Raw genomic sequence first — 110,404 nt, forward strand, 5'->3', positions numbered from 1 at the left:
CCGCATCGATGGCGGCGGCCATCCGGGCGTTGCCCGACGGCTCGGGTTGGGATTGGCTGCACGCCGTCAGCGCCAATCCGCCGGCGATGCCCGCGGCCATGAAACCGCGCCTGGTGAGCCGAGTGTCGAAGGGGATGTCGCTGGTGGGTTGCACGGGCAATCAATGCTCCTCGTCTTTGCGCAACTACCCACCGTAGAGCGAAGGCCGACGAAATGTCCGCAGCAACTCGACGTTGGCCGCCGTGGGGTCAAACCGCGGCGCCGCCGCCGTCGACGTGCAGGGTCGAACCGGTGACGAAACTGGAGCGGGGGGAGCTCAGGAAGAGCACCGCTTCGGCGATCTCGGACGGCTTACTTGGCGTTGCTGGGCACCTGCGCAGCCAGCCAGTCGCCGAACCGGGTGGGGTAGAGGGTCACTTCCTCGCCCTCGACGGGAACGATCATGCGCTCGTCGAGCACCGCGCCGTAATACTGCGCATCCGGATCGGTCACCACCCGGCGGGCATCGCCGGTCGCGGCGAACCGGGTCCGGATGAAGTCGTCCATGCCCTGCTTTTCGGGTCCGGCGATGTTGATCACCCCGTTGACCGGCTCACTGATCGCGGCGCGGGCGACGGCCGTGGCCACATCCACGGCCGCGATCGGCTGGAATGCCCCATGCGGCGCGCGGACCGTGTCACCGTCGGTCATCGAATCGGCTATGCCCTCAACGAATTCGAAGAATTGCGTCGCGCGCACGATCGTGTAGGGAGACCCGGATTCCACGATCACCTTTTCTTGGGCGATCTTGGCCCGCATGTATCCACTCGCGGCCGCCCGGTCGGCTCCGACGATCGAGAGCGCGACGTGATGCTGCACGCCGGCGGCCCGCTCCGCCTCGAGAAGGTTGCGGGTAGAAGTGGTGAAGAAGTTCAGCACATCGTCATCGGCCCAAGACGGCGAATTGGAGACGTCCCCCACCGCGTGGACGCCCGCGACGGCCTCGGCAACGCCCTCACCGGTCACGGTGTTGACGCCCGTGCTCGGTGACGCCGGGATCGCTTCGTGTCCCTGCTCGGTGAGCATGGTGACCACCTGTGATCCGATCAGCCCACTGCCGCCGATTACCAAAACCTTCATGATCACGCCTTCCAAGCTTCCCGACGAATTGGCCTCTTCAGCATGGCCCGCGCACCAGTCCGTGGGAACCCTGGAAAGTCCGTAGTCATGCCGAACTCAGGGGCCGAATTCCTTGGTCATACCCCGCAGTTGTCGACGCGAGGTGATGCCGAGCTTGGCGAACACGCGCATTTCGCGCGCCGGCCGGACACCGGGCCCTGCGCGGTCTTAAATCAACTGCTTGACTTAACGCTTGCGGCCCCGATTAACTCGTCAGGTGGTTAACGAACTTGACGGCAAGGTCGCCATCGTCACCGGCGGCGCGTCCGGCATAGGCCGGGGTCTCGTGGAGCGGTTCGTGGCGGAGGGGGCGCGGGTCGTCATCGCCGACGTCGAGAGCGACCGTGGGGAGGCGCTGGCGACGTCGCTGGGTGCCACTGCCGTATTCCAGCGGACGGACGTCTCCGAGCCCGAAGAGGTGGGGGCGCTGGTTTCCTGCGCGGTCGCGAAGTTCGGCGGCCTGGACGTGATGGTGAACAACGCCGGGGTCTCGAGCCCCCTGCGGAAGTTGCTCGACGACGACCTTGCCGACTTCCACCGGGTGATGGGGGTCAACGTGCTGGGCGTGATGGCGGGCACCCGGGATGCCGCGCGGCACATGGCCGAACATGGCGGTGGATCCATCATCAACATCACCTCGATCGGCGGGATCCAGGCCGGCGGCGGCGTGATGACCTACCGCGCGTCCAAGGCGGCGGTCATCCAGTTCACCAAGTCCGCCGCAATTGAGTTGGCATACCACGAGATTCGGGTCAACGCGATCGCACCGGGCAGCATCCCCACACCGATCTTGGGGAAGTCGGCGGCCGGCATGGACCCCGAACAGCTCCAGCAGTTCGAGGCGCGGATCCGCCAGGGGATGCGCGATGACCGCCCGCTGAAGCGCGACGGCACGCCCGATGACGTCGCCGAGGCCGCACTGTATTTCGCCACCGACCGGTCGCGTTACGTCACCGGGACCGTGCTGCCCGTGGACGGCGGAACGGTGGCGGGCAAGGTCATTCGGCCCAAGCGGCAAGGCTAGAGCGCCGGCCCCGACCGTGACGATGCGGTCACGTTCGGTCGCCAGCGTGACGTTGTTGTCACGTTCGGGCGTCGGCGGGACGTCGTGTTCGGCACCCGCGTCCACGGGCGTCGGATCAAGGGCCCCGCGGATTTAAATCAATCGCTTGACTTAAAGCGTCCCGCGCGGTTGACTAGGCCGATGACCACCGTCGGCCGGACCGTGCGCACCGAGCGGGCCAGCTCCACCCAAGAGGCGATCTTGGTGGCAGCCGAGCGGCTCTACGCCGAGCACGGCATGTTCGCGGTGTCCAACCGGCAAGTCAGCGAGGCCGCCGGCCAGGGCAACAACGCCGCGGTCGGTTACCACTTCGGCACCAAGGCCGACCTGGTGCGCGCGATCGAGCACAAGCACCGCGGGCCCGTCGAGCAGCTCCGTGAGCAGATGGTCGCCGAGCTGCTCGGCTCGGGTGCCGACGACGGCCGGGACGCCGAACTGCGCAACTGGGTGGCCTGTCTGGTGCGTCCGCTCACCGATCACCTCGAGGAGCTTGGAAATCCCACCTGGTACGCGCGGTTCGCGGCGCAGGCGATGACCGACCCCGCGTACTACAACATCATCGTCAAGGGCGCGCTGAGCTCCCCGTCGCTGGTTCAGGTCGTCGAAGGCATCAACCGCTGTCTGCCCGAATTGCCGACCGAAGTGCACTTCGAGCGCAACATCATGGCCCGAAACCTGTTGATGCACACCTGCGCGGACCGCGAACGCGCGCTTGCCGCAGGCGCATTGACGTCCCATCGTTCATGGCGGGCTGCGGCGTCCGGACTTATCGACGCGATCGTGGGCCTGTGGCTGGCGCCTGTGACGGCGGACGAGTGAGGGGCTGGAAGATGAAAGTGACTGTCGACCAGGACGTTTGCGCTTCTTCGGGGAACTGCGTCATGAATGCGCCCGACGTGTTCGACCAGCGCGACGACGACGGCGTGGTCGTTTTACTCAATCCCAGTCCGACGGCCGAGCAGGCCGAGGGCGCGCGGCGGGCGGCGGCAGCCTGCCCCGCCCTGGCTATCCACGTTGAAGAATGAAATACGGCGAGGAATAGAGATGTCAGACATTCTGACGAGCACCACAACAGAGCAGACCGCCGACATTCCGGACTATCCGATGGCCAGGGAGCCGCGCTGCCCGTTCGCCCCGCCGCCGGACGTCATGGCACTGGCCGAGTCCCGGCCGCTGTCCCGGGTGCGGATCTGGGATGGCAGTACGCCGTGGCTCATCACCGGCTACGAGCAAGTGCGCGAGCTGTTCTCGGATTCGCGGGTCAGCGTCGACGACCGGGTGCCCGGCTTCCCGCACTGGAACGAAGGCATGTTGTCGACCGTGCACAAGCGGCCTCGGTCGGTGTTCACCTCCGACGGCGAGGAGCACACCCGGTTTAGGCGGATGCTGTCCAAGCCCTTCACGTTCCGGCGGGTGGAGGGTCTGCGGCCGACGATCCAGCAGATCACCGACGACCACATCGATACGATGCTGGCCGGTCCGCAGCCCGCGGATGTCGTTGGCGCCATTGCCCTTCCGGTTCCGTCGCTGGTCATCAGCCAAATGCTCGGGGTGCCCTACGAGGACGCCGAGATGTTCCAGCACCACGCCAATGTCGGCCTCGCGCGCTTCGCCGCCGCCGAGGACACCATGAAGGGTGCGATGAGCCTGCACAAGTACCTGGCTCAGCTGGTCGAAGCCAAGATGGAAAACCCCGCCGAGGACGCGGTTTCCGATCTCGCCGAGCGAGTCAAGGCCGGCGAACTCAGCGTCAAGGAAGCCGCACAGCTCGGCACCGGATTGCTGATCGCCGGGCACGAGACGACCGCGAACATGATCGGGCTCGGAGTGCTTGCGCTGCTGGAGAATCCGGACCAGGCCGCCGTCATCCGCGACGCCGAGGACCCGAAGATTCTCGCCAACGCGGTGGAGGAATTGCTGCGCTACCTCAGCATCATCCAAAACGGACAGCGTCGCGTCGCTTTGGAAGACATCCATGTCGGTGGTGAGACCATCCGCGCGAACGAAGGCATCATCATCGACCTGGCACCGGCCAACTGGGACGCGCAGGCGTTCGCCGAACCCGATCGCCTGTACCTGCATCGCTCTGGAGCCGATCGCAATGTCGCCTTCGGCTATGGCCGCCACCAGTGCGTGGGTCAGCAACTGGCGCGGGCGGAACTGCAGATCGTGTTCCAGACCCTGCTCCGCCGCATCCCCACCATGGCTCTGGCGGTGCCGATCGAAGAAGTCCCGTTCAAGCATGACCGCCTCGCCTACGGCGTCTACGAACTGCCGGTGACCTGGTAGCCCAGCTCGCTACTGTGAAAAAACTGCGGATCGACAATGGAGGGTCAACGATGACGACTCAAACAAGCACGCTCTACCCGCCCGGAGGTTATGGCGCCCCGAAGGACCGACGTGGCCACGCCGCCGGCAGCGATGTGGGCCTGCCCCCGGGGACCGTCGTCTTCTCGGCCGACAACCACATCTCGCTGGCGGATGACATCTTCTACCAACGCTTCCCGGATGACCTGAAGGACAAGGCGCCGCGGATCTGGTATGAGGAGGGCGCCTACCAGGTCGGGCGCAAGGGGCAGTCGTTCCTGCCGGGCGATTTCAGCGCGGTCCTGATGCAGTACGACGACCTGCCCGGCGCCGCCAGCACCAACATCGAGGCCCGGATCCAGGAATTGCACGACGACGGGGTCGAGAAGGAACTGGCCTTTCCCAACGCGGTGCTGGCACTGTTCCACTACCCGGACAAGCAACTTCGCGAGCTTGCCTTCCGTATCTACAACGAATACATCGCTGAGTTGCAGGAGCGCTCGGGCGGCCACTTCTACGGGGCCGGCCTGATCAACTGGTGGGACCCACAGGGGACCCGCAAGACCCTCGAAGAGTTGAAGTCCTTGGGGCTCAAGACGTTCCTACTGCCGCTCAACCCGGGCAAGGACGACGAGGGCAACATCATCGACTACGGCAGCACCGCGATGAAACCGGTCTGGGACGAGATCGAGGCCGCCGGCCTGCCGGTGACCCACCACATCGGCGAGACCCCGCCGAAGACCCCGTGTCAGTTCAACAGTGTGGTGGTCGGCATGATGATCAACGTCGACGGATTCCGCGAGCAGTTCGCCAAGTATCTCTTCACCGGAATTCTCGACGATCATCCCGGGCTGCGGATCGGCTGGTTCGAGGGCGGAATCGCCTGGGTGCCATGGGCTTTGCAGGACGCCGAGCACCTGGTCGCGTCCTATCAGCACATGTTCAACCGGCCGCTGCAGCACGATGTGCGCTACTACTGGGACACCCACATGAGCGCGTCGTTCATGGTCGACCCCCTGGGCCTGCAACTGATCGACCAGATCGGGGTGGACAGGGTGATGTGGTCCAGCGACTACCCGCACAACGAAAGCACCTATGGCTACTCGGAGAAGTCGCTGAAGGCCGTTGTCGACGCCGTCGGTCCGGCGAACGCCAAGAAGATCGTCAGCGACAACATCACAACGTTCCTGGGCCTGTAGTGAAGACGCTCGCACACCTGGGGACCAGCAGAGGCAACGGGCTGGTGATTCCCGAAACACCCGACCTGGCCCGCCTGCGCCGCGAGACGGGAGCCCGGCTGCGGTCGGCGATGGCCGAACGCGGGGTCGACGCGATGATCCTGCTCGGCAACAACGCCGTCGTCTACGCCACGGGCGCAAGTTGGCCACTGGGCGACGCCGGGCTGTCCTATGTCGAGCGTCCGGTGGCCGTGGTGCTCGCCGACGACGAGTGGCCGCACCTGTTCCTCCCGTTCCGGGAGGGCGCCTCGCAGGAGTCGGATCTGCCCGCCGACCACCTGCACGGGCCGGTCTATCTCGAATTCGACGAGGGGGTGGCCCATTTCGCGCGGACGATCGCCGGGCTGATCCCGGCCAAAGCGGTGGTGGCGGTCGACGAGTGCACGGGGGCGATGTCGCGCGCCGCGAACGCCTTGTTCCCGAACGGGGCCCCGGTCGACGCCGCGGCCATCGTCAGCGCGGCCAAGTCGGTCAAGACCCCGGATGAGTTGTCGTGCATGCGCACCGCCATCCGGATCACCGACGAGGCCATGGTCGAGGTGCAGAAGCGGCTGGCGCCCGGGATACGTCAGATCGATTTGTCGGCAAGCTTTTTGCGCCGTGCCTTCGAGCTGGGTGCCACGGCCAGCATGCTCGAACCGATCTGGCAGGTGATGCCGCCGAGCAAGGCCGAGGGCGTGTGGACCACGCACGGCGACCTGGCGCTGCCGCTGCTGAGCACCGAGCGCGAGCTGGCCGAGGGCGACGTGCTGTGGACCGACGTCAGCATCACCTACCAGGGCTACTGCTCCGACTTCGGGCGTACCTGGATCGTCGGGCGGGACCCCTCCCCGCGCCAACAGGCGCAGTTCGACACCTGGTTCGAGATCATGTCCGCCGTCCTGGGGGTCGCCAAGGCCGGCGCCACCGCGGCGGATCTCGGCCGGGCCGCGATCCAGGCCAACGGCGGCAGCAAGCCCTGGCTGCCGCACTTCTACCTGGGCCACGGGATCGGTGTCAACGCCGCCGAAATGCCCATGATCGGAACGGATCTCGGACAGGAGTTCGACGAGAACTTCGTCCTGCAACCCGGGATGGTGCTGGTCCTGGAGCCCGTCGTGTGGGAGGACGGCACCGGAGGCTACCGCAGCGAAGAGGTCCTGGTGATTACCGAGGAAGGCTGGATCCGTTTGACCGACTACCCCTATGACCCCTATGGCAACTGAAGTCCTGCCCGATGAGCGCACGCTGCGCTCGGGGCGTCGCCAGCGGGCGCTCGACGAGATGGCGGCGCACGATCTCGATGTTCTGGTCCTGGGCCGGCAGGCCAATGTCCGTTACGTCACTGGTGCGCCGCAGTTGTGGGTCGCCGGCACCCGCCCCTTCGGTCCGACCTGTGTGGTGGTGCGTGAGACCGGCGCCGTGCACCTCCTCAGCACGTGGGACGAGGGTGTGCCCGACGACATCCCCCACGAGAATCTCTACGGCATCTCGTGGAACCCGATGAACACCATGTCGGCGCTGCAGCGCATCGACGGAGCGGCCAGTGCGCGGCGCGTCGGAACCGACGCGCTCTCACCGGTTTTCGCCCAGCTGCTGCCGACCGCATTCCCCAACGCACAGCTGGTCGACGGGGAGCTCGCGATGCGGGCCGCCCGCCGAGTCAAGACCGCCGAGGAGATCGCCGCGGTGCGGGAATCCGTCGCGGTGGCCGAATCGGCCCTGGCGGCCGCGGTCGAGGAGTTGCGGCCGGGGGTGAGCGAACAAGCGCTGGCCGGTGTGGTGTTGGAGGCCTCGGCGGCCGGCGGCGTGAGCACGCCGTCGAATCAAGACGTCGCGTGGGTGACCTCGCGCACGCACCCGTGGCGTCGCGCCCACGGTGACGGCCGCATCCAGGACGGCGATCTGGTGGCGTTCTCCGCCGGAGTCCTGGCCGGGGGCTACGTCGGCGAGGTGGGACGCACCTGGCCCGCCGGCAAGTCGCACGTGCCCGACGGCGCGGCGGCGCTCTACCGACGCTGGGACAGCCTGTGGGGCAGGTTGTTCGACGCCTGCCGGCCCGGCGCGGGGGCGGCCGAACTGTTGGCCGCCTACCGAGCCGCGGGGGAACCGGACCCACCGATGCCGGTGGCCCGCGGCCTGGGCATGGGGTTCGACCCTCCCGTCGTCTCCAAGCATCTGCCCGCCACCGCGGCCGACGAACGGTTGGAACCGGGGATGGTGCTTGCCGTGACGGGATATGTGTGGGAAGAGGGAGTCGGCGCGGTATTCGGGCGAGAAGCGGTCCTGATTACCGCCGACGGTTCGGAAGTGCTCACCGCGAGCCCGTTCTGGCGGCCCTAGCCATGCCGGACCCCGCGGAGTCGTCGGCCGAGGAGATGATCCGCTACGACAAGGACGCCACGACGCGGATCGCCACGATCACGTTCGACCGGCCGGATTAAGAAGGTCTTCTTCGAAATCATGAAGCAGTTCCAGGGCGAGTATCTCAGCAGCATGCTCAGCGGCGTCTTCGAATCGATGGGCGGCATGGTGCGCCCGGACGTCGGTGACGAACTGACGCTCGCTGACGCCATGAAGCGGGGTCTGGGCGATGCGGTCAAGGACAACGACGGCAGGTTCCCCGCCGACTGGCGCCTGAGCAAGAAAGCGAGCAAAAAAGCCAAAGCGAAGAAAAAGAACTCGTGACGCAACACCGGGTCGAACCGCCACTGACCGGCTACACGGTGATCGATCTGTCCACCGGCATAGCGGGCGCCTACTGCACCAAACTGCTCTCCGACGGCGGGGCTGATGTCGTGAAAGTCGAACCACCAGAAGGTGATCCGCTGCGCAGGTGGTCCGCCTCGGGTGCGTCCATCCCGGATGGCGGTGACGGTGCGCTGTTCAGCTTCCTGGCCGGCGCAAAGCGCAGCGTCGTCGCCGACCCCGCCGGCGACGACGACGCCGAGCTGCTGCACCGGTTATTGGCCTCCGCGGACGCGGTGGTCTGGTCTGCCGGTTCGGCAGTGGCCGAGCACCCGGCCTTTACGCCGCACGCCATCCATCGGCGGCACCCGCACCTGACCGTCACGGCGATCACGCCGTTCGGGCTGGAAGGTCCCTGGTGCGACCGCGCCGCAACCGAATTCACGCTGCAGGCCTGGTCGGGAGGAATCGTCGGGCTCGGCCGCGGCGAGCAGCAGCGCCCGCCCGTCTTCATCGGCGGTCAGGTCGGCGAGTACCTGGCCGGAGCCTATGCCAGCGCGGCCACCCTGGCGTCGCGTTGGCGCCGAATCGGCGGTGGGGCAGGAGAACTGCTGGACCTGTCGATGCTCGAGACCCAGATTTTGTGCCTCACCTATTATCCGGTGTCCTACTTCGAGGTGCTCGGGCGGCCGTGGCGAGACATGCGACGGCCGACGATACCGGGAGTGGCTCAGGCAAAAGACGGTTTGGTGGATCTCGGCTGCGGGACCGCGCAGCAGTGGTTCGACTTGTGCGCGATGGTCGGGCACCCGGAGTGGATCGATGAGGACTCGCCGCTGTCGATCACCGAGCTGGCCAACGTCTACGCCGAGGACATCTTCGACTGGGTGGCCCGCACCACCGTCGACGAAATCCGGGAACTGGCTACGGCGTTCCGTATCCCCAACGCCCCCGTCGCCAACGGCGCGAACGTCGCGTCGTTCGACCAGTTCGTGCAACGCGGTTCGTTCGTCCGCAACCCGCGCGACGGCTTCCAGCAGCCGAGTCACCCCTACCGGATGCGGCCCGCGCAGTTGCGCGGCCCCCATCCGGCGCCACGGCTTGGGGAGCACACCGAGGATTACCGGGCCGCGGATGTGCCCGCCCGGCCGGCGCCGACCGGTGCCGCGAAATCGTTGCCGCTCACCGGCCTTCGGGTGTTGGACATGACGACGTTCTGGGCGGGACCCTGCGCCACGCACTTTCTGGCCATGCTCGGCGCCGAGGTCATCCATGTCGAATCCACCCGGCGCCCGGACGGCACGCGGCTGATCGCCGGCGTGCCGGTCACCGAGGAGCAATGGTGGGAGAGATCGCCCATCTTCGAGGCGCTGAACACCAACAAAAAGGGCCTGACGCTGGACCTGCAGAGCCCGCGCGGCAGGGAGTTGCTGCGCCGGCTCATCGCCACGTGCGACGTCGTCGTGGAAAACTTCACCCCCCGGGTGCTGGATCAGCTCGGCCTGGATTTCGCCACCGTTCAATCGATTCGGCCGGACGTGGTGATGGTGCGGATGCCCGGATTCGGTCTCGAAGGGCCATGGCGCGATAACCCCGCGTTCGCCTACGTCATCGAAGCCGCGTCCGGAGTCAGCTGGCTCACCGGCTACCCGGACCGCACACCGTATGACCCGTATTCGATCGGCGACCCATGCGCCGGTGTGCACGCGGCCAACGCGCTGCTGCTGGCGCTGGAGCACCGCCGCCGCACCGGCGAGGGCGTGTTCGTCGAAGCGGCGATGGTCGATGCGGCCCTGAGCATCTCCGCCGAGCAGGTCATCGAGCACTCGGCCTATGGGGCGCTGCTGGAGCGTGCGGGCAACCGCGGGCCGACGGCGGCGCCACAGAACCTCTACCTCAGCGCGGATATCGACGAATTCGGCCGGCTCGACAGCTGGGTCGCCATCGCCGTGGCCACCGACGATCAGTGGGCAAAACTGTGTCGCGCGATCGGATCACCCTCCTGGGCAACATCTCCCGAGCTGTCGACGCACGCCGGTCGGCGCGAGCACCACGACCTAATCGACGAACAACTCGCGGCGTGGTGCGAAGGCCGCACCCGCGACGAGATCGTCGCAACCCTCTGGGACGCCGGGGTGCCGGTGGCCAAGGTGATGCAACCGCATCGTCAAACCGAGTTGGAGCAGTTGGCGTTCCGGGGCTTCTTCGAAGAAGTCGACCACCCCGTCAACGGTCCGGCTAGGCTCAGCACCGTGCCGATGAGATGCTCAGCCGGGCCCAGCAGGTTCCACACCGAGCACGCGCCGCTGCTGGGACAGCACAACCACGAACTGCTGACCGGGCTCGGCTTGTCCGACGCGGAGATCGCCGGCCTGGAATCCGACGGTGTCATCGGCAGCGCGCCGGCGATGCACACGGCGGGCTGATCGAGGATGGCGATCGACCCCTCGAACATCCTGCTGACCGGCCACGTCGCGGTGGTGACCGGCGGGGGCGCGGGCATCGGCCGCGGCATCGCGGCCGGGATGGCCGCGTTCGGCGCACGGGTGGCGATCTGGGAGCGCGACCCGCAAACCTGCGCGCAGGCGGCCGAATCCATTGGCGCCCTGGGGATCGTCACCGATGTCCGGGACGGCGCCCAGGTGGATGGCGCGCTGGACCGCACCATCGCGGAGCTGGGCACACCGACGATTCTGGTGAACAACGCCGGCGGCGTGTTCTCCTCGCCGCTGCTGGAAACGAGCGAAAACGGTTGGGATGCGCTGTATCGCGCCAACCTGCGCCACGTCCTGCTGTGCAGCCAACGGGTTGCCCGGACGATGGTGTCGGAGGGCCTGCCCGGCAGCATCATCTCGCTGACCTCGATCGAGGGCGTACGAGCGGCGCCGGGCTACGCAGCCTACGCAGCCGCCAAGGCCGGCGTCATCAACTACACCAAGACCGCGGCACTGGAATTGGCGCCCCATGGGATCCGGGTCAACGCGATAGCCCCGGACATCACCCTCACCGAGGGGCTGGCGCAGCTGGGCGGGGAGGCCGCGACGAGTGCAATGCGCGACATGGTGCCGATGGGCCGTCCCGGCCACGTCGACGAAATCGCCAGTGCCGCAGTATTCTTGGCCTCGGACATGGCGGCCTATCTGACCGGGCAGACGCTGCACGTCGACGGCGGCACCCAGGCCTCCAGCGGGTGGTATCACGACCCGCGGACCGGCGACTACCGGCTGGGCCCGCCGAACTAGTGCGTCCAGCCCTCGGCGGCCTGTTCGTCGAAGGTCCGGTCGATGCGCTCGAACCTGCGGCGGATGGACTCGCGGGCCGCCGCGTGCGGCAGGATGTACAGCCGGTTCGCCAGAATTGCATCCGCCGTCAACCGCGCGACATCGTCGGCGCTGACGCTCTCGTTCTGGGTGGGCAACGTTCCGAACGCCCCCTCCGGACTGGCCGACAGCCCGTAGTCCGCGCCGCGGATCCGCTCGGAATTGGAGACCAGCTTGGTTTCCACGACCATCGGGCACAGCACCGATACGCCAATGCCATTGGCCTTGACCTCACGCGCCAGCGTTTCGGCGAGTCCGACGACCCCGTATTTGGCAACGCCGTACGTCCCGAGACCGGCGTTGGGCACCAACCCGGCGAAGGAGGCGGTGAACGCGATGTGCCCGCCCGTGCCCTGTTCGATCAACCTGGGCACGAATGCCTCGACGGCATGGATCGATCCCCATAGGTCGATGTCGATCACCCACCGCCAGTCGTCGTGATTCATCTGGCCCATCGGACCCGCGACGACGATGCCGGCATTGCTGAAAACGACGTCGACGCTGCCGAGCAACCGGAAGGCCTCGTCGGCGAGGTGAACCATCTCGTCGAGATTCCGGACGTCGCAGACGACGCCGTGCGCGTCGAAGCCCTCGCCGCGCAGCCGATTCACCGCCTGTTCCAGCGCCGGCTGATCGACGTCGGAGAGCACCAGGCGGGCGCCGCGGCGGGCGAATTCGGTGGCCGTGGCCAAGCCGATGCCGCTGGCACCGCCGGTGATCACGGCCCCGCGGCCGTCGAAACCAGACAGAGATCCGTCCATGGGACGGAACTCTATTTCAGGCAGCTACCCGCGTCGATCGGCAGGGTCACACCGGTGATGTAGCGGGCCTCGTCCGAGGCGAAGAACAGCACCGCGTTGCTGATGTCGATCGGCTCAACCCAGGGGATCGGCAGGGTGTGGAACAGCTGACAGATCGGCGCCATGTCGTCGGGGCCCGGGTTCTCCAGGTCCGGCCGGAACATCTTGAAGGTGCCTTCGTTGTGCAGCATGGGGGTTTTGACGTGCGTGGGATGCACGGAGTTGACGCGAATCATGTGCTGTCCCAATTCAACTCCGAAGGCACGCATCAGCCCGACGACGCCGTGCTTGGCCGCGACGTAGTGGCCGGTGTGGGGGTAGGCCTTGAGGCCGCCGACCGAGCTGGTCAGGATGATGGAACCGCCGCGACCACCGGCCAGCAGATGGGGCACACCGGCTTTCACGGTTTTCCACACCCCGGCCAGATTGATGTCGATCATCTCGGTCCAGTCTTCTTCGCTGGTCTTGTCCAAAGTCTCGCCGCCGTTACCGATTCCGGCGTTGGCGACGATGATGTCGAGACGCCCGAGTTGCTCGACGCCGTTGTCCACCGCCGCCTTGAGCGCATCGTAGTCGCGGACGTCCACCTCGGCCGTGAAGATCCTGCGGTTGTGCCCCTTGACCAGGTCGGCGGTCTCGGCCAGGTCCTCGGGCGTCGACGCCGGGATCGCGGTGTCCAGCACGCCCTCGCGGATGGGCTTGCAGATATCGATGGCGATGATGTCCGCGCCCTCCTGCGCCAACCGCACCGCGTGACTGCGGCCCTGACCGCGCGCCGCTCCGGTGACCAAGGCGACTTTGCCCTCAACACGTCCGGTCATGGCTACCTCAACTCCTGACTTTGATCTGATCGGCACGCCTGCGCGGAGAACAATCGCGTCCCCGGATCGTGGGTCTTGCCGCTTTTGAACTCTGTCATTCGGCCGTCACGGGTGTCAATGGCGAATCCGTTTCGGCTACTCGTGGTTCTAGATATTAGAGAATCTCATTCTCACCGGCAAACGGCGTGCGCTATTTGCTCAGCTCCGGAGTGAGGAAGATTACGGCCCGTGGGGCGGTGTTACGCGACGAAGCCGCGTGAGCAGAAGTCCCATACCTCTTCTGCGGTGATGGGGTGGGTCGTCGCGTCGTCGGGGCCGCCGCTGGACTGCGCGATGAACATCACCGTCTGCATGGTCATGGCGGCCACGCGCTTGGGGTTGATGGTGGTGCGCAACTTCCCGGCATCGTGGGCCGCGTCCATCAGTTCCGTCAGCAACGCTAGCAACGGAGCGTGCGCGACCTTGACCTCGGCCGGATGTGTCACCAGCAATCGAGGAGCAAAGTCGGTGAACAGCGGGCGCTTGGCGGTCGGATCCGGGCGCGAGGCTTCGTACAACAGTTGTACGGCGACCTGCAGCCGCTCCAGCGGATCGCTGTGGCTTTCCGTGGCGGCGCGGATCTGGTCGGCGGAGCGGCTCAGCGCATCTTCGAACAGCGCCAGCAACAGCTCGTGCTTGCCGTCGAATTGCAGGTAGAAGCTGCGCAGTGACTGGCGGGAGCGGTCCACGACCTCCTGGACGGTAAAGTCGGTGCTGCCCTTTTCGATGATGATGGCTTGGGCGGCGTCGAGGAAGCGCTGAACCCGTTGCGCCGCACGCAATTTCGCCGTCTTGATGGACCGCTCGACGGCGCGCTGCTTCCAGGCCGGCTCTTCGCTGGGATTGGTCACGGCCGACTCAGGTGATTGCCGCGCTGGGAGAACATGGTTGGACTCTACCGGAGAACGCCGTGACATCGCTGCGCTCGACCCCCTCACGGATCACGTGTCGGAGATTGTAACTTTCTTACCACGAGAATAGTATTCTCTTACACGTGTCTAGGGAAGCGTAATCGCAAGAGCGAACCGCGCCGTTGGCGGAAAGCGTGATCTACCGACGGAGTAAGTGCGCTCAGGACCATTTCGGGAAGTGCCGTGCAGCTGACGTTTGACGCCGACGTGGAGGCGTTCCGCGCCGAATTCGTCGCTTTCCTCGATGAGCATCTGCCGTCCGAGGCCGAGGCGCTCGACCGGCCGCAGTCGAGTTCGGACATCCCCGCGTGGGCCCGCCGGTGGCAGCGCCTGCTGTTCGACAGCGGGTGGCTCCTGCCCGGCAATCCGCCGGAGTTCGGCGGGCGCAATGCGACGCTGCTGCAGCAATACGTGTACCAAGAAGAGTTGTCACGACGGCGGATCTATCAAAGCTTCAACCCGCAGGGCGTGGGCATCATCGCGGCGTCGTTGTTGACGTTCGGCACCCCCGAACAGAAGCAGCGGTGGGCGGTACCGATCCTGCGGGCGGAGATCACCGCGTCGCTGGGTATGAGCGAACCGGGCGCGGGATCGGACCTCGCGTCGCTGAAAACCCGCGCGGTGCTTGACGGTGACCACTTCGTGGTCAACGGACAAAAGGTGTGGACATCGGGCGCCCATCACGCCGATGTGCTGTTGACGTTCGTGCGCACCGATCCGGGCGCCCCAAAACACAAGGGCATCAGCGCTTTACTGATTCCGACCGACACCCCCGGTGTGGTCCGCCGCCCGTTCGCCTCGATGGGCGACATCGAAGACGTCGACTTCAACGAGGTCTTCTTCACCGACGCGCGGGTGCCGGCCGAGAACCTGGTGGGCGAACTCAACGCGGGCTGGCGCGTCGCGACCGGTTCGCTCGGTCACGAACGCGCAATGCTGTGGCTGGATTACGCAGACATGTTGCACGCGCTGACCGTCGAAACCAGCCCCGCGGGGCCCGTCCAGCGGGATCGCTACGCGACGCTGGTGATGGATTTCTACGCGATGCGACTGCTCGGGTCGGCGACGCTGGCCAAAGCCGCGCGCGGGGAAGAAGACGTGCCCGCCCAGTCGGTGCTCAAGCTGCTCGGCTCGGAGGCGATGCAACGCGCCTGCGAGGACGCGCTGGCCGCCAAGGGCGGCGACGGACTGGTGTTGCGCGGGGACACCGCCCCGTTTGCCCCGCTCAACCTGGACAGCCACTACGGCGCCTGGTTCGACCGGTACACGCGCACCTTCGCCGCGACCATCGCCGGCGGAACCTCGGAAATACAGCGCAACATCATCGCCGAACGCGTACTCGGCCTGCCGCGGAATTGATCCGCGCGTCAGTGCTTGGCGACGTCCAGCCTGGCGTAGTAGCCGATAGCGACGAGGCCCACCAGTATCGCGATCACGCCTAAAACCATTCCGGCCAACGCGATTCGAGGATTGTTCGCCTCCCCGCGGGCGACGCGCCGCCGGGCGATGTCGCCCGTCACCACCGCCGCGATGCCGAACGGTACCCCCAGCATCATCCAGCACGTGATGAGCCCGACCAGGCCGAGCAGCAGCGAGGCGACGCCGACCTCGTTTCGCGGTGTGTCGGGGTGACTCATTGGGTCCCATCCTTTAGGTGTCGGGACGAGTCTACGTCGACGCCCCCAGGGGTCCGCTCATGGCGCGAAAACAGCTCCGTTACAGCTGGGCAAGCCGTGGCGCGGATCCCGTTGCCACCAGCGCGCTTCCGGCTTCGCGCGTGAGTTCTCGGGCGCTACCCAGCAGTCCGTCGAGGATGAGCGAGCGCTTGATGTGGTGGTGCAGCGGGTGTTCGGCGGTGAATCCGATGCCGGCGAGCACCTGCTGGCAGTGGCGCGCGGCGGTCAGTGCCGCCTGGCCGGCCGCGGCCTTGGCCAGCAAGGAGGCCAGCCCCTCGTCGTCGCACTCGGTCGCGGCCCGCAGCGTCGCCTCGGCGCCCTCGATGGCCACCAATGTCTCGGCCAGGCGGTGGCGGATCGCCTGGAACGAGCTGATGTGCCGACCGAACTGAACGCGGTCCAGGGCATGCTGACGGGCCAGCGAGAGCATGGCGCGGCTGGTGCCGACCAGCCACCAGCCCAGGGCCCGCCATCCCGCCTGTAGCGCGGCCGACGGCAATGGATCGCCTTGCGGCACAGGGCGTATCGGGAGCAACTCATCGATTGCCGACTCGGACCCGTCGCGACGCTCCCACAGCACCCACGTTCCGCCGGCGAACGGCAACGGCAGGGCGCCGCCGGGCGCTTCACCGGCCGCGCACAGCACCACGTCGTTGAGCACGGGCGCGTGCGCACCGGTCTCGCCGAGCAGCGTGAACACCAACGGTATTGCGATGTCGGGCATTTCGTCGAGCATGTCGCGCCAACCGAGGTCGGTCAGCGCCGCGTCGAGCTTGGCTCCCGAGGCGGCGCCCATCGTCGTCCGCAGCGAGTCAGCCAGCAGGCGCAGCGATTCGGGATCTGACTCGGTGTCCGGCGAAGGCGTCACGCTTCACTCCTTCCCGAGGTCGAGCAGTCGGCGGGCGATGATGTTGCGCTGAATCTCGGCGGTGCCGCCATAGATCGTCGCCGCGCGTGAGTACAGGTACTCCGAGCGCCACGGTGTGTCTTCGAGTTCGAGCCTCGCCGGCAGCAGGTCGCGGACGGTGTCGTAGAGCCGCTGCTCGGCGGCGGCCAGGAGCACCTTGTCGATGGAGGTCTCGGGGCCCAAGCGGGCCCCGTCGCGCATCCGGTGCTGGGTGGCGCGCGACCGGCAGCGCAGGGTGTGCAGCGCCAGATAGGCTCCGCCCAGCGCGGATTCGTCGGGGGAACCGATCTCGGACGCTTCGGCGATGAGGTCGTCGAAGCGGGAGTAGAGGTAGGCGATTCGCTGCCAGAAGCAGGAGGAACGCTCAAAGGGCAGCAGGTCCATGGCGAGCCGCCAGCCGTCTCCGGGGCGGCCGAGCATCCTGCTCGCCGGAATCACGACGTCGTCGTAGTACACCTCGCAGAATTCGTCGACGCCGTGCATGGTGCGCAGTGGCCGGACGGTGATGCCGGGGGTGTCGAGGTCGACGAAGAAGGCGGTGATTCCCTCGTGGCCGGGCGCGGTGCGGGTGAGCAGGACGCACCGCGTCGAGAACTGCGCGAAGCTGGTCCACACCTTTTGCCCGTTGACGATCCAGTTGTCGCCTTGGGGGGTCGCGCGGGTGGTCAGCGACGCGAGGTCACTGCCGGATCCTGGCTCGGAAAAGCCCTGGCACCATTGCTCTTCGCCGCTCAGCAGCCGCGGCACCATTTCCGCGGCGAGCTCCGGGGGCGCGTAGTCGATCATGGTGGGTGCGAGCACTTCGAGCATCGAGTACGGGCCGGGTTCGGCCAGCCGACGGCCCACCACCTCCTCGCCGACGACCGCGCGCAGTAGCGCCGGACCGCCCAACCCGCCGACTTCTTTCGGCCAGCCGTACCGCATCCAATCGGCGTCGTAGAGCGCGCGACTGACCCGGGCGAACTGCTGCATGTGGCCCTGCAGCGAATGGTCCGGCCCGGGTGTCAGATCGTTGTCGTCGAGCCACGCGCGCAGGTCTGCTCGGAACTGCTCGACATTGACCGCACTGTCGATTGGTTGGCTCCTTAGGTCGTTGCCTGGGTCGCCGAGTCACCGGCGGGGCGCCCGATGGCGTGGGGGCGCCCGGAATCGTGCACACCGCTGCGGCGGATAAAGGTCATCGCGCGGGTCTTGAGGCGCCACCCGTCGGCGGTTCGCACATAGGTGTCGCGATAGTAACCGATCCGCATGTCGTGACTGGAGTGGTCGATGAAGCACAGCGGTTGGGTTCCGCTGGCCGCGTCACCGTCAAGGTCGACCACCGCGGTCCCGGTGAGAAACAAGCCCTTTGGGGCCGCGGCCACCAGTTCCGGGAACCGGTTCAGGCTGTAGGTTTCGCCGAACGCGCTGTAGGTCCCGTCCGGAGTGAAGACGGCGACGAGACCGTCGATGTCTTGCTGGGTGATGGTCACCGCGTAGCGGCCGAGCAGCTGCTGGATCTCGACAAGGTCGTCAGTTCTCGTTGGCATAGACCTTGCCGCCTTTCATGACGAAGCTGACGCGCTGGGTAACAGTGATGTCTTCCAACGGGTTTCCCGGCACGGCGATGATATCGGCGAGCTGGCCTTGCGCCAGCCGGCCGCGGTCGCTCGAGTTGATGAGATCGGCCGCGGTGGTGGTGGCCGCGCGCAGCACCGCCAAGGGCGGCAAACCCCACTCCACCAGCGTGACGAGTTCGTCGGCGTTTTTTCCGTGCGGGATCGCCGGGGCGTCGGTCCCGACGGCGATTTTCACACCGGCCTTGTGCGCGGCCAAGATCGACGTGCGCGACTTCGGGAACATCTCGGCGGCCTTGGCCTGTAGTTCGGGCGGCGCGTGCGAGACGTCCATTCCTTCGGCCAGCCGCCGCGTGCTCACCAGGAAGGTGCCGTGTTCGACCATGCTGGCGATCGCCTCGTCGTCGATCAAGAAGCCGTGCTCGATGCAGTCGATCCCGGCGGCGACGGCATGCTTGACCGCATCGGCGCCGTGGGTGTGCGCGGCGACGCGCATCCCGCGCCGGTGCGCCTCGTCGACGATCGCGCACAGCTCTTCGTCCGAATAGTGCTGTGCGCCAGGGGGACCCGTCAACGACATCACCCCACCCGAACAGCAGACCTTGATCAGCTCGGCGCCGTGCTTGATCTGATAACGCACCGCTTTGCGGATCTCGTCGATTCCGTTCGCGATGCCTTCCTCGATGGTCAGCTCCAACACGTGTGGCGAGAATGCGGCGAACATCGTCGGGTCCAGATGCCCGCCGGTCGGTGTGATCGCGTGCCCCGCCGGCACCACCCGTGGACCGTCGATCCAGCCCGCATCGATCGCCTTGCCCAGCGCGACATCCAGCAGGTATCCGCCGGTTTTGACGAACAGACCGAGGTTGCGCACCGTGGTGAACCCGGCGCGCAGCGTGCGGCGCGCGTTGCCGACCGCCCGCAACATGCGCGTCGGCGGGTCGTCCTGCACCTGGGACAGGCCGGGTTTCTCCCCGCGACCACCCATGAGCAGGTTGACCTCCATGTCCATCAACCCGGGCAGCAGGATCTGATCGCCGAGATCGATGAGCTCGCCTTCCGGCTCGCCCCCGACACCGACGATCCGGTCACCCTCGATCCGCACAATGCCGGGCCGAACGATCTCACCGGCGTCGACGTCGAGCAGCCCGGCCGCCTTGAGCGTAAGCACGTGTCAGATCACCGGCTCCCGAAGCACTTCCACCCACGCCGCGCCGCTGTCGGGGACGCGCGGCTGCTTCCATGCCTCGATCGGGAACGACACCATGACCAATGATTGCATGATGTGCATCAGGGTCTTTGCGTCATCCGGCAGGTCGTTCAGCGGAAATTTGTCGCAGTAGGCGATCACGTCGTTGAGCAACGGGAACGCGGCGTCGTAGAACTCCTGCATCTGAGGCATCGTCGAGGCGAGCCGCTTGGCGTAGCGCTCGGGCTCGGTGGCCAGGTCCCAATCCAAATAGGGCTCGAGGGCGGCGAATTCAGACGGTAGCGCCATTGCGCTGGTACTCCTTGACGTAGTTGGCGGTCGTGTGGTGCAGATGGCGGATCAGGACTTCCTGGTCACACAGCAGGAACTCCTTGACCGCCCGGGTCCCGATCATGGTCTGCGTCGCTTCCAACGTGTTGGCGTCCTGCAACGCATACTCCTTGAACGTCACCGCGGCCAACTCCTGGGCCAGGCGTTCCCGCGCATTGCGGGGCGGGACGAAATACAGCGTGGACTCGAAGATGTGCTTGTCCACCGCGGTCGGCCAGTAGTGGTAGGTCAGGTACCAGCCGGGCTCCCAGATCAGCAGCATGAAGTTCGGGTAGAACAGCCACGAGTCGATGCCCCACTGCGGCACCCGCTTGACGTTGACACCCGAAGGCAGGTCAAGCTTTTCGATGATCTCCGGCTTGTCCCACGGGCCGAACAACCCGCTGCGCAACACCTGGTCCATCGGCTTGACCATGGACATGTCCGGGGGCGGCGCCTGACCACCCCAGGTCGACTGCAGGCTGTGCGGACCGGCCAGCTCGTAGTGCAGCGCCTCGTAGCCGAACTTCTGGATCTTGGCGGCTTCTTCCTTGGTGTACTGCCCCTGGTGCAGGATCGGCGCGTGGTAGAACTCGACGAACGCGTCGATGAACAGCTTCCAGTTGCTGCCGACCTCGGCCCGGTAGGAGTAGGCCTCCGTCATCTCGCCGAAGGGGTACCCCTCGATGCTCTTGGCCAGCGGCCCAAGGTAATCGGTGAGCGGCGCCGCGTTGTCGTCGAAGTTGATGAAGATGAAGCCTTCCCACACCTCGCAGCGCACCGGCGCCAGCCCGTAGTCGCCCTTGTCGACGTTGAAGAACTCTTCTTCCTGTTGGATGAAGGTCAGGTCACCGTCGAGGTTGTAGCGCCAGGCGTGGTACTTGCAGGTGAACTGCCGGCAGGTGCCGGAGGTCTCCTCGTTGGGAAAGTCGTTCCACACCAGCTTGTTTCCGCGGTGGCGGCAGACGTTGTGATACGCCTTGACCGACCCGTCCTTGGTCTTGACGATGATCACCGACGTGCCCTTGCCGGCCGCCGGCAGTTCCCTGGTGAAGTAGCTGCCGGTGCGGGGGAGCCGGTTGACCCTGCCGACGTTCAGCCACATCCGCCGGAAGACCGCGTCGCGCTCGGCTTCGAAGAACGCGGGATCGATCGAGTCGGTGTAGTCAACCGGCTCGGTGCCCAGTTCGGGATAGTTTTCTGTCCAGCTGCCGGCGGCTGGCTTGGGGAAGTGCGGCAACGTTCTTACTCCTCTTATTCGACGTTGGTAGCGGCTGGGGCGGCGTGCTCGGGCTGGATGCCAAACGTGTTGAAGGCCATGGCCAGCAGGGCGTAGCAGCCGACCGTGAAGACGAAATCCATGCGTTGCTGGTCGTTGAGACGCTCGCCCAGCGCCGCCCACGTGTCGTCCGACAGCTCCGACTTCTCGTCGAGCTCGTCGACCCCGGTGATGACGACCTGGTCGAACTCGTCGAGGGCCTCTCCGCGCTGCAAAGCCGCGATCTGATCCTCGGTGATCCCTTCTTCCTTGGCCATCCTGACGTGGTGGGACCACTCGTAGGCCGACTGCCGGCGGTGGGCCACCCGCAGGATGGCCAGTTCGCGGATGCGCGGCGGCAGCGTGGACGACACCAGTAGGTGGACGTTGAATCGAAGGAACGCCTTGGCCAGCGCCGGGTGGTGAGCCAGGGTGGACAGCGCGTTGTTGGTGTCCGCTTCACGCATGGCCGAGAGGGCCTGCTGGGTAGCCTCGTCCCACTGATCGGCGGGGAGCGGCCGCAAGCGCATTAGCAGTGTCCTCTCGGTGAAAGAGAATTAGATTCTCATTTGCAACTAACAGACTGGCACGAAACGTGTGCCCGGTCAATGCCGGCGTGTCGCCTCGGCGCAAGTCCGGTCACCGCGCAGTCCGCCGGTCGGTCGGGACGGCTGCTTTCCTGAATAAGGGGGTCGGGCCATCGCGCCGGTGCGTCGCGCCAGGTATTACGTCACGGCATCGCGGCTCGGTGGCGCGAAATTCGCCGTTTCCTTCGGTCGCTGGTCAGGCGGGTGCGGGCCGGCTCAGCAACCGATGGATGTTGATTCTCGCCAGGCGAGAAGATAGTTTTCACTTTAGTGATCTTGGCACGGGACAGCGTTTCGCCGAGGCTGTGATCGATTCGGTGGAACCGACGAAAGGGACGGCCATGAACAAAGAAGACATGATTCTGATCAGCGTCGATGACCACACCGTCGAGCCGCCCGACATGTTCAAGAACCATCTGTCGAAGAAGTATCAGGACGATGCGCCCCGCCTGGTGCACAACGCCGACGGTTCGGACATGTGGAAGTTCCGCGACACCGTCATCCCCAACGTGGCGCTCAACGCTGTGGCCGGTCGGCCCAAAGAGGAGTACGGCATCGAGCCGACGGGGCTCGACGAGATCCGGCCGGGTTGTTACAACGTGGACGAGCGTGTCAAGGACATGAACGCCGGCGGCATCCTGGCCTCGATCTGCTTCCCGTCGTTCCCCGGCTTTGCGGGGCGCCTGTTCGCCACCGACGACAATGACTTCTCGATCGCGCTGGTGCAGGCCTACAACGACTGGCACATCGAAGAATGGTGCGGCGCCTATCCGGCGCGGTTCATCCCCATGGCGATACCGGTGATCTGGGATGCCGAGGCGTGCGCCGCCGAGGTGCGCCGGGTGTCCAAGAAGGGCGTGCATGCGCTGACATTCACCGAGAACCCGGCCGCGATGGGCTACCCGAGTTTCCACGACGACTATTGGGCTCCGCTGTGGAAGGCGTTGTGCGACACCGACACCGTGATGAACGTGCACATCGGATCGTCCGGCCGTCTGGCCATCACCGCGCCCGATGCGCCGATGGACGTGATGATCACGCTGCAGCCGATGAACATCGTGCAGGCCGCCGCGGACCTGTTGTGGTCCAAGCCGATCAAGGAGTACCCGGACCTGAAGATCGCGCTGTCCGAGGGGGGAACCGGCTGGATTCCCTACTTCCTGGAGCGCGCGGACCGGACCTTCGAAATGCACTCCGCCTGGACGCACCAGGACTTCAAGGGCAAGCTGCCCAGCGAGGTTTTCCGCGACCACTTCCTGACCTGCTTCATCAGCGACAAGGTTGGCGTGGCGCTGCGCAACATGATCGGCATCGACAACATCTGTTGGGAAGCCGACTACCCGCACAGCGACTCGATGTGGCCGGGTGCGCCGGAAGAGCTCTGGGATGTCTTGTCCCTCAATAGCGTTCCCGACGACGAGATCAACAAGATGACCTACGAGAACGCTATGCGCTGGTACTCGTTCGACCCCTTCACGCACATTTCGCGCGAACAGGCGACCGTCGGTGCGCTGCGCAAAGCCGCCGAGGGGCACGATGTGTCCATCAAGGCCCAGGGCCACGACAAGGACAGCCGAGGCGGCTCGTCCTTCGCGGATTTCGCGGCCAACGCCAAGGCCCTTTCCGGCAATAAGGACTGATCTGGCGAGCAGACGCAGAATCGCACTGTTCGGGAGGAATTCGTGCGATTCTGCGTCTTCTCGCGCTGAGGACGAGGAGTGCCACCAGTGGCTGGAATGAACTTTGAGCTGACCGATGACCAGGAACTGATCCGTCGGTCGGTCGCGGAATTGGCGCGCAAGTTCGACGACCAGTACTGGATGGAAAAAGACCAGGCGCACGAATTTCCGACCGAGTTCTACCGCGCCATCGCCGACGGCGGCTGGTTGGGAATGACCATCCCCACCGAATACGGCGGCCATGGCCTCGGAATCACCGAAGCGACAATCCTACTCGAGGAGGTCGCCAAATCCGGCGGTGCGATGAACGCCGCCAGCTCGATCCACCTGTCCATCTTCGGCATGCAGCCGGTGGTGGTGCACGGCTCCGATGAGCTCAAGGCCCGAACGTTGCCCGCGGTCGCGACCGGCGAGGTGCACGTCTGCTTCGGTGTGACCGAACCCGGTGCGGGGCTTGACACTTCCCGCATCACCACGTTTGCCAAGCGTGACGGCGATCGCTACATCGTCAACGGTCGCAAGGTGTGGATCTCCAAGGCGATGGAGTCCGACAAGATCCTGTTGCTGACCCGAACCCAAAGCTATGACGAGGTCACCAAGAAGACCGACGGGATGACGCTGTTCCTCACGGACCTCGACCGTAGCCGAATCGACATCCGCCCGATCCGCAAGATGGGCCGCAACGCCGTCAGCTCCAACGAACTGTTCATCGACAATCTCGAGGTGCCGGTCTCCGACCGAGTCGGCGAGGAGGGCAAGGGATTTCAGTACATCCTCGACGGTCTGAACCCGGAGCGGATGCTGATCGCGGCCGAAGCCCTCGGTATCGGCCGGGTGGCGCTGGAGAAGGCGGTGAAGTACGGCAACGAGCGTGAGGTCTTCGGCCGGCCCATCGGGATGAACCAGGGCCTGCAGTTTCCGCTCGCCGATTCCCTGGCCCGGCTCGATGCGGCCGAGCTGATGCTGCGCAAGGCCACCTGGTTGTATGACAACGGCAAATCCTGTGGGCGCGAGGCCAATACGGCCAAATACCTGTGCGCCGACGCGGGCTTCACCGCCGCGGACCGGGCGTTGCAAACCCACGGCGGCATGGGTTACGCCGAGGAATACCACATCACGCGCTACTTCCGTGAGGCCCGGCTGATGAAGATCGCGCCCGTGAGCCAGGAGATGATCTTGAACTTCCTGGGCGCCAACGTCCTGAAGCTGCCGAGGAGCTACTAAGCACTGACGGCGAACGTGCAGCCACGGCGAATTTTTGGCGAGTTTTTCGCCCTCAGTACACGCTCGGCGATCATGGGATAGTTGGGCGCAGCGATCGGAGTAGAGATATGCGTGAAACAGTCATCGTCGAGGCCGTCCGCACCGCGGTCGGCAAGCGCAACGGCGCACTTTCCGGCATGCACGCCGCCGACCTGTCCGCGGTCGTCCTCAACGAACTCGTGGAACGCACCGGCATCGGCCCCGAGATCGTCGACGACGTGGTGTGGGGCTGTGTCTCCCAGGTGGGCGACCAGTCCAGCAACATCGGCCGCTATGCGGTGTTGGCCGCCGGCTGGCCGGAAAGCATTCCCGGGACCACCGTCAACCGCGCCTGCGGTTCCAGCCAGCAGGCGCTGGACTTCGCCGTGCAGGCGGTGATGTCGGGTCAGCAGGACGTCGTCGTGGCCGGCGGCGTCGAGGTCATGAGCCGAGTCCCACTCGGTTCGGCGCGCGCCTCCGGCATGCCCTATGGCCCGAAAGTGCTTGCCCGCTATGACGATTTCTCTTTCAATCAGGGCCTGTCGGCGGAGATGATCGCCAAGAAGTGGGGCTTCTCCCGCACCCGGCTCGACGAATACAGCGTCGAGTCCCACGAGCGTGCGGCCGCGGCCCAGGACGGCGGCGCGTTCACCGACCAGATCGTGCCGGTATTCGTCGACGGGGCCGAGAACAACGTCGTGGCCGCCGACGAGGGCGTGCGGCGCGGAAGCAGCGTGGAGAAGCTGGCCGCGCTCAAGCCGGCCTTCGCCGAGGACGGCGTGATCCATGCCGGCAATTCCTCGCAGATCTCCGACGGCGCGGCCGCGTTGTTGGTGACCACCGCCGAGATGGCGGTCGAGCTGGGCCTGACCCCGATCGTGCGTTACCTGGCGGGCGCGGTGACCGGGGCGGATCCGGTGCTCATGCTCACCGGGCCCATCCCGGCGACCGAGAAGGTGCTGAGCAAGGCCGGCGTCGCGCTGTCCGAGGTGGGCGTGTTCGAGGTCAACGAGGCCTTCGCCCCGGTGCCGTTGGCGTGGCTGGCGGAGACCGGCGCGGACCCCGCCCGGATGAATCCGCTGGGCGGTGCCATCGCGCTGGGACACCCGCTGGGTGCTTCGGGCGCGGTGCTCATGACCCGCATGGCGTATCACATGCGCGACAACGGGATTCGTTACGGGCTGCAGACCATGTGCGAGGGCGGGGGCACCGCCAACGCGACGCTGGTCGAGCTCGTCAGCTAGCCACACCCACTCTCGCGAGAACCACTCCCGCGGTGACCCTTGTCACAGCGGCCAAACTAACTTACTGTGTGCTCACTAGGTTGGTTGAGCCCGCCAATCGTGCCGCATTGCTTCAGGAGTCCATTTGGCCGTCGCCCGGCGTTACGACACGCTCCTCGCCAAGGGTGAGGACCGCAAGCAGCGGATCCTCGACGTCGCCCAACGCCTCCTCACTCGCAACGGCTGGCGTAACACGACGCTCGCCCAGATCGCCGGTGAAGCCGGGGTCACCCCGGCGGGGCTGCTGCATCACTTCGAATCGAAGGAGCAGCTGCTGCACGCCGTCTTGGACGCGCGTGACCTCGACGACGATTCCCATGCCGACCGCGCCGGCGATCTCCTCGTCGAGATCACCCGGATCGCCGACCGCTTCAGTCGGGCACCGGACATGGTGGGCACGTTCACGGTCTTGCTGGTGGAGAGCATCCTTCCCGAGGCGCCGTTGCATGACCGCATGCTGGCCCGCCACCGGGCCGCGACCGACATCGTCATCGACCTCATCCGTCGCGGTCAGGCCGAGGGCCGGTACCGCGAAGACATCGACCCCGCCCTCAAGGCGATAGAAATCCTCGCCTTTGTCCACGGAATGGAAACCACATGGTTGCTCGATCCTTCGATACCGCTACCCGAGGTGTTCAAGCAGTACGCCGAGACGCTGGCGCGGGACTTCGCGCCGCCGAAGAAAACCGCGACGACATGAGATACCGGCTCGACGTCGTCGCCGCCACCGTCATCGACGTGGTGAGATTCGCCGGCGGCTGGCTCTTCGACCGGTCGATGGCGGGATGGGACGTCACCGTGCTTTTGATGGATCTGGCGGACCAGCCCGACGCCCGGCCCCTGCAGATCGTCGGGGCCCGGGTGCTCGACCTCGAGGACGCGCTGGCATCGGCGCATTCGCGCCCCCGCCCGCAGGCCCTGGCGGCCGCGGCCGACCTGTTCGGCTGTGATCCGCGGGTGCGCCAGGGCGTCCTGCAGGCCCTCGATCACGGCGTCACCGAGGTCACGCTGTGGGGCGAGAACTGGCCGTCCGAACTCGACGACAGCGTCGGCCTGGTGCAACACCAGCTGAGCACGGCCGCGCAGACGTTCAAGGCCAAGGCCCTGGCGGCCGCCTCGAATATCGGAGGGGCGCCGCCGATTCCGGTGGGTCACGTCGAGACCTTCCGTAGCGGGCTGTTGGCGTGGCCGTCGGTCGCCGCCGATCTGGTGCCCGCCAGCTGACCGGCTGTCACGGGGCAGAGCGCTCGTTTGGCCGTGCCGGGCCGGACCCGCGTTGACGATCACCGTGCCCCTATGGAAATGTAATACTCATCTGCGAGAGGCACGTTCTCACTCGCCGAGATTCAAGGAGCAGGGGATGACGAGGGAATTCTCCGAGTTGGATTTCTTCCGCGGCAGCGAGCTCATCGAAGACCCGTACCCCTACTACGAGGCGCTGCGTCAGCGGTGCCCCGTCACGCGGGAGAGCCATCACGACGTCACCATGATCACCGGCTGGGACGAGGCCTGCGCGGTGCTCAACGACGCCGAGACGTGGTCGTCGTGCATCTCGGTGACCGGGCCTTTCCCCGGCTTTCCGGTGCCGCTCGAGGGTGACGACGTCACCGAGCTGATCGAGCGGCATCGCGACGAGCTGCCCTTCAGCGACCAGCTGCCCACGCTCGACCCGCCGACCCACACCAACCACCGCTCCCTGCTGATGCGGCTGATCACCCCGAAGCGCCTCAAGGAGAACGAGGACGCGATGTGGGCGCTCGCCGACCAGGCGCTCGACGAGTTCCTGGCGCCCGGCCACGGCGAATGGATCAAGGGCTTCGCCGGGCCCTTCACGCTGCTGGTGATCGCCGATCTGCTGGGCGTCCCCATGGAAGATCGCGACAAATTCATCAAGGGCATCCGCGAGCACTCGGGTGGCGGCGTGGGCGGCACCGGCAAGGAATCGCTGGCGCACAGCCCGCTGGAATTCCTCTACGGCCTCTTCTCCGACTACGTGCGGGACCGTCGCCGCGAGCCCCGCGACGACGTGCTGACCGGCCTGGCGACCGCCACCTTCCCCGACGGCTCGATCCCGGAGGTCGAGGACGTGGCGCGCGTGGCGGCCAACGTCTTCTCGGCCGGCCAGGAGACCACCGTGCGGTTGCTCGGTGCCGCGCTGCAGACGTTGGGGGAGCGGCCCGACGTCCAGGCGCAGTTGCGCAAGGACCGCAGCCTGCTGCCCAATTTCATCGAGGAGTCGCTGCGCCACGAGAGCCCGGTCAAGGGCGACTTCCGGATGAACCGGGTGCCGGCCACCGTCGGTGGGGTCGACCTGCCGGCGGGCAGCACCGTGATGATCGTGCAGGCGGCCGCCAACCGCGACCCGCGTCGCTTCGAGGACCCCGCCACGTTCGACCCGGCGCGCAAGAACGCCCGACAGCACATCTCCTTTGGCCGCGGAATTCACAGTTGCCCGGGCGCGCCGCTGGCGCGGGCCGAAACCCGGGTGGCGCTCGAGCGGCTGCTCGACCGCACGACCGACATCAGGATCAACGAGGACAAGCACGGTCCGGCGAATGACCGCCGCTACCAATATGTTCCGACGTACATCCTGCGCGGTCTGACCGAACTGCACCTGGAGTTCACGCTGGCATGAAGGTCTGGGTAGACGATCAGCGCTGTCGCGGTCACGGGATGTGTCTGACGCTGTGTCCCGACGTGTTCAGCCTGACTGACGATGGCTACGCCGTGGCGATAGATGCCGATGTCCCAACGGAATTGGAGGCTGACGCCCGGGAGGCCATCCAGTGTTGTCCCGAGCAGGCGATCAGCGAAAAGTAACTAATACAGAGGCAGGCAAGGAGATTCGGCGTGGCAAAAGGTTATGTCATCTTGACCGAGGCGATCAAGGACCCGGAGGGCATGAAGACATACGCCCAGGCAGCCGGATCGGCGATGAGCGGTGCGACGGTTCTCGCGGTGGACACCGCCCCCAAAGTCATCGAAGGCGACTGGCACGGCGACCAGACCGTCGTCCTGGAATTCGAATCGGTGGATGCCGCGCGCGCCTGGTACGAGTCCGAGGGCTATCAAAAGGCGGCCAAACTGCGCCAGGCGGCGGCCGACTGCAACGCGGTCATCCTCTCCGGATTCTGACCGCTACTCTCCGACGATGGAGATCGCCTGCCGAGGGCACTGACGGACGGCCTCGCGCACGTCCGCCTCGTTCTCCGGTGTGACTTCTTCCTGGTGGACGGTCAACATGTCGTCGTCGCCGAGCTCGAAGATGTCCGGGTTGATGCCCATGCAGACACCGTTGCTTTCGCAGAGTCCCCAATCGACTTCGATCTTCTTCGTCATTGTGGCCCCCTCAGCGAAGTACCTTGACGGGCACGTTCTTCCAGCCCGCCACGTTTTGCATGGTCACCCGTTTACATCCCGCCAAGTTGACCTCGTAACGCGGCATGAAGTCGAGCAGCCGCTCCAGCGCGATGCGGCTTTCCAGGCGGGCCAGCGCGGCGCCCAGGCAGCTGTGGATCCCGTACCCGAGCCCGAGGTGCTGCGCCTCGGTGTGATCGCGCTCGATGTCGAACGTGTCGGCGTCGGTGAAGGCCTCCGGGTCGCGGTTGGCCGCGGCGCCGCACAGGAACACCGGTTTGCCCGCCGGAATGACGCCACCGCTGACATGGGCCTCTTTGAGGGTGTAGCGGACGTTGTATTGCACCGGCCCCTCGTAGCGCAGTAGCTCTTCGACCGCCCCGGGAATCTTGTCCCGGTCCTCCTGCAGCTTCTGCCACTGGTCGGGGTGGTTGGCGAAGATCACCGCGGCGTTGCCCATCAGTTTGGTGACGGTCTCCGCGCCCGCGCCGCCGAGAAGGGTTGCGAACCCGCAGATCTCGATGTCGTCGAGCTTGCGCAGCTGGCCGTCTTCGCCGGGAATCTCGGCGGCGATCAGCCGGCTGATCATGTCGTCCTGCGGCTCCTGGCGCCGCTCCTGGACCAGGCTGAAGTAGTACATGGCCGTGTCGATGTTGGCCTGCACGCCCGCTTCGCTGACCTCGATCTGGCCCGGCTCGTGGTGCAGGCTGGTGTCGATCCAGTGCCGGACCTGCTGGCGGTATTCCTCGGGCACACCGGCCATCCGGGTGATGACCTCCACCGGGAACGGCCCGGAGAAGTCCTGAACGACGTCGAAGTTGTCGGGGTCGACCGCGCCCAGGTACTTGTCGATCACCTCGATGATCGTCTCGCGCTGCGATTGGATCGCCCGGGGAGTGAACGCCTTGTTGAGCAGGCTGCGCATGTGGCGGTGCTCCGGAGGATCCATGAAGATGATCGACTTCTGCTCGGGGGCAATGCCCCGCCGCACCATCGCCAGGTCGCAGCCGCGCGCCGAGGAATACGTCTCGAAGTCCTTGAACGCGGCCGCCACGTCTTCATGGCGGGTCAGCGCGTAGAAGTCCTCTTTTTCGTCGTAATACAGGGGCGCGTCTTCGCGCATCCGCCGATAGATGTCGAACGGGTTGTTGAAGTAGTCCTCGGAGTACGGATCGAAGACAACCTTCGGTTTTGTCACTGAATCCTCCTCAGCGGCGAGGTCGGGCTGAAACCTTTACAGCGGAGTCCCCGACTGTAACGCTAACGGTAATACCTTCGTGACGAACCGGAAAGACCAAAACGCTGGGATCTCAAACCTTCTTCGCGACGTCGATCGTCGTGAGGACGTCGTCCAGCGCGCCCAGTCCGCCGCCCAGTTCCGCGGCGATGTCGCGGACGACGGCCACGTCCTTGCCGACGAAGTCGCCGGTTACCTCGATGAACGACGCGACGGACCCGCTTGCCGCGACGAGGCTCAGCACGCGACTGCTCGCGCTGCCTCGGCCCAGCGCGCTCAGCAATGTCGATTCGGGCACGCCGAGCCGCTCGCCCAGCCGGACGGCCTCCGCGAGCAGCCCGATCTGTCCCGCGAAGAGAGCGTTGTTGACCAGCTTGACCTTCTGGCCGGCGCCGACGGGCCCGACGTGCAGGACCGGATCCCCGTAGCAGGCCAGCAGCGGTCGCACCCGGTCAACCGCCGCCCCGGCGCCGCCCACGAACAGCGTGAGCCGGCCGGCCGCGATGTCGTGCGGGCCTCCGCTGATCGCGGCGTCGACGACGTCGACGTGATCGGCGCGCGCGGCGATGGCCTCGACGGTGTTGGGGCTGGCGGTGGTGTGCACCACCAGCGCCGAACCCGGCGGCATGGCCGGCAGCAATCCGCTGTCCAGGCACACCTGGCGCGCCTGCTCGTCGGTGAACACGCAGAGCACCACCACGTCGGCGTGCGCGCCGGCGTCGGCCGCCTCCGGTACGGCGCGCGCGCCGAGTTGTTCTAGTTCGCGGCGCTTTTCGGCGGTCCGGCCCAGGGCGTGGAAGTCGTGGCCGGCGGCGACCAGACGACTTACCATGGGGCGGCCCATCCGCCCCGCGCCGACGAATCCGACTCTCACCGTGGATTGCCCATGAGGCGCAGCGCCGCGTCGGCCGCCTCGAGCACGGCGCCGCCGTCGGCCCCGGCCTGCTCGGCAAGGTCGACGACCAGCCGGACGTCCTTCTGCAGCAGCCCGCCGGCCACACCGGCCAGCCGATCCAGCCCGCCGATGCCACCAAGGGCGTTGAGCGCAAAGCTATTTCCACTGCTGCGGGAGACGACCTCGGTGAGTCGCTCCGGGGTGACACCCAGCGCGTCCGCGAGCGACAGCGCGGTGGCCGCTGTGGCGAGGTTGGCGGTGAACAACAGGTTGTTGAGCAGCTTGGTGGTCTGCCCCGAACCGAGCTCGCCGAGATGAACGACCGGATCGGCATAGGTCTCGAACACCGGGCGGCAGCGTTCGACGGCCTCGGTGTCGCCGCCGGCCATCACCAGCAGGCGGCCTTCGGCCGCCGCTCCGCCGCCCCCGCTCACCGGCGCATCGACGATCGAAACACCGGCCGCCCCAGCCCGCTTCGCGAGTTCTCGGCACGTCTTGGGGTGCACCGTGCTGTGCACCGCGATGATGCCGCCCGGCTTCATTGCCGCGAGCAATCCGCCTTCGCCGCCGGTGAGTTCGTCGATGTCGGCGTCGCCGACGACGCAGAGGCAGACCAGATCGCTGGCCGCGGCCAGTTCGGCCGGTAAACCTGCGATCGTGGCCGGGGTGTCGGCGAACGCCTCCAGGGTCACGGGCCTGCGCGCCCACAACGCGGTGGGGTAGCCGCCCTCGGCGATGCGCCGCGCCATGGGCCCGCCCTGACTGCCCAACCCGATGAATCCGACGCGCATCAACCGGCCTCCAAATCGGGTTCGTCATCGGGCGAGCGTGACACCACAGTCACATTCGGGTCCGAAGGTGACTGCGCGGTCACGTTCGACGAGTCGGGCGAATCCGCACGGGCGCCCACGCATTCGTCCGCGAATGCCAGCACCTTGGCGTGGTAGTCGGCGGCCGTGTGGCCGAGGCTGATGTTGTGTCCCGCATCGGGCTGTCGGTGAACGGTGAACCGCGGCGCCGCGGAGAACAGCTCCGCGATCTCCTCCATCGCCGAAGTGTCGTTCTGCCAGACCTTTTCGTGCTCGGCGATGCTGAAGTGCACCGGTACACGCACGGCCGGGGCGAGCGCCGGGAAATCCTGGCGCGCCCAGTTCGACACCATCCGGTCCTCGTAGGACGGCGCGGTCGGGGAGACCGTGGCCCCGTTGAGAACCTCGGGCGGATACAGGCTTTCGGGTTGCCACAACAGGTCACGCAATCCCGCGGGACGACGTTCGCGCGTCGCCGTTTTCAGGATGTCCCGGGCCGCGGGGTGATAGTGCCGGCCGGTCCCGGCCAGTTCGATGCCGAGCAGATCCGCGTCGCGGCCCTCGGCGGCCATCCGCATGACGAGTTCGCAGCCGCCCGAATGGCCCATCAGGAACAGCCCGGCACCGCGCGGCTTCTGCCCGAGGATACGATTCAGCGCCCCGTAAGCGAGATCAACCCGCTGCTCGGGTTCGGCCATCGCCTCCGGATAGGGGGCCGAACTGCCATAGCCCGGCCGGTCGAGGGCGATGACCGTGAATCCCGCTGCGGCACCGGCCCGTAACAGTGACGACGAAGGGTGGCCGGGGCAATCGAAGTAGACGGCGGTGGTGCCGCCCCCGTGGATGGCCACGATGACGGCCTTCGGGTCGGGGGCTTCCGCGACGATCGCCGACATGGGCACCCCGTCGACGATGACGAGCCGGGGACGGGGGTGGGCACTCATGCGCCGCCCCTCATCGCTTCGCTCTGCATCGTCGCTGGCGGTGCTCACCGGTCTGCTCGCAGCAGGATCACGCCGCTGGGAGTGAGGCCGCCACTGCTGACGACGCCGACGCGGGCGTCGGCGACCTGGCGGTCACCGCCCTCCCCGCGCAGCTGGGTGACGGCTTCATGCAGCAGACCCATGCCGTGGGTGCGGCCGTGCGAAAGCTGCCCGCCGTGCGTGTTGAGCGGGAGTTGGCCGTCGCGCGCAATGTTCTTGCCGCCGTCCAGGAATTCCCTGGCCTCACCGATTCCGCAGAATCCGAGCGCTTCGATCCAGGACAGGCAGTTCATGGTGAACCCGTCATACAGCTCGGCCACGTCCACGTCGGCGGGTCGCAGCGAGGTCCGCGTCCACACGTGCGCCGCCTGGCCCAGCACCTGCGGCTCGTGGGTGAGAGTGCTTTGGTCCCAGTCGATTCGCTCGACAATCTGCGTTCCCACCGCCTCCACCAGCACGGGTGGCTTGGCCAGGTCGCGGGCGGCGTCAACGGCGGAGACGATGACGGCGATCGCCCCGTCGCAGGGCACGTCGCAGTCGTAGAGGCCGAACGGCGTGGTGATCGGCCGCGCGTCGAGATAGTCCTCCATCGTCATCGGAGACCGATAGACCGCGGTCGGGTTGAGTTCGGCGTTGGCTCGCTGGTTCAACGCGATCCAGCCCAGCGTCTCTTTGGTGGTGCCGTAACGGTGAAAGTGCCGCTGCGCGTTCATCGCGAGGGTGTGTGCCGCAGAGGTCGCACCGAATGGCATCTGCCAGCCCGACATCCGGCCCATCGCCGGGGCGATCTTGCCCTGCTTCATCAGCTCGCCGTGGGTGGCTTCCCACAACGTCCGGAAGCACAGCACGTGACGCGCCAATCCGCCTGCGACAGCGAGCATCGCGACGATCACGGAGCCGCCCGGGCCGAACGTCTCCATGGCGCCGTTGTGCCATGTCGGCCGAATGCCCAGCGCGGCCTCGAGTGCGGTGACGCCGCCCTCCCCGAATCCGCCGACGTTGATCGCGCCGGGGTAGGTGGACAGGCCGTCGATGTCGGCGATCGTCAGTCCGGCGTCGGCGATGGCCGCCTCGCAGGCCTGCACGGTCAACGCCAGGGGCGGCCGCATCAGCCGACGCCCGATGGGCGACATGCCGATTCCCGTGAGGGCGACCTTGTCCTCGAACTTCTCGGTCGTGAGCATGGGCCGGACGTATTCGCCGAAGCGGTCGGGCGCGATCTCGTCGACCGGCAGCCGGCCGGGCTCGGCGTCGGTGACGGGCCGAAACAGCGGAAACCACACGTCTTCGACCTGCTCGAAGACGACCTCGACCTGCTGGCCGAGTTCGAGCTTGTCGGGATCGCATTCCACGATGTTGGTGGTCAGCCGAACCCGGGGGTCTTCATCGATCGCGACCTGGGCGACCACGTACGGCGCCGGCAAGCCGGGCAGGCTGAACCGGTGGTTGATGGTGAATCCGGCGAGGGTCGCCCTGCCCGAGACGGCCCGGACCCCGATATCCAATGAGCGGCAGTACCGGCAGACCGGCGCGGGCGGATGGATCAGCGATTCGCAGCTCTTGCATTCCTGCAGCCGTAGCTTTCCGTCGGCGCCCGAAGTCCAGAAGAACTCGTTTTCGGGCGTGACCAGGGGCAATGGGCGGCCGGGTGCTGCTGACACGTCACCTCCGGTGCGTCACACGGCCAACTCGGTAGGGCCGTTATACGAATCGGAGAATCACGTTATCACTTGCGAGCAGGCACGATCTAGACCGCAGCCTGCCGTGCGAGCACCGTCAGTACGGCACCCAGGTGCCGGTGAAATAGGTGCCCCATTGGTGAAAGCCGGCATTCCACATCGGTTCGTTCGGTGACCACGACGGACGCGGCGGAGGGGGTGGCGGCACATCCTGCGCCGCGAACGGCGGCGCGTATTCCGGCGGGGCGGCGTACCAGTCCGGCGGTGGCGGCGGCGGTTTGCACTCTTCGGTCGTCCGATTCCAGGACATGTTGCGATCGCACTCCGCCGAGCCGATCGCCGGGGTTGCGATCACCCCGACCGCCATCGCCGCGAAGGTGACCGCGATGACGGCGGTCAGGCGACGAACAAACCACTGCATGGGGGCCTCCCACTGGGCCATTCCGACCTTGGCGGGTTCAGCTTATGCCGTTGATACCGCCACGACCAGGGGAAAGTTCCTCCGCGGACGACGCGACATCGAGCGCGCCCTGCCGTGGCGTTTCGCTTCGGCCGAGAGTTATGCTCCAAGAGCGTTATCAAGTACTTAACATTCGGAGGCCTGGTTGCTCGAAGCGGAGAAGATCCTGATCACCGGGGCGACGGGCAAGATCGCGTTTCCCATCGCGCGCGCCCTGGCGGCCGCGGGAAACGAGGTGTGGGGCGCCGCCCGCCTGAAAGATGCCGCGGCCCGGGACAAACTCGTCGAGGCCGGCATCAAACCCGTCGCGCTGGACGTCGGCGCCGGCGACTTCTCCGGTCTCCCCGAGGATTTCACCTACGTCTTTCACGCGGCGGTCGACCCCGGCGCAGACGACTGGGGCCACTGCGTCGAAACCAATGCGCAGATGTCGGGCGAACTGCTCTACCACTGCCGCACCGCCAAGGGCTTCGTGTTGTGCTCGACCGGTTCGATCTACGCCTACCAGGGACAGCGCCCCTTGACCGAGGCCGATCCGCCGGGGGTGCCGCTGCGCGCCAACTACAGCTTCTCCAAGGTTGCGGCAGAGGCGGTTTGCACGTGGATCGCCAAGCATTTTCACATTCCGCTGACCATCATCCGGATCTGTTCGACGTACGGCCCCCAGGGCGGTGCGCCCGCCGACCGCCTCGATGCGATGCTGGCGGGCAAGCCCATTCGACTGCACCCCGACAAGCCGAACAACTACAACCCGATCTATGAAGACGACTACGTGGAACTCGGCATCCGCGCCATGGAAGTGGCCGCGACGCCGCCGGTCGTGGTGAACTGGGCCGGCAGCGAAACGGTCAGCGTCGAGGATTACTGCACCTTCATGGGTGAGTTGATCGGTGTCGAGCCCATCTTCGAATACACGCCCGAGGCGCACACGCCGTTATGGCCGGACGTCACCCACATGCATGAGGTGCTCGGCCGCACGAAGGTGCCGTGGCGTGAGGGCTTCCGCCGCATGATCGCGGCCCGCCACCCGGAAATACCGCTGCCCCAGCATGATTCGACGTGAACGTGAGGACGAACGCGATGCATCTACCCGGCACACCCTCGGATGAGGTCACCGAGGTCCTTGCCACCGGCGACGGCGGGATCACCACCCTGTTCGTGTCCATGGCGACCCGCCACCCCGACGGTAAGGATGCCGAGTACCTGCGCTGGCACACCCTTGACCACCGTCCGGAACAACACCGTCTGGCCGCGGTGCGCGCCTCGTTGCGCCTGGTGTCCACGCCTGCGTGCCGCTCCGCGCGTGCGCTCACCGACGGGCCGTTGAGCGCGGTCGACCACGTGATGACCTACTTCTTCGCCGACGTCGCCGGCCTGCACGATTTCAACGAATTGTCCACCGCCCTCGGCAATGCCGGCCGCAAGCTGCCCTTGCTGCCCCCGGTGGAGCGCGGCGTGTACGACGTCCAGCACAAGGCGTCGGCGCCCGGAATCAAGGCCGGGTCGGACGTGCTGCCCTGGTTGCCTGCGCGGGGCGTGTACCTGTTGGTCGAACGCGGATCGGCACCCGCGCACCGGCTGCTCGAAGTCGACGGTGTCACCGGCGTCTGGTCCGCGCTATCGCGTCAGGTCGACGCCGAACTGGCCAGCGCTCAGGGCAATCAGTCGATCACGTACTGCTTCTTGGATGACGATCCGGTCGTCACCGCCGAACGGATGCGGGCGGTGCTGTCCGACCGCTGGGCCGATGGCAGTGTCGAACCGCTGTTCGCCGCACCGTTTTTCGCGGTGGTGCCCTACGAGTGGGACCGATATGTCCCTTAGGCAAGGGGAGTCGAGGGTCGCATGCGCATCGGCTTGATGATTGGCTCCGACAAGGAGCGCTCACGTGCCGACCGGCTCGCCGGGCTGATCGACGACGGCGCCGGCGCCGAAACCGCCGGCTTCACCGCGTTCTGGATCCCCCAGGTGCCCGGCTACCTCGACGCGATGACCGCCGTGACGCTGATCGGGCAAGCGACCGATCGCATCGAAATCGGGACGGCGGTCGTCCCGATTCAGACGCGCCATCCGATGATCATGGCGCAGCAAGCCTTGACCACGCAGATCGCGTGCGGCGGGCGGTTCACGCTGGGCATCGGTCCGTCACATCATTGGATCGTCAGCGGTCAACTGGGACTGCCGTACGATCGCCCGGCGCGCCTGATGGGCGACTACCTCGAGGTGCTCGCCGCGTCGTTCGGCGGGCCCGGCACCGTTGAAGTGGACAACGAAAGCTATTGCGTCCATTCGCCGGTGGACGTCACGGACACCTACGGCGTGCCCGTCTTGCTGTCGGCACTGGGACCGGCGATGCTGCGACTCGCGGGCGAGCGAGCCGGCGGCACCGTTTTGTGGATGGCCGACGAGCGAGCAATCGGGGACCACGTCGTCCCCCGCATCACCGCGGCCGCGACCGGGGCCGGCCGGACCGCGCCACGGATCGTCGCCGGCGTTCCCGTCGCACTGTGCTCGGCCAACGAGACCGACGATGCCCGCGCCTACGCCAGCGAGGTGCTCGGGCACGCGGATTTCTCGCCGAACTACGTGCGGCTGCTGGAACACGGCGACGCCGAGGACGTCGGCGACACCATGGCGGCCGGTGATGAGTCGACGATCCTCGCGCGGCTGTGCCGCTACCGTGACGCGGGCGTCACCGACCTGGCGGCGCGAATTGTGCCACTGGGCAAGGATGTCGATGAACGAGCCGAATCGCGGCGCCGGACCCAGGAGTTCCTGTCGTCGCTGTGTCCGGAATTGTGATCAGCGCGCCGGCAGGCCCAGGACCCGCTGGGCGATGATGTTGCGCTGAATCTCCGACGTGCCACCGGCAATGGTGCCCGCGTAGCTGCTGATGTAGCGGGCGAACCAGCTGGCAGTGAAAAGGTCGGGGGCGTAAGGGTTGTACGGGGCCGTCAGCGCCTTGGCGCACAAGCCGTCGACGCCGGCCGCGTCCAGCGCGTGACGCAGCGCGCTCTGCTCGGCTTCCGAACCGAAGACCTTCAGCACCGACAAAGCGGCCACGTCGACGTCGCCGCGGGCCGCGCGCCCCAGCGCCGCCGAACCGAGCAGCCGCAGCGCGTAGTAGTCCATCACGATCGTGGCGTAGTGGTCCGCGTTCACCTCATCGGCCGGCCGGTAGTCCTCGAGCAGCTGCTCGAGCCGGTTCGCGAACGCCATCCACATCAGGGTGCGTTCGTGGCCGAGCGACCCGTTGGCGACCCGCCATCCGCCGTTGAGCGGGCCGACCAGGTTGCCCGCCGGTACCCGGACATCGTTGAAGAACACCTCGTTGAAGTCCAGCTCGTCGCGGTCATAGACCGACGCGAAGGGGCGGCGCTCCACCCCCGGGGTGTCGGTTGGGATGAGCAGCGCGCTGATCCCCTTGTGCCGGGGCGCATTTGGATCGGTGCGAACGAACGTGAGGATGACGTCGGCGTCATGGGCGCCCGAGGTCCATACCTTCTGCCCGTTGACCACGAAGTGGTCGCCCACCAACTCGGCTTTTGTCCGCAGCCCGGCCAGGTCGGAGCCGGCTCCGGGTTCGCTCATACCCAGTGACGCGGTCTTGTCGGCCCGCAGAATCGGGACGGCCCAGCTCTGCTTTTGCTCCTCGGTCCCGAAGGACAGCAGCGACGCGGCGATGATGCCGACGCCTTGGGGGTTGAAGCAGTGATAGATCCGGCGCCGCGAGAGTTCTTCGCGGTGCACGAACTGTTGCAGGATGTTGGCGTTGCGGCCGCCGAATTCCGGCGGGTTCCCGGGCAGCAGCCATCCGTGGTCGAACTGGAGCCGCTGCCAGCGGCGCGACCATTCGGGCACGTGTGAGGTCGACGAAGGGCGCTCCGCGGCCTGCGCCTCTGTGGGCAGATGTTCGGCGAGGAAGGCGACGAACTCCGCGCGGAAGGCTTCGACTTCGGTGTCAAAGGTGAGTTGCATGTTGCTAAAAACCGGGCCCGCAGAAGTTCATCGCGTGAATCCCCATTCCGCCTCGTTCTCTTCGGTTTTGAGATTCGCGGCCGGATCTGAGGCATCGGTGAGTGGCGGCTGGGGGGCGCGGGAGGTGCGCTGACCGATTTCGGTGATGGCGTGCACCGGGCAGTCCAGCAGCGCCCGCATGACCGCATCACGGTCCGCCTCCGCCACCGTGCCGTCCCCGATGAGGGACGCGTACCCCCAGTCATCCAGCGAGAAGTATCCCGGCGCGTGTTTGGCGCAAATGCCGAAGCCGTCGCAAACAGTGCGGTCCAGACGGATTTTCATGCCTGCCTCACAGCTTCCGCCTCGTAGGGACGGTCGGCGTGGAATGCGCCGCGGGCGCAGTCCGGGCACGCGCCGTCGAGGTGCGCACCGACTTCGTCCGGGAACTGGTCGAGCAGGCTGGCGGCCACGTTGGTGGCGGCATCCAGGGTCGCGCACGCCCCGCGCCCGCGCAGCACCACCGACCAGCGGCGCAACCGCTCGACGTCCTCTGTGGTCGCGGCGCCATCACGCAGGGCGCCGGCCGCCGCGGCCATCGCCGCCGTCCCGTTGAAGCAGGAGCCGCACTGGCCGGCGTTCTCGCGGTCGAAATAGGCCAGCACCGACGCCGCCACCGCCACGGGGCAGTCGTCCGTGATGACCGAGATCGCGCCGCAGCCCAGGCCGCTGCCCACCCGTCGCATCGTCTCGTGGTCCAGCGTTGTCTCCAGCACAGAGCGGTTGAGTAGGCCGGCGAAATAGCCGCCCATCAACGCGCCCCGCACTTGGTCGGCCGGAACACCGTGCAGGGCAAGCAATTCGGTGAACGGCAGCCCATGGGGAAGCTCGTAGAGGACCGGCGGCCGCCCGGCCCCGGTGATGGTGGCCAGGAAGGTGCCCGGCGACAGCGGCGTGCCCTGCGCGCGGAACGCCGCCGACCCATGCCGCTGTAGGTAGGGCAGGTTGGCCAAGGTCTCGACGTTGCTCACCAAGGTGGGCCGGTCATCGACGCCCGCCTCGAATGGGCGGGGCGGCTTGTCCGTTGGCTTTGCCGGGCCGCCGTTGATCGCGCGGACCGCGGCGGTCTCCTCACCGGCCACGTAGCCGGCCGGCACGCTCAGCATGGTGATCGTCACGCCGAGCGTGTCGGGACCCAGTTCGCCCAGTGCGGTTTCGACGCTGTGCGCCGATTCCGGGTCCGACACATAGATATAGGCGCGGTCGGCGGAGACAATGGCCGCGGCCGACCGCAGTCCGTCCAAGACCAGGTGCGGGCGATTGCGCAGCAGCCAGCGGTCCTTGATCGAAGCCGGTTCTCCCTCTTCGCCGTTCGCGACGACGACGGGGCCGCCGGTGTCCGCCATCAGGCGCCCGTTCTCGCGGACCGTGCGCAATTTCACCGCGAGCGGGAAGGCCGCGCCGCCCCGGCCGACCAGTCCGCTGGCCTCCACCTCGCTCAGCAACGCGTCGGTATCGGTCAGCGGTTGATAGCCGCCGGTTTGCTGATAGGCGGCCAGGTCTTCCCGGCCGGCCTGCTCGGGCAGCAACCGCGGTGAGCACCCGGCGGGCACGGCGGTGGTGGTTGTGGACTGAGTGGTGTTCAAAGCTGGCCTGCCATCGTCTTGGTTAGGCTTGCACACATGCGAACTGCCGTGGTGCGTGTCAACGTCGACCCGGAAAGCGGGCTCACGCCCGCACAATTACGTGATGGCATGGCAGCTCTCCACGAGCTCGCGGCCGAGGTGGGCGCCGAGGTGGTCAAAAACGACCTCGCCACCATGCCGGTGCGCCGACGCGAGGTCGAACTGCTCATCGCGGCCGAAGACGGTGGAGCCGCGCAGAAAATCGCAATCGATGTGTGCGCCAAAGCGTTTGGCACCGCCCCCAACCCGGGCGTCATCACCTTCGTCAGCCGCGGGACCGACGACGACGCGCACGGGGTGCTGTCCGCGTTCGGGCTCACCGGTGACATCGAGCGGACCCCGGGCGACGACGGCTTCGACATCGTTCACGTGACGCTTCGTGAGAAAGACCTCGAACGCATTCCGGAAAGCCGAGTGCACACGGCGCTGGAGGCGTCGCTCAATTGCGAGGTCCACATCCGCACCAGGTAGGAATCTCACAGAACGACGTAGCGCCATTACGAGCCCAGGAACTCGAGGATCGCCGGTGCCGCCTGCACCCACGTGTCGAACATGTTGAAATGCTGCACCCTGCCCGCGGCGCGGTCTTCGGACGCGCGCTCCCAGGCGTCCTCCGGCCAGGGCGGATCGATGAGCTTTGATCCCTTGATCAAGCAACTGACCTCCAGCGATGTCCGCTTGGGGTGATCCATGTCGTTCTCGCCACCACGAATGATCAACGTGGGCACCTGGATCCGGTCGAACATCTCGTCCTCGACACCCGGAATCGTCTGTCCCGGCTTCGAAACGAATGCGTTGAGCCAGCGCAGCATGACCTTGAGGAACTCGCCGGAGTCGAAGTCGAGGAACCGCTGCTTGTTGTCCGGGTTTTCCTCGATGCGCTCCCGCCATTCCTGGACCTTGACCACGCCATCCATGCCGGTGCCGCGCACGGCGAGAATGCTGGGAACGATGTAGAAGGAGCCGAGCACGAAGGTCCCATAGATGCCACCGACGATGTTCCACACCACGAGCTTGGTGACCATCTCGGGGTAGAGCATCGTGGTGAGCATGGAATCCCGTGCCCCGCCGGAGCCTCCGGCGAGAATGCAGCGCTCGAAGCCCAAGCCCGTCACCAGTTTGTGCAGCGTCTCGGCGCGCATGTGGGACTCGCTTTGTCCGTAGAACTGCACGTCTGAGGCGCCGCAATTCGGCCGATCCCACAACAGCACCCGATAGCCGCCCGCGACCAGGGCGTCGGCCAGCGGGCGCAGACCGGGGATCTCCATGCTGAACCGGCCGCCCGGCGTCAGAGCAATGAGATCGCCTGAGTCACCGAGGATTTCGTAGACGACATTTCCCCCGTTGATCTCGATAGAAGGCACCCGATTCTCCTGTAGTTAGGCCTGTACCAAAACGTCGTTGCCGACGACGCGCACCGGATAGGTGCGGATGCTCCATTCCGGCTTGACCGCGGTGGTGCCGGTCGCGAGCTCGAAACCCCATTGGTGCCAGGGGCAGTAGATGTATTCCAGGTCGCGCACCATGACCGAATCACCGGGCGCCGTCTCGTCGACTATCGTGCGGCCCCGGGCACGTCCCGAACACAGCGGACCGCCTTGGTGGGGGCAGTAATTCGCGATGGCGTAGAAGGTGCCGTTGACGTTGTACACACCGACCCCGTGTCGTCCGATCGGTACCAGTTTGTGTGTGCCCGGCGGGATTTCGTCCACCGTCGCGACGACATGCTCGCGGCCCTGGGCGAGACGGGGCTCGGGGCGCCTGGTGGTTGCCCCTTCTTCTTGCGTCGTCAATTCAGAGCACCCGGGTCTGACCCTCGAGGACCGGAACGGTCTCGGGCAGGTGATAGGTCGCGATGCCGTTCTTGTACATCACCGCGTCGCGGGCCGCCTTGGGAAGGTGCTTGACCAACCAGCGGGGGTCGTCGAACGTCCAGTGCGGGTAGTCCGAGGAAAATAGCAGGATCTTCTCGCACTCCATCCATTCCAGCGCCCGAGTCAGTTCGGTCTTGTCTTCGGGGTAGTCCAGCGGCTGGGTGGTGAACTTGATGTGGTCCTTGACGTATTCCGACGGCTTGCGCTTGATGTCCACCCACGACTTGCGCGCTTCGTAGATCGAGTCCATGCGCCACATCAGGGGCAGGATCCAGCTGAAGGCGTGCTCGACGAACACGATCCGAAGCGTCGGGAACCGGTCGAAGACGCCGTCGAAGATCAGGCTCATCACCTGGTTGGCGGCCAGCAGCGAGTAGGTCACCATGAAATCGTGGTTGTAGCTGGGGAATCCGACCGGAGGGATGGGTAGCTCGTCGAACTGGCTGCGCGACAGGTGGCAGCTCACCGTGATGTCGTGCTTGGTGGCGGCCGCCCAGATCGGGTCGTACTTCGGGTGTCCCCAGGACGGGCGCGGCTCGGCCTTGATCAGGATCTGCGCCATGTAGGGGTGTCCGGCCCAGCGCTCGATCTCGCGCACCGACTCTTCCGGCTCCTCGATGGCGAGGCAGATCGAACCGCGCCACCGCTCGTGCCAGTTGTTGTGGCTGTCCAGCCAGTGATTGGCCTGCCAGTCGTTGAGTGCGGCCGACATCGCATGTTGCGCTTCGGGAATGCGCGCCGGGTACGCCGCCGGCTCCAGGATCGCGATGTCGGAGCCGGCCTCCATGATCAGCTGACGAAACGCCAAGTCCGGGTCGCTGCACGGAAACTCGCCGTTGGCGGGGAAGGAGTCCACCCGCATCGCGTACGAGTGCGCGTAGTCCGGGGCGTCGTAGTAGATCTGCTCGCCCACGTTGCGGGTGAGGAAGTACTTGCTGCGCCAGGGCTCGGGGATGTACGGGAGGAGCTCTCCGCGCTTGGGTGCCGGGTGGACGTCCGAGTCGACGCACCGGACGGCGATGCGCTCGGCAGCGGGAAGCCGCTCCTGAGAATGGGTCAAACTCATCTGAAACTCCTCGTCTTTCTCGGTCCGCCCGCGTCCACTTCTACTGTGCGCCCACCCCGGCGGGAATGTCTATGCCGTACAGCTGCGCGGCATTACGCCAGCACAACTTCTCGCGCTGTTCGGCCGAGAGCGCGCTGGGCAGCTTCGTGATATCGCCGCACTGCCAGTGCGGATAGCTGGATCCGAACATCACCATGTCGTCCTTGCCGGTGAAGCCGAACCATTCGCCGGCGAACTCGACGTCGCCGGGACCGTCGAGGCTGCCCTGGACGAAATACACGTGCCCGGGCAGGTAGTCGCTGGGGATCCGCGGGGACCACGGCGTCTGCTCCAGGTGCGGCCGGCCAAACGTGTCCATCCGCCAGATGAACGGCGTGATGAAGTCGGCGGCGCCATCGCCCCACACGAACTTGAGGCCGTCGAACCGCTCGAAGACTCCCTCGGCGATCATGTTCATCAGGTGATACAGGTAGTTCAGCGCCATGAAGCTGACGTACTGCTCGTAGGTGCGGGTGTTCCCATTCGGCGTCGGCGGAAACGCGATGCCCGACCCGACCTCGATGTGCGCGGCGACGGGCAGGCCGGCGTCGACGGCCGCTTCCCAGATCGGCCAGAACTGCGGTTTGCCGTACAACTCGCGGGACTGCAACGGGACGCCGATCTGGACCACGCGCGGATGGGAGCGCCATCTCTCGATCTCGCGCAAAGCGCCGGGGATGTCATCGGGGTTGACCCGGATGGTGCCGCGGAACCGCTCGCCGAACTCGCTGGATTCCAGCCAGTTCGACACCATCATTTCGTTGTGCGCGGCGTGCAGCGCGCTGCCCAGATGCCGGTCCGGCATGATGCCGCGGGCCATCGGGTGCAGGACCGCCACGTCGACCCCGCGCTTGGTAAACAGTTCAGTGGCAACGAATTCCGGATCCGACCCGGGGTACTGGCGGTCCGGCCCCTCGGTGTTGGGCGCGTACTCCCCGCCGGGGGCGCCGTACCAGTCCATCTCGTAATCGGGGAAGCCGCGGCTTTTGAACGGCTCGCGCAGCGTTTTCCGCAGCGCCTTGTTGGACGGGAAGAAGATGTGCACGCTCGCGTCGATCAGCGGTGTGCGCGTCCCGTCAGCGTGTGTGATCACGAGAGCCACCCTTCGGCTCCGGCGCCGGCCAAAGCGGGCCGTGCGAGGTCATATGATAGCCAATCTAACATTTTCTGGAGCGGTCAATCAATGGGTTTCCGGTAAGCATTTCGTTTAGTCATTAACGCTGGTAATGGGCTTTTTGTAGGTTCCTGGGCAAGTGTGGTTCTTCATTCCGGATAATACCATTCTCCCGGGTTGACGAGGGATGGGATCCGTGCGGCCTGCGCCGCGGACGCCCGGCACAGACCCGACGTGAGGCCCGCGCGGCACCTAGGCCGGGGACGGACCCACCGTGACCCCGGCGGCCCTCTCGAGCGGTTTGATTACCGTCGTGAAGTCGGAATCGGGCCCTTCATCGCGGGCGACGGCCTCCCACAGGCGGGCGGTCGCCTCCGCAACCTCGGCGGGCACGCCGAGCGCGTTGGCCTCGTCGAGGTAGAGACGCACGTCCTTGACCATCAGGCCGGTGGCAAAGCCGTAATCGAAGGTGCGCGGCAGGATCGCGCGCGGGAACTTGTCGCGGCTTGCGCTCGTCGCGCCCGAACCCGCGTTGAGCACCTCGATCATGACGTCGGGGTCGAGCCCGGCTTTGACCCCCATGACGACCACTTCGGCCGTCGCGGCCAAGACGTTGGCCGCCAGGATGTTGTTGGCCAGCTTCATCGTCTGCGCGGATCCGGGTTTGTCCCCGACATACACCGGCCGGCCGAGGGCTTCGAGCGTCGTTCGGATGGCATCGAATTCGCCGCGGGGGCCGGACACCATGAGCGCCAGCGTCCCCTTCTCGGCACCGGCGACACCGCCGCTGACCGGGCTGTCGATCCGCACGATGTTTCGTTCCGCAAGAAGCCCATGGATCTGCATGGCCATTTGGCTGCCGACGGTGGACAAGTCGACATAGCGCTTGATCCGTTCGCCCCCGATCACTCCCGCCGCGCCGGTGGCCACCTCCAGCGATACGTCCGGTGTGGGCAGGCTGGCCAGCACCGTCTCGGCGCGATCGGCGACCTCTTTGGGCGACGACGCCGGGCATGCCCCCAGGGCGACGATGCGCTCGAGTGCCGAGGCCCGCGTGTCGAAGGCGACGACGTCGTGTTTTTCCTGAATCAGGCGGCATGCCATGGGAAAGCCCATGTTTCCCAACCCGATGAACCCGACCTGCATGACTAGTCCCGCTCCAGCTCGGCGAACGCCTCGCGCGCGATGCGAAAGCTGTCGACAGCGGCCGGCACGCCGCCGTAAATGGCCACCTGCAGAAAGATCTCGCGGATCTCCTCACGGGTGACGCCGTTGGTCAGCGCCGCCTTGACGTGCATCCGTAATTCGTTGGGCCGATTGAGCACCGAGATCATCGCAAGGTTGAGCATGCTGCGCGTCTTGCGCGGCAGCTCCTCGCGGCCCCACACCGCACCCCAGCAGTACTCGGTGACGAGATCCTGCAGGGGCCCGGTGAAGTCGTCCGCGCCGGCCAGCGCGCGCTCGACGTACTCCGCCCCCAGCACATCGGAGCGGATTTGCAGCCCCCGCTCATAGGTTTCGCGATCCAATGTCGTCCTCCTCCACTCCGGGTGCGGCGGCCACGGCGGTTGCCGATCGCGCCCGCTGAGCTCCCATTGCGTGAGCGCAGTCTTTCACCGCACCATATCCGCGAGGGCTACAGTCGAGGTTCACCTGGACCTGCCCGCTCGCCTGGTCGTTTCCGGCCCAAGGGCGCTACCGTCCAATTCACTTGCGGTGAACAGGAATACGAGCGGAACGACCCTCGACGTTGAGGAGAAGCGATGACCGGAGCAAGCGCCGACGTCTGGGAAGTGATGGCGACCGCCCGAACGATCCGGCGCTTCACCGACGAGCCGGTGGACGACGCGACCCTGGCGCGGTGCCTCGAGGCGGCGCGGTGGGCCCCCTCGGGTGCCAATGCCCAGGGCTGGCGTTTCGTGGTGCTGCGGTCGCCCGAGCAGCGCGCCGTGGTGGCCAAGGCCGCCGCCCACGCGCTGGAGGTGATCGAGCCGGTCTACGGAATGAGCCGGCCCGCCGACGGCGACAACAGCCGCCGCGCCCGAACCTACCGAGCGACCTACGAATTGCACGACCGCGCCGGTGAATTCACGTCGGTGTTGTTCGCGCAGGCGCACTACCCGACGGCGTCGGAACTGCTGCTCGGCGGTTCGATCTTCCCTGCCATGCAGAACTTTCTGCTGGCCGCCCGCGCGCAGGGGCTCGGCGCCTGCATGACCAGCTGGGCGTCGTATGGCGGTGAACAACTGCTACGCGATGCCGTCGGTATCCCCGAGGGCTGGATGGTCGCCGGCCACATCGTGGTCGGGTGGCCCAAGGGAAGCCATGGGCCGCTGCGCCGGCGTCCGCTTGCCGAGTTCGTGAACCTAGACCGGTGGGATGGCGCCGCCGACGGGCTGTTGACCAGCGGCTAGTCGCTGGGTGCGATTCAGCTCGTCACGGACCCTCCGGTGACCTCATGCCCGGATTCAGAGATTATTACTTCCGGAACCGAGAATGATATTCTCGCCGTGACAGTCACGACGAGAGGCGGCGCGGATGCTGTTGGAGTTCGATGCTGATCAGCGGCTGTGGCAGGACACGGTGCGCGATGCCGTCACCAAGCAATGCCCGCCCTCGCTGGTGCGCAGCGTGGCCGAAGAAGGCGTCGACCCGAGCCCGCTGTGGAAGTCCTACGTGGATCAGGGTTGGACCGAGCTGAACGACCCGGAGAGCACGGTCGAACTCGCCATCGTTCTCGAAGAACTGGGCCGCGCGACCGACCCCACACCGTTCCTGGCGACGATGAGCCAGTTCGCGCCGTTGGTGGCGGATCGGTTCGACCCGCACGAGTCGGGCACGGCGGTGTACGGCGGGGTCGTGGCATACCGCGACGCCGAAGGCTGGGTGTTGGACGGCACCGCGCGCCATGTGCTTGACGGCGATCGCGTCGATCGCCTGGCAGTGGTGACCGACGCGGGCGTGTTCATCGCCGCGTCCAGCCAGGTGTCGGCCCGCCGCTCGGCGGTCTTCGACCCGGTCCTGCACGTGGCCGACCTGTCGTTCAGCGAGGTCCGGGTCCCCGACACCGCCCGGCTCACCGTCGACCACGAGCGCGCGCACCATATTGCGTTGACGGGCATGGCAATCACCATGGTCGGCGCCTGCCAACGCATCCTCGACCTGGTGCTCGAGCACGTGAGTAGCCGCCAGCAGTTCGGTGTGCCGATCGGCTCGTTCCAGGCCGTGCAGCACAAGGCCGCCGACATGCACGTCGCGGTGCAACGGGCGAGGGCGTTGGCGTACTTCGCGGCATTGACGATCGCGGCCGACGATCCCCGTCGCCGGCTGGCGGCCGCGATGGCCAAGGCCTCGGCGGGGGAGTGCCAGTCGCTGGTCTTCCGCCACGGCTTACAGCTGCACGGCGCAATGGGATTCACGTGGGAGAACGACCTGCAGTTCGCGCTCAAGCGTGCCAAGGCGGGCGAACTGATGCTCGGTGGCGCGGCGGAGCATCGGGCGCGGATCGCTGAGGAATATCGTGCAGCTGACTTTTGATCCCGACGTCGAGGCGTTCCGCGCCGAGTTCTCGGCGTTTCTCGACGAAAACCTGCCTCCCGCAAGCGAAACCGGGGAACGACCGCGATCGGTTTCGCACATGCCCCAGTGGGCTCGTCGTTGGCAACGGCTGCTTTTCGACAACGGCTGGCTGTTACCCAGCCAGCCGCCGGAATTCGGCGGGCGCAACGCGACGGTGCTGCAGCAGTTCGTCTACCTGGAGGAACTGAGCCGCCGCCGCATCTATCACAGCTTCAACCCGCAGGGTGTGAATATCGTTGCGGCATCGCTGTTGTCGTTCGGTAACGATGAGCAGAAGCAACGTTGGGCCGTGCCCGTCCTGCGCGCCGAGATCACCGCGTCGCTGGGGATGAGCGAGCCCAGCGCGGGGTCTGATTTGGCGTCGCTGCGCACCCGCGCGGTGCTGGACGGTGATCACTTCGTGGTCAACGGGCAGAAGGTGTGGACCTCCGGGGCTCACGACGCCGACTTCTTGTTGACCTTCGTGCGGACGGACCCAGATGCGCCCAAACACAAGGGAATCAGCGCCCTAATCATTCCTACCGACACGCCCGGCGTCGTCCGCCGCCCCTTCCCGTCGATCTGCTCGATCGACGATTTGGACTTCAACGAGGTGTTCTTCACCGACGTGCGGGTGCCGGCCGAAAACCTGGTGGGCGAACTCAACCAGGGATGGATGGTCGCCAACGGTTCGCTGGGCCACGAGCGCACCATGATGTGGCTGGGCTTCGCGGACCGTCTCGAGAACATGATCGACGACTTCCACCCCACAACCGACGTTGAGCGCGACCAGTACGCCACGACGATCATGGACCGGCAGGCGCTGCGCCTGCTGGGCTCGGCCGCGCTGGCCCGCACCGCCCGCGGCGAAGACGACGTGGCCGCGATCTCGGTGCTCAAGCTGCTCGGCTCCGAAGCGGAGTTGCGCGGGATGGAACTGGCGCTGACCTCGGCGGGGGCCGACGGACTCGTGCAACCGGGCCAGACCGGGCCGTATGCGCACATGAACCTCGACCACTACTTCGCCAGCTGGTTCGAGCGTTTTGCCCGCAGCTTCTCGGGGACCATCGCCGGCGGCACGTCCGAGATTCAGCGCAACATCATCGCCCAGCGGGTGCTCGGCCTTCCGCGCGGCTAGCGCGTATCAGAGCGCCTGCCCAGATCCGGTGCCGAACGTGCGGCCAGCTTCACGCTCGGCGCCGAACGTCCGGCCAGCTTCACGTTCGGCGAGGAAGCGCCAGACGCCGCAACGGAATTCGCCGTGTTTCTAGACGGGGTCGAATTTGGTGATCAGCCAGCTGCCGTTGACCCGGCTCAGCCTGACCAGCACGCTGCTGGAGGCCATCGCTGGGTCAGGGTTGTCCTTGCTCGTGGTGCTCTGATCGACCAGCACCAGCACGACCGCCGAATCCGGATGTAATTCCTGGACCCCGGCCCCCAACACCCGAGCCGTGGTCTTCAGCGATTTTTGTTTGGCCGCCGGAGCCACGATCTGCTCGGTGAACTGGTTGTAGTACGACAAGAAGTCGCCGGACAGGTGCGACTTGGCGGCGGCGAAGTCTTTGTCGAGAGAATCGGGCGAGTAGGAGAGCAGCGCGACCGTTCCGTCGGACGCCGCATTGGCGACCGCGCTCGCGACGCTGGCGTCAGTCTGTTTATCGGGCCGGTACTGCTTGAAGTACAGCCACGTCGCCGCGCCGCCGGAGAGCAGGAGCAGCGTAATCAGAACCACCGGAACGATTTTCACCCCGCGCCGCGCGCGTGGGGCACTAGTTTCGCTCCGCTCGGATTGTTCGACGGACTCGTCGGCGGTGTCCGTGCCGGCCTCGTCCTCGCTCATGGGATGAACTCCACGTTGGACATCTTGTATTGCCCGCCGTCGTTTTTGACGGTCACCTTGAGCCGCCAATTGCGCGGTTCGTCTTTGGCGCCCGCGGCATTGGTGATGTGCGATGTCGCCGCGACCAGAACCACCGCGAAATCGCCGTTCATGGTTTGCACGGCCGCCGCATTCACGGTTCCTTGCGTGACCACTTTGGACTGCTCGACGACGGTCGTGAAATCCTTTGCGCGCGCCTGGAAGTCGTCGTGGAACGGGCCGGTCGAGCTGTCGATCACCCGCTGGACGTCCTCCTTGGCCTTGTTGAAGTCCATGGAAGTCAAGTTGACGACACCTTGTCTGGCTCCCGCGACGAAGTTCGCGGCGCGCTGGTTGCGCTCGGTGACCTCATGGCGGTTCCACATCATGTATCCGCTGGCCGCGACAAAGGCACAGATGAGCAGGATGACGGCCGCTTTCCACGCCACCGACAGGGACGGCATCCGCAAGCGCCGCCGGGAGCGGGCCGGCTCGGATTCCGGTTCCGCGCCTTCGGGGGTTTCGTCCGAGACTTCTTCTTTTTCGGTCTCCGCCTCGTCGGCTTCGGTGGTGTCGGCGACGCCCTCGTCGGCCTTCGCCTCGGCGCCGTCGGTTGCGTCCTCGTCGGCGGCTACCGTTTCTTCGGCGTCCGAGGCCTTCTCCTCGGCGGCCTCTTTCTCGGCTTCGGCTAGCGCTTCGCGCCGGAGCCTGGCGGCCCGAGCGCGGGCGCGCGCCGCTGCGGCCAGCGCTTCGGCTTCGGCGGCTTCGGCCTCGGCTTCCTCGAGCAATGCCCTCGCATCGGCTTTCGAGGTGGCCGAATCGCGCGACGGTTCTTTGGCGTCAGCCATCGTGCTTACCGACTCCTGTACCTCTCACGCGGCTACCATCGCACGAGCGAGAACGGCCAACTGTCGGCGCCCCCCGGTCCACCACCGCAGCCGGTGTCGAACGTCGAGTCGACCTGGCCCGCCAGGGTCACCGGATCCCATGAGTAGACGTCATGCGAGGGAAAGAACTGGACCACGCAGCGCACACCGTCGGGCACATCGACGGCCATGGTGTAGCGGCCGTTGGACAGGTGGGCTTCTCCGCGGTAGACCGCCGCCTGCCCGTTGGGTTGCGGAGTTGCGTAGACCTGCAGGCATCCCGGCGCGTTGGGGAAGCACGGGTTGATCGACCAGATCCAGCTGTGGCCGGGGTCCCGGCTCGTGTCCACCCTGTAGTTGGCATACAGCATGTCCGCGTGGGCGGTCGGCGTGACAGTCAGCGCGGCGGCGGCAAGCGCAAGGCTGACTGCGAAAGGCTTCACCGTTGCGTCTCCCATCTCTGTCTACGCGCTTGGGCCCAAATATAGGGGGCGGTCACGCTGAACAGGCCTACTCGGAAAAATTGCGGCAGTCAACGACTGGTCCGTCCGGGCCTACCTAGTCGATGACCGCGGTCTCCTTGCGTTCGGTGATCGGCCTGGCGAGCTCTTGCTCGTCGCAGATCCGTTGGAGCTTTTCGAGCGTCTCGTCCAGGCCGGCTCCGATCTTGCGGCCGGGTGTGAAGGTCGCCGGCAGCTTACGCATGCCCTGGATGACACCGATGGTCTCGTAGTGGACGGTCCCCTCGGGATCGCACCTGTAGTCGGGCATCCGGTCGAGAACCGCGGTGAGCATGGATTTGAACACGGTGCGGGCGACATTCGACCCGATGCACCGGTGGACCCCGAGCCCAAAGCTGAAGTGCCGGTTACCCTTACGGTCGAGGATGATCTTGTCCGGGTCGTGGAACACCGCCGGGTCGCGGTTGGCCATCGCCCACGAAATCCAGAGCCGCTCGCCCTCTTTGAACTGGGTGCCGTCGAGTTCGGTGTCGTCGGCGAAGGTCCTGCCGTCCCCGGGTGCCGGGGTGAAGTAGCGCAGGAACTCTTCGGTCGCCGGGTCGAGCAGAGTTTTGCGCTCATCGCTGAGCAGCTGCCGTTGCTCCGGGTGCTCCGAAAGCCATTCCAGCGAGTGGGCGGTGAGCGCGGTGGTGGTGTCGAAGCCGCCGCCGATGACCAACCCGAGGTTGCCGAGGATTTCCAGCTCCGGGGCGGGCTCACCGTCGATGCGCATCTGGAGCAGACCGTTCACGATTCCGGGCCGCGGGTTGGCGCGGATCTCGATCATGTTGTTGACCATGTCGAGCCCCATCTCCCGGTGCATCGCGGTGACCCGCTCGATGTCGGGGGAGTGCTCGGGCGTGTAGACGGCGGCATGCACCGGCTCGCTGTACATGTTCCACTTCTTCAGCGGGATGCCGAGCATGGCCAGGGTGAAGACGGCGGGCACGATGTTGGCGAGGTCGTCGACGAAGTCGATGCTGCCGCCCTCGATCTTCTCGTCGAGGCAGGCGCGCGTCACGTCGTCGATGAAGGGCTCCCAGCGCTTGATCGCGGCCGGGGACAAATAGGGATTGAGCACGGTCCGGTACGTGCGGTGCTCGGGGTCGTCCATTTCCAGGATGCCGCCGCGAACCGCGCTGACGCGGCTGGCCGTGGGGATCGAAATGCCTTTATAGCCACGGCGTTCGCCGTGAAGGTCGTGGTCGTTGGAGACCGCCGGGCAGCGCGCCAGCTCGAAGACCTCGTGGCTACCGGCCGCAACCCAGTGTCCGCCATAGGTGTCCGTCCAGGCCATGGGGCACTTGGCGTGCATCTCTTCGGTGATCGTCTTGAACTGCGACCGGTACTCGGAAGAATGCCGATCGAAGTGGTATCGGTTCTTCTTGCGGTCGTTGTCATTGACGACGTCGTCGACACTCAACGCTCTGTCTCCCTCAGTGTTTCGCTGCTAAGGACTTCGGTGCCGGCTCAGTCTTCGGTGATCATGATGGCCTGCTCCGGGCAGGACTGCGCCGCTTCCCGAACCTGGTCCTCCCGATCGGCGGGCACCACTTCGTCGATTGCCGACGAGCTGCCGTCGATGTCGCTGAGCTGAAACGAATCCGGAGCGATCATCGCGCACAGGGTATGGCCCTGGCACCGCTGCGAATCCACCCAAACCTTCACGGCTGTCTCCTCTCACCTGATGCTGGTTGCCGGGCACCATTGACGAATCGCCACCGCTCAGGTGTTGCGACCGCCGTTGACGCCCAAGATCTGACCGGTGATGTAGCCGGCTTCCTCGGACACCAGAAACGCGCATGCCGCGGCGATGTCCTCGGGCGTGCCGATGCGGCGGACCGGGGTCCGGGCGATGGTCTCGTCGATGTCGCCGAGGAAGCCGTTCTTCTCGGCGGCGCGCAGCATCGGGGTGTCGATGAAGCCGGGCGGCACGGCGTTGACCGTGATGCCCTTGGGCCCGTACTCGAGTGCCAGCGACTTCGTGAGGCCGTTGACCGCCGACTTGGCCGCCACGTAGTGACTCATGTAGGGCGCGCCGGAATGGGTGCTCGACGACGAGATATTGACGATGCGTCCCCACCCGGCCTCGACCATGTCGGGCAGCACCGCCTGGACGGTGTGGAAGACGCCGTTGAGGTTGACGTCGATCACCCGCCGCCAGTCCTCGAAGGTGATGTTGTGGAACTTCTTGAAGCCGTCCAGCCCGGCGGCGTTGACCAGAACCGTCACCGGGCCGAGTTGGGCGCGGATGGCCGACAGCGCCGAATCCACCTGCGACCGGTCGGTCACGTCGGCGGTGAAGGTGAGGTCGGCGTCCGACGGTCGCAAGTCGATGCTGGCGACGTTCAAGCCGTCGGCGCGTAGGCGCTGCACGACGGCAAGGCCGATGCCGGATCCGCCACCGGTGACCACCGCAGTCTTCATGTTGAGGCCTCTACTCCGACGGGGGCCATTTCAGCCACAAAGAATCTCCCTTACAATTATGAGAACCCTACTCTCCACGCGGAGTGGCGTGCAACACGCCCGCGAAACCGCGTTCGGCCTGCGTCGAGAGGGTCGCAGCGGCAGCTTCTGGCCGTTTGCGCCCCTGGTCAGCACCGGGATCTCATTCCTGAGACTTTCTTGAATTATCGAAACTCGAATGTAAGATTCGCCGGGGAAGAGAATGAAATTATCGTGATCGTCACCACACGAGGGGGTACCGGCATGCCTGCGCAGGACACGGCAGAACCCGCCGCTGGGTCAGTAGCGACCATCGCGGATGCCGCGCCTGCGCCGGGCCTGGAGTCAATCGCAGACCGCCGTCTGTTGATCGACGGCCGGCTCGTTGCCACCGGCAAGACGTTCCCTTCGCTCAACCCCGCGACGGGTGCGGTCATCGGGCAGGCACCGGACGCCGGAGCCGAAGAGGCCGAAGCGGCGATCGCGGCGGCGCGGCGTGCGTTCGACGACACCAGCTGGCCGACCGATGTCGAGTTGCGCATCCGTTGCCTCGACCAGCTGCATTGGGCACTCGTCGAGCACGCCGACGAGTTGCGTGAGCTCACCATCGCCGAAGTCGGCGCCACCCGCGCGCTGACCCAGGGTGCCCAACTCGACGAGCCGATCGGCATCGTGCGCTTCTACGCGGACCTGCTGCGCACCTACCAGTTCTCCGAAGACCTCGGCGAACGGGAATCACGGGGCATGCGGCACCACCGCTGGGTGGAAAAGGAAGCCGCCGGCGTGGTGGGCGCCATCATCGCCTACAACTATCCGAACCAACTCGCGCTCGCCAAGCTGGCACCGGCGCTGGCCGCGGGATGCACGGTGGTGCTCAAGGGCGCCCCGGACACGCCGTTGATCACCTTGGCGCTCGGCGAGCTGATCGCCAACCACACCGACATTCCCGCCGGCGTGGTCAACGTGCTCAGTTCGTCGGATCCCGCTTCGGGGGTCGCCCTGACCACCAGCCCGGACGTCGACGTCATCACCTTCACCGGATCGACCGAGGTCGGGCGCAAGATCATGGCCGCCGCCAGCGAGACCGTCAAGCGCGTCTTTCTGGAACTGGGCGGCAAGTCGGCGGCGATCATGCTCGACGACGCCGACTTCGCCAACGCGGCGCTGTTCGCGGCCTTCAGCATGGTGACCCACGCGGGCCAGGGCTGTGCGCTCACGTCCCGGCTGCTGGTACCCCGGTCGCACCACGACGAAATCGTTGACCTGATCGCGCAGAACTTCGCCAAGGTGAGCCACGGCGACCCGGCCGACCCCAGGATCTACATGGGGCCGCTGATCAACGAACGGCAGCGGGACAAAGTCGATGGCATGGTCCAGCGCGCCGTGGCCGCCGGGGCGACCCTGGTCACCGGGGGCAAGCGGCTCGACCCCGGCTATTTCTACGCGCCGACGCTGCTGACCAACGTCGATCCCGACAGCGAGATCGCGCAGGACGAGGTCTTCGGGCCGGTGCTCGCGGTGATCGCCTTCGACGATGACGACGACGCGGTGCGCATCGCCAACAATTCGATCTACGGACTGGCGGGCGCGGTCTTCAGTCGCGACCAGGACCGGGCGCTGGCCGTGGCGCGCCGGATCCGGACCGGATCGTTCTCGATCAACGGCGGCAACTACTTCGGCGCCGACAGCCCGTTCGGGGGCTTCAAGCAGTCCGGCGTCGGCCGCGAGATGGGGGTGGCAGGGTTGGAGGAGTTCCTGGAGCGCAAGACGTTTGCCGTTCCCGCGGCGCCGGCGAAGGGGGCGGGCGCGTGAGGCCGCTCGAGGGCATCCGGGTCCTGGAAGTCGCCATGTACGGGTTCGTCCCGTCGGCCGGCGCGGTGCTCGCCGAATGGGGCGCCGACGTGGTCAAAGTCGAGCACGCGGTGACCGGCGATCCGCAGCGCGGGCTCCGCCAGACCGGGATGTTGCGCGTCGAAGGTGATCCCAACCCCAACATCGAGCACGCCAACCGCGGCAAGCGCAGCATCGGGCTGGACATGTCGGTGCCCGAGGGCAAGGAAGTGCTCTACGAGCTGGCCCGCCGGTCCGATGTGTTCCTCACCAGCTTCCTTCCCGCTCATCGGAACAAGTTCGGCATCGACGTCGACGACATTCGTACGGTCAACCCGAACATCATCTACGCCCGCGGCAGCGCACTCGGCCCGCGCGGCGCCGAGGCGGAGAAGGGTGGCTACGACATGACCGCCTTCTGGTGCCGGGCCGGAACCGCGGCGACCATCACTCCCGCCGGGATGCCCGGGATGATCGCCCCGCCCGGGCCCGCCTACGGCGACACCATCTCGGGGACCAACCTCGCCGGCGGCGTCGCGGCGGCGCTGCTTAAACGGGAGCGCACCGGGGAGCCGTCCGTCGTCGACGTGTCACTGCTGGGCAGCGGGTTGTGGTCGATGGGGCACACCGTGGCGCTGACCAAGCATCTGGGGCAGCGGCTGGAGGCGCCCCCGCCCGGCGTGCATGGCGCCCCCAACAATCCGTTGGTGGGGCTGTACACGACATCCGACGGGCGCTACATCTCCTTTGTGATGATGCAGCCCACCAAGTTCTGGGCTGACGTGTGCCGGCACGTCGACCTGCCGGAGCTGGCGGACGACCCGCGCTTCGCCACGGTGGAGAAGATCGCCGCCAACACGGCGGATGCGGTGGAGCTACTGACCAAGGCCATCGCAGGCCGGACGCTGGCCGAGTGGAGCGAACGCTTCGCCACGCTCTCCGGGCCGTGGGCGCCAGTGCAGGACACCCTGCAAGCCGTCGACGACGCGCAGATCCGCTCGAACGAGTACATGGTGCAAGCGGGTGACCTCGAGTTGGTTGCCAACCCGGTACAGTTCGACGTCGCAGCGCCACAGACCGGACCGGCCCCCGGGTTCGCTGAGCAGACCGACGAAATATTGATGGAACTCGGACTCGATTGGGACCGCATCATCGAGCTCAAGACGGCCGGCGCCGTCACCTAGGACTGGAGTTTGCCGATGCCGAAGATTGTTGTTGCGATCCAACCGCCCTGCGCCGGCGTTCTGATGTTGCGAGGTCCGATAACGGTTATGCCTTTTTCGTTCCCTCTGGACGCGGCATGAGTCATAATCGCCGGACGCTTCAAGACGTGGGGCCCCCCGTCTTGCAGCGCCAACTCCCGCAGCAGAACGGAGGACTGGCGTGAGCGAGGTCGCTGTCGGATCGGACGTCAATTCCGAAATGCGGCCGCCCGCTGAGCTTTTCGCCGTCGGCGGCACGCCCTTGTGGGGGCCGGTTCTGCCGAATCTACCGCAGGCCTTGCGCAGGAACAAGACTGGCAGTCTCGTAATGCCGAAAGGGCGTTGTTCCCATGGCGAGTAAAGGTGCTGACCGCTGGTCACCCGGGATCGTGTTGGGGCGCGGCTCCAAACCGGCGCAGGCGATCGGCGGATTGTTCGCGATGTCGGCGGACGCGGTCAAGTTCTTGTTCCAACGCCCGTTCCAGTGGCGTGAGTTTCTCGAACAATCGTGGTTCATCGCACGTGTCGCCATTGCGCCGACATTGTTGGTGGCCATCCCGTTCACCGTTCTGGTCAGCTTTACCCTCAACATCTTGTTGCGAGAACTCGGTGCCGCGGACCTTTCCGGTGCGGGTGCAGCGTTCGGTGCCGTCACTCAGATCGGCCCCATGGTGACCGTTTTGATCGTGGCGGGCGCCGGCTCCACGGCGATGTGCGCGGACTTGGGGTCGCGAACCATCCGCGAAGAGATCGACGCGATGGAGGTGCTTGGCATCAATCCGGTGCAGCGCCTGGTGACTCCGCGCATGCTGGCCGCGGGGCTGGTGGCCCTGTTGCTGAACAGTCTGGTCGTCATCATCGGCATTGTCGGCGGCTATGCCTTCTCGGTGTTCATCCAAGATGTCAACCCTGGCGCGTTCGCCGCCGGCATCACCCTGCTCACCGGCGTGCCGGAAGTGATCATTTCTTGCGTCAAGGCAGCGCTTTTCGGCCTGATCGCCGGACTGGTCGCGTGCTATCGCGGATTGACGATCACCGGCGGCGGCGCCAAGGCGGTCGGCAACGCCGTCAACGAAACGGTGGTGTATGCGTTCATGTCCCTGATGGTCGTCAACGTCGTTGTCACCGCTATCGGCATCCGGTTTGCGGCCAAGTAATTACGAAGGAGGTGTAAGGACAGATCGTGACAGCCCTACGCGCTACCTACCCGCGCCTGACGCGACAGCTGGGTAAGCCCGTCAGCACGCTGAGCCGGATCGGCGATCACACGCTGTTCTACGCCAGGGCGCTCGCCGGGGTGCCGTTCGCGGCTGCCCACTACCGCCGCGAGATCATTCGTCTCATCGCCGAAATCAGCATGGGGGCGGGGACATTGGCGATGATCGATAGGGGCGGGGACATTGGCGATGATCGGCGGAACGCTCGGAATCGTCGGCTTCATGACGCTCGCCGCCGGTGGCGTGCTGGCCGTCCAAGGCTATAGCTCGCTGGGCAATATCGGCATCGAGGCGCTGACCGGATTCCTCTCGGCCTTCATCAACGTGCGAATCGCCGCGCCGATCGTCGCGGGGATCGGTTTGGCGGCCACATTCGGCGCCGGCGTGACCGCGCAGCTGGGTGCCATGCGGATCAACGAAGAAATCGACGCGCTGGAATCCATGGCCATACGGCCGGTTTCGTATCTGGTCAGCACCCGGATCGTCGCGGGGATGCTCGCGGTGACCCCGCTCTATTCCATCGCCGTCATCTTGTCTTTCATAGCCAGTCAGTTCATCACGGTGTTCATGTTCGGTCAGTCGAGCGGTCTGTATCAGCACTACTTCACGACGTTCCTCAACCCCATCGACTTGTTGTGGTCATTCCTGCAAGCCGTTTTGATGGCGCTGACCGTCTTGTTGATCCATACCTACTTCGGTTACTTTGCCTCCGGCGGCCCGGCTGGTGTCGGCGTCGCGACCGGCAACGCGGTACGCACCTCGCTGGTCGTGGTGGTATCCGTAACGCTGCTGGTCTCGCTGTCGATTTACGGCTCCAACGGCAACTTCAACTTGTCCGGGTAGGGGAGGAGACCTGACGTGACGGACCGCCTCGGGCCCGGCCCTATCGACCGTTCGGAAACAGCCAGCAGCGCAGCGCCTGTCGCGGCGTCACCGGGTGGCAACTTCGGGGCGCAATCGTATGCGCGCCCCCTGGCCGGATTGGCGACCGTCGTCGTGGTCGCCGTGATCGTCGCCATTGCCATTGGTCTGTTTCGGGGCTCTTTCACCGAAACCGTGCCGGTGACCGTGATTTCGCAACGAGCCGGCCTGGTCATGAACCCGGACGCCAAGGTCAAGATGCGCGGCGTGCAGGTGGGCAAGGTCGCCTCGATCGACTCGCTGCCCAACGGGCTGGCGGCCATTCACTTGGCGATGGACCCGTCCCAGTTGCACTTCATCCCCGGCAACGTGCTCGTCGACATCGCGTCGTCAACGGTGTTCGGCGCCAAGTCCATCCTTCTCGTAGAGCCTGCCCAACCCTCGGCGCAGCGGCTCCGCAGCGGCCAGACGCTGCAGGGCCAGCACGTCATGGTCGAAATCAACACGGTGTTCCAGCAACTGGTGTCGGTCCTGAGTCACATCGACCCGCCGAAGCTCAACGAGTCGCTGGGTGCGCTGGCACAGGCGTTCAGTGGGCGGGGTCCACAGCTTGGCCAATCGCTGAGCGACCTGGATTCCTTTCTCGCCAGGCTGGAGCCGAGCCTGCCCGCTTTCCGGCATGACCTCTCGGTCTTACCGGTGGTGTCCAACGCCTACGCCGACGCGGCGCCCGACCTGATGAAGACCGCCTCGAACGCGACGCGGATCAGCAAGACGATCGTCGACGAGCAACGCAACCTGGATGCGTTGCTGATCAGCGCGATCGGCCTGGCCGACATCGGCAACGACGTCTTGTCGACGAACCGTCAACCGCTGACGGACGTGGTGCATCTGCTGGCGCCGACCACGGATCTGACCAATGAGTACGCCCCGGCGCTCAACTGTGCGTTCGCCGGGCTCGTACAGATAACGCACGGGGCGCCGTTGTCGGAACCGAGCATCAACATCTCGGCGAGCCTCACGTGGGGCGCAGAACGTTATCGGTATCCGACGAACCTGCCCAAGGTCGCGGCGACGGGGGGCCCGCAATGTGTGGGCCTGCCGAAGCTGCCGTTCAATACCGCCCCGCCGCAGTTGATTGCCGACATCGGCGCCAACCCGGTGAACTACGGAAACCCGCAGCTGTTGCTCAACTTCGACGGGCTGAAGCAGCTGTTGTACGGGCCGATCGCCGGCCCGCCGCGCAACCCCGCCCAGATCGGACAACAGGGATGAGAACGCGCGCAACGCTCATCAAGTTCGCGACCTTTGCGGTCGTGATGGCGGTGCTGACCGCCTTCCTCTTCTTCATCTTCGGCCAGTACCGGACGGGCGCGACGACCGGGTATTCGGCGGTGTTCAACGACGTGTCGCGGCTGAAACCGGGAGAGTCGGTGCGCGTCGCCGGGATTCGCGTCGGCACGGTCGACAGCGTTTCGTTGCGGCCCGACAAAAAAGTCGTGGTGAAGTTCGATGCCGACCGCAACGTCGTCCTCACCGAGGGCAGCAGGGCGGCGGTCCGCTACCTGAACCTGGTGGGCGACCGCTACCTCGAACTGCTCGATGGTCCGGGCTCGCCCAAACGGCTGCCCGCCGGCGGTCAGATTCCCGTCAGCCGCACCGCGCCCGCGCTTGACCTCGACCTCCTCCTCGGCGGACTGAAACCCGTTACGCAGGGGCTGAATCCGCACGATGTCAACGCGTTGACCGCAGGGCTGCTGCAGGTCTTCCAGGGTCAGGGCGGGACGATCGAGTCGCTGTTCACCAAGACGACGTCGTTTTCGAACGCCTTGGCCGACAACGATCAAACCGTGCAGCAGCTGATCGACAACCTCAACACGGTGATCGGCACGATCGCCAAGGACGGCAAACAGTTCTCCGGCGCAATCGATCGCCTCGAGCAGCTTGTCAGCGGGCTGTCGAATGACCGCGACACGATCGGGTCCGCGATTGACGCCCTGGACAAGGGAACCGCCTCGCTGGCGGATCTGCTTGCCGAGGCTCGCCCGCCGCTGTCGGGGACCATCGCTCAGCTGAATCGACTGGCACCCATTCTCGACAACGACAAGGACCGCATCGACACCGCAATTCAGAAGGCGCCCAGGAACTACCGCAAGCTGGTTCGACTCGGCGTGAACGGCGCCACCATCCCGTACTACATCTGCCAGTTCGGGCTCCGCGGTACGGATCTCAACGGCAAGACCGTGCGCGCCAATATCTTCAGGTCAGATGCAGGAAGGTGCACGGAACCCTAATGCTCAAGTATCGCGGAGCCGGGCTGGTCAAAGCCGGACTCATCGGCACCGTCCTGGCGGTGATGGTCATCCTGGTGGGGCTGTCGCCCGACCGATTCGTCGCATGGGCGACGATGGTCAGGTACCAGGCGCTGTTCACCGAAGCCGGGGGCCTTGCGGCGGGCAACCCCGTCATCGTGTCGGGGATGAAGGTCGGCACGGTGTCGGATGTGAAGCTGCGTCACGGCGACGCGCTGGTGACTTTCACGATGAAGGGCAACATCCTGCTCGGCTCGGAGACTTCCGCGCACATCCGCACGGGCACATTGCTGGGCGAGCGGATGCTGTCGGTGGAGTCCGCGGGCAGCGGCACGATGCATCCGATGGCTCTCATTCCGGTCTCGCGCACCTCTTCGCCTTACTCGCTGACGGAAGCGGTCAGCGACTTGACCACCGACACTGCGGGAACGAATACCGCAGCGCTGAACCAGTCATTGGACACGCTGGCGGCGACGCTCGATCAGATTGCGCCCCAAATGGGGCCGGCCTTCGACGCGCTCACCCGGTTATCGCGCACCCTCAACAGTCGTAACAAGAACCTGGGTGACCTTTTCAAGAGTGCCGGCGACGTCACCGGGGTTCTCTCCGAACGTAGCCAGCAGGTCAACAAGCTCATCCTCAACTCCGACTCCCTGCTCCAAGTCCTGGTGGCGCGGCGTCAAGAGATCGTGGACCTGCTGGCCAACACGTCGGTGGTGGCCAAGCAGCTGACGGCATTGGTGCACGACAACGAAAGCACATTGGCACCGACGCTGGAGAGATTGAATTCGGTGACGGCGATGCTGGAAAAGAACCGCGACAACATCGCCAAATCGCTGGCGGGCCTCAAGAAATTTCAGATCACGGTCGGTGAGGCCATCTCCGGCATGTACGCCTACCAGGCGTTCGCCCCGAACTTCCTTATCCCCCAACTCTTCCAGGAGTTGTTCGACTACCTCTGGGGATTCCGCACCTTCGATACGTTGAAGGGCCCCGGCTTCCCATCGCCGGTGCCTCGGGCGCTGACCCCCTGGCCCTACAACTCCATTCCAATGTGCCCTGGCTGCACGCTGGGCGGACGGGTCGGAGGATCACAATGACCTCTCGGATCCCGCGCAAGCGGCTCGCGGCCGTGACGGCGGTTGCCTTGGTCGGGCTCCTGCTTGCCGGAGCCGCCGTGGTCGTCCGCAATACGTTCTTCGGGCAGAAGACGATCACGGCCTATTTCACCACCGCCACCGCGATCTATCCCCACGACGAGGTGCGGGTTTCGGGTGTCAAAGTCGGCACCATCAAATCCATTCAGCCGCAGGGCACCCAGGCCAAGATGATCCTCAAGGTCGACCACGACGTGCCGATTCCGGCGGACGCGAAGGCGGTGATCGTCGCCTCGAACCTGGTGTCCGCCCGCTACGTTCAGCTCGCCCCGGCCTATCGAGACAGCGGGCCGGTCATGCGGGACGGCGCAGTCATACCGGTCGAACGGACCGCGGTGCCGGTCGAGTGGGACGAGGTCAAAACCCAGTTGATGCGGCTGGCAACGGATTTGGGACCCAAAAGCGGGGTATCGGGCACATCCGTCGGCCGGTTCATCGACAGCGCCGCCAACGCCCTCGACGGCAACGGCGACAAGCTGCGGCAAACGCTCGGTCAGCTGTCGGGCGTCGGCCGGATCCTCGCCAACGGCAGCGGCAACATCGTCGACATCATCAAAAACCTGCAGACGTTCATCGGCGCGCTACGCGACAGCAACGTGCAGATCGAGCAGTTCAACGGTCGCCTGGCCACGCTCACCAGCGTCGTCAACGACAGCAAATCCGACCTGGACGCGGCGCTGACCGATCTGTCGACGGCGGTCGGCGAGGTACAGCGCTTCATCGCCGGCACGCGCAACCAGACCAGCGAACAGATCGCCCGATTGGCCGACGTCACGCAGAACCTGGTCGATCACCACCTGGACCTGGAGAACATCCTGCACGCAGCGCCGAACGCGTTCGGCAACTTCTTCAACGACTACAACGCCGACACCGGAACCATCGTCGGAGGATTCGGGCTCATGAACATGTCGAATCCCACATGGGGCGGTCAGGTTCTGTTATCCGTACCGGGATGCACGCAAATCGGCGCCATCGGGAACATCACCTCGGTCGAAACGGGCAAGCTCTGCTCCCTGTTCATTGGTCCCGGATTGCGGCAGACCAGCTGGAATAACTCGCCCCTTCCGCTAAACCCGTTCATAGCCAAGTCGATTGACCCGGCCAGGGTTCTCTACACCGAACCGCGCCTGGCGCCCGGCGGGGAGGGCCCGAAACCCACGGCACCCGAGATCCCGGCCGCCGTGTCGGCCTACACCGGCCTGCCGGGTGACCCGGTGGGACCGCCGGGGGCGGTGCCACCGGCGCGGATACCGGGCGCGGCGATGCCGCTGCCGCCCCCACCGTCGACACCGGCGCCACCACCGCCGGCGCCGAGTGCCTCGGAAATGCTGCTGCCGGCAGACGGGCCACAACAATGATCGCCCGGATGGCGGCCCTGCGACGATGCGGGCCCTCGGCCCGCGGAGGAGTTGGGCCATCAGGTGTAGCACGGCGGGTGTTCACCGTCGGCTGTTGCGTGGTGTTGACCGCGACGGGATGCGCGTTCCACGGCCTGAATTCACTGCCCCTGCCCGGTGCCGTCGGACGCGGGCCGGGGGCCAACATCTACCACGTCGAACTCCCGAATGTCGGTACGATGGAGTCGAATTCGCCGGTCATGATCAACGACGTCGTCGTCGGCAGTGTCGGCACGATGAGGGTGCAAGGCTGGCACGCCGACGTCGAGATCTCCGTCAAGCGCGACGTGGTGGTCCCGGCCAACGTGGTAGCCACCGTCGGTCAGACCAGCCTGCTGGGCTCGATGCATGTGGAGCTCAATACTCCACTGGGCCAGCAGGGGAGCGGACGGCTGCAGCCCGGCGCCACCATTCCGCTGAGCCGGTCGTCGGCCTACCCGTCGACCGAGCAGACGCTGTCGTCGCTGGGGGCGGTGGTCAACGGCGGTGGACTGGGACAGATCGGGGAGGTCATCCACAATTTCTCGGCCGCCCTGTCCGGGCACGAGGGTGCGGTGCGTGATCTGATCACCCGCCTGGACACGTTCGTGGGAACTCTGAACGACGAACAGGACAACATCGTCGCCTCCATCCAGGCCCTGAATCGGTTGTCGGCCACCTTCGCCGACCAACGCGACGTCGTCACCGACGCGCTGCGCAAGATCCCGCCGGCGCTCGAGGTGTTGATCAAGGAGCGGCCCCGTCTGACGGCCGCCCTCGATCACCTTCGCGTGTTCAGTAACACCGCCAACCGGCTGGTCAACGACGCCCAGGCCGACCTGGTGAGGAACCTCAAAAACTTGGAGCCGACCATCAAAGCGCTCGCCGACGTCGGACCGGATTTCGGCGCGGCCATCGCGGCTTCGTTCGTGTTCCCGTTCACCCAGAACTTCGTCGACCGAGCCGTCCGAGGCGATTTCTTCAACCTGCATTTCGATTTCGACCTGACGATCCCAAGGCTCAAGAAGGGATTGTTCCTGGGAACCCACTGGGGGCAACTCGATATGCCGGTGCCGCCGGTGCCCGGCGATCCGTATCGCATGAATTACACGCTCGATCCCTTGCATAACCCGCTGAGGCCACCGTGGGTCGATCCCGACGCGTTGCCGTTGCCCCCGCCACCGCCGGGTGCGGTGCCGGGACCGGGGAACTATGGACCTCGTCCGGGGCCTGCTCCGGCTGAGGCGCCGATGCCTGACGCGAATCTGGGTCAAACGCCACCGCCGGCGGAGGCACCTTCGACGGGAGCGGGTGGATAGATGCTGACGCGCTTCGTTCGTATTCAGCTGGGGATTTTTTTGGTCGCCGGGATCATCGGCGTGGTCGCGATGGTGCTCTTCTACATTCAGGCGCCGACCCTGCTCGGCATCGGCCGGATGACGGTGACGCTGGAGTTGCCGGCCACCGGCGGGCTGTACCGGTTTTCCAACGTGACCTACCGCGGTGTTCAGCTCGGCAAGGTCACCGCGGTGGGTTTGACGCCGACGGGCGCGAAAGCGACGCTGTCGCTGAGCACTTCACCAAAAGTCCCCGCGGACCTGACCGCCGAGGTGCTCAGTGTCTCCGCGGTGGGTGAGCAGTACGTGGACCTGCGGCCCAAAACCAATTCGCCGCCCTACCTGCACGACGGCTCGGTAATCTCCGTGCGCGACACCACGATTCCGCAGCCGGTCGCCCCGATGCTCGAGCAGGTCAATGCCATGGTTCAAAGCATCCCGAAGGCCAAGCTCGGCCAATTGCTCGACGAATCCTTCCAGGGCTTCAACGGCACCGGTTACGACCTGGGCTCACTGATCGATTCCTCGAAGACCCTGTCGCGCGACGCCAACGGCGTCGTCGATCGCACCCGGGCCCTCACCGAAGACACCGGGCCGCTGCTGGATACCCAGGCGCACACCACCGACTCGATCAGAACGTGGGCGCGCAGCTTCGCCGGCATCTCGGATGTCATGGTGAACAACGATTCCCACTTCCGGACCATCCTGGAGAAGGGTCCGGACACCGCGAACGAAGCATCCCGGCTTCTCGAGCAGATCAAGCCGACGCTGCCGGTGTTGCTCGCCAACCTGACCACCATCGGGCAGATCGGCATCACCTACCACCCCTCGATCGAGCAGCTGCTGGTGCTGCTGCCCTCGGGGGTCGCCATCGAGCAGGCCGCTACGGGTGAAAACCACCCCGACGGTAGGGCTTACGGCGACTTCGCGGCCACGGTGGACGATCCACCTATTTGTACGGTCGGCTTCATGCCGCCGAACACCTGGCGATCCCCGGACGACCTGAGCGACATCGACACACCGGACGGGTTGTATTGCAAACTCCCGCAGGATTCACCGATCGCGGTTCGCGGCGCCCGCAACTATCCCTGCATGGGTCACCCGGGTAAGCGCGCGCCCACCGTCGAAATCTGCAACAGCGACAAGCCGTACATGCCGCTGGCGATGCGTCAGCACACCACCGGGCCCTATCCCTTGGATCCGAATCTGATTTCCCAGGGCGTCCCGCCCGATGACCGGATTACCGTCAATGACAGGATCTTCGGCCCGGTCGAGGGAACGCCGCTGCCGCCGGGGGCGGTGCCGCGCGGCGACGCGGCGGGGCCGCGGGGAGAAAACCCACCACCGGGCACGGTGGGAGCAGCTGTGCCCCCCGTGCCGTCGTCGGGGGCAACGCTGGCGCCGATGTCGAGAATGTCGGCTGACATTCCGGCTTTTGCGCCACTCGATGTCGCTGCGCCGGACGAGCTTCCGGCACCACCGCCGCCACCACCGGCGCCCGCACCGCTGGATCAGGTCGACGGTGGGCAGCCCCAGGCCGCGCCAAGCTCGTTCGGAGCCAACGTATCTAAGCCCGCGCCCTCGGTCGTGGTGGCAAAGTACGATCCGCACACCGGTCGTTATGTCGGTCCGGACGGAAAGTTGTACCAGCAGTCGGATCTCGTTGCTCCGAAGGCGCCCAAGACGTGGAAGGACATGATTCCCACCTGAATTCGCCCTGAGGCAATGCGGAGCCGCGAAGCGCGGGGCAGTGAAGTTACGACCGCCCGGGTCAGGAGAGCTGATCCAGGCGCAACGGCATCGCGACGTCAAGCCACTGGTTCTGCCCGCAGGCACCGCTGGGGCCGACCGTCTTGTCCTTGCCCGAGAGGACTCGCGACCCGAGTTGCCATCCGCCGTTGTCGTTTACGGGGAAGAACATGTAGGTCTGCACTCCGGAGAACGCGGTACCGTCTTCACACCGTTCCCAGTTCGGCACTTCGCGCCTCACCTTCCACGTCTCCCCATCAGTCATGTAGAGGGGCGCGGTCCAGCCCTGGTCGCTCGTCACCTGACCATGGCATTCCTGGGTTGAGTCGCACGTGGAGGTGATGGTCCATACCTGGTAGACCGTCGGCTCACCCTTGTACTGATCGTTGGTCTGGGCATAATCGCCAATGGACGTGGCCCGGAAAGTTCCGTTGATCGCCACGTCTTCTTTGGTTATTGCCCGGGCCGTGGGGGCAGCGCTCAAACCGCCGAATGCAGTGGCGGCCACCAGCGTTGCGGTGGTGAGTGTTTTGACTGAACGCATCAGGTGCTCCTCGAAGCGCGTAATCCGAGAGTGCCTATGGCACCTTTCCGCCGTCGGTTGCGGCGTCCTCGAGCGATGACGTTACACCGCTTCGGTCGGCCCGGTAACGGTTAGGACAAGATCCGCTGGGCTCACCCGGCCGGGTCGAATTTCGAGATCAGCCAGGAACCGTCGACTTTTGTCATCGTGACCAGGATGCTGCTCTGCGTCTTGTCGGGATCCTTCTTTTGCACGCTTGTCGTGGTCTGGTCGACGAAAACCAGCACGGAGGCCGAATTGGGATGCAATTCCGAGACCGCGGCCCGAATCACCTTGGCGCTGGCCGTCAGTTGCCCCTTTTGCGCCGTCGGCGCCACCACCTCGTCGGCGAATTTGCTGTAGTAGGTGAGAAAGTCGCCGGTGAGATGGGATTTCGCGTTGTTGAGATCGCGGTTCAAATGCTCGTACGAATACGACAACGCCGCCGTGGCACCATCTGACGCCGCCTGGATTGCCCGGCGCGCCGCCGCGTCGCCGACCTGCTGATCGGGCCGATACAGAAAGAAGTACACGCCGGCAGCGATTCCCACCGCGGCAATGACCAACGTTGTCGCGACGATTGAACGCCACCGTGCCAAATACCGGTTGGCGCGACGCCGAATCGCTGCCCGCCGACGCGGGCGTGCCGGTGCCTCGCCGGCGGGTGGCTTCGCGTCCTCGTCGGAGCCGTTCGGCGACGAGCCATGTTCGACGGTCATCGCAGGAAATCGACTTTCGACATCTTGAGCTGGCCGTCGTCGCGGTCCAGATTGACGCTGAGCCGAAACAAGGCCGGCGGCGGCTTGGCGTTATCCGGGCCAGTGGGAGTGGTTTTCGCCGCCACCAGCACGACTCCCGAATTGTCGCTCAATGACTCGACGGCGACGGCTTCGATGGTCACCTTGGTGCCGACCTTCGTTTCCTCGGCCTTGTTCACTATCAGGGGCGACAACACGGCTAGCTGGTTCTTCTGGTCCCCTGTGGAGGCATCGATCGAGCGCTGGACATCCTCCTTGGCATGATCGGGGTCAATCGACATCAGTGCCGTGACCCCTTGCCGGGCGGCTGCACTGAACTCCGTGGCGAGTTGGCGATTATGCACGGTGATGTGGTGCTGCCACAGCACGTAGCCGCTCGCGGCGAGAGACGCGGAGGCGAGCACGATGCCGACGCCGACGGATATCGTTTTCCGCCCCGGGCGCCGGAGCCACCCTGGACGTCGACGCCGCCCAGGACGCCGCAACCGTAACCGTTTCCGGGTCCCCTTGGCGGGGTGCTGCTCGACATCTTGGGCGTCGTCCGCGCGCCCGGCTTCGGTCGCCCCGCGCAGCTTCAACAGGCGTGCCCGAGCCGCCTCGGCGCGCGCTTCGGCTTTGGCGACTTCGTCTTCTACGTCCGTTTCTGACGGGCCCGCTGCGGCGCCGGAGTTCGATTGTGATTCGTCGGGAGCGGTACTCCTCGGGTCACTAGAATCGTCGGCGTTGGGCCCCTCCGGATCGTGCACGGAGAAGCAGCTTATCACTGGAGCCTGAGCTCAACGCCGCCGTCGGACGGCCGCCTTCGTGGCGCTTACATGCGGAAATGCGCGCCCGCCGGGGCGCGGAGTCGGGTGGCGTTCGGGATGGCCCGGCGCTGACCGCCTTTCGGTCCACGTGATCTTCTCCAACCAGGAGAATTTTCTTTTCAGGTGTGGCAGAGTAATCGGGTGCGATCAATCGTGCCTCTGGTTGCCGCGTTGCTCGGCGCCGGTGTGATGGCGGCGCCGCCAGCCTCGGCCGGGCCGACTGTCTGCGACTACCCCGCCTGCACCCCGGGCATCATGCCCCATCAGGTTCTCGGTGCGCCGTGTGACAACACGACCTACTACGCCTTCGGCGTCGCCGACGGATACGTCTCCTTCGCCTCCGAGCCCGGACGGCTGATGTTCTGCGGCTCGCCGCGGAGATACCAGCCTCGCTGGTTCCGCTCGCCTCCGATGGCCGGGGTCAAGGAAGAGAACGCCGACTGCACGAACTATCTGAACTACGTCGCGCAGGCGCCCGATGGTCTGTTCCTGATTTGTATTGCTCACGACGGCATATCGAGTTGGGTCCGCGCCGACACGTAGCCACCTCAGCCGCGGGTCTCCCGCGGTAGACCGAGCAGCCGGCGGCTTAAATCGGTAACCCGGTCGAGCAGTGTGTCGTCGTCGATGTCGGCGACCAACGGATGCATGACCGCGGTGCTGAGCGCGCCGGAGAACATCGCGGCCTCGATGCGCCCGTCGAGACCCGCATCGCTCAGTAGCACCCGATACAGGCGGTCCATGAAGAGTTGAAACGGCTTGTGCTCGGCCAGCAATCGGACGACGACGGGGTCGAATTGCAGCGTGCGCACCAATCGGCGGTCGCGAACGGCCATCTCAACCACGCCCACCAGCAAGGCATCTCGTGCCTGGGGCCCGTCGTCATAGGCTTCGGCGGCCTCGAGCGCCGGCGCGAGGCGGCCGAGTTCGCGCTCGGTGACGGCGATGACAATCTGCTCTTTGGTCCGGAACTGGTGGTAGACAGCGGCTTTCGTGATACCGACGGCGTCGGCGATCATCTGCAGCGACGTACCGCTGACCCCGTGGGTGGCGAACAGATCCAACGCGGCATCGAGTACCCGCGTCCGGGCCGGGCTGTGCGCGACGAGCCAGAATCGCTCACCGATGGCGGCCTGCCGTGCTGTTCCCACGCACCGAGACTAGACCACGCTATTGACCGAGGCTAGCCGATCGGCTAGCTTCGCTCACTAGCCGAGCTTTGGCGGCGATTCGTGCGGGGAAGGAGTACCGATGTCCGACGTCGGCGGAAACGATGCAAGCGGCGCCCAACAGGCGCGCACCGCGCCCCGGCGGACGGACGGCGAGCTGATCCTGCTCTGGACGCTGCCGGTGGCGCTGATCCTATGGATCGCCTCGTTCTTCCTGTTTCCGGGCTTCAATCCGCCGATGTCACCCTCCATGCCGGCGGATGCGGTCGCCGCGTTCTACCGCGATCCGGCCCACGTCCCGCAGATTCGCTACAGCATGATCCTGTTCAACTGGTTCGGGGTCTGCCTTGTCCCGATCCTGGCGCTGATCGTCCTGCAGATCCGCCGCATGGCGCATCGGACGCCGATCTTCTCGTATGCGATGTTGGGTTGCGTGGCCGGCGGTCCGACACTGTTTCTCGTCGCCAACGTCTGCTGGTTGCTGGCCGCCTTTCGACCGGAACGCAGCCCGGCGCTGACCCAGCTGCTCAATGATCTGGGCTGGATGACCTTCACCATCCTGGTCCCGTTCCTGATCGGGCAAAGCGTAATCCTCGCCCTGGCAATCTATTTCGACAACCAGCCGCGTCCGGTGTTCCGCCGCTGGGTGGCTTACTTCAACCTGGCGGTGGCGGCCGCGCTGGTTCCCGCCGCCTTCGTCGGCGTGTCGTTGACCGGCCCACTGGCCTGGGACGGGTTCTTGTCCTTCTGGGTCAAAAACGTTGCGATCGCGGTCTGGATCGTCGTGATGGGCGTGGTGCTGGGGCAAGCCGTCTACCGGGAGCGCGCCGAAAACGCCGGGCGCGCAGAGGAACTGGTCGACGCATGAGCGCGGTGATCACACCGCCCGCCTTCCCGGTCACGCCGCCTGCCGGACCGCTGCACCAGCGACTCGCCTGGCATCTACGGCACAACCCCAAGCGCGAACTCTGGTTGGCGTGGTGGACGCTCGTCGTGTTCTACAACATCTTCTTCCCGATGTTCTTCATCGTGGCGCAAGTCCAGCCCCCGCCGCAGCCCACTTGGGACCTTGCGACGCAGGCCCACTGGTTCTCCGAACGCCACCTCGGCGTACCGTTTGGCTTCGGCGTCATCTTCGCCATCAGCGGCATGATCGCGATCAACAACGCCCTGATCGCGTATTCGATGCGGCGCATGTCCGTCAGCCCCGCGTTCGGGTACAGCTATCTGATCATCTACTCGCTCAGCGCCGTACCCGGCATGCTGCTGCTCAACATCGCGCTGATCGTCGGGACGCTGCGACCCGAGCGAGACCCCGAAGCTCTCGGATGGCTCTACGACTTCGCCTTCCTGTCTTTCGACGGGACCATGGGGGTGTTCCTCATCGGGTCGCTGATCTGGATGGTCGCCATCCTGCTCGACAAGAATCGCGTGTTCCCCAAATGGTTCGGCTATCTCAACCTGTGCAACGCGCTGACCGAGGTGGTCGTGGCGCCGTGCTGGATCTTTCGGCGGGGCGTCTTGGCCTGGAACGGCCAGATCGCCTGGTGGCTGGACATGGTGGTGTTCGGCATCTACCAGGTCACGTTCATCGTCATGCTGTTCCAGATGATCCGGCGCGAAGACTTCGGCACCGGGCCGCTGCCCGACCGCGCCCGCAAAGAGGTGGCCACCCGATGACGGACCTCGCCGATCGGAACCGACGCGCCGTACCGGGGCAGCCGGACATGTGGGCGTTCGTGTTGTTCGAAACGCTGGTCTTCACCGCGTATTTCGGGTTCTACCTGTTCTACCGTGCCCACAATCCCGAGCTGTTCTTGCACTCCCAGGCGCAGCTGGATTTGCGGATCGGGGTCTTCAACACCCTCGTCTTGCTGCTGAGCTCCTGGTCGGTGGCGCGCTGCGTTCAGTCGGCGCGCGCCGGCGCCTACCGGGCGGCGCTCAAAGACGTCTACATCACCGCCGCATTCGCCGCGGTCTTCCTCTTCTTCAAGGTGTTCGAATGGGCACGTCTGGTCGGCATCGGACACGGGTTCGACAGCGACGACTTCTTCACCTACTATTTCTTCCTCACCGGTATCCACTTCGTGCACCTGCTGATCGGCTTCGTCGCGCTCGGCGTCATCGTCTACCAAATCCGCAGAGCGGCGCGAAAAGCGCGGGGCGCCAACGACGCCCAGCAACTTGTCGAAACCTGCGCGACCTATTGGCACACCGTTGATTTCCTATGGGTGCTCATCTTTGCGCTGCTGTACGTGGTGAGGTGATCGGAATCAAGTTCAACAAGCGGTTGATGATCGTCTGGCTCGTCCTCTCGGCGCTCACGCTGGCCTACCTCTGGATAGATCACTCCGCCGGCGGACTGCTGAAGTCCAGCGCGGTGGTGACGTCGAGCGTCATCGTGATCGCACTCATCAAGGTGCGCATCATTTTTCGCGAGTTCATGGAGGTGCGAAGCGCTCCGGTCCTACTGTGCCGACTCACCGATGCGTGGGTGGCGCTGATCGGCGCCGTCTTGCTCGGCTGCTACTTCGTCGGCATGCAGGTCTGACTAGGCCACGGGTGCGACCGCATCGGCGGTCGTGAACGTCAGGTGCAGCTCGCTCAAACCCCGCAAGATATACGTCGGCTCGTAGCTGTAGCGGCGCTCGGCGCTCGGTCCGTGATGGGCCGCGTCAATCTCGATGTGCGACATCCGATCCAGGAGCCGCTCGATCGAGACACGGCCCTCGACGCGGGCGAGCGGACCGCCCGGGCACGAGTGCACGCCGCGGGCGAACGCCATGTGCTCGCGCACATTCTTCCGGTTGATGTCGAACTCGTGCGGGTTGTCGAACCGGCGCGGGTCGCGATTGGCGGCGCCGGGCAAAATCATCACCACGGTGCCGGCGGGGATGTCGACGCCGCCGATGCTCGTGGCCTTACGGGCAAGGCGGGAATCGCTTTTCACCGGGCTCTCCATCCGCAGCGATTCCTCGATGAACGCCGGGATCAGGCTGCGGTCCTCGCGCACCTGCCGCTGGATGTCGGGCCGGTCGCCGAGCACCTGCAGGGCGGCGCTGAGCAACTTGGCGGTGGTTTCCTGCCCGGCGGCGAAGAGGAAGGTCGCCGAGCGAACCACGTCGATCACCTCGGGCGTCGACCCGTCCGGGTACTTCGCCTCCGCCAGGAAGGTCAGCACGTCGCCGCGCGGCTCGCGACGCCGCTCCTCGATGTAGTGACAGAACTTGTCGTCGAGCCATTCCAGCGGGTTGATCCCGACCGTCTCGTGATCCAGGGCGCCCACCCGCGCGCCGGGACGATCGGCGCCCAGCACGGTGCGGAACTGCGTGTGGTCTTCCTCCGGGACGCCGAGCAGGTCGGCGATCACCAAGGTGGCGAACGGCTTTGAGTATTCGGCGATGAACTCGCACTCACCGTTGTGCAGGAACTCGTCGAGCTGGCGATCGGCGAGCCGCCACATGAACTCCTCGTTCTGCTTGAGCCGGCTCGGGGTCAGCAGCTTGGCCAGCACCGACCGGGCCTTGGTGTGGTCCGGCGGATCCATGGTGACCATGTGCTCGAACATCGGGAACGAACTGCGGTGCTCGTCGATCTGTGCGCTGATGTCCTCGCCTTCGGGGGTGAACGGCAGCGGAGGGAACGGCCCGCCGAGCGCGACGATGTTCGAGAAGGTGTCCGGGTCCTTGTAGACCTCGGTGGCTTCTTCGTAGCCGGTGATTGCGACGACGCCGTAGTGCGGCAGCCGCAGCACCGGGTTCTGGCTGCGCAGATAGTCGAAGTAAGGGTGCGGATCTGGGACCAGAGACGGATCGGTGAAGAAGTCGATCGACTCGAAGGTGCTCATCGGATTGCGTCTCCCTGGGCTGGGTTTACCGGTGGTATCGGCGGCAAGCGGTACCGCCGCGGTGATTTCGAAATCGGAAATGTGCTGAGCACCTGCTTAGCATGGCGGTAATGTCAGGGTCAAGATCGAGGGCGCCGCGCCACGATACGATCCGAGTGGTCGGCACGGGATGGCACACAGTACGGAGCAGGGACATGACATCTGCCCGCAGGATCGGGGCGCCGGACGCGAAAAATCGCGCGTTGCTGCTCGACGCGGCCGAGCAGCTGATGCTCGAAGAGGGCTATGCCGCGGTCACCTCGCGTCGCCTCGCGAACAAGGCGGGGCTGAAGCCTCAGCTCGTGCACTACTACTTCCGCGCCATGGAGGAGTTGTTCCTCGAAGTCTTCCGCCGCCGCGCCGAGGAAGCGCTCGAAGTGCACGCGCGACTACTGCAATCGCCGCAGCCGCTGTGGGCGCTGTGGCGGTTCGGCACCGATCCCGCATTCACCCGGATTTCCATGGAATTCATGGCGCTGGCAAACCACCGAAAGGAGATGCGTACCGAAATTGCCTACTACGCTGCGCGCCTCCGCGAGGACCAGCGCCAGGCGGTGACGGCCGCGCTGGAGCGCTATGGGCAAGTCCGAGAAGACATACCACCCGTGGTCTGGACGGTCTTGATGAGCAGCCTGTCATGGTTCCTGGTGCTCGAGCAGGCGGTGGGCATTGACGGTGGCCACGCCGAAACCGTGGAGCTGGTCGAAAGTTATCTGCGTCGCTTGGAGGGCGAGCCGCGACCCATCGAAGGTATCCCGCAGACCTGGATGGTTCACCAATTCCGCAGCGAGCAGAGCACGCCTTTGGGGCCGTCCTTGGATACGACGACGGCTCCGTCTACCGCCAAGTCGCAGTGAAGGTTTGGCGCCCCGGGCTCGGTACCCGTGCTCGCCACGACCATCGCATACACGTCGGGTTTTGACAGGTCCAGCTCGTAACTCCACGGCTTGCCCGGTGCGAGGTCGATGTCGACGTGCGGCGTGAACGCGTAGGGGTTGTGGCTGTAGTCGGCGAAAATGGCCGGCTCATGATCCAGGTAATAAATGCTGGTGTAGATCGGATTCTGCGCGGACACCGTGTACTTGACGTGATGCATGACGGCCTCGTCGGCATGCGCCCGGCCACTTCCCGCCAGCACGCCGGCCGCCACCAACAGGGAAGCCGACGACACGACGGACCCGACGCCCATCGCCGTCCTCAGATTGATGGTCATGACGCTCCTCCGGCCGCCGGGCGAGGTTTGCTGTTGCGGGTCATGACCCGTTCCGCGGCCTGCCAGTGCGGGTCGGCAACCCATAGCCGTGCAAAGGATGCTATCGCCTCCTCAGGGGAAACTCCGCGGATTACGCGCTTTATCTCAGTCGCCGGGAGGCGGGCGAGCGACCGTGCCACAGCACGCCACCCTTCGTCGGGTGAGTCGAAGACGGCGCGCGGTAACACGCGGTCCACCAGGCCGATTTGCTCCGCGTCCGCCGCGCTCAGCGTGATTCCCGAGCCGGCCAGCAGCAGCGCCTTGCTCTTTCCGACCAGCGCGGCCAACCGCTCGGCACCGCCCCAGGCCGGCATGATCTCGAGCTGCACCTGGTTGAAGGCGATCTTGATGTCGTCGGCGGCCACGCGGATGTCGGCGGCGACGGCGACTTCGGCGCCCCCGCCGAACGCATGACCGTTGAGCGCGGCGACGACGGGAGCGGGGAAGTCCGCCAGCTGATCGCAGATCGACCGCATGCGCCGGGCCATCGCTGCGGCGTCGGCTTCGGTCCGCAGCGCGCTCAGTTCCTTGAGGTCACCACCGGAGACGAAAGCGTGCTCTCCGGCGCCCTTGATCACCAGCGCCTGGGCGCCCGCCGCCGCATCGATCGCCTTCTCCAGCTGGTCCATGGTGTCCAGGCCGATCGCGTTGCGGGCGTGCGGGCGGTCGATGGTGACCACCGCCAGCCCGTCGTCGATCTCCAGGTCCACCATGCGTCATCGCTCCTCGACAGCAACCCGATATTGGCATTCTCTTTTCGCGAGAATAACATCATCGCTGCAGGCAAAAGAATTTTCGCCTGCGGGATGGAGGTGGCTTGGTGCGGAACCGAACAGTGGCCGCCGCTGCGGCCCTCGCCGTCGCCTTGCTGGGGGCATGCACGTCGCATCCACCGACCCAGATCGCCAGCACGGCATCAGTCACCGTGAACGGGACCGATCGAAACTTCCACATCGTGAAGTGCGGTCAGGTGCAGTGGACTCGGATGATCGACATCGGCAGCGAATTCACCGGCGCCAAGGTCGTCGTCGACGAGAGCGCGCAACCGGCGACGGCCCAGTCTGTGCGCATCCGGAACGTGGGCGGGTTCAGCGGGATGTACTCCCAGGGTGGCGACGGCAACGCCGACATGAGCATGACGGGCGACAAATTCACCGTCACCGGCACCGCCAACGGCTACAAGACCGACAAACCCAGTGAACCGGCCACCGCCACGTTCAAAATCGTCGTGACGTGCTGACACCGCGCCGAAGCGGGCTCGGCGAGGCCCACGTTGCGGTTGGGCGCCTGTAGAGAATAGTATTCTCACAAATCAAGAAGGAGGATTCCATGGGCCAGTTGTCCCACAAGGTGGACGTTCCGTTCCCGATCTTTGACGCGGATAACCACCTCTACGAGCCGCCGGAGGCGCTGACCAAGTTCCTGCCCAAGGAGTACAAGGACTACGTCCAGTACGTGCAGATCAACGGTCGCACCAAGATCGCCATCCGCGGCCAGATCAGCAACTACATTCCCAATCCGACCTTCGAGGTCGTCGCCCGGCCGGGCGCCTGGGAGGAGTACTTCAAGTACGGCAACCCGGACGGCAAGAGCAAGCGCGAGCTGTTCGGTGAGCCGATGCGCGCGATCCCGGCGTTCTTCGAGCCCGGCCCGCGCCTGGAGACGATGAACGAGCTGGGCCTGGACAAGACCCTGATGTTCCCGACGTTGGCCAGCCTCCTGGAGGAGCGCCTGCGTGACGACCCGCTCGCCATCCACGTCCTGGTCCACGCGCTGAACGAGTGGCTGGACGAGGTCTGGGGCTTCAACTACCAGAACCGCATCTTCACCACGCCGGTCATCACCTTGCCGATCGTCGAGAAGGCGATCGAGGAGCTGGAGTGGGCGGTCAAGCGTGGTGCCCGCGCCATCCTGGTCCGCCCGGCGCCGGTCCCCGGCTTCCGCGGCCCGCGGTCGTTCGCGGTGCCCGAGTTCGACCCGTTCTGGGAGCGGGTCGTCGAGCACGACGTGCTGGTCGGCATGCACTCGAGCGACAGCGGCTACTCCCGGTACACCTCAGAGTGGGACGGCGCCGACCAGGAGATGCTGCCGTTCCAGACCAACGCGATGGGCATCCTCAACGAGTGGCGGCCGATCCAGGACTCGGTGGGCTCGTGGGTGATTCACGGCGCGCTCTACCGGCATCCCAAGCTCAAGGTCGCGATCGTCGAGGCCGGTTCGAAGTGGATGACCCCGTTGCTGGACGGCCTGGCAGAGGTCTTCCGCAAGGCCCCGGAGGCGTTCCCGAGCGACCCGGTCGAGATGGTCAAGAGCCGGATTCACGTCAGCCCGTTCTTCGAGGACGGCATCGACGACCTGGTCAACCTGGTCGGTGTGGATCAGGTGCTCTACGGATCGGACTGGCCGCACCCCGAGGGGTTGGCGGAGCCGACCTACTACATCGAGGCGCTGTCGCACCTGTCCGTCGATGACCAGGCAAAGATCATGGGCGGCAACCTCGGTCGACTCGTCACGGTGTGACGTCCTGGCGGACCATCCCCGAGATGGTCTTGAGCGCGGCGGACCGCTTCGGCGACGCGGAAGCAGTCGTCGACGGTCCGCTGCGCCTCACCTTCACCGAAGTTGTCGAGCGGATACGCTGTGCCGCAGGCTCTTTCGCGGAACTCGGCATCGAAAAGGGTGACCGCGTCGCGATCTGGGCGCCCAACTCGGCCGAGTGGATCATCGCGGCGTTCGGGTTGCTGACGGCCGGCGGCGTGCTCGTCCCGGTCAACACGCGGTTCAAGACCGAGGAAGCCGGCGACATCATCGTCCGCGGCAAGGTGAAGGCCGTCCTGGTCCAAAAGGGCTTTCTGGACCAGGATTACACCCTGTCTTCGAAGCCCTCCGGGCTTCCACCGGTCATCGATCTGAAGTCCGACTTTTTGTCCAGCGGTTCGCCCTTCGAGCGGCCGGTGCGCGGCACCGACATCTCCGACATCATCTTCACCTCGGGCACGACCGGCCGCCCCAAGGGGGCGATGCTCAATCACGGCCAAACGCTGCGGATGTACGAGGAGTGGGCGACGCTCGCGGACCTGCGTGAGGGCGATCGCTACCTGCAGATCAACCCGTACTTTCACACGTTCGGTCTGAAGGCGGGGTTGGTGACGTCCTTCCTGCGCGGCGCGACGATGCTGCCGGTCGCGGTCTTCGACATCGACACCGTGGTGGATCTCATTGAGCGCGAACGCATCACGATGCTTCCCGGCCCGCCGACGCTGTACCACTCGTTACTGAGTGTCGGTGACAAGTCCAAGCTGTCGACGCTGCGGGCCGCGGTGACCGGCGCCGCCGACATCCCGGTCGAACTGGTCCGTCGCATCCACGGCGAACTGCCGTTCGAGACGTTGATGACCGGCTACGGCCTCACCGAGGCCGGCAACGTGACGCTGTCGCGGCCCGGGGATTCCTTCGAGGACGTCGCCACCACCGCGGGGCTGCCCTGCGACGGAGTCGAGGTGCGCATCGCCGACGACGGCGAGGTGGTGGTTCGCGGCTACGGCGTCATGCAGGGCTACCTCGACGACCCCGACGCGACGGCCCAGGCGATCGATGCCGAGGGCTGGCTGCACACCGGAGATCTGGGAAGTTTCGACGACGCCGGCCGGCTGCGCATCGTCGGCCGCAAGAAGGACATGTTCATCGTCGGGGGCTTCAACGCCTATCCCGCCGAGATCGAGGGCTTCCTGCTCAACCACCCCGCCGTCGCGCAGGCGGCCGTCATCGGTATCCCCGACGAACGGATGGGCCAGGTGGGCAAGGCGTTCGTGGTCCGCAAGGGCGAGGTCGGCGCCGACGAATTGATCGGCTGGTGCCGCGACCGCATGGCCGGGTTCAAGGTGCCGCGCGCGGTACAGTTCCTTGATTCACTCCCACTCAACGCGACGGGGAAAGTGATGAAGGACCAACTTCGATGAATGACGGCGATATTCATTCGATGGTGATCGCGTCGGACTACCGTGTCCCGGATCCGTCGCGAGTATGGCCGTTGCTGGAACGCAACAAGGCGGCCCTGGCCGATATCGGCGCGCACCACGTGCTGGTCTACACCTCGACGCACGACTACGGCCGGGTCCTGGTGATGATCGGAGTCCACAGCCGCGAGCCGATCGTCGAGCTGCTGCGGTCCCGGGTGTTCTTCGATTGGTTCGACGAAGCCGGCGTGGACGACATCCCCGCGGTATTCGCCGGCGAGATCATCGACCGGTTCATCGCCCAGCCACCGCACACCCCGGCGGCCCCCGGGGTCGTGGTGGCCGCCATCGCGTCCGTCAACGATGTAGCCCTGCTGACCTCCGAAGTCAGTACGGCCATGGACAGATTCACCACGGCAGGCATCCGAAAGACCTGGGTATTTCAGGCTTTCGACGATGATCACGAGGTGCTGATCCTGCAGGAGTTCCCCGACGAGGAAAGCGCGCGGGAGTGGATCGACCACCCTGACGCCGCGGCGCAGTGGATGTCGGGAGCGGGCATCGGCGCCTATCCGCCGCTGTTCGTCGGGCGGTTCTCCGACATGATGCGCATCGAGGCGGACTGAGGGTCCGCCGGTGTTCGTGTGCCTGTGTAACGGGGTCACCAGCCAGACCGTGACCGAGGCCGTCGAGTGCGGGGCGTCGACCACCAACGAAGTCGCCCAGGCGTGCGGAGCGGGCACCGATTGCGGTCGCTGCCGGCGGACGGTGCAGGCCATCCTGCGATCGTCGGCGCCGGACCGGACGCCCAACTCGATCTGAGGCGGCCGGCGCGGCTGTATATCAGCGGCGCGGACTGCCGTCCGGTGACGTCGGCTGGACGAGTTCGACGAGCAGGCGAGGAATCTCGAGCCGCGGCAGCACCACCTCGACGAAAACCATGCGGTCTTTGTGTTCGGCGGCGGCGGTCAACGCCTCGTCGAGCTCCCCGTAGGTCTGGACCCGAAACGCCAGGTGATCGGTGACGCCCAGCGCGTGCGGAACGTCCGTCCACTTCCAACTGACGATGTCGTTGTACGGCGCCGTCTCGCCGTGGATGGCGCGCTCGACGGTGTAGCCGTCGTTGTTGACCACCACGATGACGGGGGAGAGCCCCTCGCGTGAGAACGTGCCGAGCTCCTGGACGGTCAGTTGCGCGGCGCCGTCCCCGATGAGCAACACCGTGCGGCGGTCCGGATGCGCCACGGCGGCCCCGAGGGCGGCCGGCAACGTGTAACCGATTGAGCCCCATAGCGGTTGACCGATGAAGGTGACCCCTTGCGGCAACCGGTGGTCGGCCATGCCGTAAAAGGAGGTGCCCTGATCGGCGAGCACCACGTTGCCCGGTGTGAGGGCCTGGCACAGCCGATCCCACACCATTTTTTGGGTCAGGGGTTGATCGCGCGGCGGGGGCGGCGGGAGCGGCTCGGCCGGCGGCGAGGCCACCGGGGGCGACGAGGCCCCGCGCCGGGCCAGGATGGTGGCCAACGCTTCCAGCGCGGCGCCCATTTCCAACGGCGCGAAGACTTCTCCGGCCACGCTGCTTTGGTACTGGCCGACGTCGATGGTCCGGGCCGGGTCGATCCGCTGGCTGAAGAAGCCGCTCACCATGTCGGTGAACACCACGCCGGCGGTGACCAACACGGGAGCCTCTTCGATCGCGGTGCGCACCGCCGGGGCGCTGGCCGAGCCCGCGTAGATCCCCAGGAAATTTGGTGAGCTCTCGTCGAGCAGGCTCTTCCCCCACATCAGCGTGGCATGCGGGACGACGTCCGCCGCCAGCAACGCCTCGAGTTCTTTGATCGCCTGCAGGCGGTGGACCAGCAGGTCGGCGAGGACGGTGAGCCGGTGGCCGCCGATGAGTTCGGTCGCGGCCTCGACGAACATCGCCAGCGCGCGGGGGCTGGTGCCCCCGCTGTAGCGGGGCAGCGGAGCCTCGGGCGGCTCGGTGGGGAACCGGGCCACGTCGGTGGACAGCAGGATGTATCCGGGTCGCTTCTGCTCGCGCACCTCGGACAAAACCCGGTCGATCTCTCGGCGGGCCGTTGCGGGCATGAGATTGGCTTGAGCGCAAGTGATTTCGCGGCTGACCCGGAAGAAGTGTTCGAAGTCGCCGTCGCCGAGCGAATGGTGCAGCGCCCGGCGGGTGCCCTGGGCGTCCTTGGACGGGCCGCCGACGATGTGGACGACGGGGACCTGCTCGGCGTAGCTGCCCGCGATCGCATTGGCCGCCGACAACTCACCGACGCCGAATGTCGTTACCAAGGCCGACATTCCGCGCAGCCGTCCATATCCGTCGGCGGCATAGCCGGCGTTGAGCTCGTTGGCGTTGCCGACCCACCGCAGTCGGGGGTGGGCGATGATGTGGTCGAGGAACTCCAGGTTGTAATCACCGGGAACGCCGAATATCTCTGAGACGCCGAGTTCGGCGAGGCGGTCCAACAGGTAGTCACCGACGGTGTATGCGGGATCGGTCGCAGCATCAGTCACAGGCACGACGGTACGCTCGGCCGAATCCATTCCGGGCGCGACGCCGTGCCAGTATCGTGCGGGCCATGGCACTCAAAGAATCCCGCGACATCGTGATCGAAGCCAGTCCCGAGGAGATTCTGGACGTCATCGCCGATTTCGAATCGATGCCCGAATGGTCGGAACCGCACCAGAGCGCGGAGGTCCTCGAGACCGGCGACGACGGGCGCCCTCGGCAAGTCAAGATGAAGGTCAAGGTCGCCGGGATCACCGACGAACAGGTGGTCGCCTACACCTGGGCGGACGACGCGGTGAGCTGGACGCTGGTCAGCTCCTCGCAGCAGAAGGCGCAGGACGGGAAGTACACCCTGATACCGCAGGGCGACAAGACCCTGGTGAAGTTCGAGCTGCTCGCGGACCCGAATGTGCCGCTGCCCGGCTTCGTGCTGAAGCGCGCCGTGAAGGGGACGATCGACTCCGCCACCAAGGCCCTGCGTGAGCGCGTGCTCAAGGTCAAGAAGGGCAAGTAGTCACCGTGAGCGGCGGTGGCCCGCTGGCCGGGGTCCGAGTCATCGAACTCGGCGGCATCGGACCGGGGCCGCACGCGGGAATGATGCTCGCGGATCTGGGCGCCGACGTGGTGCGGGTGCGGCGGCCCTCGGGCGGTCTCGAAATGCCGGCCGAGAGCCGGGACCTGTTGCACCGCGGCAAGCGGATCGTCGACCTCGACGTCAAGTCGCAGCCTCAGGCACTGCTGAACCTCGCCGCCAAGGCCGACGTGCTGCTGGACTGCTTTCGGCCCGGCACGTGCGAAAGACTCGGCATCGGTCCCGACGATTGCGCCGCGGTCAACCCGCGGCTGATCTTCGCGCGGATCACCGGCTGGGGGCAGGACGGGCCGCTGGCGCACATGGCGGGTCACGACATCAACTACCTGTCGCAGACCGGCGCGCTCTCGGCGCTCGGCTACGCCGACCGGCCGCCGATCCCGCCGCTGAACCTGGTCGCCGACTTCGGCGGCGGCTCGATGCTGGTGCTGCTCGGCATCGCGGCCGCGCTCTACGAACGGGAAGGTTCGGGCAAGGGTCAGGTCATCGACGCGGCGATGGTCGACGGGGTCAGCCTGTTGGCCCAGATGATGTGGACCATGAAGTCCACTGGCGCACTGCGGGACCGACGCGAATCCTTCCTGCTCGACGGTGGCGCCCCGTTCTACGGTTGCTACGAGACCGCCGACGGTGGCTACGTGGCCGTCGGGGCCATCGAGCCACAGTTCTTCGCGGCGTTGCTCGATGGGCTCGGCCTGTCACCCGAGGACGTGCCCGGCCAGCGCGACCGGGACTCCTACCCACAGATGCGCGACGTCTTCGCGAAACGGTTCGCGAGCCGGACCCGTGACGAATGGGCGCGGACGTTCGCCGGCACCGATGCGTGCGTCACCCCGGTGCTGACGTGGACCGAAGCCGCTGCCGACGACCACTTGCGGACGCGGTCCACCGTCATCACCGCCCACGGTGTCGACCAGGCCGCACCCGCCCCACGCTTCTCGCGGACACCGTCCGGACCCATTGAGCGACCGCCGGCGGCGACCACACCGCTTGACGAAATCAACTGGTAGACCGTCGATTACATCGAACCTATCCACGCCTGGGCCGGCGTTGCTAAATTTGATCTCAGTGGCCGTAAAAGCATCACGCGAATTCGTCGTCAACGCGCCGCCAGAAGTGGTCATGGAGGCGCTGACAGATGTCGGCGTCCTCTCGTCGTGGTCACCGCTGCACAAACACATCGAAGTGATCGACCGGTATCCCGACGGCCGGCCCCACCACGTCAAGACCACCATCAAGATTCTGGGCCTCGTCGACAAGGAGATCCTGGAATATCACTGGGGCCCCGACTGGGTCTGCTACGACGCCAAGGGAACCTCACAGCAGCACGGCCAACACGTCGAGTACAACGTCAAACCCGAAGGCGTCGGCCAGACCCGGGTGCGTTTCGACATCACCGTCGAACCGGGCCGGCCCATGCCCGCGTTCATCGTCCGGCGGGCAAGCGAAAGCGCCCTCGACGGGGCGGAAAAGGGATTGCGCGACATGGTGATGCGCGCCAATCGTTCAGCCGAGCCGGAATAGAGGGTGTCTGTGGTTTTAGGGCCTCACCGGTTGCGGCGCTGTTGTTAACTTATTAGTAGTGGCTGTACAAGCATCGTCGGAAATCGTGATGGATGCGCCTCCGGAGGTCATCATGGAGGCGCTCGCCGATATGGACGCGGTGCCGTCGTGGTCGTCGGTGCACAAGCGGGTCGAGGTCGTCGACAAGCACCCGGACGGGCGGCCGCACCATGTGAAGGTCACGATCGCGGTGACCGGCATCCACGACACGGAACTGCTCGAATACCACTGGGGGCCCGACTGGATGGTGTGGGACGCCCACAAGACCGCCCAGCAACACGGGCAGCACGGGGAGTACAACCTGAGCCGGGTGGGCGACGACAAGACCAGGGTGCGGTTCACCATCACCGTCGAACCGTGGGCCCCGCTGCCGGAGTTCTGGGTCGCGCGGGCCCGCAAGAAAATCCTTCATGCCGCGCTGGAGGGCTTGCGCAAGCGGGTGATGGGCCGCGAGGGCTTCGGCCCGGCTAGGTAGCGCCGTCCTTGAGCGCGGACAATCGCTTGATCGCCTCATCGAGCGTGTCGTCGCGTTTGCAGAAGGTGAAGCGCACCAAGTGATTCCACACGTCGGCCGGCCCGTGCACGGTGTCCGGATCGCAGAAGGCCGACATCGGGATCGCCGCGACCCCGACCTTTTCGGGTAGCGCCGCGCAGAACGCGGAGCTGTCGTCGTAGCCCAGCGGGCGCGGATCGGCGCACAAGAAGTACGTGCCGGCGCTGTCGTGCACCTCGAACCCGATGTCGGTCAGCCCGGCGGCCAGCCGATCGCGCCTGGCCTGCAACGTGGCGCGCAGGTCGTCCACCCACGCGCCCTCCCGCTCCAACGCCAAAGCCACGGCCGGCTGGAACGGCGCGCCGCCGACATAGCTCAGATACTGTTTGGCCGCGCGCATTCCGGCGATGAGTTGCGCTGGGCCGCAAGCCCATCCGATCTTCCAGCCGGTGCAGTTGAACATCTTGGCGGCGCTGGAGATGGTGATCGTCCGCTCGGCCATGCCGTCGAAACCGGCCAGCGGCACGTGCTGGCGGCCGTCAAACACCAGATGTTCGTACACCTCATCGGTGATCACCAACAGGTCGGCCGCGACGGCGATCTCGGCGATGGCGGCCAGCTCGGTCGCGCCGAGCACCGTGCCGGTCGGGTTGTGCGGTGAGTTGACGATCAGCGCGCGGGTCCTCGGCGTCACCGCGCGGCGCAGTGCGTCGGCGTCCAGGGCGAAACCGCGGCCGTGGGGGACCAGCGGCACGGCGACCCGCCGCGCGGAGGCCATCGCCACCACCGGCGAGTAGGAGTCGTAGAACGGCTCGATGAGCAGGACCTCCGAGCCGGGCTCGATCAGGCCGATCACCGCCGAGGCGATGGCCTCGGTCGCCCCGACCGTCACCAGCACCTCGGTGTCGGGGTCGTACTCGATGCCGTATTGGCGGCGACGCTGGGCGGCGATCGCGTGCCGCAGCGGCGCGATGCCGATCCCCGGCGGGTACTGGTTGACGCCGTGGGCGATGGCCTCCTGGGCGGCCTTCAGCATGGCCGGCGGCCCGTCCTCGTCGGGAAATCCCTGGCCGAGGTTCACCGCCCCGATCCGCGCGGCCAGGGCCGACATCTCGGCGAACACCGTGGTCGCGTACGGACGCAGTCGCGAGACCGTCATGGTGGACGAGCTTAGGCCCGGCGACGATGCGCGCCGCCCCGGGCGTGACTGCAGCGTCACGCTCGCCGCCGAACGTGACTGTCGCGTCACGCTCGGGGGCGAGCAACGCCGTGACCAGGGCCAACCTGCTCAACCAACAGGTTGGCCGGGCCCTGCTGTTAGGGTGGTGCGGGACCTAGTCTTGAAGACGGGATTCGAACCCTATTCGCGAACAAGGAAGTCGTCATGTCCGAAGAAGCTTTCATTTATGAGGCCATCCGCACGCCGCGGGGCAAGCAGAAAAACGGCTCGCTCAACGAGGTGAAGCCGCTCAACCTGGTCGTGGGCCTGGTCGACGAGCTGCGCCGGCGTTACCCCGACCTGGACGAGAACCTGATCAGCGACATGATCCTCGGCGTCGTGTCCCCGGTCGGCGACCAGGGCGGCGACATCGCCCGCACCGCGGTGCTGGCCGCGGGCCTGCCGGAGACCACCGGGGGCGTCCAGCTCAACCGGTTCTGCGCCTCCGGCCTGGAAGCCGTCAACACCGCCGCCCAGAAGGTGCGTTCCGGCTGGGACGACCTGGTGCTGGCCGGCGGCGTCGAGTCGATGAGCCGCGTGCCGATGGGCTCCGACGGCGGCGCGTGGGCGACCGACCCCGAGACCAACTACCGGATCGGCTTCGTGCCGCAGGGCATCGGCGCCGACCTGATCGCCACCATCGAGGGCTTCTCCCGCGACGACGTCGACGCCTACGCGTTGCGCAGCCAACAGAAGGCCGCCGAGGCGTGGTCGGGCGGCTACTTCGCCAAGTCGATCGTGCCGGTGCGCGACCAGAACGGCCTGGTCGTGCTCGACCACGACGAGCACATGCGGCCCGAGACCACCATGGAGGGCCTGGCCAAGCTCAAGACGGCGTTCGACGGCGTCGGCGAGATGGGCGGCTTCGACGACGTCGCGCTGCAGAAGTACCACTGGGTCGAAAAGATCAACCACGTCCACACGGGCGGCAACAGCTCCGGCATCGTCGACGGCGCCGCGCTGGTGCTGGTCGGTTCGGAGGCCGCCGGCAAGTCGCAGGGGCTGACCCCGCGGGCGCGCATCGTCGCGACCGCGACCAGCGGCGCGGACCCGGTCATCATGCTGACCGGCCCGACGCCCGCCACGCAGAAGGTCCTCGACCGGGCCGGGCTGACCGTCGACGACATCGACCTTTTCGAGCTCAACGAGGCGTTCGCGTCGGTGGTGCTGAAGTTCCAGAAGGACCTCAACATTCCCGACGAGAAGCTCAACGTCAACGGCGGCGCCATCGCGATGGGCCACCCGCTGGGCGCCACGGGCGCCATGATCACCGGCACCATGGTCGACGAGCTCGAGCGCCGCAACGCGCGTCGCGCCCTGGTCACACTGTGCATCGGCGGCGGCATGGGTGTCGCCACCATCATCGAGAGGGTTTAAGGCCATGGCAGAGAACACAATTCAGTGGGATAAGGATGCTGACGGCATCGTCACTCTGACGATGGACGACCCCACCGGGTCGGCCAACGTGATGAACGAGCACTACAGCGAGTCCATGCACAACGCCGTCGAACGCCTTGTCGCGGAGAAGGATTCGATCACCGGTGTGGTGATCGCCAGCGCGAAGAAGACGTTCTTCGCCGGGGGTGACCTGAAGGGCATGATCAACCTCGGCCCCGAGAACGCCGGCGAGGCGTTCGACACCGTCGAGTCGGTCAAGCGCGACCTGCGCGCGCTGGAGACCCTGGGCAAGCCGGTGGTGGCCGCCATCAACGGCGCCGCGCTGGGCGGTGGCCTGGAGATCGCGCTCGCCTGTCACCACCGGATCGCCGCCGACGTCAAGGGATTGGTCGTCGGTCTGCCCGAGGTGACGCTGGGCCTGCTGCCGGGCGGCGGCGGGGTGACCCGTACCGTGCGGATGTTCGGCATCCAGAACGCCTTCATGAACATCCTGTCCCAAGGCACCCGCTTCAAGCCGGACAAGGCCAAGGAGATCGGCCTGGTCGACGAGCTCGTCGGCTCCGTCGAGGAACTGGTGCCCGCCGCCAAGGCGTGGATCAAGGCCAACCCCGACTCGCACGAACAGCCTTGGGACAAAAAGGGTTACAAGATGCCCGGCGGCACCCCGGCCAGCCCCGCGCTGGCCGGCATCCTGCCGTCGTTCCCGGCGCTGCTCAAGAAGCAGCTGAAGGGCGCCCCGATGCCGGCGCCGCGGGCCATCCTGGACGCGGCCGTCGAGGGCGCGCAGGTGGACTTCGACACGGCCAGCCGCATCGAAAGCCGTTACTTCACCCAGCTGGTCACCGGCCAGGTCGCCAAGAACATGATCCAGGCGTTCTTCTTCGACCTGCAGCACATCAACGGCGGCGGTTCCCGCCCCGACGGCATCGAGCCGGTCAAGATCAACAAGATCGGCGTGCTGGGTGCGGGCATGATGGGCGCCGGCATCGCGTACGTCTCGGCCAAGGCCGGCTTCGACGTCGTGCTCAAGGATGTCAGCCTCGAAGCCGCGCAGAAGGGCAAGGGTTACTCGGAAAAGCTTGAGGCCAAGGCGCTTCAGCGCGGCAAGACCACCGAGGAGAAGAGCAAGGCGCTGCTGGACCGCATCACGCCGGCCGCCAACCCCGCCGACCTCAAGGGCGTCGACTTCGTGATCGAGGCCGTCTTCGAGAACCAGGAACTCAAGCACAAGGTATTCCAGGAGATCGAGGACATCGTCGAACCCAACGCGCTGCTCGGGTCGAACACCTCCACGCTGCCGATCACCGGTCTGGCGACCGGCGTCAAGCGGCAGGAGGACTTCATCGGGATCCACTTCTTCTCGCCGGTCGACAAGATGCCTCTGGTCGAAATCATCAAGGGCGACAAGACTTCTGACGAGGCGCTGGCCCGCGTGTTCGACTACACACTGGCCATCGGCAAGACCCCGATCGTCGTCAACGACAGCCGCGGCTTCTTCACCAGCCGAGTGATCGGCACGTTCGTCAACGAGGCGCTGGCGATGCTCGGCGAGGGCGTGGCCCCGGCCAGCATCGAGCACGCCGGTTCGCAGGCCGGGTACCCGGCGCCGCCGCTGCAGCTGTCCGACGAACTCAACCTCGAGCTGATGCACAAGATCGCCGTAGCTAGCCGTAAGGCGGTGGAAGATGTGGACGCCGTCTATACGCCGCACCCGGCCGAGGCGGTGGTCGAGAAGATGATCGAGATCGGACGGCCCAGCCGTTTGAAGGGCGCCGGCTTCTACGAGTACGTGGACGGCAAGCGGACCCGCCTGTGGCCCGGTCTGCAGGAGACGTTCAAGTCCGGCAGCGCGGACATTCCGTTGCAGGACATGATCGATCGCATGCTGTTCGCCGAGGCGCTCGAGACGCAGAAGTGCCTGGACGAGGGCGTGCTGACGTCGACCGCCGACGCCAACATCGGCTCCATCATGGGCATCGGCTTCCCGCCGTACACCGGGGGCAGCGCGCAGTTCATCGTCGGCTACTCCGGTGCCGGCGGCACGGGCAAGGACGCCTTCGTGGCGCGCGCCAAGGAACTGGCCGCCAAGTACGGCGACCGCTTCCTGCCGCCCGCGTCGCTGACGTAAGCCCTACCGCGAGCAGACGCGGAATCGCACTGCGCGGGGATTCCGCGTGCGATTCTGCGTCTGCTCGCCGGTCAGGGGCGCCGCTGGAACAGGTAGTAGCGAGCCGGGGTTTTCTCCGCGCGATCCAACTCGCGTTCGGCACCCGCGGACAGCAATGTCCAGCTTTGCGTGAACCGCCGTTCCATCTCGGCGTGATCGACGCCGCGCACCCCGACCCGGCCGCCGGGCACGAACGCGACAATCAACAGCCGGGCACCCGGGGCCGCCACGGCGCTGATCTCCCGCACATAGGCGTCGCGATCCGCGTCGCTCATGTTGTGCAGGCACCCGTTGTCGACGATCAACTCGAAGTTCGCACCGATTCCGGCCTGGCTCAGCTGCGTGACGTCGGCCTGGACGAAGTCCACCGCCGCGCCGGCCGCGCCGGCCTTGGCCCGCGCCCGTTCGAGGGGTTTGGCCACGAAGTCGACCGCGGTGACTTTCCAGCCGTGTTGGGCGAGGTAGATCGAACAGTCCCCGGTACCGCATCCGAGTTCAAGGGCGGACCCGGCGGGAAGCGCGGCGGCGTCGCGGGTTCCCTCGACCAGGTCCCGGACGCTTTGGGCGAGCGGATGACCGTCCCACGGGGTGAAACCGATGCGATAGAAGATCCGAAACAGCGTCTGCTTGGAAGCCATAGCTCACCCTAAGCGTGCCGGTCACCTTTCATCGGGTGGCGGCGGCGATCCGGCGCCATTCCTCCCGCGGGAAGGCCCTCGGGTCGGCCCGCAGCACCTGCACGCAGACGTGATCGGCGCCGGCGGAACGATGCTCGGCGACCCTGCGCATGATGGCGTCTTCGTCACCCCAGGCGATGATCGCGTTGAAGAGCCGGTCACTCACCTGCGCCACATCATCTTCGGAGAAGCCGCTGCGCAGCAGGTTGTTGGCGTAGTTGGGCAACGCCAAATAGGACCGCAGCCACTCAATTCCGATCTGGCGCGCCTCGTCGGGGCTGTCGGTCAGGATCACCGTCTGCTCCGGCAGCAGCAGCGGACCCTGCCCCAAAGCCGAACGCGCAGAAGCGGTGTGGTCGGCAGTGACGAGGTAAGGATGGGCGCCCGCGGCGCGGCTCGCGGACAGCTTCAGCATCTTCGGTCCGAGCGCGGCAAGAACCCGGCGCTCGGTGGGAACGGGCCGCGGCGCGGCATCCAACCCGTCCAGGAAGGTCGCCGTCGCCGCCAGCGGTTTGCGGTAGCGCCCGGGCTGGCCGGCATCGATCAGCGGTGCGTGGCTGACGCCGATTCCCAGCAGGAAGCGGTCCCCGTGCTCGGCGGTCAGCGTCGCATAGGACTCGGCGACGTCGCCGGGCGCGTGCATCCACAAATTCAGGATGCCGGTCGCGATCACGGTCCGTTTGGTCGCGGCGAGCAGATGACCCACCGAGTCGAACACCGGGCCGCCGACGTCGGGTATCCACAGCGCAGGGAAGCCGAGTTCATCGAGTTCGGCTGCCGCGTCGGCGGATTCGGCCGGGTCGCCGTAGCGCAGCTGACTGCTCCAGATCCCAACACCGGTCAGTTCCATCTGAGGCCTTCCCTTCTTGGCATGCGCTTCGGTCCGCGTCCTACCGGACATGCTGTCAGACGTCGCATCCGGCGTAGTCGGGGACCGGCATCGAATCGTGCATGCGGACGCCCTTGGTGTTCATCTTGGCCAGCGACCGGGACAGCGACCCGGGCATCGCCGAGATCAGTTGGGCTCCACGGGTTAACGCCCAGACTCCAGCGCGGGAACCGGGGATGATGCCCTTGGCGGCGCCGCGGGCGAAGGACCGGCTTCGATGCACCGGTTCGCGCATCTGCAGTTCGTAGGCGGCGAAGGCGCGCAGGTGGTCGCCGTCGGCCCGGGCGAGCTCTCCGGCCAGCACGTAGGCGCCGAGGACGGCGAGGCTGGTGCTGCCGCCCACCGCCGGCCCGGGGCAGTATCCGGCGTCGCCGACCAGGGTGACGCGGCGGCGCGACCACCTGTCCGTGCGCAGCTGGGTGATGGAGTCGAAGTAGAAGGTGGGCGTGCGCTCGATTTCGGCCAGCCAGCCGTCCACCTGGTCATGCATTCCGGCGAACGCGTCACGCAGTAAGTCCTTCTGCCGCAACACATCGCGGTGGTCGTAGTCCAAACCCTCCTTATTGCGAAACAGGAACACCACCCGCGCGTCGTCCAAGTGGTCCGCGGTGTAGATCCCGGCGAAGCGGCCGACGCCGACGTGGCCGACCATCTCGCCGGGCTCGACCAGCGTTTTGGGCGCCGACAACACCGACAGGTATCCGCCGAGGAAGCGCGTCAGGCCGGCCTCCTCGCCGAAGGTGAGGCGCCGAACGTTGGAATGCAGGCCGTCGGCGCCGACGATGACGTCGAAGCCGCGCGCCGGGGAGCGCTCGAACGTCACGGTGCCGTCGTGCTCGATCGCGGTGATCGAATCGCCGAACAGGTACTCGACGTCGTCGCGGGCGGCGTCGTAGTAAATCTCGCTGAGGTCGTCGCGCATGATTTCCACGTGCCGGTCGGAGCTGGCGGCGTAGATCTTGGTGAGGTCGATCTCGGTGGCCCGCGGCCGGCCTTCCCGGTACAACGCCATCCGGTTCGTTCCGGTGGCCAACGACTCGATGCGCGGCAGGACGCCCATCTTCGCCGAGATCTCCATCGCGGGACGGAACAAGTCGACGGCGTGGCCGCCGGTTTTGCGCAGTGCCGGGGCGCGTTCGACGACGGTGACGTCGAAGCCGTAACGGGACAGCCAGTACGCCAGGACCGGGCCGGCGACGCTGGCGCCGGAAATGAGTATCCGCACGATCCACCTCCCGACTTACTTAACGTTCGGTAAGCATAACATCTGACTTACCGATCGGTAAGTCAGATAAGCTCTGGGGGTGAGCAGGCCCCGGTCGGACACGCGCGAGCGGATTCAGGAGGCCGCTCGCGAGCTGTTTCTGCAGCGGGGCGTGCAGCGCACCAGCCTGCAGGACATCGCCAACCAGTTGGGCATCACCAAACCCGCGCTGTACTACCACTTTCCGTCACGCGAGGACCTGGTGCGCAGCATCCTGGTGCCGCTGATCGACGAGGGCGAGCGATTCGTCGCCGACCACGAGGGCCGCGGCGCCGTCGATGCGCGCGAGTTGTTGAAAGGCTATTTTGATTTTCACTACCGGCACCGCCGGGATCTGGTGCTGTTGCTGACCGAGTTGTCGACGCTTATCGATTTGGACCTCATCGACACCGTGCTCGCGTGGCGCGAGCGGTTGGCGCGGCTGGTGTTCGGCGAGACGCCGACGCTCGCGCAGTCCACCCGCGCGGTCGTCGCGTTCGGCGGGTTGCAGGACTGCTGCGTGCAGTTTCCCGACGCGCCCCACGGGGAGTTGCGGGAGAAGTCCGTGGCGGCCGCACTTGACGCGCTGCGTGGCTGAGATCTGGCCGGGCTAAGGTCCGTTGGTATGCGCTTCGGTCTCTTCATTCCGCAAGGCTGGCGAATGGATCTGGTCGGCATCGAACCCGAGAAACACTGGGCGGTGATGCGCGACCTGGCCGATTACGCGGATCGGGGGAGTTGGGACTCGCTGTGGGTCTACGACCATTTCCACACCGTGCCGGTGCCCACCGGGGAAGCCACCCACGAAGCGTGGTCGCTCATGGCCGCGTACGCGGCCACCACGTCTCGGATCAAGCTCGGCCAGATGTGCACGGCGATGAGCTACCGCAACCCGGTGTACCTCGCCAAGGTGGCGGCGACGGCCGACATCATCTCCGGTGGCCGGATTCAGATGGGCATCGGTGGCGGCTGGTACGAACACGAATGGCGCGCTTACGGTTACGGATTCCCGTCGGCGGGCGTGCGGTTGGGCCGGTTGGACGAGGGCGTCCAGATCATGCGCGACGCCTGGCGTGACGGCAAGGTCAGCTTCGACGGCAAGCACTACCAGGTGGACGGCGCGGTCGTCTCGCCTAAGCCCTTGCAAGACAACGGAATTCCGCTTTGGATCGCCGGCGGTGGCGAGAAGGTGACCTTGCGTATCGCCGCACGGTACGCGCAGTACACCAACTTCACGCCCGAGCCGGAGACGTTCGCCCACAAGTCGCAGGTGCTGGCCGAGCACTGCCGCGACATGGGCACCGACTTCGACGCCATCGTGCGTTCGGCCAATGTCAACGCCGTCGTCGGCACATCGGAGGCCGACGTCAAAGACCGGCTGCAACGGGTCCGCGACCGCATGGTCGGTTACGTCGGCGAGGGCGCCGCGGATGCGATGATCGCCGGCACCAGCGGGCCGGATTCGGCAACGGGCACACCGGAACAGGTCATCGAGCGCCTGACGAAGCTCCGCGACCTCGGTTGCGAGTACGCGATCTGCTATTTCCCCGAGGCTGCCTACGACCGCTCGGGCATCGAGCTGTTCGAACGAGAGATCATTCCCGCGCTGAGCTAGTTGCGGCGCCGGCCGGTGGGCCGGGTGAGCTCGCCCGGGCGCGGGGTTGACAATCTACAACCGTTTGGTTGTACATTTGCTTCATGTCCGACGACGACGCAGACCGGGTGGACGCCTTGTTCCACGCGCTTGCCGACCGGACCCGGCGCGACATCATGCGCCGGACCCTGGCCGGGGAACACTCGGTGTCGAAGCTCGCACTGAAGTACGACATGAGCTTCGCGGCCGTGCAGAAGCACGTCGTCGTGCTCGAGAAAGCCGGCTTGATCACCAAACGACGGAGCGGTCGCGAGCAGCTGGCCACGGGTGACGTGGCGGCGGTGCGGTCGGTGGCGTCGATGCTGGCTGAGTTGGAACAGGTTTGGCGCGACCGCATCGCGCGCATCGACGAACTCATTTCATCGGACTCGACCAAGGAGGACTGAACCGTGCCCGTGACCGACGTCCAGCAGGACCTCGACAACCTGACCCTGACCATCACCGCCCACTTCGCCGCGCCGGTGGAGCGAATCTGGCAGGTCTACGCCGACCCGCGTCAGCTCGAGAAGGTGTGGGGCCCGCCCACCTACCCGGCGACTGTGGTCGACCACGACCTCAGGCCCGGAGGCCGCACCACGTACTTCATGACCGGCCCGGACGGCGACCGGCATGCCGGATACTGGGAGATCACCGCCGTCGACGAGCCGACGAGCTTCTCCTTCGTCGACGGCTTCGCCGACCTGGACTTCAACCCCGACCCGGGGCTGCCGGTCGCCACGAACGTCTACACCTTCACCGAGCACGAAGGCGGCACTCGCGCGATCTACGTCAGCACTTTCGCCTCCGCCGAGGCGCTTCAGCAGGTGTTGGACATGGGCGTGGTCGAGGGCACCTCATCGGCAATCAGCCAGATCGACGACCTGGTTGCCTGCTGAATTCGCGCCGACGCCCGAACGCTAGCGGTAGCGCAGCCCTGTCAGCATCAGTGCGGCGCCGCGAGGTCAGACGTCGGTCGTGACGTATCTCGTCTTGACCGGGGGCGCGGCCAGCAACGGAGGCAGCTGGGTCAGCTTTCCTTCGCCGGCGCGAAACGCGCGGTACGCCTCGTCGTGCTCGACCGCCTCCCAGATCTCATAGATGAGCCAGTGCGCTTCGTCGTCCTCGTCGACGAGCACGTCGGTGCGAACGTTGCCGTCGAATGCCCGGGTGTCTTGCAGCGCCCGGCCCATCAGCTCGCGCCCCGCGGCGACCTCGTCGGGCTTGAACCTGAGCTCGAGTATCACGGTGACCGTCATGGCGCCAACATATCTCCCCCGCGCTGCCGCCGATGTTCAGCCGTTGTGCGGCGACGAGAATGTGGTTTCCACTTTTCGGAAAGCTGTTATACGGTTCAGTGAGTTCTGTTGGCGGAATGTCGACGATCCTGGAGGATCCCCCGATGCAGAAGGCGCTAGCCCCCGAGATCTCTACCTGGCCCGATGAGAGCCCGCAGCTGATCGGCAGCCGATGCGGCAGCTGCGAGGCCACCACCTTCCCCGTGCAGCAGTGGTGCCCGCGTTGCAGCGGCGGCGAGATGTCCGACGTGTTGTTACCGCGCCGCGGGACGCTGGTGGCGTGGACGACGCAGGGCTTCCCCCCGGGAGCCCCCTACATCGGCCCGGCCGGAAAGGACTTCGTCCCGTTCGGAGTGGGTTTGGTCCAGCTCGGTGACGTCATCCGCGTCGAAGGGCGGTTGACCGAGAACGACCCGGCCAAGCTGCAGTTCGGCCAGGAAGTCGAACTCACCATGGTGCCCCTGGCCACCGACGACGAGGGCGCCGAAATCATGACCTTCGCGTTCCAGCCGGTCTAGCGGCGGGCCGCTGCCAGTTATCCGTGGCGATCGCGAGCGCGGCGGCGCCGGGCGAAGCGGGTCGCGACAAGTTATCCAGGAGGATTGAGATGACCAACGACGTCGCCATCATCGGCGTGGGCCTCCACCCGTTCGGCCGGTTCGAGAAGACCGCGATGCAGATGGGCGCCGAAGCCGTCCAGCTGGCGCTCAAAGACGCCGGAGTGGACTGGAAAGACATCCAGTTCGGATTCGGTGGCAGCTATGAGGTCTCCAACCCCGACGCCGTGACCCGCCTGGTCGGGCTGACCGGCATCACCTTCACCAACGTGTTCAACGCCTGCGCCACCGCGGCCAGCGCCATCCAGCAGACCGCCGACACCATCCGGCTGGGCAAGTACGACATCGGAATTGCCATCGGCCTCGACAAACACCCGCGCGGGGCGTTCACCGACGACCCCGCCAAGCTGGCGCTGCCGCAGTGGTACGCCAACAACGGGCAGTTCGTCACCACCAAGTTCTTCGGCATGAAGGCCAACAAGTACATCCACGACCACCACATCTCCCAGGAGACGTTGGCGCGGGTGGCCAACAAGAACTTCCGCAATGGTGCGCTGAACCCGAATGCCTTCCGGCGCAAGGAGATTTCCGTCGAGGAGATCCTCGCCTCGCCCGCGCTGAACTACCCGCTGACCCAGTACATGTTCTGCGCGCCCGACGAGGGGGCCGCGGCGGTCATCATGTGTCGCGCCGACATGGCCGAGAAGTTCACCGACAAGCCGGTCTATGTGCGCGCCTGCGAAATTCGGACGCGACGGTTCGGCGCCTACGAGGTGCACGCCACGTCGGCGCCCCTGGACGAGGACGCATCGCCGACGGTGTACGCGGCCAAGGCCGCCTACGAGGCGGCCGGCATCGGACCCGAGGACGTCGACGTCGCGCAGCTGCAGGACACCGACGCCGGCGCCGAGGTGATCCACATGGCCGAGACCGGCCTGTGCGCGGACGGCGAACAGGAGAAGCTACTGGCCGACGGCGCCACCGAGATCCACGGCTCAATACCCGTCAACACCGACGGCGGGCTGATCGCCAACGGCGAGCCGATCGGCGCGTCGGGGCTGCGGCAGATGCACGAACTGGTGCGCCAACTGCGCGGCGAGGCCGGGGAACGTCAGGTGCCCGGCGATCCCCGCGTCGGCCTGGCGCAGGTGTACGGGGCGCCCGGCACCGCGTCGGCGACCATCCTGTCTCGGTAGCGCCAGCAGACACAAAAGCCCCCGAAACAATGGAGTTTCGGGGGCTTTTGCGTTCCCTAGTCTAGATGGCCGGGCCCAGGAGGTCGTCGGCGTCGCGGATGATGTAGCCGTAACCCTGCTCGGCCAGGAAGCGCTGCCGGTGCGCGGCATACTCGGCGTCCAGGCTGTCGCGCGCCACCACGGAATAGAAGATGGCGCCGCCGCCGTCGGCCTTGGGCCGCAGTAACCGGCCCAGCCGCTGCGCCTCTTCCTGGCGCGAGCCGAACGTTCCCGAAACCTGCACGGCCACCGCGGCTTCCGGCAAATCGATGGAGAAGTTGGCGACCTTGGACACCACCAGCGTGTTCACCTCGCCGCGGCGGAAGCCGTCGAACAGCTCTTCGCGTTCCTTGGTCCGCGTCGAGCCCTGGATCACCGGGGCGCCCAGCTCGGCGCCCAGCTCGTCGAGCTGATCGAGATACGCGCCGATCACCAAGGTCTGCTCGCCCGGATGCTTCGCCAGAATCGTTTTGACCACAGCGATTTTGGTGTGCACCGTCGAGCAGAGCTTGTAACGCTCTTCGGGTTCGGCGGTGGCGTACATCATCCGCTCGTTGTCGGTCATGGTGACCCGCACCTCGACGCACTCCGCCGGCGCGATCCACCCCTGCGCCTCGATGTCCTTCCATGGCGCGTCATAACGTTTGGGGCCGATCAGGGAGAACACGTCGCCCTCGCGGCCGTCCTCGCGCACCAGCGTGGCGGTCAGGCCGAGGCGCCGCTTGGACTGCAAGTCGGCGGTCATCCGAAACACCGGCGCCGGCAACAAGTGGACCTCGTCGTAGATGATCAGTCCCCAGTCGCGGCTGTCGAAGAGTTCGAGGTGCCGGTACTCGCCCTTGGTGCGGCGAGTGATCATCTGGTACGTCGAGATGGTGACGGGCCGAATCTCCTTGCGCTCACCGGAATATTCGCCGATCTCCTCCTCGGTGAGCGAGGTGCGGGCGATCAGCTCGCGCTTCCACTGTCGCGCCGCGACGATGTTGGTGACCAAAATCAGCGTTGTCGCACCGGCTTTCGCCATCGCGGCGGCCCCCACCAGCGTCTTACCGGCGCCGCAGGGAAGCACCACGACACCGGAGCCACCGGACCAGAACGAGTCGGTGGCCATCTGCTGGTAGTCGCGCAGGTGCCAGCCGTCCTGGGCCAGGCTGATCGGATGCGCCTCTCCGTCGACGTAGCCCGCGAGATCCTCTGCGGGCCAACCGATCTTGAGCAGCATCTGCTTGACCCGGCCGCGTTCGCTGGGGTGGACGATGACGGTGTCGTCGTCGATCCGGGCGCCGAGCATCGGCGCGATCTTCCTGTTGCGCAGCACCTCCTCGAGCACCGCGCGGTCCAGGCTCACCAGGGTGAGACCGTGCGCCGGGCTTTTCACCAGCTGCAAGCGGCCGTAACGGGCCATGGTGTCGACGATGTCGACGAGCAGCGGCTGCGGCACCGCGTAGCGGGAGAAGGAGACCAGCGCGTCGACGACCTGTTCGGCGTCGTGGCCGGCGGCGCGGGCGTTCCACAGCGCCAGCGGCGTGATGCGGTAGGTGTGCACGTGCTCGGGTGCGCGTTCCAGCTCGGCGAACGGCGCGATGGCGGCCCGCGCCGCGCCGGCCTGCTCGTGGTCCACTTCGAGCAGCACCGTCTTGTCGGACTGCACGATCAACGGTCCGTCAGTCATTTAGGCGCCACTTCTCCTCATCGCTTCGCTCTGCATCGTCGTCGGCGCGCATCTAGGCGCCACTTCTCCTCATCGCTTCGCTCTGCATCGTGCCCGGCATGCCATTCATTATCGGCCGGGGGCCGACACCACCGACGTGATGCGGTGGATGGCGAAGTCGCGCAGCCTCCCCGAAGCCGAATCAAAGGCCACCAGCTGACCGCCCCGGACGGTGATCGGCGACACGACGCGCTGGGTCGCCACGCCGGCCGCGTCTAGATAACCGATCACCAGGGTGCCTTGTTCCCTGGCGGCGCGCTGCAACAGGGTCATGGTGGCCGCCGGGTCGACGCGGATGTTGCCGAACGGTGCGGCGGTGACCTTGCGCAGCACCGCGACGACCGCCTGCAGGCTTTCGCTGTTGGGACGCCGCACGGGGCGATACGGGCGGCGTTGCTGCGGCGTGGCCACCCGGGCGCCGCGGGGCCGGACGTCGACGATGGCGCCCGTAGAGTCTTCGGCCGCCGGGGCGAAGCCGGCCGCTCGCAGCGCGGCGAGCACCTCGCCGATCGGCGCCGGCGACACCGCCACCGTGGGGGCCAGGGCGCGCAGCTGCACGTCTTCGGTCGCGGGAGCGGCCACGGCCTGGGCAAGCAGCGCCGGATCCTCGCAACGCACGAACGACGCGGCCATGCCGATCCGCAGCTGCCCGTGCCTGCGCGCGACGTCGTCGATGAGGTAGGTAAGCCCTTGGGGCACTGGTGTTTTGGAGTGTTTGGCGAACAGGGCGTGCATCCAGTCGCGGGTCTTGCCGACGTCGAGCGCATGCCGGATCGACTGTTCGCTGACGCGGTACACCATTGCCGTCCCGGCCGATTCGACGGTGGCCACCGTGGCGAGTTGCTCGGCCAGGTCGCGCTGCAGCGGGCCGGGCACGACAACGGTCAGGTCCGCCTGCACCAGGAAGTGATCGACCGGTTTGGGTAGCGCCCGGGCCATCGCGTCGATCGCGGCCTGCGGATCGGCGTCCACGTCCAGCAGCGCCCGGCCGGGCGTGCTGATCGCCCCGCGCCCCACCAGGCCCATGGCATGGCATTCGGTGAGCAGATCCCCGACGGGCCCCGGCTGTAACCGCTTGGCCCAGCGCGGCCGCCGCCAGATCAGCGCGGCCGATGCTTCCGCCGCGTTGACACCGGCGCCGGGCGGGAGCTCAGACAACATACCGAGCAACAGTCGGCGATCCAGCGGTGCGGCCGTGGAATACAGGGCATCGGTAAGAGCCCCATAGGGTTTGGCGTCGGGGCTGCGCGTACCGATCAGCGTCGGGCGGCTGGGAAGGTCGAGCCAACTGCCGGCCAGCAGCTGCCAGCGCTCGGCGGTGGACAGCGCGGCGAACCGGTCGGTGGCGACCGTCGGCGCCCAGTACGGTGCCTCACCGACGGTGGGTTCGGGGTCAGGCATGCCGCTGGCGATCAATCCGGCGGCCGCGGCGACTTCCAGGATCAACCCCAGCCGCGGCTCGTCGATGCCGGTCACCTTGCTCAGCCGCTTGACGTCCCGGATTCCCAGGCCCCCGCTGCGCAGCTCGGAAACCGGTGCGGCGGAAAGTGTTTCGAGTAGGACGTCGAGTTCGCGCAGCAGGTCGATGGCCGCTCCGGCGGCGGTCGCGTCGGCATCGTCGGCCGTGGCGGTCGACACAACCGGGTCGGGCGCGGTCAGCTGCATGGGACCGGGCTGCTCGCCGCGCAGCACCTGTCCCACGTAGCGGGGCAGGATCACGGTCTCGGCGTCGATGCGCCGCAACAGACCCATCGCCAGCAGCTGGGGCACCGGGCGGTCCGCCGGTGCGCCGGGCGCGGCGTCACGGGTGCGGCCCATCGGCGAACCTTCGAGGAGTTTCTCCAGCACCTCGAGCTGCGCCTGGTTGAGGTCGTCGATCAGGCCGGCGATCTGCTCGGCGCCGCGCGAGGTGTCCTCGAGAATGACCTGCCCCGGATGCCACGGCATTCCGGTCCCGGCGTCCGGGGCGACCCGCAGCGCGGTCTCGCCCCAGACCAGGACGCGTTGCCGGAGGTCGTCGACCGCGTCGAGGACGTCGCCTTCGGGGGCGCGGTCCCCGATGAGCGCCAGCAGCTTCGCGGTCGGCACCGGTTCCGCGTCGGCCTGCAGCACCAGCAGCGCGTCGAGCACCGCCAGCCGCAGGAAGTCGAGGTCGTCGGTGGCAGCCTTGATCGACTGGCGGGCCTGAGCTCGGGCCGCCAGCGCGGCGATGCTGCCGGGCGGGGGCTGGGCGAGGTCCGGCCGTAATTCCAGCAGTCGGATCAGGCGCTCGTCGGGCAACTCGGCCAGCCACGACCCCAGCGGGATATCCGGGGTGTTGTCGGTCATCGCTGACCAGCGTAAAGCAGGTGGCCGGTACCCAGCAGACAGCAAAGCGGCGGGCGCCCGGCGACTCGAACCTACGGTCTTGCGCCACGCGCGTCGGGGCCACCTGTCAGAATGGACCTCGTGGCTGACACTGCTGAGGGCAAAGCTCGCAAATCCAAGTATGTCGACAACGGCTGGCCGACGACGGACCCCGACGACCACGCGGTCAGTGAACTCGTGACCGACCGGACCGGTGCGCTGTCGCCCTTCGGCGAGCTGACGTTCCCGCTGCCCTCCACCGAGCTGCCCTACCTGCACCCGGTCACCGTCGTCAATCGGTAGGTCTCCCACATGGCTAGGGCCTCTGAGGCCTCGAAAGCCTCGACGACCTGGGCGTCGGGAGAATCCCACCCGGGTGCGCTGTCACACGTGGACGACCAGGGGGCGGCGCACATGGTCGACGTCAGCGAGAAGGTAGCCACCAAGCGGACCGCCGTCGCCGCGGGCGCCCTGCGCACGTCGGCCCACGTAGTCGCCCTGATCTCGACCGGGGGCCTGCCCAAGGGCGACGCGCTGGCCACCGCCCGGGTGGCGGGTATCCAGGCGGCAAAGCGCACCAGCGATCTCATCCCGCTCTGCCATCAGCTCGCGCTGACCGGGGTCGACATCGACTTCGACGTCGCGGAGTCGGACATCGAGATCACCGCGACGGTGCGCAGCACCGATCGCACGGGGGTGGAGATGGAAGCGCTGACCGCCGTCGGCGTCGCGGCCCTGACGCTCTACGACATGATCAAAGCGGTCGACCCGGCCGCGCGGATCGATGACATTCGAGTCCTGCGCAAGGAAGGCGGCAAAACCGGAATGTGGACGCGGTCATGAGCACCCGATCGGCCCGCGTCATCATCGCCTCGACCCGGGCGTCGGCCGGACAGTACGAAGACCGATGCGGGCCGATCATCACCGAATGGCTGACGCAGCGGGGCTTTTCGCCCGGGGAGCCGGAGGTGGTCGCCGATGGCCCACCGGTCGGTGATGCGCTGCGCAAGGCGATCGATGACGACGTCGACGTCATCCTCACCTCCGGCGGCACCGGCATCTCACCCAGCGACAGCACGCCGGACCAGACTGTGGCCGTCATCGACTACCTCATTCCCGGACTGGCGGAGGCAATCCGCCAGTCGGGCCTTCCGAAGGTGCCGACGTCGGTATTGTCCCGCAGCGTGTGCGGGGTGGCCGGGCGGACCCTGATCGTCAACCTGCCGGGTTCCCCGGGTGGGGTGCGCGACGGGCTCGGGGTGCTGGCCGACGTGCTCGACCACGCGCTCGATCAACTCGCCGGTAAAGACCACCAGCGATGACGTTGGTCGTGCGCGCAGCCATGACCGAGCACCCGATTTTTCTGGCTGAGCATGAGGAACTGGTCGGCCACCAGTCGGCCGGGGCCATCGTCGGGTTCGTCGGCATGATCCGCGACCACGACGTCGGGCGCCGGGTGGTGCGGCTGGAGTACTCGGCGCACCCGTCGGCCGCGCAGGTCATGGCCGACGTGGTGGCCGATGTGGCGGCGCAGTCCGGCGGCGTGCGCGCCGTCGCCGCCAGCCACCGAATCGGTGTGCTGCACATCGGAGAGGCGGCATTGGTGGCGGCGGTCGCCGCCGATCACCGGCAGGCGGCATTCACCACCTGCGCGCAGCTGGTCGACACCATCAAGGCGCGGCTACCGGTGTGGAAGCACCAATTCTTCGCCGACGGCACCGAGGAGTGGGTGGGTTCGGCCTGACGCCGTGGCGATCTCAGCCCCCCGCAGCCGCGCCATGCCCGACACGCCCCGAACAGGAGGGTTTTCGGGGCGTGCGGGGAATCTGGCGGTAGAGCCTCAGGCGTTGGGCGACGGCTGCGCCAGGGCGTCCAGCGCGTCGTTCCCCTGAACGTCCTGTGCCCGAATCGCTTCCCACAGCTGCTGGGTGTAGCTGGCGTCGGACGCGAGCTCCGGCATGCCGGCCGGGACGAATCCGCGGAAGTCCGCGTCCGCGACGGGCGCGTCCGCCAGAGGTGCGGGCGGCGTCGCTTCGGCCGGGGGCGCGGGGGGCAGATCGGCCGGCGGTGCGGCGTCCGCGGGCGCAGCGGGGGGCAGCTCGGCCGGAGGCGCCGGCAAATCTGCCGGGGGAGCGTCCGGTGCCGGACGGTCGAAGGAGGCCAGCTGCACCGGAGCGGGCGGCGGGGCGTCTTGCGGGGGAGCGTCAGGCGCCGGTGCACCGTTGATGCCGGGCGCGTCCAGCGGGGCGTCCAGGCCGGCTGGGGCGGGTGCCTCGCGCGGGCTGGGAGCCGACAGCGGGCCGCCGCAGACGGGCCATGCGCCGCGACCCTGGGTTGCCAGCACCCGCTCGGCGACGGCGATCTGCTGTTCCTTGGTGGCAAGCTCGGCCGACGGGGCGTATTGGCCGCCGCCGTGTGCCGACCACGTGCTGGCGCTGAATTGCACCCCGCCGTGGTAGCCGTTGCCGGTGTTGATGGCCCAGTTGCCGCCGGACTCGCAACGGGCTACCTGGTCCCATTCGCCGTCGGTGGCCGCGGCCGCCTGGCCGGCTAGGGCGATGCTGCCGCCACCAAGCACTGCGCCCGTAAAGGCGATCTTGGCGACATTGACACTGGATGCGGTGGGCTTACGGTGACGTCCGCTCATGCGCGCCGATATATTCCTCTCTCGTCACGCGCCTGCGAGGTCAGCTGTCGGGTTCGGGTTGGAGAGGCCACCCGGCCGACGTGGTCGTCGAAACGACGACGCCGACTTCACCCCTAGGAGCCGCGAGCGGCCCCAGTCCGATCACGGTGGACCGGTGGGTCCCCCGTCTCCATCCATGAGTTGGTTGCCCCCGCCTATTGGATGGAGCTCGGCGCGATAGGGAGGGGAGGTCCGCCAATCGGGATAGCTGGCGAGCCTTCGGAGACCGTAACGGTTTCTGTTGGTCGCGTCACGTGTCGCGACACCTGGCGTTTCGCTCTCGGCCATCTGCGAAAACCGCAGCAACACACGGTATTTGCGCAGGTCATTACACGCGAGATTGGACCGTGATCGCGCCGTTATCGTTCCGTTATGTGAGATGTTTCACAGTTTCAGCCGCCGGAAAAGGGCGGCAAGACATCGATCGTGTCACCGGATCGCAACGTTGTGGTCTCGTCGCGCACGGCGACCCCGTCGCACAGGTAGGAGCATCGGCTCAACACGGTGGCGAGGCTCGATCCGCGCGTGGCCAGCCGCTCGACCAGCTCGCCAAGCGTGGTGCCGGGGCGCACCACCAGCGTCTCCGCCTCGACGCCCGCGGCCGCGTGGGCGGCCGCGAAGTAGCGCACCGTCACTCCGATACCGGTTTCCTGGACGGGGGGCTGCCCCATGGGGCTAGCCACCGATCGCGCTCATCGGTCGGTCGGGCTGGATGAAGTTCGGGTCGTTGATGCCGTGGCCCGCGGGCTTGCCCCACATCGCGGTGCGCCACGCCGCCTCGATCGCCTCGTCGGGCGCGCCGTTGCGCAACAGGCCCCGAAGGTCCGTCTCTTCCTTCGCGAATAGGCAGCTGCGGATCTGCCCGTCGGCCGTCAACCGGGTGCGGTCACACGTCGAGCAAAACGCGTGCGAGACCGATGCGATGACACCCACCTTGCCGCCCGGCGTGCCGGGGCCCTCGTCGACCAGCCAGAGCTCGGCGGGAGCGGACCCGCGCGGCGCCGGGTCGGGCCGCAGCCGGAAATGCGGGCGCAGCGCGGCCAGCACGTCGTCGGCGCTCAACGCCGCCTCGCGGCGCCATTGGTGCCCGGCGTCCAGGGGCATCTGCTCGATGACGCGCAACTGGTAGCCGTGCTCGAGGCAGAACCGCAACAGCTCCACCACGTCCTCGCGACCGGTCGCGGGGTCGAGCACGGCGTTCACCTTCACCGGCGCCAGGCCGGCCTCGTGGGCAGCAGCCAGCCCTTCCAGCACGTCGTCGAGGCGATCGCGGCGGGTAATGGCCGCGAAATGCTGCCGATCCACGGTGTCCAGCGACACGTTGACGCGGTCCAGCCCCGCCCGGGCGAGCCCGGCGGCCCGCCGCGCCAGCCCGACGCCGTTGGTGGTCAGGGAGATCTCGGGGCGCGGCCGCAACGCGGCCGCCGCGGCGATCACCTCTTCGAGGTGGCGCGCCAGCAGCGGCTCACCGCCGGTGAACCGCACGTTGGTGACCCCCAACCGGGTGACCGCGATGTCCATCAGCCGGGCCAACTCGCCGGCCGTCAGCAGTTGCTCGCCCGGCAGCCAGTCCAGGCCCTCGGCGGGCATGCAGTAGGTGCACCGCAGATTGCAGCGATCGGTCAGCGAGATCCGCAGATCCGTGGCGACCCGCCCGTAGGTGTCCACCAACGGGCCCGCGGACGGTGCTTCGGCGACGACACGGTCACCGGCCGGGCCGTCAGGGCGGCTCCGCACCGTCGGGAAACCCAACGCCGTCAGGGTCATGCGGCCACCGGCGCCGCGTAGTGAACCGGCGAGTCGAGGGGAACGATCTCCTTGCCCAGCGGCATCAGCGACACCGGAATCAGTTTGAGATTGGCCAGCGCCAGCGGAATGCCGACGATCGTCAGCGCCATCGTCACCGCGCTGACTAGATGACCGACCGCCAGCCACAGCCCGAACAGCACCACCCAGATGATGTTTCCGATCAGCGCGCCGGACCCGGAGGTCGGCTTGGCGACGATCGTGCGGCCGAACGGCCACAGCGCGTAAGAGGCGATGCGCAGCGACGCGAAGCCGAACGGGATGGTGATGATCAGCAGAAAGCTGATGAGCGCCGCAACGAGATATCCGGCGGCCAACCACAGGCCACCGAACAGAAGCCAGATGATGTTCAGGATCAGGCGCATATCTCCTCCGCGGGTAATACCAAGCGTACCGAGTGACGAATAACGGGGGTGCTCGTTAGGCACGCATCCGAGTAGGATCAGACTCTTAATACGGCGTCCTGCGCAGGCGGGACGCTTATTGTGTTGCCTATTTCTATTGATCCGTTAGACAAGCAGGTGAGACCAGTGCCGACCGGCAAGGTTAAGTGGTACGACGCTGACAAGGGCTTCGGCTTCCTGTCACAAGAGGGCGGCGAAGACGTCTACGTCCGCTCGTCGGCGCTGCCCGCCGGGGTCGAGGGGCTCAAGGCCGGCCAGCGGGTGGAATTCGGTATCGCCTCCGGACGCCGCGGGCCGCAAGCGTTGAGCCTCAAGCTGATTGAGCCGCCGCCCAGCCTGACCAAGGCGCGGCGCGAGGCGCCTGCCGAACACAAGCACAACCCCGACGAACTGCACGGCATGGTCGAGGACATGATCACGTTGCTGGAAAGCACCGTGCAGCCCGAGCTGCGCAAGGGCCGCTACCCCGACCGCAAGACGGCGCGCCGGGTCTCCGAGGTGGTCAAGGCCGTGGCACGGGAGCTCGACTCCTAACGCGCCCGACTCAGCCAATTTGCCGGCGACGGCTCGGTGACGAGCCGCAGATGGGGTACTCCACACCCCATGACGGTCGTCTAGCAAGGAGGCTGCGATGGCACAGCAAGCGCAGGTCACCGAGGAACAGGCGAGAGCGCTCGCCGAGGAGTCTCGCGAAACCGGTTGGGATAAACCGTCCTTCGCAAAGGAATTGTTTCTCGGTCGTTTTCCGCTGGAGCTGATACACCCGTTCCCCACGCCCACGGAAGCCGACGAGACCCGCACCCGGGCGTTTCTCGACAGCGTGCGCGAGTTTCTGGAGACCGTCGACGGCAGCGTCATCGAACGCGATGCGCAAATTCCCGACGAGTACGTGAAGGGACTGGCCGACCTGGGCTGCTTCGGGATGAAGATTCCCGCCGAATACGGCGGCCTGGGCATGTCGCAAGTCGCCTACAACCGGGCGCTGATGATGGTGACGAGCGTTCACCCCAGTCTCGGCGCACTGCTGTCGGCGCATCAGTCCATCGGGGTGCCCGAGCCGCTCAAACTCGCCGGGACCCCCGAGCAGAAACAGAAGTTCTTGCCGCGCTGCGCCGCCGGGGCCATATCGGCGTTTTTGCTCACCGAACCCGACGTCGGCTCCGATCCCGCCCGATTGGCGTCGACGGCGACCCCCATCGAGGACGGCCAGGCCTACGAACTCGACGGCGTGAAGTTGTGGACTACCAACGGTGTGGTCGCCGAGCTGCTGGTGATCATGGCCCGGGTGCCCCGCAGCGAAGGGCACCGCGGCGGCATCAGCGCCTTCGTCGTCGAGGCCGATTCACCCGGGATCACCGTGGAGCGGCGCAACAAATTCATGGGCCTGCGCGGCATCGAGAACGGCGTCACCAGGCTGCACCGCGTTCGGGTCCCGCGCGAAAACCTGATCGGCTCCGAAGGAGACGGTTTGAAGATCGCGTTGACCACGCTCAACGCCGGACGGTTGTCGATCCCCGCCAGCGCGACGGGCTCATCGAAGTGGGCGTTGAAGATCGCGCGCGAATGGTCCGGTGAGCGTGTCCAGTGGGGCAAGCCGCTGGCCGAGCACGAAGCGGTGGCCCGCAAGCTCTCGTTCATCGCCGCCACCAATTACGCGCTGGACGCCGTGCTCGAGCTGTCCGCGCAGATGGCCGACGAAGGGCGCAACGACATCCGGATCGAGGCGGCGTTGGCCAAGTTGTGGTCCAGCGAGATGGCCTGTGTGATCGCCGACGAGGTCATGCAGATCCGCGGTGGACGGGGCTATGAGACCGCGGAGTCGCTGGCCGCGCGGGGCGAACGCGCCGTGCCCGTCGAACAGGCGGTGCGGGACCTGCGGATCAATCGCATCTTCGAGGGGTCCAGCGAGATCATGAGGCTGCTTATCGCGCGCGAGGCGGTCGACGCGCACCTCGCCGCGGCCGGCGACCTCGCCAAGCCCGACACCGGCCTGCGGCAGAAGGCCGCCGCGGCGGTTGGTGCGAGCGGATTCTACGCAAAGTGGTTGCCGCAGCTGGTTTTCGGTGAAGGTCAGCGACCGCGGGCCTACCACGAGTTCGGCCCGCTGGCGGCACACCTCCGGTTCATCGAACGCTCCAGCCGCAAGCTCGCCCGGAACACGTTCTACGGCATGGCGCGCTGGCAGGCCAAGCTGGAGCAGCGGCAGGGATTCCTCGGCCGCGTCGTCGACATCGGCGCCGAGTTGTTCGCGATGTCCGCGGCTTGCGTGCACGCGGAGTCGCAACGTGCCGCCGATCCGGTGGTGGGCCAGCAGGCCTACGAGCTGGCCGAAACATTCTGCGCCCAAGCGACGCTGCGGGTGGAGACGCTGTTTCATGCGTTGTGGGACAACACCGACGGCAGCGATGTGCAGCTGACTCGCAACCTGCTGCAGGGCCGGTACAGCTGGCTGGAGGCCGGGATCATCGATCAGTCCGAGGGCACCGGGCCGTGGATCGCCCACTGGGAAGAGGGTGCGTCGACTGAGAACAACCTGGCCCGGCGATTCTTGTCCAGCGACCGCTCGGCAACGAGCCCGCGTTGAGCCACGATGGAAGACATGGCTTCCTACATCGCGCAAGCAGGCGAGTTCAACCGCGACACCGACTACATCACCACCCGCATCACCGCCGCCGGGCGCGACGGCTACCCGGTCGAGCCCGGCCGGTACCGGCTCGTCGTCGCCCGCGCGTGCCCGTGGGCCAACCGCGCCATCATCGTCCGCCGGTTGCTGGGCCTCGAAAGCGTGCTCTCCATTGGCTTTTGCGGCCCCACCCACGACGAGCGCAGTTGGACGTTCGATCTCGATCCCGGCGGTGTGGATCCGGTGCTGAAGATCCCGCGGTTGCAAGACGCCTACTTCAAGCGGTTCCCCGACTACCCGAAGGGGATCACGGTCCCGGCGATCGTCGACGTACCGACCGGCGCGGTGGTCACCAACGACTTCGCGCAGATGACGTTGGATCTGTCGACGGAGTGGTCGGCGTACCACCGCGACGGAGCGCCCGAGCTCTACCCCGAGCGGCTGCGCGCCGAAATCGATGAGGTCAACAAGAGGGTCTACACCGAAATCAACAACGGCGTGTACCGGTGCGGCTTCGCCGGCGCGCAGGAGGCTTACGAAGCCGCCTACGATCGGCTGTTCGCCGCGTTGGATTGGGTGAGCGATCGGCTGACCAACCAGCGTTACCTGGTGGGCGACACCATCACCGAGGCCGACGTGCGGTTGTTCACCACCTTGGCCCGCTTCGACCCGGTGTATCACGGGCACTTCAAGTGCAATCGCAGCAAACTGAGCGAAATGCCGGTGCTGTGGGCTTACGCGCGCGACCTGTTCCAGACGCCGGGCTTCGGGGACACCATCGACTTCGTCCAGATCAAGCAGCACTACTACATCGTCCACGCCGACATCAACCCCACCCGCATCGTGCCCAAGGGCCCCGACCTGTCCGGGTGGTTATCCCCGCACGGACGAGAGAGTTTGGGCGGCAAGCCTTTCGGGGGCGGGACGCCCCCGGGCCCGCCGGTCGAAGGGGAGCGGGTGCCCGCCGGCCACGGGGCGTAGCGTTCGCGGGGCTTGAAATTTTCTCGCCGAACGTCGACTTGTTGCGCGAAATCGCCTGGGGTTGTGCGACAACACCTCCACGTTGGGCGCGCTAGGGCTCAGAACGTCAGGCGCACAGACCATTCCGCATGCGGGACATCGCGGAGTTCGCCCGCCGGGTCCACCGCCAACGTCAGCAACTGCACGACGATCCCGGCCAGCCGACCGCGATGCGGGTCGACCGGGGGAATAGTCACGGCGAGCCGGGTGCCCGGCCGAAAGATGGTGCTGGTGCTGTTCGTTGGATCCTCATATACCTGCACCAGGCGCCAGGGCGCCCGGTAGATGGCATCGGGCACCGAGAGCTGAATCGGATAGCGCTCGCTGACGTGGAGCTCACCCTGGGTCTGCGGCGTGTCACAGTCTTCGAGGTTGAGCACGTTGCAGTAGAGGTAGGGCCCCACCCGGGCCAGGTGACCATGCGAATACGCGCTGATCTCGGGGCGTTGCGGACCGGAGCGCCCTACCAGTAGCCACGTG

General features: G+C 66.4%; 120 protein-coding genes, 3 pseudogenes and 1 riboswitch (2 of these 124 cut by a window edge). Of the genes and pseudogenes, 66 read left to right on the forward strand and 57 right to left on the reverse strand.

Annotated features, from left to right (window positions below):
• The 3 genes and pseudogenes from AC0KTM_RS01935 to AC0KTM_RS01945 form a co-directional block, all read right to left on the reverse strand.
• A protein-coding gene (locus tag AC0KTM_RS01935; protein WP_374109721.1) for a multicopper oxidase family protein crosses the window boundary here: on the reverse strand, window positions 1-160 show its 5' end (the start). It extends 1,448 nt beyond the left edge of the window; the window shows 160 of its 1,608 coding nt (coding positions 1-160); it begins with the start codon at window positions 158-160; the stop codon falls past the left edge of the window.
• A gap of 88 nt (window positions 161-248) precedes the next feature.
• Window positions 249-356: pseudogene (locus AC0KTM_RS01940) on the reverse strand (SDR family oxidoreductase); the annotation flags it as partial.
• Window positions 352-1,119, reverse strand: a complete 768-nt coding sequence (locus AC0KTM_RS01945; RefSeq protein WP_225329070.1) for an SDR family oxidoreductase — start codon at window positions 1,117-1,119, stop codon at window positions 352-354. The pseudogene AC0KTM_RS01940 and the gene AC0KTM_RS01945, both read right to left, overlap by 5 nt.
• A gap of 256 nt (window positions 1,120-1,375) precedes the next feature.
• On the opposite strand from AC0KTM_RS01945, the gene AC0KTM_RS01950 reads away from it, so the two are divergent.
• The 10 genes and pseudogenes from AC0KTM_RS01950 (at window position 1,376) to AC0KTM_RS01995 (ending at window position 11,675) form a co-directional block, all read left to right on the forward strand.
• Window positions 1,376-2,182 carry an SDR family NAD(P)-dependent oxidoreductase gene (locus tag AC0KTM_RS01950; protein ID WP_225329071.1) on the forward strand — a complete coding sequence of 269 codons (807 nt, stop codon included), beginning with the start codon at window positions 1,376-1,378 and terminating at the stop codon, window positions 2,180-2,182.
• 180 nt (window positions 2,183-2,362) lie between these two features.
• Window positions 2,363-3,040: a TetR/AcrR family transcriptional regulator gene (locus AC0KTM_RS01955; protein ID WP_225329072.1), complete on the forward strand. Its 678-nt coding sequence runs from the start codon at window positions 2,363-2,365 to the stop codon at window positions 3,038-3,040.
• An 11-nt stretch (window positions 3,041-3,051) separates the two neighbouring features.
• A complete protein-coding gene (locus AC0KTM_RS01960; RefSeq protein WP_225329073.1) occupies window positions 3,052-3,246 on the forward strand; it encodes a ferredoxin in 195 nt (64 codons plus the stop codon).
• Window positions 3,247-3,265: 19 nt separating this feature from the next.
• On the forward strand, window positions 3,266-4,510 hold the full coding sequence (locus tag AC0KTM_RS01965) for a cytochrome P450 (protein WP_225329074.1): 1,245 nt from the start codon (window positions 3,266-3,268) through the stop codon (window positions 4,508-4,510).
• Window positions 4,511-4,560: 50 nt separating this feature from the next.
• The gene (locus AC0KTM_RS01970; protein WP_225329075.1) at window positions 4,561-5,727 is read left to right on the forward strand and encodes an amidohydrolase family protein; all 1,167 of its coding nucleotides are present in this window, start codon (window positions 4,561-4,563) and stop codon (window positions 5,725-5,727) included.
• A complete protein-coding gene (locus AC0KTM_RS01975; RefSeq protein WP_225329076.1) occupies window positions 5,727-6,971 on the forward strand; it encodes a M24 family metallopeptidase in 1,245 nt (414 codons plus the stop codon). The genes AC0KTM_RS01970 and AC0KTM_RS01975 overlap by 1 nt, the downstream gene beginning before the upstream one ends.
• The gene (locus tag AC0KTM_RS01980; RefSeq protein ID WP_225329077.1) at window positions 6,961-8,088 is read left to right on the forward strand and encodes a M24 family metallopeptidase; all 1,128 of its coding nucleotides are present in this window, start codon (window positions 6,961-6,963) and stop codon (window positions 8,086-8,088) included. The genes AC0KTM_RS01975 and AC0KTM_RS01980 overlap by 11 nt, the downstream gene beginning before the upstream one ends.
• A gap of 96 nt (window positions 8,089-8,184) precedes the next feature.
• Window positions 8,185-8,433: pseudogene (locus AC0KTM_RS01985) on the forward strand (enoyl-CoA hydratase/isomerase family protein); the annotation flags it as partial.
• Window positions 8,430-10,859, forward strand: a complete 2,430-nt coding sequence (locus tag AC0KTM_RS01990; protein WP_472414831.1) for a CaiB/BaiF CoA transferase family protein — start codon at window positions 8,430-8,432, stop codon at window positions 10,857-10,859. The pseudogene AC0KTM_RS01985 and the gene AC0KTM_RS01990, both read left to right, overlap by 4 nt.
• A gap of 6 nt (window positions 10,860-10,865) precedes the next feature.
• Window positions 10,866-11,675, forward strand: coding sequence for an SDR family NAD(P)-dependent oxidoreductase (locus AC0KTM_RS01995; protein WP_225329080.1), 810 nt, complete (start codon window positions 10,866-10,868; stop codon window positions 11,673-11,675).
• On the opposite strand, the gene AC0KTM_RS02000 is transcribed toward AC0KTM_RS01995, so the two are convergent.
• The 3 genes from AC0KTM_RS02000 to AC0KTM_RS02010 all read right to left on the reverse strand — a co-directional run bounded on the left by AC0KTM_RS02000 (window position 11,672) and on the right by AC0KTM_RS02010 (window position 14,264).
• Window positions 11,672-12,502, reverse strand: coding sequence for an SDR family NAD(P)-dependent oxidoreductase (locus AC0KTM_RS02000; RefSeq protein ID WP_472417340.1), 831 nt, complete (start codon window positions 12,500-12,502; stop codon window positions 11,672-11,674). The two genes, AC0KTM_RS01995 and AC0KTM_RS02000, sit on opposite strands and share 4 nt — an antisense overlap.
• A 23-nt stretch (window positions 12,503-12,525) precedes the next feature.
• A complete protein-coding gene (locus AC0KTM_RS02005; RefSeq protein ID WP_225327437.1) occupies window positions 12,526-13,374 on the reverse strand; it encodes a mycofactocin-coupled SDR family oxidoreductase in 849 nt (282 codons plus the stop codon).
• Between the two features lie 239 nt (window positions 13,375-13,613).
• A complete protein-coding gene (locus AC0KTM_RS02010) occupies window positions 13,614-14,264 on the reverse strand; it encodes a TetR/AcrR family transcriptional regulator (RefSeq protein ID WP_225327436.1) in 651 nt (216 codons plus the stop codon).
• Window positions 14,265-14,507: 243 nt separating this feature from the next.
• On the opposite strand from AC0KTM_RS02010, the gene AC0KTM_RS02015 reads away from it, so the two are divergent.
• Window positions 14,508-15,683 (forward strand): acyl-CoA dehydrogenase family protein, encoded by a 1,176-nt coding sequence (locus AC0KTM_RS02015; RefSeq protein ID WP_472414833.1) that lies wholly within the window; start codon window positions 14,508-14,510, stop codon window positions 15,681-15,683.
• An 8-nt stretch (window positions 15,684-15,691) separates the two neighbouring features.
• On the opposite strand, the gene AC0KTM_RS02020 is transcribed toward AC0KTM_RS02015, so the two are convergent.
• The 8 genes from AC0KTM_RS02020 to AC0KTM_RS02055 all read right to left on the reverse strand — a co-directional run bounded on the left by AC0KTM_RS02020 (window position 15,692) and on the right by AC0KTM_RS02055 (window position 21,770).
• On the reverse strand, window positions 15,692-15,961 hold the full coding sequence (locus tag AC0KTM_RS02020) for a DUF4190 domain-containing protein (RefSeq protein ID WP_225327434.1): 270 nt from the start codon (window positions 15,959-15,961) through the stop codon (window positions 15,692-15,694).
• A gap of 79 nt (window positions 15,962-16,040) precedes the next feature.
• The gene (locus AC0KTM_RS02025; RefSeq protein ID WP_225327451.1) at window positions 16,041-16,796 is read right to left on the reverse strand and encodes an acyl-CoA dehydrogenase family protein; all 756 of its coding nucleotides are present in this window, start codon (window positions 16,794-16,796) and stop codon (window positions 16,041-16,043) included.
• Window positions 16,797-16,871: 75 nt separating this feature from the next.
• Window positions 16,872-17,981 carry an acyl-CoA dehydrogenase family protein gene (locus tag AC0KTM_RS02030; RefSeq protein ID WP_225327450.1) on the reverse strand — a complete coding sequence of 370 codons (1,110 nt, stop codon included), beginning with the start codon at window positions 17,979-17,981 and terminating at the stop codon, window positions 16,872-16,874.
• An 11-nt stretch (window positions 17,982-17,992) separates the two neighbouring features.
• The gene (locus AC0KTM_RS02035; RefSeq protein ID WP_225327433.1) at window positions 17,993-18,436 is read right to left on the reverse strand and encodes a nuclear transport factor 2 family protein; all 444 of its coding nucleotides are present in this window, start codon (window positions 18,434-18,436) and stop codon (window positions 17,993-17,995) included.
• Window positions 18,420-19,634 carry a metal-dependent hydrolase family protein gene (locus AC0KTM_RS02040; RefSeq protein ID WP_225327432.1) on the reverse strand — a complete coding sequence of 405 codons (1,215 nt, stop codon included), beginning with the start codon at window positions 19,632-19,634 and terminating at the stop codon, window positions 18,420-18,422. The genes AC0KTM_RS02035 and AC0KTM_RS02040 overlap by 17 nt, the downstream gene beginning before the upstream one ends.
• 3 nt (window positions 19,635-19,637) lie before the next feature.
• Window positions 19,638-19,961, reverse strand: a complete 324-nt coding sequence (locus AC0KTM_RS02045; RefSeq protein ID WP_095576547.1) for a hypothetical protein — start codon at window positions 19,959-19,961, stop codon at window positions 19,638-19,640.
• On the reverse strand, window positions 19,945-21,222 hold the full coding sequence (locus AC0KTM_RS02050) for an aromatic ring-hydroxylating oxygenase subunit alpha (RefSeq protein ID WP_225327431.1): 1,278 nt from the start codon (window positions 21,220-21,222) through the stop codon (window positions 19,945-19,947). The genes AC0KTM_RS02045 and AC0KTM_RS02050 overlap by 17 nt, the downstream gene beginning before the upstream one ends.
• A gap of 14 nt (window positions 21,223-21,236) precedes the next feature.
• The gene (locus AC0KTM_RS02055; protein ID WP_472414835.1) at window positions 21,237-21,770 is read right to left on the reverse strand and encodes a carboxymuconolactone decarboxylase family protein; all 534 of its coding nucleotides are present in this window, start codon (window positions 21,768-21,770) and stop codon (window positions 21,237-21,239) included.
• A 398-nt stretch (window positions 21,771-22,168) separates the two neighbouring features.
• On the opposite strand from AC0KTM_RS02055, the gene AC0KTM_RS02060 reads away from it, so the two are divergent.
• From AC0KTM_RS02060 to AC0KTM_RS02095, 8 genes are all read left to right on the forward strand, one after another.
• Window positions 22,169-23,467, forward strand: a complete 1,299-nt coding sequence (locus tag AC0KTM_RS02060) for an amidohydrolase family protein (RefSeq protein WP_238958350.1) — start codon at window positions 22,169-22,171, stop codon at window positions 23,465-23,467.
• 96 nt (window positions 23,468-23,563) lie between these two features.
• Window positions 23,564-24,730, forward strand: a complete 1,167-nt coding sequence (locus AC0KTM_RS02065; RefSeq protein ID WP_225327449.1) for an acyl-CoA dehydrogenase family protein — start codon at window positions 23,564-23,566, stop codon at window positions 24,728-24,730.
• A 107-nt stretch (window positions 24,731-24,837) separates the two neighbouring features.
• Window positions 24,838-25,992 carry a thiolase family protein gene (locus tag AC0KTM_RS02070; protein ID WP_472414837.1) on the forward strand — a complete coding sequence of 385 codons (1,155 nt, stop codon included), beginning with the start codon at window positions 24,838-24,840 and terminating at the stop codon, window positions 25,990-25,992.
• 124 nt (window positions 25,993-26,116) lie between these two features.
• Window positions 26,117-26,731, forward strand: a complete 615-nt coding sequence (locus AC0KTM_RS02075; RefSeq protein ID WP_472414839.1) for a TetR/AcrR family transcriptional regulator — start codon at window positions 26,117-26,119, stop codon at window positions 26,729-26,731.
• The gene (locus AC0KTM_RS02080) at window positions 26,728-27,255 is read left to right on the forward strand and encodes a hypothetical protein (RefSeq protein WP_225327426.1); all 528 of its coding nucleotides are present in this window, start codon (window positions 26,728-26,730) and stop codon (window positions 27,253-27,255) included. Before AC0KTM_RS02075 ends, AC0KTM_RS02080 begins: the two co-directional genes overlap by 4 nt.
• Before the next feature lie 136 nt (window positions 27,256-27,391).
• Window positions 27,392-28,666, forward strand: coding sequence for a cytochrome P450 (locus AC0KTM_RS02085; protein WP_225327425.1), 1,275 nt, complete (start codon window positions 27,392-27,394; stop codon window positions 28,664-28,666).
• Complete coding sequence (locus AC0KTM_RS02090; protein WP_225324042.1) at window positions 28,663-28,851, forward strand: ferredoxin; 189 nt, start codon at window positions 28,663-28,665, stop codon at window positions 28,849-28,851. Before AC0KTM_RS02085 ends, AC0KTM_RS02090 begins: the two co-directional genes overlap by 4 nt.
• Before the next feature lie 30 nt (window positions 28,852-28,881).
• On the forward strand, window positions 28,882-29,166 hold the full coding sequence (locus tag AC0KTM_RS02095; RefSeq protein ID WP_472414841.1) for a DUF1330 domain-containing protein: 285 nt from the start codon (window positions 28,882-28,884) through the stop codon (window positions 29,164-29,166).
• A gap of 3 nt (window positions 29,167-29,169) precedes the next feature.
• On the opposite strand, the gene AC0KTM_RS02100 is transcribed toward AC0KTM_RS02095, so the two are convergent.
• The 7 genes from AC0KTM_RS02100 to AC0KTM_RS02130 form a co-directional block, all read right to left on the reverse strand.
• Complete coding sequence (locus AC0KTM_RS02100; protein WP_007777398.1) at window positions 29,170-29,370, reverse strand: ferredoxin; 201 nt, start codon at window positions 29,368-29,370, stop codon at window positions 29,170-29,172.
• Between the two features lie 10 nt (window positions 29,371-29,380).
• A complete protein-coding gene (locus AC0KTM_RS02105) occupies window positions 29,381-30,586 on the reverse strand; it encodes a cytochrome P450 (protein ID WP_225324040.1) in 1,206 nt (401 codons plus the stop codon).
• 112 nt (window positions 30,587-30,698) lie between these two features.
• The gene (locus AC0KTM_RS02110) at window positions 30,699-31,499 is read right to left on the reverse strand and encodes an NAD(P)-dependent oxidoreductase (RefSeq protein ID WP_308193107.1); all 801 of its coding nucleotides are present in this window, start codon (window positions 31,497-31,499) and stop codon (window positions 30,699-30,701) included.
• Window positions 31,496-32,311, reverse strand: a complete 816-nt coding sequence (locus tag AC0KTM_RS02115; RefSeq protein ID WP_472414843.1) for an NAD(P)-dependent oxidoreductase — start codon at window positions 32,309-32,311, stop codon at window positions 31,496-31,498. The genes AC0KTM_RS02110 and AC0KTM_RS02115 overlap by 4 nt, the downstream gene beginning before the upstream one ends.
• Window positions 32,311-33,273: an alpha/beta hydrolase gene (locus tag AC0KTM_RS02120; RefSeq protein WP_238958346.1), complete on the reverse strand. Its 963-nt coding sequence runs from the start codon at window positions 33,271-33,273 to the stop codon at window positions 32,311-32,313. Before AC0KTM_RS02120 ends, AC0KTM_RS02115 begins: the two co-directional genes overlap by 1 nt.
• A gap of 44 nt (window positions 33,274-33,317) precedes the next feature.
• The gene (locus AC0KTM_RS02125) at window positions 33,318-34,973 is read right to left on the reverse strand and encodes a thiolase C-terminal domain-containing protein (RefSeq protein ID WP_238958345.1); all 1,656 of its coding nucleotides are present in this window, start codon (window positions 34,971-34,973) and stop codon (window positions 33,318-33,320) included.
• Window positions 34,974-35,088: 115 nt separating this feature from the next.
• Window positions 35,089-35,412, reverse strand: a complete 324-nt coding sequence (locus AC0KTM_RS02130; RefSeq protein WP_238958344.1) for a hypothetical protein — start codon at window positions 35,410-35,412, stop codon at window positions 35,089-35,091.
• Between the two features lie 184 nt (window positions 35,413-35,596).
• On the opposite strand from AC0KTM_RS02130, the gene AC0KTM_RS02135 reads away from it, so the two are divergent.
• The 3 genes from AC0KTM_RS02135 to AC0KTM_RS02145 are packed head-to-tail and all read left to right on the forward strand — an operon-like array spanning window position 35,597 to window position 38,253.
• Window positions 35,597-36,514: an NAD-dependent epimerase/dehydratase family protein gene (locus AC0KTM_RS02135; protein ID WP_238958343.1), complete on the forward strand. Its 918-nt coding sequence runs from the start codon at window positions 35,597-35,599 to the stop codon at window positions 36,512-36,514.
• A 17-nt stretch (window positions 36,515-36,531) separates the two neighbouring features.
• Entirely contained in the window at window positions 36,532-37,275 is a 744-nt protein-coding gene (locus AC0KTM_RS02140; protein WP_472417342.1) for a hypothetical protein, read from the forward strand.
• 21 nt (window positions 37,276-37,296) lie between these two features.
• Window positions 37,297-38,253 carry a TIGR03564 family F420-dependent LLM class oxidoreductase gene (locus tag AC0KTM_RS02145; RefSeq protein ID WP_238958341.1) on the forward strand — a complete coding sequence of 319 codons (957 nt, stop codon included), beginning with the start codon at window positions 37,297-37,299 and terminating at the stop codon, window positions 38,251-38,253.
• Here AC0KTM_RS02145 and AC0KTM_RS02150 read toward each other — a convergent pair whose 3' ends face one another.
• From AC0KTM_RS02150 to AC0KTM_RS02160, 3 genes are read right to left on the reverse strand one after another with little or no spacing between them, the layout of a single operon-like run.
• Window positions 38,254-39,429 (reverse strand): acyl-CoA dehydrogenase family protein, encoded by a 1,176-nt coding sequence (locus AC0KTM_RS02150; RefSeq protein ID WP_238958340.1) that lies wholly within the window; start codon window positions 39,427-39,429, stop codon window positions 38,254-38,256.
• 27 nt (window positions 39,430-39,456) lie between these two features.
• Window positions 39,457-39,753 (reverse strand): ferredoxin, encoded by a 297-nt coding sequence (locus tag AC0KTM_RS02155; RefSeq protein ID WP_225327415.1) that lies wholly within the window; start codon window positions 39,751-39,753, stop codon window positions 39,457-39,459.
• Window positions 39,750-41,054, reverse strand: a complete 1,305-nt coding sequence (locus AC0KTM_RS02160; protein ID WP_238958339.1) for an NADH-ubiquinone oxidoreductase-F iron-sulfur binding region domain-containing protein — start codon at window positions 41,052-41,054, stop codon at window positions 39,750-39,752. The genes AC0KTM_RS02155 and AC0KTM_RS02160 overlap by 4 nt, the downstream gene beginning before the upstream one ends.
• A gap of 36 nt (window positions 41,055-41,090) precedes the next feature.
• Here AC0KTM_RS02160 and AC0KTM_RS02165 point away from each other — a divergent pair, with 36 nt between their 5' ends.
• The gene (locus AC0KTM_RS02165; RefSeq protein ID WP_238958338.1) at window positions 41,091-41,564 is read left to right on the forward strand and encodes a hypothetical protein; all 474 of its coding nucleotides are present in this window, start codon (window positions 41,091-41,093) and stop codon (window positions 41,562-41,564) included.
• A gap of 26 nt (window positions 41,565-41,590) precedes the next feature.
• Here the strand turns inward: AC0KTM_RS02165 and AC0KTM_RS02170 are convergent, their stop codons facing one another.
• The 6 genes from AC0KTM_RS02170 to AC0KTM_RS02195 all read right to left on the reverse strand — a co-directional run bounded on the left by AC0KTM_RS02170 (window position 41,591) and on the right by AC0KTM_RS02195 (window position 46,715).
• Window positions 41,591-42,457 carry an alpha/beta fold hydrolase gene (locus AC0KTM_RS02170; protein WP_238958337.1) on the reverse strand — a complete coding sequence of 289 codons (867 nt, stop codon included), beginning with the start codon at window positions 42,455-42,457 and terminating at the stop codon, window positions 41,591-41,593.
• A 15-nt stretch (window positions 42,458-42,472) separates the two neighbouring features.
• Window positions 42,473-42,886 (reverse strand): Rieske (2Fe-2S) protein, encoded by a 414-nt coding sequence (locus tag AC0KTM_RS02175; RefSeq protein WP_064933395.1) that lies wholly within the window; start codon window positions 42,884-42,886, stop codon window positions 42,473-42,475.
• Window position 42,887: 1 nt separating this feature from the next.
• On the reverse strand, window positions 42,888-44,033 hold the full coding sequence (locus AC0KTM_RS02180; RefSeq protein WP_225327411.1) for an amidohydrolase family protein: 1,146 nt from the start codon (window positions 44,031-44,033) through the stop codon (window positions 42,888-42,890).
• A gap of 40 nt (window positions 44,034-44,073) precedes the next feature.
• Window positions 44,074-45,165 carry an amidohydrolase family protein gene (locus AC0KTM_RS02185; RefSeq protein WP_238958336.1) on the reverse strand — a complete coding sequence of 364 codons (1,092 nt, stop codon included), beginning with the start codon at window positions 45,163-45,165 and terminating at the stop codon, window positions 44,074-44,076.
• A 273-nt stretch (window positions 45,166-45,438) separates the two neighbouring features.
• Window positions 45,439-46,332 carry an NAD(P)-dependent oxidoreductase gene (locus AC0KTM_RS02190; protein ID WP_238958335.1) on the reverse strand — a complete coding sequence of 298 codons (894 nt, stop codon included), beginning with the start codon at window positions 46,330-46,332 and terminating at the stop codon, window positions 45,439-45,441.
• A gap of 2 nt (window positions 46,333-46,334) precedes the next feature.
• Window positions 46,335-46,715, reverse strand: coding sequence for a carboxymuconolactone decarboxylase family protein (locus AC0KTM_RS02195; RefSeq protein WP_225327408.1), 381 nt, complete (start codon window positions 46,713-46,715; stop codon window positions 46,335-46,337).
• A gap of 234 nt (window positions 46,716-46,949) precedes the next feature.
• On the opposite strand from AC0KTM_RS02195, the gene AC0KTM_RS02200 reads away from it, so the two are divergent.
• The 3 genes from AC0KTM_RS02200 (at window position 46,950) to AC0KTM_RS02210 (ending at window position 49,882) form a co-directional block, all read left to right on the forward strand.
• Entirely contained in the window at window positions 46,950-47,600 is a 651-nt protein-coding gene (locus tag AC0KTM_RS02200; RefSeq protein WP_238958334.1) for a nitroreductase family protein, read from the forward strand.
• A gap of 124 nt (window positions 47,601-47,724) precedes the next feature.
• The gene (locus tag AC0KTM_RS02205) at window positions 47,725-48,723 is read left to right on the forward strand and encodes an acyl-CoA dehydrogenase family protein (protein WP_238958333.1); all 999 of its coding nucleotides are present in this window, start codon (window positions 47,725-47,727) and stop codon (window positions 48,721-48,723) included.
• Complete coding sequence (locus AC0KTM_RS02210) at window positions 48,707-49,882, forward strand: acyl-CoA dehydrogenase family protein (protein ID WP_238958332.1); 1,176 nt, start codon at window positions 48,707-48,709, stop codon at window positions 49,880-49,882. The genes AC0KTM_RS02205 and AC0KTM_RS02210 overlap by 17 nt, the downstream gene beginning before the upstream one ends.
• A 129-nt stretch (window positions 49,883-50,011) precedes the next feature.
• Here AC0KTM_RS02210 and AC0KTM_RS02215 read toward each other — a convergent pair whose 3' ends face one another.
• The 6 genes from AC0KTM_RS02215 to AC0KTM_RS02240 all read right to left on the reverse strand — a co-directional run bounded on the left by AC0KTM_RS02215 (window position 50,012) and on the right by AC0KTM_RS02240 (window position 54,395).
• Window positions 50,012-50,584 (reverse strand): flagellar basal body-associated FliL family protein, encoded by a 573-nt coding sequence (locus AC0KTM_RS02215; protein ID WP_238958331.1) that lies wholly within the window; start codon window positions 50,582-50,584, stop codon window positions 50,012-50,014.
• Window positions 50,581-51,450 (reverse strand): hypothetical protein, encoded by an 870-nt coding sequence (locus tag AC0KTM_RS02220; RefSeq protein ID WP_472414845.1) that lies wholly within the window; start codon window positions 51,448-51,450, stop codon window positions 50,581-50,583. Before AC0KTM_RS02220 ends, AC0KTM_RS02215 begins: the two co-directional genes overlap by 4 nt.
• A gap of 32 nt (window positions 51,451-51,482) precedes the next feature.
• Window positions 51,483-51,926: a hypothetical protein gene (locus AC0KTM_RS02225; protein ID WP_225327402.1), complete on the reverse strand. Its 444-nt coding sequence runs from the start codon at window positions 51,924-51,926 to the stop codon at window positions 51,483-51,485.
• A gap of 100 nt (window positions 51,927-52,026) precedes the next feature.
• Window positions 52,027-53,391 (reverse strand): cytochrome P450, encoded by a 1,365-nt coding sequence (locus AC0KTM_RS02230; protein ID WP_472414847.1) that lies wholly within the window; start codon window positions 53,389-53,391, stop codon window positions 52,027-52,029.
• Window positions 53,392-53,438: 47 nt separating this feature from the next.
• Entirely contained in the window at window positions 53,439-53,636 is a 198-nt protein-coding gene (locus AC0KTM_RS02235; RefSeq protein ID WP_009951811.1) for a ferredoxin, read from the reverse strand.
• A gap of 57 nt (window positions 53,637-53,693) precedes the next feature.
• Complete coding sequence (locus tag AC0KTM_RS02240) at window positions 53,694-54,395, reverse strand: SDR family NAD(P)-dependent oxidoreductase (protein ID WP_472414849.1); 702 nt, start codon at window positions 54,393-54,395, stop codon at window positions 53,694-53,696.
• 252 nt (window positions 54,396-54,647) lie between these two features.
• Here AC0KTM_RS02240 and AC0KTM_RS02245 point away from each other — a divergent pair, with 252 nt between their 5' ends.
• Together AC0KTM_RS02245 and AC0KTM_RS02250 are read left to right on the forward strand one after the other, a co-directional pair.
• On the forward strand, window positions 54,648-56,225 hold the full coding sequence (locus AC0KTM_RS02245; RefSeq protein WP_472414851.1) for an aldehyde dehydrogenase family protein: 1,578 nt from the start codon (window positions 54,648-54,650) through the stop codon (window positions 56,223-56,225).
• Window positions 56,222-57,427 (forward strand): CaiB/BaiF CoA transferase family protein, encoded by a 1,206-nt coding sequence (locus AC0KTM_RS02250; protein ID WP_472414853.1) that lies wholly within the window; start codon window positions 56,222-56,224, stop codon window positions 57,425-57,427. The genes AC0KTM_RS02245 and AC0KTM_RS02250 overlap by 4 nt, the downstream gene beginning before the upstream one ends.
• A 304-nt stretch (window positions 57,428-57,731) precedes the next feature.
• On the opposite strand, the gene AC0KTM_RS02255 is transcribed toward AC0KTM_RS02250, so the two are convergent.
• Window positions 57,732-58,001 (reverse strand): hypothetical protein, encoded by a 270-nt coding sequence (locus AC0KTM_RS02255; protein WP_472408549.1) that lies wholly within the window; start codon window positions 57,999-58,001, stop codon window positions 57,732-57,734.
• On the opposite strand from AC0KTM_RS02255, the gene AC0KTM_RS02260 reads away from it, so the two are divergent.
• From AC0KTM_RS02260 to AC0KTM_RS02295, 8 genes and pseudogenes are all read left to right on the forward strand, one after another.
• Window positions 57,886-58,602, forward strand: coding sequence for an MlaE family ABC transporter permease (locus tag AC0KTM_RS02260; RefSeq protein ID WP_472408543.1), 717 nt, complete (start codon window positions 57,886-57,888; stop codon window positions 58,600-58,602). The two genes, AC0KTM_RS02255 and AC0KTM_RS02260, sit on opposite strands and share 116 nt — an antisense overlap.
• 26 nt (window positions 58,603-58,628) lie before the next feature.
• Window positions 58,629-59,505, forward strand: a pseudogene (locus AC0KTM_RS02265) (ABC transporter permease).
• A gap of 129 nt (window positions 59,506-59,634) precedes the next feature.
• Entirely contained in the window at window positions 59,635-60,798 is a 1,164-nt protein-coding gene (locus tag AC0KTM_RS02270; protein WP_472417344.1) for an MCE family protein, read from the forward strand.
• The gene (locus AC0KTM_RS02275) at window positions 60,795-61,817 is read left to right on the forward strand and encodes an MCE family protein (RefSeq protein WP_014379201.1); all 1,023 of its coding nucleotides are present in this window, start codon (window positions 60,795-60,797) and stop codon (window positions 61,815-61,817) included. The genes AC0KTM_RS02270 and AC0KTM_RS02275 overlap by 4 nt, the downstream gene beginning before the upstream one ends.
• A complete protein-coding gene (locus tag AC0KTM_RS02280) occupies window positions 61,817-62,935 on the forward strand; it encodes an MCE family protein (protein WP_472414855.1) in 1,119 nt (372 codons plus the stop codon). The genes AC0KTM_RS02275 and AC0KTM_RS02280 overlap by 1 nt, the downstream gene beginning before the upstream one ends.
• On the forward strand, window positions 62,932-64,350 hold the full coding sequence (locus AC0KTM_RS02285) for an MCE family protein (RefSeq protein ID WP_472414857.1): 1,419 nt from the start codon (window positions 62,932-62,934) through the stop codon (window positions 64,348-64,350). Before AC0KTM_RS02280 ends, AC0KTM_RS02285 begins: the two co-directional genes overlap by 4 nt.
• Before the next feature lie 8 nt (window positions 64,351-64,358).
• Window positions 64,359-65,687 carry an MCE family protein gene (locus AC0KTM_RS02290; RefSeq protein ID WP_472414859.1) on the forward strand — a complete coding sequence of 443 codons (1,329 nt, stop codon included), beginning with the start codon at window positions 64,359-64,361 and terminating at the stop codon, window positions 65,685-65,687.
• On the forward strand, window positions 65,688-67,415 hold the full coding sequence (locus AC0KTM_RS02295; protein ID WP_472414860.1) for an MCE family protein: 1,728 nt from the start codon (window positions 65,688-65,690) through the stop codon (window positions 67,413-67,415).
• A 61-nt stretch (window positions 67,416-67,476) separates the two neighbouring features.
• Here the strand turns inward: AC0KTM_RS02295 and AC0KTM_RS02300 are convergent, their stop codons facing one another.
• From AC0KTM_RS02300 to AC0KTM_RS02310, 3 genes are all read right to left on the reverse strand, one after another.
• Window positions 67,477-67,998, reverse strand: coding sequence for an Rv2253/PknI dimerization domain-containing protein (locus AC0KTM_RS02300; RefSeq protein WP_472414862.1), 522 nt, complete (start codon window positions 67,996-67,998; stop codon window positions 67,477-67,479).
• A gap of 131 nt (window positions 67,999-68,129) precedes the next feature.
• Window positions 68,130-68,735, reverse strand: a complete 606-nt coding sequence (locus AC0KTM_RS02305) for a hypothetical protein (protein ID WP_472414864.1) — start codon at window positions 68,733-68,735, stop codon at window positions 68,130-68,132.
• The gene (locus tag AC0KTM_RS02310; RefSeq protein WP_472414866.1) at window positions 68,732-69,520 is read right to left on the reverse strand and encodes a hypothetical protein; all 789 of its coding nucleotides are present in this window, start codon (window positions 69,518-69,520) and stop codon (window positions 68,732-68,734) included. The genes AC0KTM_RS02305 and AC0KTM_RS02310 overlap by 4 nt, the downstream gene beginning before the upstream one ends.
• A 213-nt stretch (window positions 69,521-69,733) precedes the next feature.
• On the opposite strand from AC0KTM_RS02310, the gene AC0KTM_RS02315 reads away from it, so the two are divergent.
• Window positions 69,734-70,123 carry a hypothetical protein gene (locus tag AC0KTM_RS02315; RefSeq protein ID WP_472417346.1) on the forward strand — a complete coding sequence of 130 codons (390 nt, stop codon included), beginning with the start codon at window positions 69,734-69,736 and terminating at the stop codon, window positions 70,121-70,123.
• A 5-nt stretch (window positions 70,124-70,128) separates the two neighbouring features.
• Here AC0KTM_RS02315 and AC0KTM_RS02320 read toward each other — a convergent pair whose 3' ends face one another.
• Window positions 70,129-70,731 (reverse strand): TetR/AcrR family transcriptional regulator, encoded by a 603-nt coding sequence (locus AC0KTM_RS02320; RefSeq protein ID WP_472414868.1) that lies wholly within the window; start codon window positions 70,729-70,731, stop codon window positions 70,129-70,131.
• A 100-nt stretch (window positions 70,732-70,831) separates the two neighbouring features.
• On the opposite strand from AC0KTM_RS02320, the gene AC0KTM_RS02325 reads away from it, so the two are divergent.
• The 4 genes from AC0KTM_RS02325 to AC0KTM_RS02340 are packed head-to-tail and all read left to right on the forward strand — an operon-like array spanning window position 70,832 to window position 73,300.
• Window positions 70,832-71,617: a hypothetical protein gene (locus AC0KTM_RS02325; RefSeq protein WP_472414869.1), complete on the forward strand. Its 786-nt coding sequence runs from the start codon at window positions 70,832-70,834 to the stop codon at window positions 71,615-71,617.
• Window positions 71,614-72,429 (forward strand): hypothetical protein, encoded by an 816-nt coding sequence (locus AC0KTM_RS02330; RefSeq protein ID WP_472414871.1) that lies wholly within the window; start codon window positions 71,614-71,616, stop codon window positions 72,427-72,429. Before AC0KTM_RS02325 ends, AC0KTM_RS02330 begins: the two co-directional genes overlap by 4 nt.
• Window positions 72,426-73,016, forward strand: coding sequence for a cytochrome c oxidase subunit 3 (locus AC0KTM_RS02335; protein WP_225327384.1), 591 nt, complete (start codon window positions 72,426-72,428; stop codon window positions 73,014-73,016). Before AC0KTM_RS02330 ends, AC0KTM_RS02335 begins: the two co-directional genes overlap by 4 nt.
• A complete protein-coding gene (locus AC0KTM_RS02340; protein ID WP_472417348.1) occupies window positions 73,016-73,300 on the forward strand; it encodes a cytochrome C oxidase subunit IV family protein in 285 nt (94 codons plus the stop codon). Before AC0KTM_RS02335 ends, AC0KTM_RS02340 begins: the two co-directional genes overlap by 1 nt.
• Here AC0KTM_RS02340 and AC0KTM_RS02345 read toward each other — a convergent pair whose 3' ends face one another.
• Window positions 73,301-74,596, reverse strand: coding sequence for a cytochrome P450 (locus AC0KTM_RS02345; RefSeq protein WP_225327383.1), 1,296 nt, complete (start codon window positions 74,594-74,596; stop codon window positions 73,301-73,303). It lies immediately after the preceding gene.
• A 194-nt stretch (window positions 74,597-74,790) separates the two neighbouring features.
• Here AC0KTM_RS02345 and AC0KTM_RS02350 point away from each other — a divergent pair, with 194 nt between their 5' ends.
• A complete protein-coding gene (locus tag AC0KTM_RS02350; protein ID WP_472414873.1) occupies window positions 74,791-75,492 on the forward strand; it encodes a TetR/AcrR family transcriptional regulator in 702 nt (233 codons plus the stop codon).
• On the opposite strand, the gene AC0KTM_RS02355 is transcribed toward AC0KTM_RS02350, so the two are convergent.
• Complete coding sequence (locus AC0KTM_RS02355) at window positions 75,408-75,773, reverse strand: hypothetical protein (protein ID WP_472417350.1); 366 nt, start codon at window positions 75,771-75,773, stop codon at window positions 75,408-75,410. The two genes, AC0KTM_RS02350 and AC0KTM_RS02355, sit on opposite strands and share 85 nt — an antisense overlap.
• Window positions 75,774-75,844: 71 nt before the next feature.
• The gene (locus AC0KTM_RS02360; protein WP_225327381.1) at window positions 75,845-76,600 is read right to left on the reverse strand and encodes an enoyl-CoA hydratase/isomerase family protein; all 756 of its coding nucleotides are present in this window, start codon (window positions 76,598-76,600) and stop codon (window positions 75,845-75,847) included.
• A gap of 107 nt (window positions 76,601-76,707) precedes the next feature.
• Between AC0KTM_RS02360 and AC0KTM_RS02365 the strand changes: the two genes are divergently transcribed.
• The 5 genes from AC0KTM_RS02365 (at window position 76,708) to AC0KTM_RS02385 (ending at window position 80,665) form a co-directional block, all read left to right on the forward strand.
• Entirely contained in the window at window positions 76,708-77,127 is a 420-nt protein-coding gene (locus AC0KTM_RS02365) for a lipoprotein LpqH (RefSeq protein WP_225327380.1), read from the forward strand.
• Window positions 77,128-77,216: 89 nt separating this feature from the next.
• Entirely contained in the window at window positions 77,217-78,407 is a 1,191-nt protein-coding gene (locus AC0KTM_RS02370; protein WP_225327379.1) for an amidohydrolase family protein, read from the forward strand.
• Window positions 78,408-78,430: 23 nt separating this feature from the next.
• Window positions 78,431-79,846 (forward strand): FadD3 family acyl-CoA ligase, encoded by a 1,416-nt coding sequence (locus AC0KTM_RS02375; protein ID WP_472414875.1) that lies wholly within the window; start codon window positions 78,431-78,433, stop codon window positions 79,844-79,846.
• Window positions 79,843-80,469, forward strand: coding sequence for a fatty-acid--CoA ligase (locus AC0KTM_RS02380; RefSeq protein ID WP_225327377.1), 627 nt, complete (start codon window positions 79,843-79,845; stop codon window positions 80,467-80,469). Before AC0KTM_RS02375 ends, AC0KTM_RS02380 begins: the two co-directional genes overlap by 4 nt.
• A gap of 10 nt (window positions 80,470-80,479) precedes the next feature.
• Window positions 80,480-80,665, forward strand: coding sequence for a (2Fe-2S)-binding protein (locus AC0KTM_RS02385; RefSeq protein WP_225327376.1), 186 nt, complete (start codon window positions 80,480-80,482; stop codon window positions 80,663-80,665).
• A 21-nt stretch (window positions 80,666-80,686) separates the two neighbouring features.
• On the opposite strand, the gene AC0KTM_RS02390 is transcribed toward AC0KTM_RS02385, so the two are convergent.
• A complete protein-coding gene (locus tag AC0KTM_RS02390; protein WP_238958400.1) occupies window positions 80,687-82,402 on the reverse strand; it encodes an alpha-keto acid decarboxylase family protein in 1,716 nt (571 codons plus the stop codon).
• Window positions 82,403-82,437: 35 nt separating this feature from the next.
• Here AC0KTM_RS02390 and AC0KTM_RS02395 point away from each other — a divergent pair, with 35 nt between their 5' ends.
• The 4 genes from AC0KTM_RS02395 to AC0KTM_RS02410 are packed head-to-tail and all read left to right on the forward strand — an operon-like array spanning window position 82,438 to window position 84,997.
• Entirely contained in the window at window positions 82,438-82,881 is a 444-nt protein-coding gene (locus AC0KTM_RS02395; protein ID WP_238958318.1) for an SRPBCC family protein, read from the forward strand.
• Between the two features lie 5 nt (window positions 82,882-82,886).
• Window positions 82,887-83,969, forward strand: a complete 1,083-nt coding sequence (locus tag AC0KTM_RS02400) for a CaiB/BaiF CoA transferase family protein (RefSeq protein ID WP_472414876.1) — start codon at window positions 82,887-82,889, stop codon at window positions 83,967-83,969.
• Window positions 83,970-84,027: 58 nt separating this feature from the next.
• Entirely contained in the window at window positions 84,028-84,483 is a 456-nt protein-coding gene (locus AC0KTM_RS02405; RefSeq protein WP_225327372.1) for an SRPBCC family protein, read from the forward strand.
• Window positions 84,484-84,541: 58 nt separating this feature from the next.
• On the forward strand, window positions 84,542-84,997 hold the full coding sequence (locus AC0KTM_RS02410; RefSeq protein ID WP_472414878.1) for an SRPBCC family protein: 456 nt from the start codon (window positions 84,542-84,544) through the stop codon (window positions 84,995-84,997).
• Here AC0KTM_RS02410 and AC0KTM_RS02415 read toward each other — a convergent pair.
• Entirely contained in the window at window positions 84,990-86,174 is a 1,185-nt protein-coding gene (locus AC0KTM_RS02415; protein WP_225327370.1) for a pyridoxal phosphate-dependent aminotransferase, read from the reverse strand. The two genes, AC0KTM_RS02410 and AC0KTM_RS02415, sit on opposite strands and share 8 nt — an antisense overlap.
• 225 nt (window positions 86,175-86,399) lie before the next feature.
• Here AC0KTM_RS02415 and AC0KTM_RS02420 point away from each other — a divergent pair, with 225 nt between their 5' ends.
• Entirely contained in the window at window positions 86,400-87,611 is a 1,212-nt protein-coding gene (locus AC0KTM_RS02420) for an acetyl-CoA C-acetyltransferase (protein ID WP_238958316.1), read from the forward strand.
• 4 nt (window positions 87,612-87,615) lie between these two features.
• Window positions 87,616-89,760, forward strand: a complete 2,145-nt coding sequence (locus AC0KTM_RS02425) for a 3-hydroxyacyl-CoA dehydrogenase NAD-binding domain-containing protein (protein WP_472414880.1) — start codon at window positions 87,616-87,618, stop codon at window positions 89,758-89,760.
• Between the two features lie 71 nt (window positions 89,761-89,831).
• Here AC0KTM_RS02425 and AC0KTM_RS02430 read toward each other — a convergent pair whose 3' ends face one another.
• From AC0KTM_RS02430 to AC0KTM_RS02440, 3 genes are read right to left on the reverse strand one after another with little or no spacing between them, the layout of a single operon-like run.
• The gene (locus tag AC0KTM_RS02430) at window positions 89,832-90,437 is read right to left on the reverse strand and encodes a class I SAM-dependent methyltransferase (protein WP_238958314.1); all 606 of its coding nucleotides are present in this window, start codon (window positions 90,435-90,437) and stop codon (window positions 89,832-89,834) included.
• A 28-nt stretch (window positions 90,438-90,465) separates the two neighbouring features.
• Window positions 90,466-91,326 (reverse strand): LLM class F420-dependent oxidoreductase, encoded by an 861-nt coding sequence (locus tag AC0KTM_RS02435; protein ID WP_472414882.1) that lies wholly within the window; start codon window positions 91,324-91,326, stop codon window positions 90,466-90,468.
• Between the two features lie 55 nt (window positions 91,327-91,381).
• Window positions 91,382-92,590, reverse strand: coding sequence for an FAD-dependent monooxygenase (locus tag AC0KTM_RS02440; protein WP_472414884.1), 1,209 nt, complete (start codon window positions 92,588-92,590; stop codon window positions 91,382-91,384).
• Between the two features lie 79 nt (window positions 92,591-92,669).
• Here AC0KTM_RS02440 and AC0KTM_RS02445 point away from each other — a divergent pair, with 79 nt between their 5' ends.
• From AC0KTM_RS02445 to AC0KTM_RS02460, 4 genes are all read left to right on the forward strand, one after another.
• On the forward strand, window positions 92,670-93,206 hold the full coding sequence (locus tag AC0KTM_RS02445) for a TetR/AcrR family transcriptional regulator (RefSeq protein WP_238958311.1): 537 nt from the start codon (window positions 92,670-92,672) through the stop codon (window positions 93,204-93,206).
• A gap of 27 nt (window positions 93,207-93,233) precedes the next feature.
• A complete protein-coding gene (locus tag AC0KTM_RS02450; RefSeq protein WP_472414886.1) occupies window positions 93,234-94,223 on the forward strand; it encodes an LLM class F420-dependent oxidoreductase in 990 nt (329 codons plus the stop codon).
• Window positions 94,224-94,306: 83 nt separating this feature from the next.
• On the forward strand, window positions 94,307-94,648 hold the full coding sequence (locus tag AC0KTM_RS02455) for an ArsR/SmtB family transcription factor (RefSeq protein ID WP_238958309.1): 342 nt from the start codon (window positions 94,307-94,309) through the stop codon (window positions 94,646-94,648).
• Between the two features lie 3 nt (window positions 94,649-94,651).
• Window positions 94,652-95,137, forward strand: coding sequence for an SRPBCC family protein (locus AC0KTM_RS02460; protein WP_238958308.1), 486 nt, complete (start codon window positions 94,652-94,654; stop codon window positions 95,135-95,137).
• A gap of 66 nt (window positions 95,138-95,203) precedes the next feature.
• Here the strand turns inward: AC0KTM_RS02460 and AC0KTM_RS02465 are convergent, their stop codons facing one another.
• Window positions 95,204-95,497, reverse strand: a complete 294-nt coding sequence (locus tag AC0KTM_RS02465) for a putative quinol monooxygenase (RefSeq protein ID WP_238958307.1) — start codon at window positions 95,495-95,497, stop codon at window positions 95,204-95,206.
• 143 nt (window positions 95,498-95,640) lie between these two features.
• Here AC0KTM_RS02465 and AC0KTM_RS02470 point away from each other — a divergent pair, with 143 nt between their 5' ends.
• Together AC0KTM_RS02470 and AC0KTM_RS02475 are read left to right on the forward strand one after the other, a co-directional pair.
• Window positions 95,641-96,054, forward strand: a complete 414-nt coding sequence (locus tag AC0KTM_RS02470; protein WP_225327444.1) for a Zn-ribbon domain-containing OB-fold protein — start codon at window positions 95,641-95,643, stop codon at window positions 96,052-96,054.
• Window positions 96,055-96,143: 89 nt separating this feature from the next.
• Window positions 96,144-97,289 (forward strand): thiolase family protein, encoded by a 1,146-nt coding sequence (locus AC0KTM_RS02475; RefSeq protein WP_225327361.1) that lies wholly within the window; start codon window positions 96,144-96,146, stop codon window positions 97,287-97,289.
• 61 nt (window positions 97,290-97,350) lie between these two features.
• On the opposite strand, the gene AC0KTM_RS02480 is transcribed toward AC0KTM_RS02475, so the two are convergent.
• Window positions 97,351-99,000: a DNA repair helicase XPB gene (locus tag AC0KTM_RS02480; RefSeq protein WP_238958306.1), complete on the reverse strand. Its 1,650-nt coding sequence runs from the start codon at window positions 98,998-99,000 to the stop codon at window positions 97,351-97,353.
• Between the two features lie 108 nt (window positions 99,001-99,108).
• Window positions 99,109-101,367: a helicase-associated domain-containing protein gene (locus tag AC0KTM_RS02485; RefSeq protein WP_472414888.1), complete on the reverse strand. Its 2,259-nt coding sequence runs from the start codon at window positions 101,365-101,367 to the stop codon at window positions 99,109-99,111.
• Window positions 101,368-101,487: 120 nt separating this feature from the next.
• On the opposite strand from AC0KTM_RS02485, the gene AC0KTM_RS02490 reads away from it, so the two are divergent.
• The 4 genes from AC0KTM_RS02490 to AC0KTM_RS02505 are packed head-to-tail and all read left to right on the forward strand — an operon-like array spanning window position 101,488 to window position 103,129.
• Window positions 101,488-101,688, forward strand: coding sequence for a hypothetical protein (locus AC0KTM_RS02490; RefSeq protein WP_225327358.1), 201 nt, complete (start codon window positions 101,488-101,490; stop codon window positions 101,686-101,688).
• A 9-nt stretch (window positions 101,689-101,697) separates the two neighbouring features.
• Window positions 101,698-102,228 (forward strand): cyclic pyranopterin monophosphate synthase MoaC, encoded by a 531-nt coding sequence (moaC, locus tag AC0KTM_RS02495; RefSeq protein WP_225327357.1) that lies wholly within the window; start codon window positions 101,698-101,700, stop codon window positions 102,226-102,228.
• Window positions 102,225-102,707, forward strand: coding sequence for a MogA/MoaB family molybdenum cofactor biosynthesis protein (locus AC0KTM_RS02500; RefSeq protein WP_225327356.1), 483 nt, complete (start codon window positions 102,225-102,227; stop codon window positions 102,705-102,707). Before moaC ends, AC0KTM_RS02500 begins: the two co-directional genes overlap by 4 nt.
• Entirely contained in the window at window positions 102,704-103,129 is a 426-nt protein-coding gene (locus AC0KTM_RS02505; RefSeq protein ID WP_225327355.1) for a molybdenum cofactor biosynthesis protein MoaE, read from the forward strand. Before AC0KTM_RS02500 ends, AC0KTM_RS02505 begins: the two co-directional genes overlap by 4 nt.
• Before the next feature lie 96 nt (window positions 103,130-103,225).
• Here the strand turns inward: AC0KTM_RS02505 and AC0KTM_RS02510 are convergent, their stop codons facing one another.
• The 4 genes from AC0KTM_RS02510 to AC0KTM_RS02525 form a co-directional block, all read right to left on the reverse strand.
• The gene (locus tag AC0KTM_RS02510; protein ID WP_238958304.1) at window positions 103,226-104,032 is read right to left on the reverse strand and encodes a transglycosylase family protein; all 807 of its coding nucleotides are present in this window, start codon (window positions 104,030-104,032) and stop codon (window positions 103,226-103,228) included.
• A gap of 13 nt (window positions 104,033-104,045) precedes the next feature.
• A riboswitch (cyclic di-AMP (ydaO/yuaA leader) is annotated at window positions 104,046-104,231 on the reverse strand.
• Between the two features lie 232 nt (window positions 104,232-104,463).
• Window positions 104,464-104,742 (reverse strand): MoaD/ThiS family protein, encoded by a 279-nt coding sequence (locus AC0KTM_RS02515; protein ID WP_238958399.1) that lies wholly within the window; start codon window positions 104,740-104,742, stop codon window positions 104,464-104,466.
• 4 nt (window positions 104,743-104,746) lie between these two features.
• Window positions 104,747-105,838 (reverse strand): GTP 3',8-cyclase MoaA, encoded by a 1,092-nt coding sequence (gene moaA / locus AC0KTM_RS02520; RefSeq protein ID WP_238958303.1) that lies wholly within the window; start codon window positions 105,836-105,838, stop codon window positions 104,747-104,749.
• Window positions 105,835-106,242, reverse strand: a complete 408-nt coding sequence (locus AC0KTM_RS02525) for a YccF domain-containing protein (RefSeq protein WP_238958302.1) — start codon at window positions 106,240-106,242, stop codon at window positions 105,835-105,837. Before AC0KTM_RS02525 ends, moaA begins: the two co-directional genes overlap by 4 nt.
• A gap of 165 nt (window positions 106,243-106,407) precedes the next feature.
• Between AC0KTM_RS02525 and AC0KTM_RS02530 the strand changes: the two genes are divergently transcribed.
• From AC0KTM_RS02530 to AC0KTM_RS02540, 3 genes are all read left to right on the forward strand, one after another.
• Window positions 106,408-106,815 (forward strand): cold-shock protein, encoded by a 408-nt coding sequence (locus AC0KTM_RS02530; protein ID WP_238958301.1) that lies wholly within the window; start codon window positions 106,408-106,410, stop codon window positions 106,813-106,815.
• 97 nt (window positions 106,816-106,912) lie between these two features.
• Window positions 106,913-108,865, forward strand: a complete 1,953-nt coding sequence (locus AC0KTM_RS02535) for an acyl-CoA dehydrogenase family protein (protein WP_225327350.1) — start codon at window positions 106,913-106,915, stop codon at window positions 108,863-108,865.
• A gap of 15 nt (window positions 108,866-108,880) precedes the next feature.
• Window positions 108,881-109,885, forward strand: a complete 1,005-nt coding sequence (locus tag AC0KTM_RS02540) for a glutathione S-transferase family protein (RefSeq protein ID WP_225327349.1) — start codon at window positions 108,881-108,883, stop codon at window positions 109,883-109,885.
• A 98-nt stretch (window positions 109,886-109,983) separates the two neighbouring features.
• On the opposite strand, the gene AC0KTM_RS02545 is transcribed toward AC0KTM_RS02540, so the two are convergent.
• A protein-coding gene (locus tag AC0KTM_RS02545; protein WP_225327442.1) for a DUF2771 domain-containing protein crosses the window boundary here: on the reverse strand, window positions 109,984-110,404 show its 3' portion. It continues 68 nt past the right edge of the window; the window shows 421 of its 489 coding nt (coding positions 69-489); the start codon falls outside the window, past its right edge; the stop codon is at window positions 109,984-109,986.

Source organism: Mycobacterium sp. NTMscope_Eco_3, assembly GCF_976985685.1.

Bases quoted from the DNA above. Each gene is read 5' to 3' on its own strand.
- AC0KTM_RS01945 (WP_225329070.1), bottom strand. From the start codon at position 1,119: ATGAAGGTTTTGGTAATCGGCGGCAGTGGGCTGATCGGATCACAGGTG.
- AC0KTM_RS01955 (WP_225329072.1), top strand. From the start codon at position 2,363: ATGACCACCGTCGGCCGGACCGTGCGCACCGAGCGGGCCAGCTCCACC.
- AC0KTM_RS01960 (WP_225329073.1), top strand. From the start codon at position 3,052: ATGAAAGTGACTGTCGACCAGGACGTTTGCGCTTCTTCGGGGAACTGC.
- AC0KTM_RS01965 (WP_225329074.1), top strand. From the start codon at position 3,266: ATGTCAGACATTCTGACGAGCACCACAACAGAGCAGACCGCCGACATT.
- AC0KTM_RS01970 (WP_225329075.1), top strand. From the start codon at position 4,561: ATGACGACTCAAACAAGCACGCTCTACCCGCCCGGAGGTTATGGCGCC.
- AC0KTM_RS01980 (WP_225329077.1), top strand. From the start codon at position 6,961: ATGGCAACTGAAGTCCTGCCCGATGAGCGCACGCTGCGCTCGGGGCGT.
- AC0KTM_RS01995 (WP_225329080.1), top strand. From the start codon at position 10,866: ATGGCGATCGACCCCTCGAACATCCTGCTGACCGGCCACGTCGCGGTG.
- AC0KTM_RS02005 (WP_225327437.1), bottom strand. From the start codon at position 13,374: ATGACCGGACGTGTTGAGGGCAAAGTCGCCTTGGTCACCGGAGCGGCG.
- AC0KTM_RS02020 (WP_225327434.1), bottom strand. From the start codon at position 15,961: ATGAGTCACCCCGACACACCGCGAAACGAGGTCGGCGTCGCCTCGCTG.
- AC0KTM_RS02025 (WP_225327451.1), bottom strand. From the start codon at position 16,796: ATGGGCGCCGCCTCGGGAGCCAAGCTCGACGCGGCGCTGACCGACCTC.
- AC0KTM_RS02035 (WP_225327433.1), bottom strand. From the start codon at position 18,436: ATGCCAACGAGAACTGACGACCTTGTCGAGATCCAGCAGCTGCTCGGC.
- AC0KTM_RS02045 (WP_095576547.1), bottom strand. From the start codon at position 19,961: ATGGCGCTACCGTCTGAATTCGCCGCCCTCGAGCCCTATTTGGATTGG.
- AC0KTM_RS02055 (WP_472414835.1), bottom strand. From the start codon at position 21,770: ATGCGCTTGCGGCCGCTCCCCGCCGATCAGTGGGACGAGGCTACCCAG.
- AC0KTM_RS02060 (WP_238958350.1), top strand. From the start codon at position 22,169: ATGAACAAAGAAGACATGATTCTGATCAGCGTCGATGACCACACCGTC.
- AC0KTM_RS02065 (WP_225327449.1), top strand. From the start codon at position 23,564: ATGAACTTTGAGCTGACCGATGACCAGGAACTGATCCGTCGGTCGGTC.
- AC0KTM_RS02070 (WP_472414837.1), top strand. From the start codon at position 24,838: ATGCGTGAAACAGTCATCGTCGAGGCCGTCCGCACCGCGGTCGGCAAG.
- AC0KTM_RS02080 (WP_225327426.1), top strand. From the start codon at position 26,728: ATGAGATACCGGCTCGACGTCGTCGCCGCCACCGTCATCGACGTGGTG.
- AC0KTM_RS02085 (WP_225327425.1), top strand. From the start codon at position 27,392: ATGACGAGGGAATTCTCCGAGTTGGATTTCTTCCGCGGCAGCGAGCTC.
- AC0KTM_RS02090 (WP_225324042.1), top strand. From the start codon at position 28,663: ATGAAGGTCTGGGTAGACGATCAGCGCTGTCGCGGTCACGGGATGTGT.
- AC0KTM_RS02100 (WP_007777398.1), bottom strand. From the start codon at position 29,370: ATGACGAAGAAGATCGAAGTCGATTGGGGACTCTGCGAAAGCAACGGT.
- AC0KTM_RS02115 (WP_472414843.1), bottom strand. From the start codon at position 32,311: ATGCGCGTCGGATTCATCGGGTTGGGCAGTCAGGGCGGGCCCATGGCG.
- AC0KTM_RS02120 (WP_238958346.1), bottom strand. From the start codon at position 33,273: ATGAGTGCCCACCCCCGTCCCCGGCTCGTCATCGTCGACGGGGTGCCC.
- AC0KTM_RS02130 (WP_238958344.1), bottom strand. From the start codon at position 35,412: ATGCAGTGGTTTGTTCGTCGCCTGACCGCCGTCATCGCGGTCACCTTC.
- AC0KTM_RS02140 (WP_472417342.1), top strand. From the start codon at position 36,532: ATGCATCTACCCGGCACACCCTCGGATGAGGTCACCGAGGTCCTTGCC.
- AC0KTM_RS02145 (WP_238958341.1), top strand. From the start codon at position 37,297: ATGCGCATCGGCTTGATGATTGGCTCCGACAAGGAGCGCTCACGTGCC.
- AC0KTM_RS02150 (WP_238958340.1), bottom strand. From the start codon at position 39,429: ATGCAACTCACCTTTGACACCGAAGTCGAAGCCTTCCGCGCGGAGTTC.
- AC0KTM_RS02155 (WP_225327415.1), bottom strand. From the start codon at position 39,753: ATGAAAATCCGTCTGGACCGCACTGTTTGCGACGGCTTCGGCATTTGC.
- AC0KTM_RS02165 (WP_238958338.1), top strand. From the start codon at position 41,091: ATGCGAACTGCCGTGGTGCGTGTCAACGTCGACCCGGAAAGCGGGCTC.
- AC0KTM_RS02180 (WP_225327411.1), bottom strand. From the start codon at position 44,033: ATGAGTTTGACCCATTCTCAGGAGCGGCTTCCCGCTGCCGAGCGCATC.
- AC0KTM_RS02190 (WP_238958335.1), bottom strand. From the start codon at position 46,332: ATGCAGGTCGGGTTCATCGGGTTGGGAAACATGGGCTTTCCCATGGCA.
- AC0KTM_RS02200 (WP_238958334.1), top strand. From the start codon at position 46,950: ATGACCGGAGCAAGCGCCGACGTCTGGGAAGTGATGGCGACCGCCCGA.
- AC0KTM_RS02205 (WP_238958333.1), top strand. From the start codon at position 47,725: ATGCTGTTGGAGTTCGATGCTGATCAGCGGCTGTGGCAGGACACGGTG.
- AC0KTM_RS02215 (WP_238958331.1), bottom strand. From the start codon at position 50,584: ATGAGCGAGGACGAGGCCGGCACGGACACCGCCGACGAGTCCGTCGAA.
- AC0KTM_RS02220 (WP_472414845.1), bottom strand. From the start codon at position 51,450: ATGGCTGACGCCAAAGAACCGTCGCGCGATTCGGCCACCTCGAAAGCC.
- AC0KTM_RS02225 (WP_225327402.1), bottom strand. From the start codon at position 51,926: ATGGGAGACGCAACGGTGAAGCCTTTCGCAGTCAGCCTTGCGCTTGCC.
- AC0KTM_RS02240 (WP_472414849.1), bottom strand. From the start codon at position 54,395: ATGAAGACTGCGGTGGTCACCGGTGGCGGATCCGGCATCGGCCTTGCC.
- AC0KTM_RS02260 (WP_472408543.1), top strand. From the start codon at position 57,886: ATGTCGGCGGACGCGGTCAAGTTCTTGTTCCAACGCCCGTTCCAGTGG.
- AC0KTM_RS02255 (WP_472408549.1), bottom strand. From the start codon at position 58,001: ATGGCCACCAACAATGTCGGCGCAATGGCGACACGTGCGATGAACCAC.
- AC0KTM_RS02275 (WP_014379201.1), top strand. From the start codon at position 60,795: ATGAGAACGCGCGCAACGCTCATCAAGTTCGCGACCTTTGCGGTCGTG.
- AC0KTM_RS02280 (WP_472414855.1), top strand. From the start codon at position 61,817: ATGCTCAAGTATCGCGGAGCCGGGCTGGTCAAAGCCGGACTCATCGGC.
- AC0KTM_RS02285 (WP_472414857.1), top strand. From the start codon at position 62,932: ATGACCTCTCGGATCCCGCGCAAGCGGCTCGCGGCCGTGACGGCGGTT.
- AC0KTM_RS02290 (WP_472414859.1), top strand. From the start codon at position 64,359: ATGGCGGCCCTGCGACGATGCGGGCCCTCGGCCCGCGGAGGAGTTGGG.
- AC0KTM_RS02295 (WP_472414860.1), top strand. From the start codon at position 65,688: ATGCTGACGCGCTTCGTTCGTATTCAGCTGGGGATTTTTTTGGTCGCC.
- AC0KTM_RS02300 (WP_472414862.1), bottom strand. From the start codon at position 67,998: ATGCGTTCAGTCAAAACACTCACCACCGCAACGCTGGTGGCCGCCACT.
- AC0KTM_RS02305 (WP_472414864.1), bottom strand. From the start codon at position 68,735: ATGACCGTCGAACATGGCTCGTCGCCGAACGGCTCCGACGAGGACGCG.
- AC0KTM_RS02325 (WP_472414869.1), top strand. From the start codon at position 70,832: ATGTCCGACGTCGGCGGAAACGATGCAAGCGGCGCCCAACAGGCGCGC.
- AC0KTM_RS02330 (WP_472414871.1), top strand. From the start codon at position 71,614: ATGAGCGCGGTGATCACACCGCCCGCCTTCCCGGTCACGCCGCCTGCC.
- AC0KTM_RS02335 (WP_225327384.1), top strand. From the start codon at position 72,426: ATGACGGACCTCGCCGATCGGAACCGACGCGCCGTACCGGGGCAGCCG.
- AC0KTM_RS02345 (WP_225327383.1), bottom strand. From the start codon at position 74,596: ATGAGCACCTTCGAGTCGATCGACTTCTTCACCGATCCGTCTCTGGTC.
- AC0KTM_RS02350 (WP_472414873.1), top strand. From the start codon at position 74,791: ATGACATCTGCCCGCAGGATCGGGGCGCCGGACGCGAAAAATCGCGCG.
- AC0KTM_RS02360 (WP_225327381.1), bottom strand. From the start codon at position 76,600: ATGGTGGACCTGGAGATCGACGACGGGCTGGCGGTGGTCACCATCGAC.
- AC0KTM_RS02370 (WP_225327379.1), top strand. From the start codon at position 77,217: ATGGGCCAGTTGTCCCACAAGGTGGACGTTCCGTTCCCGATCTTTGAC.
- AC0KTM_RS02375 (WP_472414875.1), top strand. From the start codon at position 78,431: ATGGTCTTGAGCGCGGCGGACCGCTTCGGCGACGCGGAAGCAGTCGTC.
- AC0KTM_RS02380 (WP_225327377.1), top strand. From the start codon at position 79,843: ATGAATGACGGCGATATTCATTCGATGGTGATCGCGTCGGACTACCGT.
- AC0KTM_RS02390 (WP_238958400.1), bottom strand. From the start codon at position 82,402: ATGGATTCGGCCGAGCGTACCGTCGTGCCTGTGACTGATGCTGCGACC.
- AC0KTM_RS02395 (WP_238958318.1), top strand. From the start codon at position 82,438: ATGGCACTCAAAGAATCCCGCGACATCGTGATCGAAGCCAGTCCCGAG.
- AC0KTM_RS02415 (WP_225327370.1), bottom strand. From the start codon at position 86,174: ATGACGGTCTCGCGACTGCGTCCGTACGCGACCACGGTGTTCGCCGAG.
- AC0KTM_RS02420 (WP_238958316.1), top strand. From the start codon at position 86,400: ATGTCCGAAGAAGCTTTCATTTATGAGGCCATCCGCACGCCGCGGGGC.
- AC0KTM_RS02425 (WP_472414880.1), top strand. From the start codon at position 87,616: ATGGCAGAGAACACAATTCAGTGGGATAAGGATGCTGACGGCATCGTC.
- AC0KTM_RS02430 (WP_238958314.1), bottom strand. From the start codon at position 90,437: ATGGCTTCCAAGCAGACGCTGTTTCGGATCTTCTATCGCATCGGTTTC.
- AC0KTM_RS02435 (WP_472414882.1), bottom strand. From the start codon at position 91,326: ATGGAACTGACCGGTGTTGGGATCTGGAGCAGTCAGCTGCGCTACGGC.
- AC0KTM_RS02450 (WP_472414886.1), top strand. From the start codon at position 93,234: ATGCGCTTCGGTCTCTTCATTCCGCAAGGCTGGCGAATGGATCTGGTC.
- AC0KTM_RS02455 (WP_238958309.1), top strand. From the start codon at position 94,307: ATGTCCGACGACGACGCAGACCGGGTGGACGCCTTGTTCCACGCGCTT.
- AC0KTM_RS02465 (WP_238958307.1), bottom strand. From the start codon at position 95,497: ATGACGGTCACCGTGATACTCGAGCTCAGGTTCAAGCCCGACGAGGTC.
- AC0KTM_RS02470 (WP_225327444.1), top strand. From the start codon at position 95,641: ATGCAGAAGGCGCTAGCCCCCGAGATCTCTACCTGGCCCGATGAGAGC.
- AC0KTM_RS02475 (WP_225327361.1), top strand. From the start codon at position 96,144: ATGACCAACGACGTCGCCATCATCGGCGTGGGCCTCCACCCGTTCGGC.
- AC0KTM_RS02480 (WP_238958306.1), bottom strand. From the start codon at position 99,000: ATGACTGACGGACCGTTGATCGTGCAGTCCGACAAGACGGTGCTGCTC.
- AC0KTM_RS02485 (WP_472414888.1), bottom strand. From the start codon at position 101,367: ATGACCGACAACACCCCGGATATCCCGCTGGGGTCGTGGCTGGCCGAG.
- moaC (WP_225327357.1), top strand. From the start codon at position 101,698: ATGGCTAGGGCCTCTGAGGCCTCGAAAGCCTCGACGACCTGGGCGTCG.
- AC0KTM_RS02500 (WP_225327356.1), top strand. From the start codon at position 102,225: ATGAGCACCCGATCGGCCCGCGTCATCATCGCCTCGACCCGGGCGTCG.
- AC0KTM_RS02505 (WP_225327355.1), top strand. From the start codon at position 102,704: ATGACGTTGGTCGTGCGCGCAGCCATGACCGAGCACCCGATTTTTCTG.
- AC0KTM_RS02510 (WP_238958304.1), bottom strand. From the start codon at position 104,032: ATGAGCGGACGTCACCGTAAGCCCACCGCATCCAGTGTCAATGTCGCC.
- AC0KTM_RS02515 (WP_238958399.1), bottom strand. From the start codon at position 104,742: ATGGGGCAGCCCCCCGTCCAGGAAACCGGTATCGGAGTGACGGTGCGC.
- moaA (WP_238958303.1), bottom strand. From the start codon at position 105,838: ATGACCCTGACGGCGTTGGGTTTCCCGACGGTGCGGAGCCGCCCTGAC.
- AC0KTM_RS02525 (WP_238958302.1), bottom strand. From the start codon at position 106,242: ATGCGCCTGATCCTGAACATCATCTGGCTTCTGTTCGGTGGCCTGTGG.
- AC0KTM_RS02535 (WP_225327350.1), top strand. From the start codon at position 106,913: ATGGCACAGCAAGCGCAGGTCACCGAGGAACAGGCGAGAGCGCTCGCC.
- AC0KTM_RS02540 (WP_225327349.1), top strand. From the start codon at position 108,881: ATGGCTTCCTACATCGCGCAAGCAGGCGAGTTCAACCGCGACACCGAC.